Raw genomic sequence first — 88,781 nt, 5'->3', positions numbered from 1 at the left:
GGGCGGCGGGCTTGGCGGGATAATCTTATTGGTGATCATGACATTCCTCGGCGGCGGGGATTTGGGTGATGTTGTCGATAACATGTCCGGTGTGGGGACGCAATCTCCTGCTCCTTATCAGCAAACTGCTGAAGAAGAGGAGTTGGCCCAGTTCGTATCGGTTGTACTGGCCGATACAGAGGAAGTGTGGACGAAGATTTTTGCAGAGGAAGGCATGCAATATCAGGAGCCGACTCTTGTCCTTTATTCAGGAAGTGTGCAGTCGGCCTGTGGTATGGCAGGCTCGCAGGTAGGTCCGTTTTATTGTCCGGGTGACCAGAAATTATATATTGATTTGAGTTTCTATGATGAACTGCAGAGGAAATTCCAGGCTCCGGGAGACTTTGCGATGGCGTATGTAGTGGCCCATGAAGTTGGCCACCATGTCCAGACTTTATTAGGGCAGACACAAGAGCTGAACTCACTTCGAGGGCGTTTCAGCCAGACGGAATTTAACAAATATCAGGTCCGCTTTGAGCTGCAGGCTGATTATTTAGCAGGTGTTTGGGCGCATCATGCCGAGGGAATGGGCGTGGTCGAAGAAGGCGACCTTGAAGAAGCATTGAATGCCGCCAGCGCGGTCGGTGACGATACAATCCAGAAACGTTCACAAGGCTATGTCGTACCTGAAAGTTTTACACACGGGACATCCGAACAACGGAAAAGCTGGTTCTACAAAGGCTATAAAGCAGGCAATCTGAGAGAGGGAGACACGTTTAACACACGTGATTTCTAGGTACAGTTAAGTGTGGGCTGATTTAGTCCATGCCATCGAGTGAACATTAGTGGGTGGCACCAGCTTTTAGCTTTTTAAAAAGAAGGCTGTTTTCGCTTTTATTTTGCTTTTCGAATCTATGGGGCTCTTTACGAAGATGCTTTCGAATTCGATAGCGTAAATATTCGTAAAAACCCAGAAGCCGTTTTTTACTATGGATGTGAAAGCAACAAAGTTTACGAAAAGAGCCTAAAAGAAAGGAGCAGATTCCACGATGGGAACACAAGTCCAATCTTTTTTCCTGAGCGATGCAGGGGATATTCCGAATAACCCAGATTTGCCAGTAATTGTCTATCAAGGTGTTTTTGAAGACAATCTGAAGATGGAAGATCAGTTTCAGCAGCATAATTGGACCGGGACATGGTCCGGCGATGTGTATGATTATCACCATTACCATACCAATACCCATGAGGTGCTGGGGGTAAAATCAGGGAGTGCGACGATTCTGCTTGGCGGTGACGCTGGAGAACGGCTCGATGTAAAAGTGGGAGATGTCGTTGTTCTGCCAGCAGGAACGGGCCATAAGAAAATTGAAAGCAGCGAGGACTTTGAAGTTGTAGGTGCTTATCCGAATGGCAGCAAACCCGACTTGAAGGAAAAGGATCCAGGTGACCGCGCGCAAGCCGTGTCACAAATTAAAAATGTCCCCGTGCCGGAAACAGATCCGGTATACGGGGACTCTGGGCCGCTCCTGGAGAAATGGGTAAAATAAAGAACCTTAGCAGGCAACAGCTAGTATTAAAAAATACAAGCTGTTGCCTACTTTTATGAGTTTCTAAAATACCGTAAAGGGTATATAATAAAAGTGTAATCTGTTCATATCTGCTGGGCAAACTAAATAGCTATGAAAGTTTTAAAGTGAAAGAAGGGGTCACTTTGGCGAAGAAAAAGCTCGTTTATTTCGTTTCACTGAGTTCGAATGTTCCCTTTGTTCTAAAACAAGCGCTGAAAAATGCAGAGCAGGAAAATGAGGTATCGATTTTTTTCGATTTGGATGGTGCACGGGTTCTCGATAAACGGTATTTAAAAGTCATGGAGAGGACCCATAATATGGACCTCGAAAAAATGATGAAGCAGGCATTGGCTCAGGGTGTTCAATTCTTCGGATGCCAGATGAATGTGCTGATTGCCGATGGGCTGGAGCTAATCGAAGGTGCGCAGCTTTCTGGTGTCGCAACCTTTTTGGATACCGCTTATAAAGCGGATGCAGTGTTAAGTTACTGATGGAGGTGGCTGATGGATGGAAAAGAAAAAGGTAGTAGTGATGGCGCTTCACGATGAACTTGAATCTGCATACCCGCCCTTGAATGTGGCAGTAGGAGCAGCATCTTCGGGGGCCGATGTGATCCTCGCTTTTTCGCGCAGAGGAGTCAATATTTTGGATAAGCGGTATGTGTCGGTTCCATCAGATGACCTGGAATACCTGTCGAATGCTATCAATGATTTTGGGGTGGCCTCAGTCCATGATCTCCTTGGTATCGCAGTTGAAATGGGTGCGCAGCTTTATGTAGTGGATTTGGATGTGAAAGATGATTTTGAATTTATTTATCCAGCTGAACAGGTGCCGATCAAATGGCTGCTGAACGAGGCCGCCTCCGCTGATTTGTTTATGCATTTTTAAGGGAATGATTCAAATGGCTCTATCAAATTTGGTTAACAGAGCTATTCAATAAAAAAGACAGAGAAATTGCTTCTCTGTCTTTTTCATATGGATCAGCCTGTCTGGCGGGAAAGCTCATCTTTGTACGTGACTTTATTTTTGCCAAGCTCCTTCGATTGGAGCAGGAGCTGGTCCGCATAGATGTAGCCTTTTTCCATTGAAGTATATTGATTGACCTTGAAATAATACAATCCGAAAGAAGAGGTGATCGTAATTGGATGTATGACAGATTGATATTCGACCTCAACAGAACTTGTTTCGATCCCTTTGCGGATTTTTTCGACGAGCTTAATTGTATCGTCGAGTGAGCGATTACGGATAATGAGCGTAAACTCTTCTCCGCCGCTTCGAAACACGTAATCCTCCTCTGCCAGGTAACTCTTCAAGGTGTTGGCGACATGCTGGATGACCCGGTCACCTACTGCATGATTGTACGTATCGTTGATTCGTTTGAATTTATCGATGTCTGCTACTACGATGCCCAGCTTTTCCCCTGTCTGGTTCAGTTCCGACATTTTCAGATCCATGAAGGCCCGGTTTGGAATGCTGGTAAGGAAATCGGTATATGCCATTTGTTCGAACTTGTCCCGTTCAATCTTATTCTTGATCATTTGCGATTTCGATTGGAAGGAACGGCTGACCAGGTAGTTTAGTATGAACAAGGCGACGATCATTTCCCATTGCTGCTGTTCAAGCAACAACAGGAGCAGACCATTCGTGAAGGCGGTTTTCCCTTGGTCCAGCCAGTTGATGCTTTGCCTTAAAAACTGGACCATCTCCTGCAGGCTTCTGATCTCTCCGAGGATATAAAAAGCAGTTGACAGCAAGGCAATAGACGTCATGATTGTCACGACAGCAAGGATACAAATCAGAATCCAGAATCCGAATGGAATCTTCTCAAAAAACGGGTAACCAAGATGGAAAAGATAATAACCAAATGAGTATATCAGTACATGCGCGCCTATATTGTAGAAGGTATCAAAAAATTCATTTTCATCGGCTGTTTTGGTGATTTTCTTTAGAAAATAAACTGAAAAGCGATAGATGCCTTCAAAAATGAAAAGGCCAAGCGGACCGGCAAATATCCCGAATGATAGACTATAATTGATGCCATAATCGAATTTCGTTGTCCCGTTTTGCGCAATGATCCGTAAATGGTTGTACAGCATGGAAAACAACCAATAGAACGATAAAGCTATGAAAAAAGTGTTTTTATCCTGAATGAAAGAACCTAATCCAAAAGCCACGGCAATAGCAGTGAAAAATAGCGAAAAATCATATAACCTAGCTTTCAGCATAGGCAGAAAATCCCCTTTCCCAAACTCTACCATCTAATTTTAGCTTATATATAAATCTAGTTGCAAAACAATTTTTTGATTTGTAAAAATTTTTGTGTCATTTATTTTGTCTCTCGCGTATCATAAAGGGCTATAATGGAGTTAGGCACTTATCCAGTGTGGAAAAATCATGAGTAGATGGTAATTCATCCGTTTGTCGAATAGTATATATTATATATTCCGAATTTTTAATTAATAAGAAAGAGGGGTTGCAAATGGTATGGATTTATGGCGGAATTCTTGTTCTGATTTTGCTGGCAGTATTGGGCATGTCAGTTTATTTTCATCGGAAAAATAAGCTCAATCAGCTTCCTGCCAATAACCCTGCGGTCTTTTTGCAGAAGGGCCTGCGGCAGGAGGGCAAGAAGATAGTCGCGGTGCTGGGCGGAGATGTTGTTCATGGCAATATCAGCTATAATTTTGTCGACGACGCTGCCAGAAGGAAGAGCTGCAAGGATTATCAATTTATCAATGGCGGGATGAATGGTAGCACGTCATTTGATGTACTCCGGCGCCTGGATGAGGTGATTGCCTGCCATCCGGACTATGTCGTCATTTTGGTCGGAATGAATGATGCCACAGTAAAAATAGCTCCCGAGCTGGCAAAGAGGAAAATTAACCTCTCTGAACGGAACGAAAAACCCTCCCTCCTGGTCTATGAGCGCAACCTCGCGCAAATCGTCAGCAGGCTGAAAGCTGAAACATCAGCATATATTGCTTTGATGTCCCTCCCGGTAGCGGGGGAAAACCTTTTTTCCAAAGCCAACAAGGAAATCGATCAGTACAATGAAGCCATCAAAAAAATCGCGGAAATGAACAATATCTTCTATCTTCCGTTTAACGAGAAACTTAAAGCGTATTTGAAGGGGAAGGGCCGGACGCGGGGCAGGTCGTTGAAAAATGAGGCAAAGCTATATGAAAAAGCCATCGTCGAACACTTCGTTTATGGATACAGCCTCGACAGGATTGCACACAGAAATGGCTATCTGCTGCTCACCGACGGAATGCACCTGAACAGTACGGCAGGCATGATGGCGGCTCATCAAATCGAGCTTTTCCTGAAAAAGAATGAATTGAAGGCAATTCAATAAAAAGGATACTGAATTGACAGCAGTATCCTTTCATATTATCCATTAACCTCGCTCATGAAAGCCAGGGTATTCTCTTCCGAATCCCTGAAGAACACCATCCATGTCTCGGTGTCACCGATTTTGGCGACAACGTGTGGCTCACCTACAAAGTTTACTCCCTTTGCAAGCAATTCCTCATACTTTGCCCGGATATCTTCTATCTGAAAATAAATGACAGAACTTGCGTGTGCGAACTGCTCCTTCTCAGGAAGACTTAGCAACAGGCGGACACCGCCACAATCAAAAAATGCCATGGTATCCGTGTTGAAAAGCAGCGGCAGCGCTAAGTCATCCCTGTAAAAGGCAAGCGCCCTATCCAGGTTTTTAACCGGTATGCCAATCTGGCCAACCTTCTGTATGCTCATGTTTTCCCCCTATAAATAATATTTTTTCAGAAATGCTTTGATATCAGCATCGATTTTTTCTAGAAAAGCACCTGATGGAAAATGCCCCATATCATACTCTTTTAGTTCAAGATTGTCACCGAAGAGTCCTGCTGATTTTTGGGAAATCTTGTCTCCTGGAAAAAATATATCGTTTGTCCCAGTTATCAAGAGAGTGGGCGCCCGATAATTCTCCAGTTCCTCCATCGTTGTGATTTTCGGCATTTCCTGCTCGAGCAACGTATGTTTAAAGATGTTGCCGATTATGCTTTCATCGAGGCTGCCCATGGTTTTCGCCGACATCACATCAGCGATTTGCCTCATGCTTTTTGCCGAGCCATTCATTTTGTACAAAAGCATCGGGATGAGGATGTCCTTGATCATCTTGAGCTTCGAGCCAAGGATTATTCCTGCCGGAGCTACCAGTACTGCGCAATGTATTCTCTCCGGCTGGAAGGCAGCAAGCCTTAAAATAATGCCGCCACCATAAGAAGGGCCGATAAAAGCACAGCTCTCAATTCCGTAAAAATCCAACAAATCCTGAATCCACAGAGCAAAACTTTCATCAGATGCCGAGATCCTCGTTTCATCACTATAACCAGGGTGTCCGATCGTATCAGGGGCGTAAACCTTGTATTCTTTCACCAGCCCTTTGAACCAGGATAAGGTCACAGGATTGATGCAATTTCCTCCCTGGAAAATGAATAATGGTTTTCCGTCCTCTTTCCCCATTTTCAGCACATGTGTCCGTCCAAACCTTGTCTCGACATACTCCCGCTCAATTGGAGTTTCGAACAGGGTAAGGTACTCTTCATACTGGCAGAGGATTTTGTCTTTGCCATCGAGACTTCGATAAATGGTTTTCATAGATTGATCACCTCTTTTTCTAAATGTCTTAGTTCATTAATGATGTGCTGTTCAATCAGTTCTGTGTCATCAGGATGGAAGAGATGGGCTGATTTTTCTGCCCATATAAATTTCTTTTCTTGTGCCGTTTTTACCGTGTTGAAGTACTCCTGGGCTAGAGAGCCGTGGACGTGCACATCCTTTCTGCCGTGGATGAAGGTGATGGGAATCTTCACTGCCGGAACGTCCTTTTGCACGTCGATTTTCGGTATATTTTTAATGAAATCGTCTGTATAAATCAACTTGAAACCACTGTAAAAAGAGTGGAAAACATCTGCAAGTGTATAATCCTTCGAGGCCAGCATCCCAAGGGACACTTTGGCAAGACCAGGATGCTTGATACTTTCATCGTTATAGACCATCGTGCTGTACTTCATCTGCCATTTGCGCAGTACGCCCCATTGCTTATAGCCATCTGTAAAAGGAGGATCGCCTGCTGCTTCGAGCTCGTTCAATGCCTTATAATCTCCTCGCCGTTTTGCTTCGTTTTTCATCCATGCCATTCCTGCACGGTCATTTTCACTCCAGCTGATAATCTGGGATAATCCCACATAAGAATGGTATTTTTCAGGGTGCTCCTTTACAAGGTACATGCCAATCAATGTTCCGAATGAATGGGCTGTGAGAAAGATTTTTTCCTGTCCGAATGTCTCTCTTAAATAATCTGTCAGCTCAGCTGCATCATAAACCAGTTGTTCAAAGGTCATCGACTGTGCAGGTATATCTTTGTGATAGGATTTTCCTGTACCTCGCTGGTCCCAAAAAACAACGGAAAAATTCTTCACAAGCTCCTTTGTATTGGTCGCTACGGTGTAGTTTTTTCCTCTTGATGATACGCCGGGCAGGGGCATGGAAGGTCCGCCATGCAAAAATAGAAGTACGGGATTCTTTGGGGAGTGCGACTGGATGAGGATGCTCTGTTGGATTCCGCCAATTTTGATTTTTTCAATAGAGTCGATTCCATCTTCGGGAATAAGGAAATCGGGATTGCGAGAGAAAAAGCCCATATCATCACCTCGTTCGATATACTGAAACATATTAAGGTTAATAATTCCATTTATTACTATATTACTTTAGGACTAGAAAAATTTCCTGGAAAATATGAAACTTTTTTTCGCTGATTCAGTTCTAAAGAGTGAAAGGAGGTCAGGAAATGAAGGAAACACGGCTTGTGAGGAAGGCAATCAAGGGGAATGTGAAGGCTTTTGAAGAGCTTCTGATTTTACATAATGAGCAATTGTACCGGACTGCTTTTCTTTATGCAGGAAACAGGGAGGATGCCCTGGATATTGTCCAGGAAACTTCTTGTAAAGCGTTTCTTGCGATTGGGCAATTGAAGAATGAGCAGTATTTTTTGACCTGGCTTACGCGTATTTTGATTCATTGTGCGTATGACGTGTTGAAGCGAAGAAAACTGGAGAAACCAGTCGAACAACTTACGGAACTGCCGGCTGCCGGCAAGGATGGGACCGCCGAAAAACTGGATTTGATGGAAGCGGTTGCTCAATTGAAAGAACAACACCGGGCTGCGATTATCCTGTTTTATTATCAGGATCTGGCCATCAGTGAGATTGCGAGAATGATGGACATACCCGAAAATACGGTGAAAACCTATCTGCAGCGAGGCAGGAAGGAATTGAAGATAAAATTGGGAGGCGGGCAAGATGGACAAGAAAATGTTTCATGACTCAATGGAAGAGATTGAGGTGCCAAAGGAAGATGTAATCAAAGCCATCCAGGGAGGGATCAGGCAAGGAAACAATATGAAAAAGTCTCATCCCCCCCGCAAAAGAGCAGCCGCAGTGTCGGCCGCAGCGGCTGCAGTACTTTTTATATCATCAGGTTTCCTGTTCCCGTCGGTCCCGAACGTGCTGGCAGACATCCCGTTTTTAGCAAAGCTGTATGAGCAGGACCAGGTTGCAGTCAATCTGGCCTCCCAACAACTAATAGCGGAATTGAACGAAAAAGCGAGCTACGATGGTGTGGATGTGACCGTGACGGAGGCTTATTTTGACGGAGCGGTGATCGGCGTTACCTTTGATGTGAAGGGAGATGTCGAGGGGGCGGAGGATGAGGTTTATGCCTTTTACGAAATCTTCGATCGCGACCCTGAAATAGAGGAAACCATGGAATTGGTCAAATTGCTGCCGACTGAAGAAGGCTTTAAAGGGCATATCCAGCTTAGTTATCCAAAAGCACAATTGCCTGACGAAACCAGATTGCCGTTGAACTTTATCGGCATTGGTGAAATAAAGGATCACTGGAAGAATGAACAGGGAAAATGGAATTTTGACGTCCCAATCAAGCAGCTTCCATTCGAAACAGTGGCTTTAAATAAGACAATGGAACTTGATGGTCTAAAGGTGACATTTGAAAAGCTGATATCCGGGAACTCCTCGACGGCGCTTGAATACACAGTGAAGGGCGCCGGGGAAAATAGAGTGGATCTCGAGTTGTTTGATGATGAGGGCAACAGAATTATTGGCGGAACATCGGACGCGAGAATCGAGAAAAAGACTGTAGATGGATCGATCCTTGAGAAAAGAAGATTAACGATACCAAGGGGATTTGAAAACAGGTGCCTTGAGATTCGCATATCTTCGGGAGAAGAGCAGGAATTGGCAGAATTGAAATGGTAAAACAAAGGCGCTGGAGACAATCCAGCGCCCTTTTACTTTAGCCTGTATTTTAAAGTGGCGATCTGTCCGAGCCGCCCGGTGTCTGTCAGTTCGAAATCAACTGGTGGCGTGCCATCCGGGAACAGCGGGATTCCTTCGCCAATCAGTTTCGGTATCACATAAAGTTCAATTTCATCGATCCATTTCTTCTCAAGGAATTCTCGAAACTAGCCACGTTGAGGAAGTAACCTTGATTCCAATTTCAAAAGAGCCCATCCTAACCGGATGGGCCCAGACCATTATTTGATTTTCTGAAGTTCATCCAGGAACGCCGGGCGCCTTGGATACTTCTTTATCAATTCATCTGAAGACGAGCGCCTCCTTTGATTCCTGCGTCAGCAGCCGCTTTAAATCACTTTCTGGCTCCGCTTCCGGGGGACCTGGTGTATCACCTTCCCTGATAGCAAAGAAAACGGCAGCCTGGTGCTTAGCCAGAAAATAACCTTTTCTCTCCTCCTGTATAAAACTATATAATAGATTCACACACTGCTTTTACCAATATTAAGAAAATCTTAAGATTTATCGTCAGTGAATGTTAAGGTTCGCTGTCTAGAATAGGAAACATCAAGGCTTGCCTTATGGGAAAGGGGGTTTTTCACTTGGATCAGTACAATGTGCTAGTGGTCGATGATGAAAAAGAAATACGCGACGCGATTGAGATTTATTTGAAAAATGAAGGGATAACAGTGATCAAGGCGGCGGATGGGATCGAGGCGATCGAGAAGCTAAACGAACAGCCAGTCCACTTGATCCTTCTTGATGTGATGATGCCGCGCCAGGACGGGATTACGACTACTTTTCGGATTCGTGAGGATAAGAACATTCCTATCATCATTTTAAGCGCGAAAAGCGAGGATACGGATAAGATTCTCGGGCTTCAGGTCGGTGCCGACGATTATGTCACGAAGCCGTTCAATCCGCTTGAATTGATTGCTCGAGTGAAATCACAGCTTAGGAGATATGTCACGCTCGGTACATATGAAGGGAAAGTGAAGGTGATCGACCTGAATGGACTGACATTGGACCAGTCGTCAAAGGAAGTCACCGCGCATGGCGAGCCCGTCAAGCTGACTCCTATCGAATACAAAATCCTTGAGCTGCTGATGACGAACGCAGGCAGGGTGTTCTCGATCAACGATATTTATGAGCGAGTCTGGAAGGAACCAAGCTACAATGCCGAAAACACAGTGGCGGTCCATATCCGCAAGATCCGCGAAAAAATAGAAATCGATCCGAAGAATCCAAGATTTTTAAAGGTGGTGTGGGGCATTGGATATAAAATCGAAAAGTAAGCTGGTGTTAGTGGCGTGGGTGATGCTCATTACGATTGGGATTAGCGGAGTATTCGCCTTTTTTAATCACGCACCTCGTTATTTGGATGGGTATATTGATACACCCGGCTTCCATGACGAAGTTGAACGCTTTAAAGAATTCTTATATGTGTATGAATTGAACACCATGTCGAAAGAAGACATGAAAAAGGAGATAACGGTATCAAAAGAAGAAATTGATGAACATCGCAATCGATATGGAAGTCTCACTGACCAAGTGTCGAACATCAATGTACAGTATGAACAGCAGCTTCAGGATGCAAAAGATTCGGGGAATAAAGCAGTAGAGGAAGCGATCACAAAGGAACGAGATGCAAAGATTGCGGATATCACCGAAAACTTCAAGAGCGATGAACATGTCCGTGCAAAGATCATCAAGGAAAAAGAAGAAAAAATCGATGAGTTTTATGAGGATTTGGAAAACAACAGGGCGGAGTATAGAAGGATTTCACGGGCATTCAATTACTACCTGACAGAAACAGAGACGGGAGAAGTTTTTACAAACCTGAATATACCCAAGGGTGAAGACGCTGATGATTTCATCAATAAGCAGAAGATGCTGTTCACAGAAAGTTATCCAAGCAATGCTTATGGTTATTTGCAGGCGGGCTTAACGAACCGGTATTTTCCGTCCAATGAACCTGTGCAGGAGATTTTAAATGAGAGGAACAAGGTGTATGAAGGAAAGGTGGGGCTGCTCAAGAATGCCCCTGGCTCATCCATCATTTCCGACTATCAGCAATTTAAAAGGCAACAGGTGGTTTTCTTTGTTTATATACTCATAAGCATCCTCGCAATCGTGGCAAGCATAAGGATGGGCAGGAAAAAGGAAATCAAGTCGATGCTTGGCGTGGAAAGGTGGAGGCCATTCTACAGTAAAGTCCCATTTGATTTACGCGTCATATTGTTTGGCTTGACCGGAATTTTTACGTTGATGTCGCTATTCTGGATGAGCGATGAAGTACATTATTTTTCTGGCAACCCAGTCAGGTCAGGTCTGGATTTTCTAATGGCCTTGATTACAGCGGCTGTTTTCCTTGCTGGACTGTATGTTCAGGGCAGATTTTTCTGGGAATACAAGGACGACTTTAAGAGGCTGAAAAGCGATTGGAACGACTCTTTGTTTGTAAGGACATTCGGCTTCATCATGGATGCCTTTACGATTAAGAGCATCAGCATTATCCTTTTGATCATTTTGGGAATCGTCTTCATTTCCGGATTTATTTTCGGAAGGACTTATTTTGATTTCAGATGGTATTTGGGTCATTACCTCTTTGGCCTTGTGTTTGTCGGCTTGCCAATCTTGATTATTGTGCTCAGGAATGCGGGGTATTTTAATAAAATCGCCCTGAATGTGGAAGAGCTGGCAAAGGGGAATATGGTGAGCGATCTCCCTGTGCGGGGCAGGTCCGTTTTTGCAAAGCTGGCCGCTGATATCAACACACTCCGCAATGAGGTAAAGGTCTCGCACAAGGAGCAGGCGAAAAGCGAGCGCCTGAAAACCGAACTGATCACGAATGTGAGCCATGACCTGAGGACTCCGCTCACATCGATCATCACCTATACAGAGTTGCTGAAGACACCTGATCTTGCGCCGGAAGACCGGGATTCCTATATCGAGATCCTTGACCGGAAATCGAAGCGATTGAAGGTACTGATTGATGACCTGTTCGAGGCAACGAAAATGGCGAGCGGCAACATTGAGCTTCACAAGGATAGAGTCGACCTCAATCAGCTGCTTGAGCAGGCACTGGCGGAGCATAACGAGACACTGGTTCAGTCCTCCCTGCAGCTTCGCGTCTCAAAGCCAGATCATCCTGTCTATGCATTCGTCGACGGCCAGAAGCTTTGGAGAGTATTCGATAACCTGATCGGGAACATCCTCAAGTATTCGCTCGAGAATACGAGAGTGTATATTTCGGTGAAAGAAGAGCTCAACAGGGCTGTTCTCACGTTCAAGAATGTCACCAAGTACGAGCTGGGGGATGACCTGGATGAATTGTTCGAGCGCTTCAAACGAGGCGACCAGTCACGACACACCGAAGGCTCCGGCCTCGGACTGGCAATCGCCAAATCAATTGTCGACCTCCACGAAGGGTCACTCGACATCGAAGTCGACGGCGACCTGTTCAAGGTAACGGTTATTCTGCAAAAAGTGAATTGAAAGGGAAGCATGAATGAAGCTTCCATGCTATTGGGGCACATAGAACTTATCTATGTGCCTTTTTTGTCAGGCTTACAAGAAATCTCGATTGGCTTTATGTGTTCTCCAGAGTGCTCCGAATAAATCTTTATATATAAGTATCTGGAAATGAAAACTATGAAGACGTGAAATGGAATGTTGCCCCATAGTTGTGTCAGCTTGATTTTTAATAGGCCGATTTTTTTCAGAAAGAGATCCGTAAGAACACGATACAGCAGCATGCAAAGCCGGGGCTGTAATCCTGGTTTGGCGGAATTTTTCACAGCAAAGAAAGAGTGAACGATACTATACAACGGGGCGATCGCAAAATGTTCCCACCAGGAATGATACATGCCCCGGCCAAATCTAATCTTTCGTCCTGCTGCAGAAATATACAGCAGTGTTATTCCGATTACCTCGATTGATAGGTAATGGGCAAGAGACAAAGCCCAGTCTTTACGGGCTTGGATAGCTTTGTAAAACCAGTCACTGATGTGGAAATAAATATTCATAAAGAGTAAGGTATAGACCGGTTTCCACCAATGGGTATTATATATTTTCAGGCGCAGGAAAGTGTGCTCAATCAGATAGTAAATCAGTGTACTGCCGAGTTTCCAGTAGCCGTTTTTGTGAAAAATGGTTAAAAGAGTCGCTGTCACAGGCACATAAAACCCCTGTGATAAAACCGCACCCAATACCTGGTCGTGGGCTCGTTTTTTCATGATGGAGGGTTTATAGGAATAGCCTTTGAACAGGTTCAGGACAGGATACTCAAAGAAGTAAGCGAAGCCAATATTGGATAACAGCAGGATCCAGATAGTTTTTTCCTTGCTGCGTTTGGCAAATAGGAAGAGAAGCATTAAATGGATAATAGCCAATAGGAGAAAAGGAATTGAGTTCCTGTTGAATGCCTTATTTTTTCTCATCACACGCTCCATCCTTACAGTAGGTTAGTTACTGTTAATGTCCGCGTTTCCTCTAAAATTATTTATCTGTTTGCCGGACTTTTATCATGACTAGTGTAAAGACACATGCTAATATTAAGAAGCCATTCAATTATTATGTTAAAAATAACTAATTTAGGGAAACTATCTGTATCGCTTCAAGGAATCAGGAGGATTTTATGAAAAAAACACAGGAAATTTCGGAAAGGAAACTGCTTGGGATTGCCGGGCTCGGGTGGATGTTTGATGCAATGGATGTGGGAATTTTAGCCTTCATCATTGCTGCTCTTCAGGTGGACTGGAATTTGACCGCCAAGGAAATGGGCTGGATTGGCAGTGTCAACTCAATTGGTATGGCAGTCGGGGCGCTAGTCTTTGGTCTGCTGGCTGACCGGATTGGTCGGAAGAATGTCTTTATCATTACATTATTGCTATTCTCGATCGGCAGCGGGGTTTCTGCCATGGCAACCACTCTGTCTTTCTTTTTGCTGTTAAGATTCTTTATTGGCATGGGGCTTGGCGGGGAATTGCCTGTTGCCTCGACACTCGTTGCTGAGAGCGTGCCTGCAGAAAAGCGCGGGCGTGTCGTTGTCCTGCTTGAAAGCTTCTGGGCTGCCGGCTGGCTGGTAGCGGCGCTGATTTCGTACTTTGTCATCCCGAGCTTCGGCTGGCAGACCGCGTTAATCCTGAGTGCGCTGCCGGCGTTATATGCGCTTTATCTGCGCGTGAATCTGCCGGATTCTCCCAGGTACCTGGCTGTTGATAAAAAAGAACGGCTGACCATTATGGAGAGCATTGCCGAAGTATGGTCCAGGGAACATGCCAAAAAGACAATCATGCTCTGGGTTCTCTGGTTCAGTGTCGTATTTTCCTATTATGGAATGTTCCTCTGGCTGCCAAGTGTGATGGTCATGAAAGGATTCACATTAATCAAGAGCTTCCAATATGTACTGATTATGACGCTCGCTCAGCTGCCGGGCTATTTTACCGCGGCATGGCTGATTGAAAAAGCAGGCCGGAAATTTGTACTCATCGTTTATCTAATTGGAACAGCGCTGAGTGCCTATTTCTTTGGGACTGCCGATTCGCTTGGACTGCTGATCACAGCTGGTATCTTGCTGTCGTTTTTCAACCTTGGTGCCTGGGGTGCTCTCTATGCATACACTCCGGAACAATACCCAACGACCATTCGTGGATCTGGTGCCGGAATGGCTGCCTCGTTCGGAAGGATTGGAGGAATTATCGGTCCGCTGATGGTTCCGTACTTATCTGCACAAAATCTATCGATCACCGCGATTTTCACGATTTTCTGCATCGCGATTTTAATCGGTGCTGCAGCCGTGTTCTTCTGGGGTGTGGAAACAAAGCAGAAAGAACTGGCATAATCTGTACCTGTTAGGTCCGCCATACTGAATGGCGGGCTTATTTTTTTGGAAAAAACAGGTCCTTTTTACCATAGAAGGAAACAAAAAAACTGGAAATTTAGTAATATATTCACTTATTTCTGAAAATTAAGCATGTTAAGATTTTTGGTAGGTATTTCGGAAAGCGAAAGGAGAACAAGCATGAAAACGAAAATTCTATCAATCTTAACAACAGGCGCGCTGGCTCTATCCCTGGTCGCGCCAACGGTATCCGTACCGCAAGCAGACGCTGCGACAACAGCCAAATGGGATATTGAAAGATACGGAGACAGAGTCGACATTGACAGCCGTCTGGATCAGCTTTCAAAAGACGAAGATTTCCTGAAGAAAGCAGAGCAATCCATCAAGGAACAAGCGAAAGGCATTCAGCTGGATGAGACCGCTGGGTCAGAAAGTGGTGCTGCTGACAGCACTTTTACCTATGATGGAGGAACGAAAAAGTTTTTGGACAGAAACCTGAAATTTAAAGACTTTACACTACGAAGTGTAGGGGAAAATGTTGAAATTTGGGTAGCAAACAATCTTGCATTCCCTGAGGGCGATCCAAGGCCTGCCCATGTCGTGACACAGGAACAAGTGGACAAGCTGCGGGATGAGTTTGACAGCAATATTTATCCAAAGGCAACTGAGTTCTTTGGCACTCCTGACCATCATGATGGTTCGCATTCTCCGTTGATTGAATGGGGCTATTTCCCTGAGGGATACTATGAAACTAGCGATAAAGTTGTCATGCTGGTGGATAATGTTCAAGATGATAACTACTTCGATCCTAGCTATCCGTTCTTTGTAGCTGGATTCTTCTGGCAGACGCTAGAAAATTATATGGACCGCAACATTATTACAATCGATACAAACAGCTGGGAGACTCGCCTGGAAAGCACGTTCTTTGGGACAACAATCCATGAACTTCAGCACTTGATCCATGCCGATAATGACCCTTCAGAAGAAACATGGATCAATGAAGGAATGTCTACATTCTCTGAATATCTTGGAGGATACGGACATGATGACCGTTCCATCAATTTTTATCTTGACCACCCGGAAAATTCACTTGTGAACTGGGATGACCACCGTTCAGCAACAACTGGACCAGAAACAATTGCGGATTACGGACAGGTTTATCTATTCACCCTTTATATGAACGACAAATACGGCAAAGAATTTATCCGTGACCTTGCGACAAGTGATGTAGTCGGCATTGACGGTGTGAACAAAACGCTTGCGAAGCATGGTTATCAAGAGGATTTTACAAAGGTATACCAGAACTTCATTACAGCATTGGCGCTTGACAGCAACCAGCCGGGAGAAGGAGTGTACAATTTCGACAGCATCAACCTCCGCGACCTGGTGGTAGACAACGAGGGAACGAAGCGTGGCTATACAGTTGATTATGAAGGCGCACTTCAATTTGAAAAAGATGGCGTTCCTGCATGGGGCGGGGATTTCAAAGAGCTTAAATTCCAGGATAAAATCGATGGCATTTCCTTTGACGGTGTCGACTTCCTGCCAACATTGTGGAAGTCCGTTGCGGATCCAACTGATGCAACAAACAAGGTGCTTTGGGGCAATACAGGCGATGAAGCAGACAATACTTTGATTTTCGAAGCGGACCTTTCCGAGGTTGCAAATGCTACATTGAATTTCGATCATTACCTTGATATTGAAGAGCATTGGGATTTTGGTGTTGTGCAGGTGTCCAAAGACGGCGGACAAACATGGACAAGCCTTGAAAATGAAAATACTACAACTGATGTAGTCGAAGAGGGTTATCCGAAAATCAAGGAAAATGTACCAGGATTCACTGGAAACACAAAAGAATGGACAAATGAAAGCTTTGATTTAAGCGAATATGCAGGCCAAAAGGTCCTTGTATCTTTCCGTTATCTGACTGACTGGGGCTACAACGACTCTGGCTGGTTCATTGACAATGTATCAATTCCGGAAATCGGCTTTAGCCAAGATGGCTCATCTACAGATGCGTTCACGTCAATGAATGAGATTTTAGGCAAGTACGTGGAGTACACAGTTACTTTCATCAATGAGAAGCAGGCTGCCGGCAAGAAGCCTGTATACAAAGTAGTAACGGTCGATCCCTTCAATGTGACAGAAGAGAATGCGCTTCAGCTTAGACAGCTATTCAAGGATGGCAAGAACTACATGATCACGAGCTATGCTGCACCTGCAGATGATAAGAATCCGGTTGGCTTCAGCTATGAAGTTCAATTAAGAGAGAAAAAAGGAAAGAAATAACCTGAAAAGCTGCGGCCATGATTGATGGCCGCAGCTTTTGTCTGTTTTTAAATATTACGCCTTAACATGCTTGAAAACATTGACCATGAATAAAATGCCCCCAAGAACGACAACAAGTGATCCGATGATGGCAAAAATGGTAAAGAATCCATTCGCTGTCAGCATGGAAAGCGTAATCCCGCCCTGCATGACTGGCACTCCGATGTTATGGAGCCAGAAATGCGTGGTGGCAAGCTTGCTTTTTCCTGCAGCCGGGAAGAGATGATAAATCGCCCCAAAAAGGGCCATGGACACCCAGCCTAGCAGGTTCAGGTCGGCATGAACCGAGCTCAGGGTGAAATCATGCGCGATCCCCATAACAATTCCAAGAATAATAGCAATGACAAAATAGACCGCAGCAATTTTAAAAAAACGTATACTCAAATCTTTTTCCTCTTTTCATTTAGTCCTTTTAGATTATATAAGGTTTCTGAAAATTTATAACATATGTACTAGCGAAATAGATAAAATTTTTTCAAACCGGATTACAATAGTAAAATAATAATGAGTTTCAGGATGACACAAAAATATCACCTTTGGTTTTGTCATTTTTGCGAGAATTCATGATATAATAGTGCAAACGTTTGTACAACTTCTTAAAGGGAGATTGAAGCTATGAAAAGATTATTTGGGATTGATAGCTGGAAGATCATCGAAACCGAATTGCATAAAGAAGATTTCCGCCTTGCAGAAAGTATCATGAGCCTCGGGAATGGCCACATGGGCATGCGCGGAAACTTTGAAGAATCATATACAGGGGACTTCCACCGAGGCTCTTATATCGCTGGCGTATGGTTCCCGGACAAGACACGTGTAGGCTGGTGGAAAAACGGATACCCTCATTACTTCGGTAAGGTCATCAACTCCACGAATTTTATCGGCATTAAAATTTTAGTTGATGGCGAGGAGCTCGATCTTCACAAAGCGGAAGTGAAGGAATATTACCGTGAGCTTGATATGCAGCATGGTGTCCTGACGAGGAAATTCACGGTCAACCTGAACGGCAAGGAAACTGAAGTCGAAGCAGTGCGCTTCCTGTCTGTCGCAGACCGTGAACTGGCGGCAATCCGTTATTCTGTTACTGCTAAAAACTATAATGGAAACGTTACCTTTGTTCCATATCTTGATGGCGATGTGCGAAATGAAGATTCAAACTATGACGAAGACTTCTGGTATGAAATCAGCAGGGATGCAGCGGAATACACAGGCAGCCTTGTGATGAAGACGAAAGACAACCCATTCGGAACTCCGACTTTCCAGGTAGCGACGACAATGCAAACGGTTGTCACCGGCAATGTTGCGAAAGTTGAAGTGAACGAAAAAGAAGAATATATTGAAAATAGCATTGAAGTAAAAGCTGAGCAGGGCCAAACTGTAACCCTCTACAAATATGTTGCTGTCACAACAGACCGTGACTATGATGCAGGAGAACTTGTTTCAAAAGGCCGTGAAGTGCTTGAACGCTCGATTGAAAAAGGCTTTGAACAGCTGCTGGAAGAGCACCGCAATGGCTGGCTGAGCCGCTGGGAAATCGCTGACGTAGAAATCGCAGGAGATGACTCTGCACAGCAAGGTATCCGTTTCAACCTATTCCAGTTGTTCTCAACTTATTATGGCGAGGATTCTCGTCTGAACATCGGTCCTAAAGGCTTCACTGGCGAAAAATACGGCGGCGCGACTTACTGGGATACAGAAGCTTACGCAATCCCGCTTTACTTGTCAACGGCAGAATCAGAGGTTGCCCGCAATCTGCTGATTTACCGCCACAATCAGCTTGAGGGTGCTTACCACAACGCGAAGCAGCAAGGACTTAATGGTGCGTTGTATCCGATGGTTACTTTTACAGGCGTGGAGTGCCACAACGAGTGGGAAATCACGTTCGAAGAAATCCATCGTAACGGTGCGATGGCTTATGCAATCTATAACTATGTGAACTATACAGGAGATCAGGATTATCTCCATGAATATGGGATTGATGTGCTGGCAGGCATCTCCCGCTTCTGGGCAGACCGAGTCCATTTCAATAAGGCGAAGAACGTCTATATGATGCATGGCGTTACTGGTCCGAACGAGTATGAGAACAACGTCAACAACAACTGGTACACAAACCGGATTGCTGCCTGGACACTGCGCTACACGCTTGAAGTCATTGAGTACCTGAAGCAGAACGGCCATGAAGACCGTGTAGCAGGACTTGGATTCAATGATGAGGAGCTTGCGAAGTGGCAGGAGATCGTCGAGAAGATGTATTATCCTTATGATGAGGAGAGAGAGGTCTTTGTCCAGCACGATACTTTCCTTGATAAGGATCTGATGACAGTGGATCAGCTATCTGCTGAAGACCGGCCGATCAACCAGAACTGGTCATGGGATAAAATTCTGCGCAGCTGCTTCATCAAACAGGCGGACGTCCTTCAGGGACTTTACTTCTTCAACCATGAGTTCACAGAAGAAGAGAAGCGCCGCAACTTCGAGTTCTATGAGCCAATGACCGTCCATGAATCATCCCTGTCTCCAAGTATCCACGCAGTTCTTGCGGCAGAGCTTGGCATGGAAGAAAAGGCATACGAAATGTACAACCGCACGGCCCGCCTTGACCTGGATAACTACAACAACGATACAGAAGACGGCCTGCACATCACAAGCATGACAGGTGCCTGGCTGGCCATCGTCCAGGGCTTCGCAAGCATGCGTACGGCTGACGGCACATTATCATTCGCGCCGTTCATTCCGAATGCCTGGAACCAGTACAGCTTCAACATCATCTACCGCGACCACTACATCAAGGTAGAAGTAAACCAGGAAAACGTCGTCCTATCACAACAAGGACCAGAACTAGCCATGAAACTGTACAGCGAACAAGTTACCATTCCTGCAGACGGACAGCTATCTGTAAAATTGAAATAAACATGCTGGAGAGATCTTCGGGAACCCTGAAGGTCTCTCTCATTGGGCAAAACAGAGGGACGGTTCTAGTGTTTTCACCAAAACAGGGGGACGGTTCTTGTGTTTTGCCGATCGCAAAGAACGATTCAAGAAAGGAGTATGAACATGACAAGACCCCTAAAAGCGTTCATTTTTGACCTTGATGGTGTCATTACTGATACGGCGGAATACCATTTCCTAGCGTGGAAAGCGCTGGCTGAGGGTTTGGGCATCACTTTTACCCGTGAGGACAATGAGGAGCTGAAAGGCGTCTCCCGAATGGATTCTCTCGAGAAAATCCTTGAAATTGGCAACCGTTCAGGTGATTTTACAGCCGAGCAAAAAGAGGCATTGGCAGCGAAGAAAAATGATCATTATCTAGAGCTGATTCAGGACATCACTCCTGCAGACCTTTTACCGGCAATCAAAGAGCTGATTGCGGATATCAAGGCAAAAGGGCTTAAACTTGGTATGGCATCTGCGAGCAAGAATGCCTTCACCGTCATGGAGTCGCTTGGGATGAAATCCGAGTTTGATATTATTGTTGACGCGAAGACTGTTGAAAACGGCAAGCCGCATCCTGAGGTGTTCCTTCGTGCTGCAGAAATGCTGGGCGTTGAGCCGGAAGCATGCATCGGCGTCGAGGACGCTGCAGCTGGTGTCCAGGCGATCAAAGCAGCAGGCATGTTTGCGGTAGCTGTGGGGCCGAAAGAAAGCTTTGAAAACGCCGATCTCGTCTATGCGAGCACTGCGGAGCTTTCCCTGAAAAAGATTTTAGAAGAATATCATGCGTAAAAAAATCAACCCGGCCTTGGATTTGCGGCCGGGTTTTTTGTTATTTCAATGACTGCTTTACTGCTTGAAAAAAACTCTCCGGTTCATCGACATTGAGGACAACCCGGGTCACTTTCCGCTTAAAACCATAGAGGAATTTGACTTCCACTGGTTCATGGAGCAGAATCTCGAACATCGGTTTTTCCTGGATTAAATCCGGCACCCTGGCATCATACACTTCTTTTCCACTGATTTTCTCAGGGCCATCGTAATACCTAATCTCCTTTATCTTGCTCAATGGAAGGTACATTGACCTAGAGAAACCTGTCTGCAGAAGCAAATGGTCATTTGCCAGCAAGAAAGGCGTCAAACGGGTTGCCTGAAGCTCTGCCAGGATAAAGAGGATTCCGTAAAGGTTCAAGAATAGCAGGATGTACGAAACGATGGCATTCCAGCTGTGCAGGAAGTAATGCAGGCCGACCGACTCAAGCACAATCGCATGAATGATCATGATATAAACGGCATTGACACTTGTTTTTTGATGGTAGGTAAAAGGCTGTCCCTCATCAATCTGAAGTTTCTTTTTCCATGAGAAAAGAGAATAATGGAACATGGAAAATTCGGTCACAAGGACTTGTGCCGCATTATTCCCATGGAGGCTTCTTTCGACAGCTGTCCTGATGTTAAAAAGAAAAAAAGAATCCTTCTTGGCCAAGCTCTTATATTCTTTTACCAGTTTCGGCAGCCTCGTTACCACTGTATAAGCTATGTAAAGCTCAAATAGGAGAAAGGCTCCTTCGGAAACCATCAAGAGATAGGGCAGGAATGGGTACTGAGATAAATGCTGCTGCGGGACGATGAAGTAAGCGGCCGCAAAGCCTGCTAGTATGACGATGCCCATATACTTTAAGGAATGTCTTCTTCGGATGATCAGGAAGTACGTCATGAGTGGCAGGATTAGAAGCAGGTCCAGCAATGAACCAATGACCGCACCCTCGGGTACAGGCCCGAACATCAATGTCCGGTAAACGGTGTAATTCGATAAAAGGATCAATGAGGCTAATATTACATATAGCATCAGTCTTGGCTTTGTTATCGTTGTATTTGACATAAATATCCACCTCGCTTTTATTATAAATGAATTCATAGTGCGAAAGTAGTAATTTACAGGTGTTCGACAAAACTAGTGTCTGTGTTCCATACAAACTGCTGAGCCGCAAAAACCGGATTATCTGCCCTATAACAGGGAAATATGCTATTATGGTAAATTTTTTAAAGGACGGTGTAGAGTATGTATGATTGCCTTATTATCGGAGGAGGGATTGCCGGGCTTCAGGCAGCGATCCAGCTTGGTCGTTACAATCATAAAGTGCTGGTGCTGGATTCGGGGGATGGGCGTTCGGCGATTTGCCAGAGCTATCACAATATACTGGGCTATCCAGATGGTGTCAGTGGCCCTTATTTGCGGGAGGTTGGCCGCCAGCAGGCAGAGAAATACGGAGTGGAGTTCGTAATGGGCAAGGCAGTCAATGCGAAAAAGCTGGAGGGCGGGTTTGAAATCCAGTCGGAACACGGTGATTCCTATCAGGCGAAAAGGCTGCTGCTGGCCACAGGTGTCATGGACCGGATTCCGCCATTCCCAGAACTGATGCCGACACTGGGAATAACCGTATACGTGTGTCCGGACTGCGATGGCTATGAAGTGAAGGATAAGTCGACAATCGTGATGGGTTCGGGGAAGGCTGGTGCGAATATGGCACTGACCCTGGCCTATTTTACCGATAAAATCACCTATGTGAACCACGAAAACAAAGAAGTGGAGCAGGAAAAATTGGCAGCCATGAAGGAGAAGGGCATCACTTATGTGGAATGGCCGATTGAAAAGGTGCTTGCAGATGGACCTGACTTCAGAGGTGTGGTCCTCGCAAACGGTGAGGAATTGACATCTGAGCGCGGCTTTATTGCCTTTGGCGGCAATGAGGTAAAATCACAGCTGGCACAGCAGCTTGGCGTCGACCTGCATAAAAACAAGCATGTACTTGTCGATCCGCGTACTAAAATGACTAACGTTGAGAATGTCTGGGCCGCAGGCGACCTCGTTGCCCATTCAGAACAGACAACCATCGCGATGGGAGACGGAATGCAGGCCAGCATCTGGATTCATAAGACAATTTTAGCTGAGGGGAAGCGCTGATGGCTGGGTTTTAATCCCCGTTGAGGCGGAGATATTCCCTGTTGGCGAGAGTTTATTCCCCGTTGAGGCGGAGATATTCCCCGTTGGCGGAAGTTTATTCCTCGTTGGAGGGGTTTTATTCCCCGTTGAAAGCAATATATTCCTCGTTGGGACCGATATATTCCCCGTTGGACAAAATGAAAGCCGCCATTCACAAGACTGAATGGCGGCTTTATTCTATTCGAGATCGACTTTTTGCAATGGCAGCTCGGCTGGTCCTTCGACCACGTCTCCTTTATAGGAGAAGCGGGAGCCGTGGCATGGGCAGTCCCATGTGCGTTCGCCATTGTTCCAATGAAGTTCGCAGCCCATGTGGGTACAGGTGGTATCGACGACATGCAGCTGGCCATTTTCGTCACGATAAGCGCCGGCACGCTTTCCGTTCACGGTAACGGCACTGCCTTCATCGTTCCCAAGGCCTTCAGGATCTGTCGATGGACGATCGAACTTTCCTTTAATCAGTTCTTTGGCAACCGTAGCATTATCAGTAACAAATGTCGCAATATCTGGTTCTGCATGGAATCTTTGCGGTTCAAATACATCCTTATATGGGTTATCTTTTTTCAGAACAAGGTCAGACATCAGCAAGGCAGCATTGATCCCATTGCTCATGCCCCATTTACGGTAGCCTGTGGCAACGAAGATATTTTCCGTGCTGGAGGAATACTTGCCGACGAAAGGAATCTTATCCAGCGTAGTCGGGTCCTGTGCCGACCACCTGAATGGAATCTCCTTCACACCGAATGTTTGCGCAGCGAAGGCTTCAAGTGCCTCGTAATATCGATGGGTATTTTCCTCCTGGCCAGTGATATGGCTGTCGCCCCCGAAAAGCACAAGCTTCTCCCCGTTCCAATCCGTATAACGCAGCGAGCGTGACGGTGTTTCTGCATTGATGTACATGCCTCCCGGAAACTCCTTTTCAGTCCTGACGGCAAGCACATAGGAGCGGTTAACCTGCATACGTGAAAAATAGAACCCTTTTAAATCGTAAAATGGGAAGTGGGTGCTGATGATCATCTGTTTGCAGCGAACTTTGTGTCCATCACGAGTGGTGACGACCGGCTCAGATCCTTCCTCCATATCGACGGCAGTTGTATTTTCGTAAATTTGGCCGCCCATTTCTGTAATACGCTCGACTAAATGCTTTAAAAATTTGAGCGGGTGGAACTGTGCCTGGTTGCGCATGACAATCGCAGCTTTTGCTTCTACAGGGATTGGCACCTCAGAGACATACTCGCTGCCGACGACGCCAAGCTTTTCATATGCTTTGAACTCCTTCAGGAGATTTTCCATTTCTTTTTCTGAATTCGTGTAAATGTAGGCATCCTCTTCGGTCAAATCACAGTCAATCTGCTGCTCTTTCACCAGGTTCTTGACGAATTGCATTGCATCGTAATTGGCCTGGTAGTAAAGCCGAGCTTTCTCCTCGCCAAAGTGGCTGATGAGCTCATCGTAAATCACGCCGTGCTGTGCGGTTACCTTTGCGGTCGTATGCCCTGTTGTGCCGTTCAGGATGGTTCCTGCTTCAATGACGGCCACCTTGGCGCCTGCCTTGGCAAGCAGGTAGGCCGAGGTCAACCCGGTAATCCCGCCGCCCACGACGGCGACATCGACGTGCAAATCCTGCTCCAGTTTTGAAAAAGAAGGCAGTTCAGCAGTTTTACGCCAAAAAGGTTCTGGGAATCGAGGCAGCTTGGAAGTATAATCGTTCATCAATAATCCTCCTTAAAAATCTTCATACTAACTAATTTTTCCTTTTTCCTGAAAAACATGCTAATTTCCTTTACCCTGCCCATAACTTTAATAGACAAGTTTTTACCAAATGAAGCGGTTGAAATAGGCAGGAGGCTCGCTCATGATAAAATAGAGGCATGAAGAAGGAGGGCCAATATGGAAATCACAGTAGTAGGGACAGGCTATGTTGGCCTTGTCACGGGTGTTTGTTTTGCTGACATTGGGTACAATGTGACCTGTTTTGATATAGATGAAAATAAAATCAGCACGCTTTCTGAAGGGAAATGTCCGATTTATGAGCCTGGGCTTGAGGAAATGCTGCAGAAGAATTTGGCGGAAGGAAGATTGCGTTTTTCAGCCGATTCAAAAAGTGGCTGCAGCTTCGCTGACTATATTTTCATAGCAGTCGGGACACCGGAAAATGAAGATGGCTCGGCAAACCTCGAGTATTTAGAGGCTGCAGTTGCTGACATTGCCGCGAACCTGTCGAGGGATGCAGTGCTCGTCATTAAAAGCACGGTTCCGGTAGGCACAAATGAAATGATTCAAAAAAAGCTGCATGCTAGCATTCCGGAGGGCATCACGGTAAAAGTCGTTTCCAATCCTGAATTCCTTCGCGAGGGCTCAGGCATCCTTGATACGTTCCATGCTGACAGGATTGTCATTGGTGCAGATGACCGTGAGGCGGGCCGCGCGGTCGCCACGCTGTATGAACCATTCGGACGGCCGGTTTTACTGACGGACATCCGCAGTGCCGAACTGATCAAGTATGCTTCCAACGCGTTTCTGGCGACAAAAATCAGTTTTATCAATGAAGTCGCCAACCTGTGTGAGCACACTGGCGCGAATATTGAGGATGTTGCCAGGGGAATGGGCATGGACGAGCGGATCGGCAGCCAGTTTTTAAAGGCGGGAATCGGCTATGGCGGTTCCTGTTTCCCGAAGGATACGAAAGCACTTGAAAAACTGACGGAGTATTATCAGTATGATTTTAAAATCCTCCGCTCAGTCATCGAGGTGAATAGCAGGCAGAAACAGCAGCTCTTCCATAAGGCGAAGGAAATGTTCGGCAGCCTGAAAGGAAAAAGGGTGTCGGTACTGGGACTTGCGTTCAAGCCCCATACCGATGATATCCGCGAAGCTCCGGCGCTGGAGCTGATCGCCCAGCTGCTTGAGGAACAGGCAGATATATCTGTGTATGATCCGGCTGCACTGAATAATGTCAGAGCTGTCTACGGCAGCAGGCTCTACTATGCGGATCATCTGGATGCTGCGGTCAAAGGCGCGGATGTTGTGTTCATCATGACAGAGTGGCCGGAGATTACGCAGTATGACCTTAAAAATTTTAAACTTTTCATGCGGGAACCCGTTGTATTTGATGGGAGGAATTGTTACGAGTTAGACAAAGCTAAGCATGAAGGGATATGCTATGTTTCAGTTGGAAGGATGGCCGTAAGTGCAGGTTGGTATCTAAAGAAACTAGAACATTAAAGTGTAACAAGTCAATAGGGATTTTTATTTATTCATATAAAAGAGAGGATTTGGGAGGATCACCATCAGTAGGATGGTGGTCCTTTTGCTTAGAGAAATTTATTACACGTATCGCAAAAAATATTCTTTTCCAAAAATAAATTAATGTCATTTCAGCTGATTATTTAGAAGGATTTTTTAGTCAAACTATCTCTTATTACTATATCAAGAAACCTTAAATAATTTGAATATAAATAATTTTTTGAATATTGTTGACAACCTAAGTTAATCACGTTAAATTTAGTGTTAAATGGTAAGACGTAAAATCTTAATATCGGTAAAATACCGTTATATTATGGTTGTCCTAGAACCTGAAGATCTTAGGAGGGATGCGTTTTTTTGTAATCGTTTCCATTATTATTTACAACATTAGAGTAATTACTATGAATACGTTGTTAACTTAAAAGCTTGAAAAGTTAAGCTAATGAAAACAGAGTCCCGGAATTAGTCCTGGAATATTTGGTCGTAGGATGAATATATGACATTTTTTATTAGTCCGTATATTTTAAGTGATGAAAATCATCGTTAAGAAGGGTGGCTCCAATGAACGATTCTATTCAATTTTTAATCTCTGGACTAACAATAGGCAGCATCTATGCAATCGTGGCACTTGGTTTTGTCACTATTTACAGTGTCACAAAGGTTATCAATCTAGCGCAGGGTGAATTTGTGATGCTAGGTGGAATGACGATGTTTTCTCTTATTAAATTAGGAATTCCATACTTCATTGCGTTTTTATTGACTGTTGTAATCGTAATGGCGATTGGCTGGCTCGTGGAGTGGGCAGTCATCCGTAAAGCTAAGGGAGCAGACCCGCTTAGCTTGATCATTTTAACAATAGGTACCGCCATATTCATCCGCGGCATCGCCGGAATGGTATGGGGGAAAAACTCTGTTAAAGTTGAACCTTTTACAAACGATGTACCGATCAATATTCTTGGTGCTTCCATCACACCCCAAAGTGTATGGGTCATGGTTTTTATGCTGCTTGTTGTCCTTGTACTTTATTTCTTGATTGAAAAAACGATGCTGGGGAAGGCATTCCGTGCATGTTCTGTAAATCCGACGGCCGCCAGGCTTATGGCAATCAGTCCTAAAAAAATGTCCTCCTTATCCTTTGCCCTGAGTGCCGGTTTGGGTGCAATCGCGGGTCTAGTAATCGCCCCAATCATGTTCCCATCCTATGATATGGGGATCATGCTTGGAATCAAAGGGTTTTCGGCTAGTATATTAGGTGGATTGGGGAGCGCTCCAGGTGCAGTCATTGGCGGACTTTTATTAGGGGTCATTGAATCCTTAGGGGCTGGCTACATTAGTTCAGGAATTAAAGATGCAATTTCATTCGGGGTTGTACTTATGATTCTATTAATCAGGCCCTTTGGTTTACTTGGGGAAAAGAATGTTGGGAAAGGAGGACTGTAATCGTGCGTAAAGGTGTCCAGTCTTTTAGCTGGAAAGGGATTGCCGTTTTTTCTGCATTGGTCATATCATTTCCGTTCCTTTTTTCTTCTTCTTTTTATCTCACAAAGGCAACATTTGCAGGGATTTACACCATTGTAGCCGTCGGCCTGGGATTATTGATGGGTTTTGCCGGCCAGATCTCCCTGGGTCAGGCTGCCTTCTATGGAATAGGCGCTTATTCAACTGCCATTTTATCGACGACCTTCGGCCTGAACCCTTGGCTCACTCTTGTTATTTCACTGGCAGCTCCTGCCCTGCTGGCCTACTTGTTGGGCCATACGATGGCAAGGCTTCACGGTTATTATTTAGCCATGGCCACACTGGCATTTGGCATTGTGATCCATGTTCTTTTAACCGAGTGGAAATCGGTCACTAAAGGAGCTTCGGGATTCTTTGGCATCCCTAAAATTGAATTATTCGGCTTTACGTTCCGGCAGGGAATCTCCTATTACTATTTAGTCTGGGCTTTTGCCTTGATCGTTATCATCTTGTCTCTAAATATCATCCATTCACGAATCGGCCGCGCATTGAGGTCCATCCATGACAGCGAAGTAGCGTCAGGTGCCATGGGGGTTGATACCGGAAAGTACAAAATGCAGGTTTTTATCATTAGCTCAATGTTTGCAGGACTTGCAGGCTGGTTATTTGCCCATATGTCTTACAGCATATCTCCGGGATCCTTTGGATTGAATGGTTCCATCCTGTTTTTGACCATGGTTGTTTTAGGCGGGGGTACGAGTATTTGGGGTGCTGTCTGCGGAGCGCTTTTGATTTCAGCAATCAGTATAATTGTTCACACAGCTGGCTCCCATGTTTCATTCATTACCAGTGATTTTGAACAAGTTCTTTATGGATTCATCATGATGCTTATTGTAATTTTCCTTCCTCAAGGCCTGGTTCCTGCTATCGCTTCCAAACTGAAAAAACAAAAGCAGAAATCTGCCAGGGCAAATAAGGTTCCGGCGATAGGAACAGTGAAGGGGGATCAAAATGTCTAGCTTGCTGCAGGTAAAGAATGTGACGAAACGGTTTGGCGGGGTGGTGGCCAATCGGAATGTCTCATTTACAATTGAGGGAAAAAACATAACTGGATTGATTGGGCCGAACGGAGCAGGGAAGAGTACATTGTTTAACATGGTTTCAGCTGTTTTTCCTCCATCGGAAGGAGAAATCTGGTTTGAAAATAAAAGAATCGACGCGCTGCCTTCCTATAAGATTGCGCCAATGGGAATATCCCGGACGTTTCAAAACTTACAGGTGTTCAAGAAAATGACCGTGATCGAGAATGTAATGGTAGGTTTGCATACGAGAACTGCATCCAGTTTGGCCGCAGCGGCGTTTCGACTTCCACGTTCAAGAAAAGATGAAGAATTCATTTACGAAAATGCTATGGAAGTAATCAAATTCATTGGCTTAGAAGATCTGATCGAAGTCGATGCAGGCAATCTGCCCCTGGGAAAGCTGAGATTGCTTGAATTGGCTCGGGCACTCGCGACGAAACCAAAACTTTTGCTGCTTGACGAAATTGCTGCTGGCCTTAACCATCAGGAGACCCTGGAAATGAGTGAACTAATCTTGAAAATAAGAGATCGGGGTATCTCCATATTCGTTGTCGAGCATGATATGGATTTAGTGATGAGGATATGCGACAAAATCATTGTCCTTGATCAGGGTGAGAAAATTGCTGAAGGGACTCCGAAAGCGGTACAGAATAATCAGCGTGTGATTGAAGCCTATCTTGGAGCGGCTGATGAGAAGGAGCTGACCGTATGACTTCAAGTATTCTGGAAATTAAGAACGTATCCTTCAGCTACGGTCCCATCAAGGCATTGGACCATATCAGTTTTGAGGTGAAAAAAGGGGAAATCGTTGCTCTGCTGGGGGCAAATGGAGCCGGAAAAACGACAATGCTGAATAATATCTCAGGTCTTCTTAAGCCAGCGAGTGGTCAAATCTATTTTAAAAATGAAGAGATTACCAAACTGGAAGCCGAAAAAATAGTTGAGAAGCGGTTAATTCTTGTCCCGGAGCATCGGCAGGTATTCAGTACCTTAAGTGTGATTGATAACTTGTATTTAGGTGCCTTCCACCATTTTAAAAAGACGGGCAAAAAAGAAGTAGACCAGGATATCGAAAAGATTTTTGACTTATTTCCCATTTTAAAAGAGCGGAAGGAACAGCTTGGCGGCACACTTTCAGGTGGCCAGCAGCAAATGCTGGCGATTGCAAGGGCAATCATGGCCAAGCCGGAGTTATTATTGCTGGATGAACCTTCTCTGGGGTTAGCACCGTTAATTGTCAAAGAGGTTTTGGAATATGTAAAAAAGCTGCGAGATGACTTTGGAGTTACCGTATTACTGATCGAGCAAAATGTGAGCGCTTCCCTAAAAATTGCCGACCGTGGTTATGTGATGTCACACGGCAGCATCATTAAACAGGGAAGTTCTATTAACCTGCTGGATGATCCTGAAATTAAAGAAGCTTTCCTTGGCCATACCGTTTCTTAAACGCTTTTTCATAGATTATGAGAAAAATAATTATATCATGAGGGGGAATTAGTTTGAAAAAGTTACTGGCTGGAATGATGGTAGCAGCACTGGCTGCGGGGCTGATTGGATGCAGTTCGGATGTAGATGGAGAAGGGAAGAAAGAAGTTTACAAGATTGGCGCAATTTATTCAAAGACGGGGCCAGGCAGCCCGCTTGGAGAACCGGAGTGGAATGCAACAGAATTATTGGAAAAGCAAATTAATGATCAGGGCGGAATCAACGGTGTGCCGATCGACATTATTCTGGCAGATGATGAGTCTACGCCAGAAAAAGCAACAGAAGAAATGAACCGGATGATCAATGATGAAAAGGTTTTAGCTGTACTTGGATCGACGACAAGCGGAGCGAGCCTGGCCATGAAAGGGATAGCAATGGATAATGAAATCCCGTTGATTTCAGCAGGAGCAGCTGTAGGAATCGTTTCACCTGCCGAGGAATCAAAATGGGTATTCAAAACTCCCCATTCAGATGCCCATGCGGTTGAGCGAATCTATATGTACTTAAAAGATCAAGGTCTGAAAGATGTAGCGATTTTAGCAGATTCCAACGCATTTGGTGCCAGTGGGGTTGAACAGCTGGAAGCATTAAAGAGTGATTATGGCATAAAAATAGTCGCGAATGAATCCTATAACACAGACGATGCGGACATGAAAACACAATTAACGAAAATCAAGAGCTCAGGAGCTAAAGCAGTCATTGTCTGGGGAACGAATCCAGGACCTGCGATTGCGGCGAAAAATATGAAAGAACTTGGGATGGATATTCCGTATATCGGCAGTCACGGTATTGCGAATCAATCGTTTATCGAGTTAGCCGGCGATGCTGCTGAAGGCGTCGTGATCCCAACAGGAAAGCTTTTGTTCCCGACGCAGATCCCAAATGATGACCCTCAATATAAGGTAATCTCCAGCTTCTATGATAGCTATAAGGCAGAGTTTGGGGGAGAGCCGACAAACTTTGGGTCATATGGCTACGATAACATCATGCTGGTGGTCGAAGCTTTGAAATCTGGAGCAAAAGACCCTGAAGCAATACGTGATTATCTGGAAAACAAAGTCAAGGATTACGTGGGTGCAACCGGTATTTTCACATTCAGCGCTGAGGACCATAACGGTCTGAAGGCGGATAGTATGGTTTTGGCAGAAGTAAAAGGTGGAGAGTGGACATTTAAGAAGTAACTTAGCAAAGGGCTGGCCATGGCTCTAACGCTTCACTTAATGGAGGTGTACGTTTGAAAGATACCATAATGGAGAGAGTAAAGGCAGATCCATACGCCAATTTTTTAGGGATAAAAATAGAAAATATTGAGGAAGGAAAAGCAGTAGTTTCCATCTCAGTAAAGGAAAATATGCTGAATTTCCATGGTGCTGCAAATGGTGGACTGATTTTTTCCCTGGCTGATGTTGCATTTGCGATTGCAAGCAACTCATATGGCCAGACCTCGGTAGGTATTAATGTAAGTATAAATTATATGAAAGCCGCCATGCTTGGGGACTCTTTGACTGCAACAGCCGAAGAAGTATCAAAAAACCCTAAACTGGCACTCTACAGATTGACAGTATGCAATCAGCATAATGAGATCATCGCTGTGGCTGACGGCATGGTCTATCGCAAAAAAGAACAATTTGCTTGAAGCAGGTATTTGTGCAGGATTGCTGACGTCTCCAATAATAAGGTAAACTATTTTTAAGAACCTTCATTGGAGGAACCAGGATGGCCAAGGTGGTAAAAACGAATGCGATGCGCATTCTCGATAAGCAGAAGGTGCCATATGAGATTCTTACGTATGATTCCAAGGATGGCAAGATTGATGGAATAGCCGTCGCTGGGAAGATCGGCCGCGAACCGGCACAGGTCTATAAAACACTTGTCGCGGTGGGCGCAAGCAAGAACCTGTATGTATTCGTCATCCCTGTGGAGGCTGAGCTGGATCTGAAAAAGGCAGCAAGGGAAGCGGGCGAAAAAAACGTGGAGATGATGCCGGTCAAGGACATCCAGAAATTCACCGGCTATATCCGCGGCGGCTGCTCGCCGATCGGCATGAAGAAAGATTACCCGACTTTTTTGGACCGCAGCGCGGAAGGGCTTGAGACAGTTATTGTGAGCGCCGGGAAAATCGGTTTCCAGGTCGAGCTTGCACCAGAGCAGCTGATTCAGGCGACAGAAGGCAAATATGCAGATTTAACAAAATGAAAAAACACAGCCATCGAGGGCTGTGTTTTTTCTATTCAGGTCATCAGGGAAATTTTTTATAATAAACAACCCTGAATGTGGGCTGGGCATTCACCCAGAAACAATCACCTGCATATAGTATGGGGGAAGCGAAACTTGCCGTTTTGCATAGCGGCTGGAGGGAGTGGATTTTTATGGCAGGAAAAGTCCTGAACTATTTTGCCGGCGGCAACACTGCACGCGGGTTTTACAGCTTATATGATTCCAGCTTGGAGGGATTGTCCCGATTATTTATATTGAAGGGCGGACCAGGGACAGGAAAATCCTCGCTCATGAAAAAAATCGGCAATGAATGGCGCGAGAAAGGGTATGACATCCAGTTCCTGCACTGTTCATCTGATACGAAATCGATTGATGGGGTGCTGATCCCTTCCCTGAACGCAGGGATTGTTGACGGAACCGCTCCGCATATCATTGAACCGAAAGCACCTGGAGCGGTGGAAGAGTACGTGAACCTGGGGGAAGCATGGAATTCGGAAAAACTTCAGCAGCATAAGGAAACCATTCTCCAATTGAGCGGTAAAATCAGCGAAGCATTCAACACGGCTTACAGCCTTTTCGCTGAAGCGCTGAGGATCCATGACGAATGGGAAAAAATTTATATTGAGAACATGGATTTTAAAAAGGCGAATGAGCTGACAAACAACTTGATTGAAAGATTCTTCGGAGACAGCAGCTCGACTGCTGGAAGCGGCCGCGTTTATGATCGATTCCTTGGCGCAGCGACACCGGTCGGAGCGGTGGATTTTGTCCCGAACCTGACCGAGACAGTAGGCAAGAGATATTTCATTAAAGGGCGTCCTGGGTCGGGAAAATCGACGATGCTGAAAAAGATTGCCGCAGAAGCACAATCACGAGGCTATGACGTCGAGGTTTACCATTGCGGTTTTGACCCTCACAGCCTGGATATGGTCATCGTCCGTGAACTGGATTTTGCGATTTTTGACAGTACCGCGCCGCATGAATACTTTCCAGAACGGGAGACCGATGAAATCATTGATATGTATGTGGAACTGATCACTCCTGGTACGGATGAGAAATATGCTGCAGAAATTGCCGATGTCGGCAGCCGCTACAAGGCAAAAATGAATGAAGCGATTGCCTCGCTTGCGAGCGCAAAAGAGCTGCGCGATCAATTGGAGTCCATCTACATCCAGGCAATGGATTTCGCCAAAGTGGATGCGCTGGCGGGACAGATTCGTAAAGAAATCGAAAGTTTAGGCGTAAATTAGCACCGATGTGGGCGACTCGCATACATTAAATCGAAAACAACTAGAGAGGGGATATGAGTTTGTCTTACTATAACTTCTACCCAAATGGATCCTATCAGCAATTTGCCGATGAGTATGGATACGATGAAAATTACTATTATCCGCAAGTGGATCAAAGGATGTTCCCGGGGCCAGGCGGCGGACCGGGTGGATTTCCGGGGGGACCAGGTGGATTTCCAGGCGGCGGACCGGGTGGATTTCCGGGAGGAGCGCCGGGCGGGTTTCCAGGCGGAGCACCTGGCGGGTTTCCAGGCGGAGCACCTGGCGGATTCCCAGGCGGACCGGGCGGAGGCCAGGCGGGAGGACCACCATCTTCACCGCCGCCAGCATTCGTTCCGCAAGAAGCGCAGGCGAGCGCCTTTGCGGTTGACCCGGGCGGGATCAGGAGATGTTTGTACCGTTACACCTATGTGTGGCTGAACAATGGCAGCAGCTTCTGGTTCTATCCAATCTTCGTCGGCAGGACTTCCGTGGCAGGCTGGAGATGGCGCCGCCGCTGGGGATGGGTCTACTTCGGCATTGATTTGAGACAGATCCGGTCATTCCAGTGTTTCTAAGTGAGTTTGTAAAACATGAAAAGAGAGCCCCTGTTGCCAGGAGCTCTCTTTTCACGGTTAAAAAATCATATGAGCGACCAATACGATGATTGGCAGTGTGATTAGGGTACGTTGCAGGAAGATAATGAACAGTTCCCCAAAGCTTACAGGGATTTTTGATCCAAGCAGCAAGCCGCCAACCTCTGACATATAAATCAGCTGGGTAACGGATACAGCTGCGACGATGAAACGTGTCATCGGACTTGCGATGTCGGCACCGATGACGGAAGGAAGGAACATGTCCGCGAAGCCGACGATCAATGTCTCGGAAGCAGCCTTTGCTTCAGGAACCTGCATCAGTTCAAGAAGCGGAATAAATGGCATGCCAAGCCATTGGAACACTGGCGTATATTCTGCTACAACCAGCGCCACTGTACCAAGCGCCATAACAATTGGTGCAACGCCCATCCACATATCTAGGATGTTGCGGACACCGGCAAGGAAGAAGTCTTTAAAGCTCTTATTGCCGCTTGCTTTTTCTACAGCTTGAGCCATGCCCCAGGAGAATGGTGTGTGGCCTTTTGGAATATCTTCTTCAGAATAGTCATTGCTCTTTTCAACAAAGTACGTATCGTCTTTCCTTGATAGAGGCGGAATTCTTGGCATGATGATGGCTGCGATAATGCCCGCGCCTGTTACAGTCAGATAGAACGGCACAAACATACGAGCAAGATCTACCTGTGAAATGACGACAAGGCTGAAGGTGATCGATACAACAGAGAAGGTTGTCCCGATGACAGCCGCTTCTCTCTTTGTATAATACCCTTCTTCATACTGCTTACTTGTCAGCAGGACACCGATCGTACCGTCCCCAAGCCATGATGTCAGTGTGTCAATGGAAGACCGGCCAGGCAATGTAAAAATCGGGCGCATGATCTTTGCCATCAGCGTGCCGAATAATTCTAGTAAGCCGAAGTTCAACAATAGCGGCAGGAACAAGCCTGCGAACAGGAAGACGGAAAACAGGATTGGCAGGAGGTCATTGAGCAGAAGACCGCCTGTATTTTCAGACCAAACTGCCTCAGGACCTATTTGGAACAATGTCATCACGGCGAAAATGGCAGCCAGGATCCTGGCGACCAGCCAGATGACCGGAACATCGAAAAGTGCCTTAAGGAAAGAATTCCGGTTCAGTACTTCAGGTCTGACAGTTTTAATCAATAGAGTGCCGATCAAAGTCAGCACGATGATCACCGTCATGATTGCCGGCAGTGCACCCCCCAGCAGGTCCTGCAGCCATCCGGACAGGACAGCGATCGGGATCGTGATTTCTCCTTTATAGGAGATTGGTAGCATAAAGAAAAATATACCGATTAATGATGGAACAATAAATGCTAAAAGATCCCCAGTGGATCTCGTTTTACGCAATGGTTTCTCCAAAACAACTTCACCCTTAAATACATATTTATAAACCAAAAATAATTTTAATGCATAAACCCTGTTTTGCCAACACTTTTTCCGCGCCAATTCCTTCCTGACTTATATTCTCCTAAAGCAAGCAAGCTAAACTGCAATCAGCCATCTTATTTTATAAAATTCAATTTTTTAAGAAGGAATCCTTCAAAAATATTTGAATTCTAATAGGACTATTACCCTATTTTACGAATCGAGCAGGCAAATGAAGGAAGGTCTTTCAATTATATGGAAAAATAACGAGTAATCTACCTATTTCATGATTCAATTACATCGATATTGGCGAAAAATCGATTTTATTGGCGAAGTTCACAACTTTATTGGCGAAAAGAAAAACTTATTGGCGAAGTTCACAATTTTATTGGCGAACTGGAAATTCCAATCGATTTTTTCCAGTCCAGAACGCAAACGATAACCGGAGAATGAGCAGAGGGAGTGCCCTATAATGGCACTCCCTCGAATAATTATTTGATATATACTCTTGTTTCATAAGGCTTCAGGGTCAAGGCTGTTACTGGTCCGTGTTCTTCAACCTGGTAGTTGTTGAGCAGGAGCTTGCCTGATTCAAGCGGGAATACGCCGAATTCAAAGGCTGCTGGCTCTGCGGAAATGTTGGAAATCACAATCGCCTGCTGATTGTCCAGTGTACGTGTATAAGCATAGATTTGCTCGTGATCTTCGAGAATCAAATCGTATGTGCCGTAAGTGAATACTTCATGCTTCTTCTTCACTTCAATCATCTTTTTATAAAAATGAAGGATGGAGCCAGGGTCTTTCAGCTGTGCTTCGACATTGACCTCTGTGTAGTTCGGGTTCATGCCAAGCCATGGTTTGGCTGTTGTGAAGCCTGCGTTTGGTGCATCAGACCATTGCATTGGCGTCCTTGAGTTGTCGCGGCTTGTCGCCCAGATGAAATCCATGATTTCCTGGTGCGGCACTCCTGCTTCCCGGCGGATTTTATACAGATTCTTGATTGCGACATCATCATAATCATCGATTGAAGGGAACTGGACATTCGTCATGCCGATTTCCTGGCCCTGGTAGATGAAAGGCGTACCCTGCATCAGGAAGTACATCGAAGCAAGCGCAGTGGCACTCTCACGCCAAAACTCCTTATCATCGCCCCATGTCGAAACGATTCTCGCCTTGTCGTGGTTCTCGATGAACAGTGCATTCCAGCCGTGGCCTTCGAGGCCTTTTTGCCAGCGGGTGAACGTCTTTTTCAGCTTGGCAAGGTCAAGGGCTTTCTTTTCAGAATCCCACAAATCAAGGTGTTCAAACTGGAAGACCATGTTGAACTTTCCTTGCTCTTCACCAACCCAGAGATCTGCTTCTTCGATGCTGACGCCATTTGCCTCGCCGACTGTCATGATGTCGTATTTAGAGAATGTCTCCTCTTTTAATTCCTCAAGGAAGGTTTGGATCCCGTCAACATTCATATGCTTGTCAAAAGAAGAAACATACTGTACTCCTTCAGGATTCTGCATGTCCTTCAGGCCTTCTTCTTTTTTGATATGGCTGATTGCGTCCACACGGAAACCGTCGATGCCTTTATCTAGCCACCAGTTGATCATATCGTACAGTGCGGAGCGAACCTCTTTGTTTTCCCAGTTCAAATCAGGCTGCTTGCGGGAGAAGATGTGCAGGAAGTACTGATCCGTTTTTTCATCATATTCCCACGCGGAACCGCCAAAAATACTTTCCCAGTTGTTTGGCTCTGCGCCATCCTTGCCGTCGCGCCATATATACCAGTCACGCTTCGGGCTGTCCTTGGACTCGCGGGATTCGATGAACCATTGGTGCTCATCGCTCGTATGGTTGATGACGAGGTCAATGATCAGCTTCATGCCGCGCTTGTGCGTTTCCGCCAGGAGCTTGTCGAAGTCCTCCATCGTCCCGAATTCGTCCATGATGTCCTGGTAATCGCTGATATCATAGCCATTATCGTCATTAGGGGATTTGTACATCGGGCAGATCCAGATGACATCGATCCCCAAATCCTTTAAGTAATCCAGTTTTGAAATCATTCCTTGTAAATCGCCGATGCCATCGCCGTTTGAATCCATGAAGCTTCTCGGATAAACCTGATAGGCAACCGCTTCTTTCCACCATGTGTGTTTCAATTTTAAACCCTCATTTCTTGTTGTGGCTGCTTTACGTATCATCTTTGCCAAGGAACGCGGCTAAGTTTACGTAAAGAGCCTTTATGATAGCCCTGATGTGTCCCGTTTATTTACACTAGTCATTTTGCTCGTTCGCAGACTTACTTATGAATCGGACTGCACGATTTCCGTTCGATCATCCTTGCTGGAATCGTGATCCTTTTTGGCAGTGTGTCTGGATTTTTAATCATCTCTATTAAACAGTTAGCCGCTTCGAATCCTAACTGGAAGATGTCGATATTCACGGAAGTCAGCTGCGGCCTCATATGCTCCGCAAGTGGTACATCATTGAAGCTCACAATTGAAATCTCCTCGGGCACCTTGATATTCAGTTCCTCTGAGTAGCTCATGAGCTCAATAGCGGTAAAATCATCTGCCACTACCAGGGCAGTGGGCGGCTCATGGGAGGAAAGGAACTTGGTGATGCCTTCTTTTCCTTCAGATTTTAAGCATTGCTCGTGGATGATATATTTATCATCATATGGAATGCCAGCTTCCTTGAAGGCTTGTTTGAAACCCTCCAGCCGGTCAATGGTAAAGACATGTTCCAGGTTGACACCAATGAAAGCAATTCTTCGGTGGCCTAACTTGATTAAATAATCTGTTACCTGCTTGGTGATATATATATTGTCATTATCAACATAGGTGATCCGTTCGGCATCCCTGTAAGGCCGGCCTATGACGGTAAAAGGGAACTTCTCTTCAAGCAGGTATTTCATGATCCTGTCATCCGTCTTTGAGTAAAGGAGGATGATGCCGTCGACTCTCCGTCCCTGGACCATCGACACCACCTGCTGAAAAATCTCTTCATCTGTAATGCCAGTCGTCAAATAAACTCCGAATTGGTCCTCGTGGGCCTTCATGCTGATTCCCCTGATGACCTCGGGGAAGAACGGGTTCTGCAATGCCTGTGTAGCTGAATTGGGCATGACGATCCCGATTGTTTCCGTACTCCTGACCACCAGGCTCCTTGCCTGGAAGTTCGGATGGTACCCCAATTTATCCATTACTTTCCGTACACGCTTCTTTGTTTCTTCACTTATATGGGGATGATCTGCAATCACCCGTGAAACAGTTGAAGGTGACACACCGGCTGCCTTGGCAACATCTTTGATTGTGACTGCCATTGGTCGTCTCTCCTATAGTATCGATTATTTTACCGATATAGTATCGATTATTTTACCGAACCTTCTGAAACTCCCTTGATGATTTGCTTTTGAAGGAAGAAGTAAATAATGATGACTGGAATGATCGCGATCGTCAATCCGGCCAATGCTAAATGCCATTGCTTTGTATATTCCCCAAAGAAGAAGAACATCTTTAATGGTATTGTCTCCATTCCTTGCTGATTGATGACCAGGGAAGGAAGAAGGTAGTCGTTCCAGATCCATATGATATTCAGGATGGCGACTGTGACCGAAACCGGTTTTAACATCGGGAAAATGATGTGCCAGAAAATCTGGAATCGGTTCGCTCCATCGATTGTTGCGGCTTCATCAAGTGATTTTGGAATCCCGCTCAATGTTCCGTGGTAAAGGAAGATCGATAAGCTTGCGCCAAATCCTAGGTACATGAAAATCAATCCGCCCCTGTTGAGCATCTCCAGTTTACCAAAGATGGACACTAGCGGAATCATGACCGATTGGAACGGAATCAGCATCGCTGCTACGAACAGCATGAAGATGATGCCGCTCGTTTTTCCGCCACGTCGTGACAGGGCATAGGCAGCCATCGAGGAAAACACGATGATCACAGCCACAGCAAGCACTGTAATCAGCAATGAATTGAAGAATGTCTTAAGGAAATCGAGGCGTTCGAATGCGACAACATAGTTATCGAACGTGAACACATCCGGAAGCTTCAAAGTATCCTCAAACATCTCTCTTTTCGTCTTGAATGAGTTCACGATCATCAGATAAAAAGGGGAAAGCCAGATCAGGGCCAAAATGACGCCGAGAATTTCTAAAATAAGTTTGCCGCGTTTTTTTCTCTTCATTACATTTCGACCTCCCGCTTTTTATTGATATATACCTGTGTCAATGAAATCGCCGCGACAATCAGGAAGAAAATGACGGCTTTCGCCTGTGCAAATGCCATCGCATTTTCCACGAACGCGGTTTTGAAGATTTCCATCGCCACCATCTGTGTGGAATTATACGGTCCGCCGCCAGTGAGCGACAGGTTTTGGTCGTAAAGCTTAAATGAGTTCGAAAGGGTCAGGAACAAGCTGACTGTGAATGCAGGCATGACCAGCGGGAAGGTGACGTGATAAAAACGCTGGAAGCTGTTCGCTCCGTCAATTTCAGCGGCTTCAAGCAATTCCTGAGGCACTCCCTCCAGGAATGAAATATAGATAACCATGATGTATCCGGCCATTTGCCAGCTCATCAGGATCGCCATTGCCCAGAAGCCTGTTGCTGGAGTGGAAAGCCAGCCTTGCAAGGCTTCAACACCGATCAATTCACCAATGCTAGCGAACACTTTTATAAAAATGAACTGCCAGATGAATCCCAGGATCAGGCCGCCAATCAGGTTCGGCATGAAGAAAATCGTTCTCAGCAAGTGGCTTGTTTTCATTTTTTGCGTCACAAGCAAGGCTAACGAAAGACCAAAGAAGTTGATCAGGAAAACTGATACAACGGTGAACTTCGTTGTGAACCATAAAGCATCCCTGAATTCTTTTTCAGCAAATAATGCTTTGTAATGTTCAAGGCCTACAAATGATGGTGTTCTGATCCCGTTCCAATCCGTAAATGAGTAGTAAACTCCGAACGCTAGCGGCAGGATTACCACTACAGCAAGCGCGAGAAGGGCTGGCGCCAGGAATAGCCAATACCATAGGTTCCGGTTTCGCATCTGTAAATCCTCCAATCTTTGTGTGTCACAGAAGCACGGTTTTTGGGAAAAGCTGTTTTCGTATTTTTAACTTTTGATCCAGAAAGCAACAAGATTTCCGAAAAGAGCCTTTGGAAAAAAGATAGGAAACAAAACAGCCGGGGCCGTTCTGTTTCCCTCTCTTCGGAAAATCTATTACTTACGAGTGTCTTGCCAAGCTTTAGAAGATTCCTTTACAAGGTCATCCCAGCTCATCTCGCCGCTCACATATTTCTGGATGTTCACGCCAAGCTTTTCTTGGCCCCAGCCCGTAGGGTATCCCATGAATGTCCAAGCAAGTGTTTTACCAGCTGAAGAATATTCATAGATTTCTTTCGCTAGTGGATCAGAGATCTTGCCAGCGTCATATCCTTCATAAGCAGGAATGAATTTGAAATCTTCGATTACAGCTGTTTTACCTTCTTCAGAAGTATATAACCAGTCAAGGAATTCCTTAGCTGCTGCTACTTCTTTGTCATCTTTGTTACTGTTTACAGCCCAGTACATTGGAACGCCGACTGGGATTGAATCTTCTTTGTAGCCTTCAACTGGAATAGGAAGGATGCCTACGCCGCTGTTTGCAAGCTCTTCGTCGATGCCTGCGATTGAACCTGATACCCAGTTACCTTGCTGGATGATGGCTGCTTTGCCAGTAGAGAATAGTTCTTCTACCTGCTTTGCATAGTCAAGGCTTACAGTAGGCTGATCAGAGTATTTGTTTTGCAGGTCAAGAATTTTCTTGAATGCATCACCATGCTTGAATGTTACTTCTTTCGCTTCGAAAGCGTTGATTACGTTCTGGTCGAATTCAGGTGCAAGGAACACGTTTGAAAGGTGAAGTCCTGTTACCCAAGTTTCTTTAGCAGGAAGAGCAAATACAGATGTAAGACCAAGGTCTTTCTTCTTGCTGTCAAGTGTCTTCACAGCTTCTTCCAACGCGCTGTAGCTTGTGATGCTCTTAGGGTCGATGCCCGCTTTTTCAAAGATTTCTTTGTTATAGATGAAGCCATAGCCTTCCTGGTTGTATGGAAGTCCAAGTACTTTGTCGTCTTTTGTTACGCCTTCAAGTGTTCCGCTGAGGGCCGCTTTTGCTGCAGCTGTGTCAGAAAGGTCTGCTAGCTTATCTTCCCAGTCTGCCACGTCCTGAGGGCCGCCAACGTTGTAGATTGTAGGTTCATTGCCTGAAGCGAATTTTGATTTAAGTGCTGCACCGTAATCTTCGCCGCCGCCGACAGTTGTGATGTTGATGTCGACATCTTTATTTGCTTCCTCATACGCTTTTGCAAGGTCTTCGAATTGGTCCTTGAACTCTACTTTGAATTGGAAAATATCGACGGTTACTTTATCGCCGCTTTTTCCGCCTTCGCCAGATGTCTTGTCATCATTTGATGAACATCCTGCCAGAACTCCGCCAATCAAGAGCCCAAGAGAAAGAACTGCTGGAAATAGCTTTTTTGCTTTCATTGCTGAGATACCCCCAAAAATTTTGTTTTTTTTTGGCATGCAATCACGTGCGTTTCCGAAAGCGTTTGCATATATTTGCATAGATTCTGAGAGGATTTTAAACATATACAACACCTTTAAAACGCTTACATAAAAACGATGATAACAAGGAGAATTCCGTATTTATCAGGTATATCGATGATGTCTTCCTAATGCCATCAGTCTATGCAAACGATTGCAGCTTTGGCTACATAATAGCATATGATTTTCAGAATGACAATATGAAAGTTTGAGAGAAAATTTAATGGCAAAAAACTATTTTTATAGGATGTTCGCGTTTTGGAACTAGTATATACACGTATTATTTGAAGTGAAATGTTTGAAGGTCTATGATGGATGATAATACTGAAAAATAATGCAGAAGGTGAAAATAGATGATTAAGTGTATAGCTACAGATATGGATGGAACATTATTGACCGCAACCCAGGAAATCACAGCAGAAAACCGGGAAGCAATTTTAAAAGCAAGGGAGCAGGGCGTGGAAGTGGTTGTCGCCACTGGACGCTCCTACCAGGAAGCCAGGTTCGTGCTTAAGGAGGCAGGACTCAACCTTCCGATGATTTGTGTGAATGGAGCCGAGGTCCGCTCCGAAGACGGTGAAATACTTTCGTCCAACCCGCTGAGCAAAGAGGAGGCACGACGGGCAGCAAGGAAGATGGCAGAAAACGGGGTATATTTTGAAGTGTATACAAGCAAAGGGACATTCACAGAGGATGAGGACAAGGCTATCTCCATCATTGTTGATATCTTTTCTACGGCCAATCCGGAGGTCCCGATCGATAAGATTGCTGAAGCGGCAGAGGAAAGGATCCATAAGGGGCTGGTCAGGACGGTCGAAGATTATGAGCGGTTGTTCGAAGACGACCAGCATGAAATCTACAAGTTGCTTGGTTTTTCACTCGATGATACCAAGCTCGAAGCGGCGAAATCGGGGCTGAAGGAAATCGAGGGCCTGGCGATCAGTTCATCTGGTAAGGAGAACATTGAAGTCACCAGCGAGAATGCGCAAAAAGGGATCGCACTCGAAAGGTTCGTGACATCAAGAGGTATCAGCCTGGAGGAAACGATGGCGCTCGGCGACAATTTCAATGATGTATCGATGCTGAAAAAAGTAGGCAAACCAGTCGCAATGGGCAATGCAGCAGAAGAAATCAAACAAATCTGCGGAGAAGTGACGCTTACGAATGAAGAAAGCGGCGTCGGCAAAGCGATTATGAAGATATTGAAAAACTGATTTTTCATGATAGGCTTCGGATTCAATGCTACCTGTTCCTAGCTTCAAGAAGCCATTTTTTAAAAAGAAAGGACGGGGGTCATGCGAAGAATTTTGTATCTGATGTTAGTGGTGGTTTTGACAGCTTGTACAGGTGGCGAGGAGCCCAAGGTAGTGGAAAAAGGACAGGAGCAGCCATTGGAGCAGGAGGCTTCTGTCCAGGTTGACCAGCTTGAGGTGCTGGCAGAGAATCTGCAGGTTCCGTGGTCGATCAATAAGCTCGGTGAAACGTACTACTTGAGTGAGCGTCCCGGTTCGATTGTGAAGGTTGAGGACGGTAAGGTGACTCGCCAGAAGGTTTCGTTAAAGAAGGGACTGTCTCAGGCGGCTGAGGCAGGATTGCTCGGATTCGTGCTAGCGCCTGATTTTGAACAATCCAATAAGGCATTTGCCTATTACACTTACGAAAACGGCTCAGGCCAGTTCAACCGGATTGTTGAACTGACACTGAATGATGAGGAGTGGACAGAAGGGAAACTTTTGCTCGACAAGATTCCAAGCGGGCGCTTCCATCATGGCGGCAGGCTGAAAATCGGGCCGGATGGCAAGCTTTACGCGACCACCGGCGATGCGGCAACCAATCCGGAAATCGCACAGGATTTGGATTCCCTCGGCGGCAAAATCCTGCGCCTGAACCTGGATGGCTCAGTCCCGGAGGATAATCCATTCGAAGGCTCCTACGTATACAGCTATGGCCACCGTAATCCGCAGGGAATTGCCTGGGCGAAGGATGGGACGCTTTACGCGAGTGAACACGGGCCATCAGCAAACGATGAAATCAATGTAATTGAAAAAGGAAGTAATTACGGCTGGCCTGAGATACAGGGCGATGAATCGCAGCAGGGGATGGAAACACCGCTTTTCCATTCCGGCAGCGATACATGGGCGCCATCAGGAATGGCCGTGCTTGACGGGAAATTGTATGTGGCGACATTAAGAGGAAATGCCCTGCGTGAGTTTGATGTTGCGGGGAAAACAACAAGGGCAGTCGTCACCGATCTAGGCCGCATCCGCGATGTGATGGTAGAAGGTGATTATGTGTACTTCATCAGCAACAATACCGATGGCCGCGGTACCCCGGCAGAAGGCGATGACAAGCTTTATCGCGTAAAGCTGGAGGAATTGCGCTGAAAATGAGAGAAGGAGCACCAGAAAGGGCGCTCCTTCTCTTTTTTAGTTGGGGGAAATACCTTTTTTCAAGTTTTCAGGACCAATTAACGTGTCCGTTTTTTGATCTTTAACGGTTATTGGCGAAAAAGCGATTTTATTGGCGAAGTTCACAAGTTTATTGGCGAAAATTTGAATTTATTGGCGAAATTGAACACTTTATTGGCGAACTGGAAATTCCGGGCGTTTTTTTCCAGTTTCATGAGCCATTACTTCTCAGTTATTGTTAGGAATTGTTATTTTTTCACATTGGGGCCAGCCAATCCATGCAGGATGAACTCAACTGTTCGTTTTGTTTCTGCTTCGTCATCCCAGTCGGCTTCCGGCAGGATCATGTACCTTGCGATCAAATAGCCGAAAATGGATGAAAACATCATACGGAAGACACTATAAGCCGGTATTTCGATGATTTGCCCTTTTGCTTGATAATGGACAACGATTTCCTCGAAACGGTCATATACTTTGCGTCCGATATGTTCCTTGAAAAGATCCTTCAATTCAGGATGGAACGGAATTTCCTGCACCAAGATTTTTACCGTTGAAAGGTTTTTAATCAGAAAATCCCTTCGATTCTCAAGCATGGCGGTCAGGAAGTCTTCCACATGCTCATAATCCTGGTCCAGGACCTTCTTCAAATCTTTTATGATAAAAGGTGCCACAAACCTTGTCATCACTGGAGCGACGATGGCGAGCAGCAAATCCTTTTTCGTTTTATAATGCCTGAAGATGGTTCCTTCAGCGACTCCGGCCTTTTTGGCGATTTCGCTCGTTGACGTGGCGGAATATCCTTTTTCGGCGAAGGACTCGATCGCAGAAACAATGATTTTCTTCTGTTTCTCTGTCAATTCTTCTCCATCCATTAATTCATCCATTTTTAAATTGTGATCAGTCATGGTTAACTCCTTTCGCCCTGTTAGACAGAGCGGTGCTTCCGCAAAGCTAAAATATTCAGGAAGATAAATAGAGCCGAGAATCCGGCCAGCATCATCATATTACCATAAATGGCATCCCATCCTTGCCCTCTCACCATTATATCCCGTAAAGCATCTGCGGCATAATAGAGCGGTGTGATTGGCCCAAGCCAGCTCAGCCAGTCAGAAATCGTATCCAGATTAATCAATCCGGAGAAGAAAAATTGTGGCACGATGATCACTGGAATGAACTGGATCATTTGGAATTCATTATTCGCAAAGGCGGATAACAGAGTGCCGAGCGTCAATGCAGTCATCGACAGCAATAAGGTGATCAGCAGTACATAGATGAAAGAACCTTCCATCAGCATTCCCAATACGTAAATCGAATACCAGGCGATCAAGGTGGCCTGAAGCATCGTAAATATACCAAAACCCAGCACATAGCCCACGACAATTTCCCATTTCCGCAGCGGGCTGGATAGCAATTTTTCAAGCGTGCCACTCGTTCTCTCACGCAAAAATGAAATGCCCGAAATGATAAAAACAAAGAAGAAGGCGAAAAAGCCCAACAAAACCGGGCCGAAAAAATCGAACTGGCCCATATCCTCCGAACCATGGATGTAATCGATCGTCAGTTCCATTTGCCCCTGAGAAGGCGACAATTGCTTTTTAGCCTGCTGAATCCACTTCATAAGGGCACCGTTCACGGACGGGTCGCTTCCTTCTAGAACGATTTGCTTCGGAATAGGCCCATCAAAAACAAGATAACCATCTATCTCCTGCTCTAGCGCACCCGCTTCTGCAGCCTTTTCAGAATCATATTCCGTCAGTTTCGTATCATCTGAATCGAGTTTTTCCATTACAGCGGCCGGAGCATTGACCAACCCAACCTTGGGAATATAGGATTCTCCGTTAAAAACAAGATGCAGCAATGTCATGATGAGGAGAGGGGCAACAAGCATCATTGCCAGCGTCCTCTTGTCCCGGAGGAATTGGCGGATAATCCTGATGACTAACGCTCTAATTCGCATACTGAACACCTCCATAAGCTAAAAAAGCTTCCTCGACGGTGGACGAACCTGTCTGGGTTTTCAATTCTTCTGGAGTCCCGACTGCGATCAGCCTTCCTTCACGGATCAGTCCAAGTCTGTCGCATTTTTCGGCTTCATCCATGACATGGGTTGTGACGATCAGCGTTTTGCCTTTCGCTTTCAAATCGTAGAATCCCGACCAGATGCTTTGTCGCAGTACAGGGTCGATTCCAACCGTCGGCTCATCCAGGATCAGCAGCTCTGGCTCATGCAGCAAAGCCGCAGCCAGGGATAAACGGCGCTTCATGCCGCCAGAATAATTGGATACCAGTTTAGTAAGATGATCTGATAAGTCCACTAATTCCATGACTTCTGCGATTCGTTTTTTCCTCTGCGCGGTTTTCATGCCGAACAAGGAGGCGAAGAACTCAAGGTTTTCTTTTGCTGATAATTCTGTGTAAAGGGCATCAGATTGAGCCATATAGCCAATCCTTTCAATCAGCTGGAGTGAAGGCATTTTTTCGCCGAAAAGATAGTTTTCCCCTTCACTTGGCACTTCCAGTCCGACAAGTTGGCGGACGAGAGTCGTTTTGCCTGCTCCAGAAGGACCGAGCAATCCGAAGATTTCCCCGCTGTTAATTTCAAGATTGATATCTTTTAAAACTTCATTCTTGCCATACCTTTTGCTGACATTTTGAATAGAAACGATCATTGTAACTTCACCGTCCTTTTAAAAGTGAGTAATCACTCACTTTTAGTTTAACGCACCTGAATAGATTTGTATAGTGAGTAATCACTCACAAATTTTAACGAAAAACGACAAATAATAAAAAGCCCTCAAGAAAAGAGGGCCTACATTATTTTAATTTCCAAAGAGTTTACCTGGCTGACCAAAAGTTCTTCGTACTCCTTTTCGGCGGTGAAGAGTATTTCTTGTTCGCCTGCTTTTGGATTTTCCTTTTTCACTTTTTCAATTAAATCGTTCTGAACCTTTTGGGTTAAAACAATCCGTGTATATTGCTGCTGCTGGATCCTCCAGAACCTTTCTTCGCCGAATTCGGCAATCAGCTTTTGGGCTGCTTCTGAGCTATTGTATTGCCCGCGGACTTGTTCGATGGCATTGTTCACTTCCTGATCAGTTGCCTTGTGTCCTTTTTCAGTACCTAGCATAGCCATGGCTCTTAGCCTGATGATTTGTGTTAACAGTTGATTTTTATCACTATTCAGCTTCTCCTGGTTATCCCAAAAGACAAGTGCTTCATCGAGTTGTTCACCAGTATATTTTTCTTTGTCAGCTTCACGGTTTATTGCGATATGAAGAGTATTGATGAATTGATAAAATTCCAGGTCTTCATCTGTAATCCATTCATCGTTGATAGAAGCAACCCCTTCAGCTTTTTTTACATTAAGGTCAACGACTTCTTCTTGCTTTAATCCGTCCTTTTCAAGGGTGAAGGCAGCTTCCCATTCTCCGGGCATTGAAAAGTTGGCGTCTCCAGAATAAATTCCATCCGACATCTCTTCTAATTCAACATTAATTGTTCCATGGTCCATGCTGGCCATCGCGAATTCAGACGCGATATTGAGATCCTTTACGGGCTTCCCGTTTTCCGTCACCTTTATTTCAAAGTTGGATTCCTTTCCGTTTGCAAAAACTGGTTCCCTGGAGACTTCCAGTTTCCAATCTGGCTCTTGACTGCAGCCTGCTAACTGTGTTGCTAGCAGGACAATTAGTGATATGAATAATTTCTTCATATTCCCACGCCTCCTAATTCTTGATTTTTTAAAAAGTCATCGACTGTGTATTTCGTCATTTTTCCATTATCTAAAAATGCCACATGTGTACAGATTTGTTTGATTTCATCTAAATGATGGGAAGAGAGCAGGATGGTTTTACCCGATAATGAGTGGAGGATTTCTAAAATTTCCTTGCGCCCCATCGGATCAATGCCGCTTGTAGGTTCATCAAGAATTAGAATGGAACACTCCTGATAAAGCGTGATGGCAAGCCCCAGTCTCTGGAGCATTCCTTTTGAATAGCCCTTAATGAATCTGTTCCGGTCTTCCCAAAGTCCGACGGATGTTAAAACCTGCTCTATTTTTTGAGTGTCAGCTTTTCCTGTGCCAGCCTGGGCAAAGAAAACGATATTTTCATAACCTGTCAAAGCAGGGTATAACATGAATTTCTCGGGTAAGTAAGCAATCTCATTTTTCCAGCGCTTACCCCTTTTACGAGCCTTGCCATTCACTAGTATTTCACCCTTATTGATGGGAATCAGGCCCAGCAGACTATTAATAAAAGTAGACTTGCCAGCTCCGTTTCTGCCTACAAGGGCACAGACTTCGTTTTTTTCGATTGACAGACTGATATTGTTCAAGATTTCTTTATTGCCATATGATTGTGTCAGGCCAGAAACGCTGATCATTCAAACCCCTCCTTGCGATGCAACAATCCAGAACTGATAAATGCGATAGCCACCCAGAACATAAGGCTGGCTCCGAGAAAGGCTCCAGGCTGCAGCCACATGAACGACTTTAATAGACGCGACATGTGACCGAATGAGTAAATTCCTACCCCGGTCTCAAGGTACAACCTTACTGCCTGTATGGGATTTAAGAAGTAGGCTATTGAAAAAAGCTTGACATTATCATGGTTGACACCCTGGATCATGGAAAGCAGGGCAAAGTCATGCAAGAAAAAGAAGTAGAACCAGATGATGACAGCCATTCCGGCAATCTGCATTCTTGACCTGCTTATGCTGCCAACCAGGGCACCGATCTGAGTGAAGACCAGCATGAGTGCAACCATGGATAGGACAAAGACCAAATACGTTCCTATATCGGCTTTAAAATATAGTTTTAAAGGCACTAGGAATAAGAAGAACCAGATCATGACCGGAACTATCAGCACTAAATGCATCCCAAGGCTTTTTTTAGCAAGGAATGTCCAGTAACTTTCCTGCCTTGTCAAAAGCATGACTAGTGTCTTTTGCTCTTTTTCCTGGAATATGGAGAAGGCGCCCATGAACAGGTACAGAATCGGGATAAAATAGATCAGCGTATCGAACAGGTTGATGAGCAAAATGTATAAACCCTGATCATAGGAAAGAGAAGTTGATCTTACAAGTAGAAGAGCAGATACCAGTATGATAGTACCGATTGCAAGCCAAAGTCCTTTGCCTCTTATATTTTCCTTCCATTCCTTCCAAACGAAATACATAGCAGTTTTCTCCTTTTTACGATGATGGCCGAGATGATGACGGCGAAGATCACTAGCCCGGACAAGTAGAAGTTTGGTTTTTCGCTGTCAGTCAGCGGATGCTGATCCTCAAACATGGTTTTTTCGTTATCCATCAGCTGGTTCATTTTTTCGTAGACTTTAATCGCAGGACTTTTTAAGAAAAGATAGACAAGTTCCTGATCCTCAATCAGTTCATAGAGTGAGGATTTATAGATTGCGGGGCTGTCTCCTACACCATTCTGGTCAAGGTCGAGTAAAGGGAAGGAGGTGCCCCAATTGTTGCCTGTTCCTTCCTGGCTCCAATCATTCCGGCCTGATCCGCCCAGCGTGACAGCTGGAATGGTATTTTCTTCTATTTTATTTTCAGTAAAGACCTGTTCGTTGGAGCTTGCCCATAGCTCGATTCCGATCTGATTTTGAAAAATCTGATTTGATTTAATCAGGTTGTCAGTAGATTGATCTATATATAACCCTCTTTGATTCATGTAGAAAGTATTGTTCTCAATGTCATTTTGGTTTGCTGATAACAACATCAATCCAAAGGAGCGATGACCATAATTAAAGATAAATTGGTTGTTTTTCAGCTTAAGCTGGTTGGAGTGCATGATAGCTGCTCCACCTGTATTAAAGGTGAATATGTTGTTTTTGAATTCGTTGCGGTCTGAGTACATAAAATGCAGACCGTAACGGGTTTTTGTTATTTCATTGCCTATTACCTTGTTATCATTGGCATAATCGAAAAACATTCCGTCTCTTGTTCCTACAACATAATTGTTTATTAATAGATTTCCGTTTGAATAATATACATGCAGGCCGTTGCCCTGGGCCGCTATTTCTTCTTTGCCTAGCCCTTTTACCCGGACATTTTCAATCGTGTTGTTATGAGCTTTACTTAAATAAATTCCGTGGAAGGATTCATCGATCCCGATATTCCGGAGGACGTTCCCATCTGTATAGATCTTGATTGCTGCGTATTCTTCAGCGCTGTTCCGATCCATACCTCCTTTACTGACTTTAAGATCCGAGATTGTGACACCAGGGGCACGAACAGAAATGACATTGCCTTTGCCATCCCCTTCAATAAGTGTTTCGTTAGTGCCCATAAGCGTTAAAGGTTTATCAATGACGATGTTGCCTGCATAGATTTTATCTTCAAGCTTAATCACTGAACCGTCTTTGGCTGAGTTAATGACAGCCTGCAGGTTTTCTGCTGCCGTCCCCTTTTCCGTAAAAATAAAAGCGGAAAAGAGCAAGAGCAGCCAAAGGATTTTTTTCATGATCAACGATCCTTCCAAATCGGAATGATAAGCAGGATGAAAGCTGCTATGATTAAATAAGAGCCAAATCCAAGGTAGCTGTTTGTAATAAAGTTTGCCAGGGTGTTTTCCCCGATAATTGGCGGCACAAACGGATCTACTTTAATAGGTGCGGTCGGGCTTAAGTCGGTTCCAAAGTCATGAAGCCAGCGTCTCAAGTCCCATACTCCAAGCGCTCCGCCGACTGAAAAAATCCCAATCAGTATATATAGAACACTTCTTCTTCTGAGGATGGCAGTGAAAAGCGCAAGTACGGCCAAACCGCCAATCAAATACTTAAGGTAGCTGAGTTCCGGGAAGTTTTCTTCGCTGAAGCCTTTCATGCCTATATAATGGTTCAGGCCATTAACAATATCTATTTCGCCTTCGAGTTTGTCAGGGTAGACAATGATATTCAGACCTTCGGGATACTGAGGTGCAAAGAACTCCATGCCCCACCAGGGGAAAAATAAAGAAGCGGCAATCAGTGCCGCAGCTGCAGCAACCAATCCAGATGATAGAACTGAAAGTCGTTTCAAACTAATCACGCCTTTCTAAATGCCGTATGTCAGTTTTGAAAAGGAGGAGGGTATCAGCATTTGATGATACCCTTTATTCCTATTGCAGATTATGGTTTGACAAGGAAGTAACCAGTCATTTCCTGGTGCAGGGCTGAGCAGAAGTTCGTGCAGTAGATCGGGAAAGTTCCTGCTTTATCTGCTGTGAACTCCACTGTATTCGTTTGTCCTGGCTGCACTTCAATATTTAAGTCGTAGCCATTGATTGCGAAGCCATGGGTGATATCCTGGTCGAAGTCAATGTTTGTAAGATGGATGAAGACTTTATCGCCTTTTTTGACTTCAATTTCGTCAGGTCTTTTCGCTTTAGCATCAAAAATAAATTTTGAACGCATGGCAATTCCGTAGATATGGACTTCATTGCCCTTTCGTTCGATACGTGTATCTTCCTGGTTATAAACAGCGTAAGGATTCTTTTCATCCTTAGGGTAAACAGAAATTGTTTTGATTTTGTCTGCCTTGATCATTTGAGCATAGTGTGGTTCCGGATTTACTGGTGCTGACTGGATGACTTCCATCTTGTCTCCGCGCAGGTCGATCAGCTGCATGGATTCAGGATGGGAAGGTCCTACAGACAGATAGCTGTCTTTCGCAATTTTGTTCAAAGCAACAAGATATTTTCCATCAGGTGCGACGGTATCACCCTCAGCTGCAACTGAGTGTCCTGGAGAGTACTGGACAGGTACCCGGTCTAATGTTTCTCCTGTTTTAGGATCCCATTTCAGGACTTCTGATGAGATGAACATCGTTGTGTATGCCATACCCTTATCATCAAATTGAGTATGCAGAGGTCCTAACGCGTTTTCTGGGTTAACTTCTCTTTCCATGATCGATTCATATTTAATAATAGGAATCCCGTTTCGCTCGCCAGCAAATTCTTTGTTTTCAATTGCCTTGAATGCTTTTTCGAAAGAGAATACAGTCATTGCCGGAGCCAATTTACCCGATGCAATAAAGTGTTTTCCATCTGGAGTTACGTCCACACCATGAGGCGACTTGGCCACTGGCACCAGGTACATGCCGCCTTTGTGCTTTTCAGGGAAGATCATTTTCTGGCCGGTGACTTCATCATACTCTCCGTCTTTGACCATCTGCTCAAGCTCTTTCCAGTTGAACAGGACGATAAAGTCACGGTCTGCCTGGGAGGCATTAATTTCAAGGTTTGTCGTTGCTTCTTCAGTGTTATATGTGGTCATGACCGCCCAATCAGCAGAAACTTTTTTCCCTGCATCAGACAAATCGTACGACCATGGCGGAAGAGCGACCTGGTAGGCGATATTCAATTTCTCATTTTTCTCATCGAAAGTGACAGCGGACATGACACCGCGGTATTTTTCGCTGTATTCATCAAGCGGTGCATACTCACTTCCAATAGGCACTGCAAATCGGGTAGGAAGGAACATGTATTCAGTGTTTTCCGTGACGAACGCTGCACAGTGAGGACCGCTCGTGTTTGGCACATTAATGATATCCCTCACGGTGAACGTTTCAAGGTTCATGACTGCAGCTCGGCTGTTGCCGACATCGGTCGCAAACATGTATTTACCATCATAATCACCATTCGTTTCAGAAAAGGCCGGATGGTGAAGATCGCCCCAAGTAAAGCCGCCCATCATTTCTTTTGAGTGTTTATCAAATCCATATCCAGTAGCAGAATCCGGGCTGAACACCGGTACTGTCCTGATATGCCTCATCGAAGGAACACCATAAATGAACATCTGTCCTGAATGGCCGCCTGAAGCGAATAAGTAGTACTCATCTTTTTCACCAAATGGCACATAAACTTTTTCGGCATTCGTCTTGTTTTTGGTGCTTTCCGCGATGGCTTCTCCTTGATTTCCAGGAGAAAAATCAGCGAAGAAAACCGTTGCGGCCAGAAGCCCGGTTGCTAGCCCCGAGGCAATTGGAATCCATTTCTTCATTAAACTTGCACCGCCTTTTTATTTTTTTGAAGCTTCTTCTAGGATTTTTACTAGTTCAGTAATTTCTTGTTCTGACAGTGGATTTCCACCAATAACACCGGACATTACCGCCGAAGTAGGTTCTTTTAAGAACTGATCAATTGGTTTTCCGTGCTTCCCTTCCACATTTTCAAAGGCTTTGGATAAATCAGGACCTGTTGCGCCGCCTGTGAGATTCAACGCTGATACGGAGTGGCAGCTAAGGCAGCCCTTCGATGTTAAGATGTTCCCATCTGCAGATACTGTTTCAGCAGCGGGTTGTTCCTTCTTTTCTTCCTGCATGTTGTCCTTCTCCGGCTTAGAATCATCCGGACTTTCGGAAGCGCTTTCGCCAGGAACTGCATCCTTGCTCTGACCCACAACCTCGAATGCGGCATAACCGAGTCCCAAGCCAATTAGTGCGCTTATGATAAAACTGATTAAAGCTTTTTGCATGGACTTCATTACCCCCCTTTATTCATTTTCACTAACATCGTACCTTGTGATAAGCAGTGAAAAGTGTGATGCAGTTCACTTTACAAGAGAGTAAATGTGAAAGGTCTATGAACAGGGTGTGTCTAAATTTTGAATGACTTTAAGTTGATAGATTCATTTGCTTAAGGAGAGAGGGCATGAAAAATAAAGGGTGAGGGTATTAAAAAAAGAATATAAAAAGGGGTTTTAGTGGGACTTGGTGAATTAACTTCTTAAAGGCTTGTTTTTGCAAGCAACAAATTTTTTGAAATAAGCCATTAAAAGATTTACTGAGCAAAAAGCGGGAGTGATAGTTTGATTAAGATGAAAAAAAGGTTAATTCTGATTTTGGCTCCAATATTATTGGCAGGCTGTCTGTTTTTCTATGATGCGAAACTAGATGTTTATACAAATACAGGGGATGGTGTCCTGGTCTTTAAGGACAATGAGTTTCACCGTGGTTATGAGACGTACCAAAAGTATTATACGAATGGTGAAAAGAACTTTGAGATCGGCCGCATGATTGGCAAAACGGATAACAGCAAGTTCCTTGGCTTCAAAGAGTCAGTCTGGCAGATCAAAGGGGTGCCGGACGATGAAGTCGTGTTTGTGAAAGGCTTGATGATTGAAGGCGTATATGAAAGGAAATAAAAAATCCACCATGAAAGGTGGATTGATCACGAAAATTTATAGGTCCAGAAGCGTTCGTTATTGATCCAGGCCAATGTTTGTGGATCTTTTTCCTTCAGTTTATCCGCCATTTCCTCGAGCATGAGCTCTGTCTGGGAGCGGTGTGCCTTGATTGCATCGAGCTTAATATCCGCTACGGCGCTGATGTCATGAACGATATCCGGCTGTCCCAATTCCTCAACACAGTTGCGGGAAAATGCTACCAGTTGCAGCTTTGGCCTGTCTGCTGCTGCGATTTTTTCCACTGCCCGCACGACAGCTGCGCCTGTTGCCTCATGATCCGGGTGGACAGAGTAGCCAGGGTAGAAGCTGATGACGAGCGAAGGATTCAATTCGGTGATTAGTGAGGACATCAGGTTCGTCAGTTTGTCCTCGTCTTCAAACTCAACGGTCTTGTCGCGGAACCCGAGCATCCGCAGATCATTGATGCCCAGCGCACGCGCGGCATCTTTTAATTCTTTTTTGCGTATGGCCGGAAGTGTTTCCCGGTTCGCAAATGGAGGATTCCCCATATTTCGCCCCATTTCCCCGAGCGTCAAGCAAGCGTATGTGACGGGTGTACCCATGTTGACATGAGATGCAATCGTACCGGAAACACCGAATGCCTCATCGTCGGGATGAGGGAAGATGACAAGTACATGCCTTTCTTTTTCCATCGTAAAATCTCTCCTTTCAGGCGATTTGTCCTTATTCGAATGGTGTTTCGCTAATTTCAAGGGCGACGGCAAGCTTCCCGTTAAAATCGTGGCCAGCCAGCAGCAGCCTTCCTTTATCATCTATTTCAAAATGGGTGATGCCTTCCGCATAAACCCAGCCAAATGGAATTTTCAATCCTGCACGGTAAGGTCCTTCACCGGTGATTTTCGCCCGCTCATATGACAGCTTTGCGTTGCGGATATAGGCGCCTGATGAGAAGAACGACTCGTTATTATGGGATGCATAAGCACCATTCGTTGTTTCCAAATGGACATAAACTTCCTTGTCCTTGAAACGGTCCAGCGCTTCCTGGACTTCTGACAATATAACCGGATCCATATTCTTTCCTCCTTCCGCAATAAGTGCGGCTCGTTCGCGTATGAAGTTTCAGTTTATAATAGCCGAATGGACGGCCTTATATGTGAAAATCGATTATTACCATATTACTAAATAATTGTTCTGAATGCGAAATGTATGCTTTAAAAGTGATTCCTCCTCTCCAACAAAAATTGTTTAATCAGGAAGTTAAATGGAAATAGTGGAAGAAAAGGAGGGAGCTCATGGAACATGTAAAAGCATTGCTGATTAAAGGCATCATGACATTTGCCATTCTGCTTCCGCTTGTGGGAAGTTATGCGGGTGTCGGAGATCTGCTAATTATCACACTGATCCTTGGCGCGGTCTCTTACTTTGCCGGCGATTTGTTTATACTTCCGAAAACGAGCAATCTAACGGCTTCATTATCCGACTTTGTCCTTTCTTTCCTGGTGATTTGGGGAATGGGACTGATGTTGTTTGAACAGACGAATGGTTTGATTGGCGCTTCTCTTTTTGCCGCCGCTTTGCTTGCGTCTGGTGAGTGGTTCTTCCATAGTTATATGGCGGACAAGGTACTTCATATTAATCGTAAAATCTAAAAAGGATGGCTGCTCGCCATCCTTTTTCTATTGCCATTTTTTACTCGCCGCGATTGCCGTTTGCGAACTTGTTGTAAGCGAGGTGCATTGTCGGTCCTACGTATTCATTCAGTCTGAAGCCATGCTTGATCGCTTCAGTGATAAAGCCTTTTGCTACATCCAAAGCTTCGTTGACTGATTTGCCTTTTGCCAGCTGTGCTGTAATTGCGGATGCAAATGTGCAGCCAGCGCCGTGAGTGAAGCTTGTTTCCACTTTTTCTGATTCGAAAAGGGTAAAGTCTTTTCCATCATATAGCAGGTCTACTGCTTTTTCATGGTTCAGCTTGTTTCCGCCCTTGATCATGACGTGTTTCGCACCCATGTCATGGATTTTACCAGCTGCTTCTTTCATGTCATCAATCGTGCGGATTGGACCTGTCTGTGCCAGCTGCCATGCTTCGAACAGGTTTGGCGTCACAACGGTCGCTCTAGGAAGGAGCAATTCCCTCATGGCATCCGTGTTTTCCGGCATCAGCACTTCGTCTTCGCCTTTGCACACCATAACAGGGTCGATTACCACCCTGTCCAATTTATGCTCATCGATTTTGCGGGCAGCAAGCTCGATGATTTCTACTGTTCCGAGCATACCTGTCTTCATCGCATCGATGCCGACGGAAAGGATCGTTTCGAGCTGTTTTTCGACAAGATCGACTGGCTGTGGGAAAACTTCATGGTGCCAGTGGTTTTTAGGATCCATCGTTACGATCGTCGTTAGAGCAGTCATCCCATATACACCAAGCTCCTGGAATGTCTTAAGGTCAGCCTGGATCCCTGCGCCGCCGCTTGTATCTGAACCTGCAAGTGTTAACACCTTTTTCAAACTCATCAAACTTACCTCCAATTAAAATGATGCCAGCCTTATCGGGATAAAGCTGGTCACCTTCATCTTTTCTTATGATTATACCAATTCTATAGGATTAGACAAAATATTCGATTTCATTCCACTCTCCATATGGAAGTATTTTACTTATGACGATTTTGTGGCATTAACCCTTTGACGTGATGAAAGTTACTGAGAGTTAAAATGAATTCCTTTAGCATGGGTTATATGAAATTTGGCCCAGCTATGTCGAATGATTTTTTACGGTACCGGAAAATCTTGAATTCTAAACTTGTTAAAAAATTTGACAATATTCATCTATATTATTGTAACAATTAAAACGGTTACAACCATTCAATTTCCAGTACATTTAAAGCGTGGGGGGTATTATCCCTTTTGACATAGTGAAATGGTTTTTAATATAGAAGCTTGCCAGTTTGCAAGATGGCTGGACAGAAGTTTATTGGAGCACCGGACCCGAAAGATGAACGACCACATAAGGGGTGAAGAACATGATGAAGAAGGGCTGTCCCGAAGAGTATCCGATCAGCCTGAGGCTGAATGGATACGAAATCGCTGTTTTCCAGCTGACGAATCAGGACCTGGAAGATTGGGTGTATGGCTATCTTTTTTCCGAGGGATTGATTGATGGTCCGGAGGATGTTGTCAGCGTCGATTTTAGCGAAAAGAAAGGCACATTGAATGTTACGCTTTGCAATTCATTCGATCCTGAACAGATGTTTTCGAAGAAGAAGCATTATACTGCCGGCTGCGGCCGGGGAGTGACCTTCTTTTCGATGACAGATGTGAAGAAGTTCAATAAAGTGAATTCCGATGAAACCTATTCGCTGACATATTTGTTGAAAAAACGCGCGGAATTTGCGCAAAATTCACCGTTATACCTCGAAACAGGAGGCATGCATGGCGCCTGCATCATCCTCGAGGATGGCAGCATCGAGGTACGGGAGGACATCGGCAGGCACAATGCCGTCGATAAAATCATCGGTCATGCAATTCGAAAGCGTTTGCAGCCTGACCGGCTAGTCTTGCTGACAACCGGAAGGGTTTCATATGAAATGCTCTCAAAAGCAGCAAAATTTGGTTTTGCCGTCATTGGCTCGCGCACAGCAGCTACAAAGCAGGCGATCCAGCTGGCTCGATTCCTGAATATTGAGGTCGTTGGCTATCTGCGCGGGAAAATGGCGACTGTCTATACATCGGCAGGGAGGATCAATGATGATCTGAACCTTCCGGCTGCTGCAGAGGAACTACTTGAAAGGGGGGAAGCCCAGCAAGTACTGAATTAATACTACCTATGGGATTAGGGATGTTCATTGCAAATATGGGAAGGAGAGAGAAGAATGGTTGAAATCAACCTGAATCGCCGGCAGTTCTTGAAGCTGTCAGGGGCCACTGCGGCTACTCTGGCTATTGTCGAGCTGGGCTTCAATGAAAAAGAAGTCCATGCAAAGACAAAAGAACTCAAGATTGCCAAAGCTACTGTTACACCAACCATTTGTGCATTTTGCGGAGTAGGATGCGGCATTTTGGTTCACACAAAGAACGATACCGTGGTTTATACGGAAGGGGATCCGGACAGCCCGGTTAACGAAGGAACACTTTGCAGTAAAGGAACAACCATCCGTCAAGTCTACACTTCAGAAAAACGTCTGACAAAGCCGTTATATCGAGCACCTGGAAGCAAGAAGTGGGAAGAGAAAAGCTGGGACTGGATGTATGAAACAATTGCAAAACGCACGAAGGAAACACGCGACAGAACATTCGTCGAAAAAGAAAACGGGATGTTTGTCAATAAGACCGAAGCCATTGCGAGCTTAGGCGGGGCAGCTCTGGATAATGAAGAGACCTATCTGCTTGCGAAAATGATGAGAGGGCTTGGCGTCGTTTATCTCGAACACCAGGCACGAATATGACACAGTTCTACGGTTGCCGGTCTGGCACCTACAGTAGGGCGTGGAGCAATGACAAACCATTGGAGTGACCTGCAAAATACCGATTGTGCATTGATCATGGGCGGGAATCCTGCCGAGAACCACCCGATCTCATTCAGATGGTTGACAAAAGCGAAAGAAAAAGGCGGCAAAATCGTCTCTGTTGACCCTCGTTTCACGCGGACATCGTCAAAGGCAGACGTTTACGCTTCCCTTCGTTCAGGAACCGATATTGCGTTCATGGGCGGAATGATCAACTACGCTTTAGAGAAAAACATGATCCACAAAGAGTATGTTGCTGAATATACAAATGCATCTTACCTTGTGAAGGAAGATTACGAGTTCAATGATGGATTATTCAGCGGGTATGATAAGGCAGCCCGCAAGTATGATAAAACGAAATGGGCCTTTGAAACAGATGAAGAAGGCAATCCGGTTAAAGATAAAACACTTTCTCATCCGCGTTCTGTCTTCCAGCTGTTGAAAAAGCACTACTCTCGTTACGATGTCGATTCAGTAATAGCAGTAACGGGAACACCGAAGGAAGACTACCTGAAGGTCTGTGAAGAATTCTGTTCGACAGGCAAGCCAGGAAAGTCGGGAACAATCATGTATGCAATGGGTACGACCCAGCATACGGTCGGTACCCAAAACGTTCGTGCCTTCGGCATCATCCAGCTTTTGCTTGGAAATATGGGTCTGCCTGGCGGCGGAATCAACGCGATGCGCGGTGAATCCAATGTACAGGGATCTACTGACTTTGGCCTTCTGTACCATCTGCTGACAGGATATGTCGGAACTCCGACTGCCATCCCGGAGCATGCGACGCTTGATGGCTACAACAAGAAGGAAACACCAGCCGGAGGGTACTGGAGCAACAAACCTAAATTCCTTGTCAGTCTATTGAAGGCCTGGTATGGCCCGAATGCGACAAAGGATAATGAATTTGGTTATCACTTCCTGCCAAAAGGAAACAAGAACTACTCTCACATCAATTTGTTCAATGCTATGTACAAGGGCGAATTGGAAGGTGCGTTCCTGTTTGGAACAAACCCTGTCGTCGGCGGACCGAATGCAGGCAAGGAGAAGGAAGCCCTGTCCAACCTGAAGTGGATGGTGGCGGTTGACTTATGGGAAACCGAAACATCTGCTTTCTGGCAAGAAGAAGCAGGCAGTGATCCATCCAAGATTGATACAGAGGTTTTCCTGCTGCCAGCGGCAAGCTCCTACGAAAAAGAGGGAAGTGTCTCCAATTCTTCACGCTGGATGCAATACCGCTGGAAAGCGATCGATCCAAAAGGTGAATCCCTTGCAGATTTGGAAATCATCCATATGATGGTCAAGCATCTTAAAGCCCTTTATAAAAATGAAAGCTCACCTGCAGCCAAGCAATTCAATGCTGTGGACTGGAACTACGGTGGCGGGGACCATCCGGATATCGATCTTGTTGCCAGGGAAATCAATGGCTATGACCTGACGACAGGCCAGCTGTTGAAAACATTTGGCGACCTGAAGGATGACGGTACAACAAGCTCAGGCAACTGGATCTATTGCGGATTCTACCCAGAAGAAGGCATGAACCGTTCGAAAAATCGTGACAACAAGGATACTGGCGGCGGAAACTTCCTGAACTGGGCATATGCATGGCCGGCAAACCGCCGAATCCTGTACAATCGCGCGTCTGCTGACCCAAGTGGCAAGCCTTGGAGCAAGGATAAAGCGGTCATCTGGTGGGATGGAATCCAGCAGAAATGGGTCGGAAATGACATTCCTGACTTCAAGCCGACTGTGGCACCGGCAGATCCAGGCGGCACAGCACCATTCATCATGATTAATGGCGGCCTTGGGGGGCTTTTCGCTCCTACACTGAATGACGGACCGTTCCCTGAACATTATGAACCGTTTGAAAGCCCTGTGAAAAATGCTTTCTCAAGCCAGGAAATCAATCCGGCAATCGCGATCATCGAGGGAGAGTTCAACCTGAAGGGTGACAGCAAGAAGTACCCGATCGTCGGTACGACCTACAGGGTATCTGAGCATTGGCAGTCCGGTTCAATGACAAGGAACCAGGAATGGCTGTCCGAACTGGCAGGCCATATGTATATTGAAATGAGTGAAGAACTGGCGAAGGAAAAAGGCATCAAGAACAAAGATCAAATCATTGTCAGCTCTGCCCGTGGCGAAATCAAAGCCTATGCAATGGTGACAAAGCGATTCAAGCCACATATGATGAAGGGCAAAATGGTCCATCAGGTCGGCATGCCTTGGCACTTTGGCTATAAAGGATATGCAACAGGGGATACAGCAAACCGCTTAACACCTCATATCGGGGACGCAAATACGACAATCCCTGAATATAAGGCATTCCTCTGTGATATAAGGAGGGCTGACTAATGGCGGAGTATATTAAATACGTCGATGTGACCAAGTGTGACGGATGCCGCGCATGTATGGTTGCCTGCAAGAACTGGAACGACCTTCCGGCTGAGCCGGAAGAGTTCCAGGGCAGTGTCCAGTCACATGCGAAGGTTACTGCGAACACATGGAACGTGCTGTCATTCATTGAACACGAGGACTCTAAAGGCAATCTGGACTACCTTTTCCGCCACTCCTCCTGCTTCCATTGCTCGGAGGCGGCTTGCGTAAAGGTATGCCCTGAAAATGCCATGCACTACACAGACTTTGGAACCGTCAATGTCGACAGCGATAAATGTGTCGGCTGCGGCTACTGCGTGCAGAACTGTCCATTTGATGTCGTCCAGCTGGCAACCTATAAAGACAAGAACGGCAAAGAGTACAAGAAGGCACAGAAGTGCACGATGTGTGTCGACCGCCTGGAAGAAGGCATGCAGCCTGCATGTGTCACAACTTGCCACACGGATGCAATGGAGTTCGGCACGAAAGAAGAAATGCTCAAGAAAGCTGAAAAGCGCTTGAGTGAAATCAAGGATAAGTACCCGAACGCGATGATATACAATCCAGAAGGAGTCGGCGGTACGCATACCATTTACGTCCTGGCTGAAAAGCCTTCCGTCTATGGCCTTCCTGAAAAGCCGAAGGTTCCAACATCAGCGGTTGTCTGGAAGGATTATGCGCAGCCAATCGGCAAGATGATGCTTGGCGCAACAAGCATGGCACTTGTCGGGGCATTCGTCTCAAACAAGTTATTCAATAAAGAAGGCAAAGGCCATGAAGAAGAGGGAGGTGGCAGCCATGAGTAAAACGCAGTATTCAGGTGTGAAGGTAAAGCGATTCTCAAAAGGCTTCGTCATCGCGCATGCTGTGAACGCCATTTCATTCTTTGCCCTGTATATCACGGCTTTGCCAATGTATACAGAGTGGTTTGACTGGCTTTACCCGGTGCTTGGGGGGCCAGAAGGTGCCCGCCTGCTGCACAGGATCTTCGCGATTGCGTTCATCATGCCTACGTTCATCTGGCTGATTATGGATCCTAAGGGATTTTTCCGCTGGGGAAAAGAGCTTGTCACCTGGAAAAAGAGAGATTTGCAGTTTTTCACCGAGTTCGTCAAGGAACTATTTGGCTTCAAGTTCAAGCATGTAAAGCAAACATTCTTTAATGCTGGTGAAAAAATCAACTCCATCATCCAGATTCTAACGGCAATCCTGATCATCGGTTCCGGATTCCCGATGTGGTTCCCAGACCTGTTCCCGAAAGCAGTCGTCCAGTGGGCGTATGTAGCGCATAACGTCGGCTTCGGCCTGGCTATTGCTGTAGTGGTCGGCCATATCTACCTGAGTGTCATCCACAAAAACTCAAGACCAGGTTACACTGGCGTCATCACAGGTGAGGTACCGGCAGAGTGGGCAAAGGACCACTATACAGAATGGTATGAAGAAGAGGTCAAGAAAGGCAACTTCCCTGACCTGGATAAAGACAAGAAAAAGAAAAAAGGCGCGTAACACTTTTTTGAACCTTAATAGAGGGAATGGCTGCTCCGTATGGGCTCCATTCCCTTCAAAATTTAAAGATGAAAGAGGGGCTTCAGCAATGAAAAAGTCCGTTGTCTCAAAAGAGTACCAGAAATTGCAGAAAGAAATCATCAGCTTGCAGGAACAATGGAAGTCTTCCATTAACGCTGATCGCATCCAGCCAAACCTGGACAAGGCAGCGATGGAGGCTGGGGTGCCTGTGACGGCATTAGCGGCTATTGACTTTGATATTCCCCTATTCTTACAGTGGATAGAGGATATTAGCGAGCTTTTATCGAAGTATCAACCAGACATCGAACAGTCAATGGAATCTCTTAAGAAATCATTGAATGAAGAGACCGCTAAAAGGTGGATCGATGAAGCATTTGCTTTTAACTATGTTTATTTTGCGAGTTTTGCAGAAGAGAATAGCCTTGATCAATGGATTCCGTCATTTGTTGCCGAAACGGTCCTGCGGCCATATCTGCAGGTAACGGCTGAGAAAGTCCAGGATGAGATCCACCATGGCGTGCATGGTTCTGGCTGTCCCGTTTGCGGGGAACCTGTCCGTCTTGCCCAGCTTGAAGGGGAAGGTAAAAAAGTCCTGCATTGCCCTCGCTGCTCGGCGCATTGGCATGATCGCCGCGTTACTTGTTCACATTGCGGAAACAACGACCACGAAACAGTGAAAGTCCTGACAATCGAAGGAGAATCTGCTGTTCAAATCCAGGTCTGTGAAGAATGCAAAGGTTATACTAAAATAATAGATACAAGACAATATATTGTGAAGCCGACACCAGCCATGCTTGACCTTAACACCATCCACCTCGATTTTGTTGCCCAGGATCAAGGCTACAAGGCTGCGGGAGAAACAAAACAGACAAATTAGTCATATTCTTTTCTTTTTCAACTTAGCAAAAATTTCAGCAGAAATAGCCAAAAAAGAAGGTGCTGTGGGATGAAAGCCGGAGCGATCATTTTATCAGGCGGCAAATCTAGCAGGATGGGAACGAATAAAGCTCTCCTGAAAATTCAAGAAAAAACGAATATTGAGAGAATAAGGGATGAGTTAAAGTACGTATTTGATGATATAATTCTAGTAACGAATGATCCTGAAACCTATCAGTTTTTAAATATAAAAACGGTTACAGACCATTTTCCAGGTTCTGGGCCGCTGGCAGGAATCCATGCGGGACTTGAGGCATCAGACTACGAGGAGAACTTCATCGTAGCCTGCGATATGCCATTCGTGTCCGCTGAGCTGGCTTCAGGACTTGTCAAGGCTCTCAAGCACCATGATGCCGTCGTACCTGTTAGTGGGGGCAGGCAGCATCCTCTGTTCGCAGCATACCAAAAACGAGTTTCACGCGAGGCAGCGGCCTGTATTGAAGAAGGGACATTAAGGATCCGGCAATTGCTGGAGAAACTGAATGTCCGCTATCTCGATGAAACGGATTTACAGGTGTACGGCGAGGGCAGGATGGAGCGAGTCTTCTTCAATATGAATCATCCGGATGAATATGAGAAGGCAAAGCAATGGGCAGAGTCCGGAGAATAGTTTTCAGGTGCTAGAAAGGAAGTTAGGCAGCATGCAATTTTTCAAAGTGAAAACGGTTGAGGAGACCTTTGCGTTAATTGATGAAAAAATCGGCAAGATCAAAGAAACCGAAATCCGTCCGCTTGATGAGGCGCTTCATTACATCCTGGCTGAGGATATCACCGCGGAAGAGAACGTACCCGGTTTTGACCGTTCTACCGTTGATGGGTATGCCGTCATCGCGAAGGACACCTACGGTTCATCCGAGTCGATGCCAGGCTTCTTGAATGTAGCCGGCGAGGTCCATATGGGCGAAGAAGCGGTCAAGGCAGTCGGCAGGGGAGAGGCGATTTACGTCCCGACAGGCGGAATGCTTCCACCAGGCAGCGACAGCGTGCTGATGATCGAACACTGTGAAGAGATCGGCGGTCTGCTGAATACGTATAAGCAAATCGCGCCGGGCGAGAATGTCATCCGTAAAGGGGAAGACATCAAAGCAGGTGAAGTGCTGTTATCCCAAGGGTCCAAATTGCGGCCGCAGGAGCTTGGGGCACTGGCGGCGCTGGGTATTTTCGAGGTGAAAGTCTACCGTAAGCTGAAGGCTGCTTATCTTTCTTCAGGGGACGAAATCGTTCCTTTTCAAACGAAAACACTGGAAACCGGGCAAATCCGTGATATCAACTATTTGACCGTAAAGGGCCTCGCCAATGAATGGGATATCGAGGTGATCTATGGCGGCATCACCAGGGATGACTATCAGGAATTCTCCGCGAAAGCCCGTGAGTTATATGAACAGGCGGACTGCCTGATTTTATCAGGAGGAAGCTCTGTCGGAACAAAGGATTATACGACCGAAGTCATCCAGTCTCTCGGAGATCCAGGGGTATTTGTCCATGGCATCTCGATCAAGCCTGGAAAACCGACGATCCTGGCTGTCGCTGAAGGGAAACCGGTCATCGGGCTCCCGGGTCACCCTGCATCTGCGATGATCATCTTCAAGCTGTTCGGCGAACGGGTCTTCAGAAGGCTGAAGGGAGAAAGAATTCAGCATAAGCCTGAAAGGATTTCAGCGCGAATTGTAAAGAATATCGCCTCCTCTCCGGGAAGATCTGATTATATCAGGGTAAGGCTTGAGGAAAAGGATGGAGAATGGTGGGCTGAGCCGATCATCGGCAAATCAGGCCTGATTACGACATTGGTAAAAAGCGATGGAATCGTCGAGATTGTTTCCGAAAAAGAGGGGATTTCTCAAGGCGAATACGTTCCAGTGATTTTGACGAGATAGGGGGAGCCGCAACATGGATCAAATACGTTATAACCGAAAAATTTATCTTGAAGACAAGCCGCGCGCCAAGGCGAGGAATGAAGTGCTCGCTGCGTTTGACCTGCCTCAGGAAAAAGAGTGGATCCCGGCTGCTGCTGCCCTTGGCCGCATTACTGCTGAACCTGTTTTCGCCAATGTGTCGATGCCTTTTTACCATGCATCCGCGATGGATGGAGTTGCTGTGAATGCCGAGGATACGTACGAAGCGCATGAACAGCGGCCTCTTCATTTGAAAAAAGGCGCAGATTTCGCCTATGTTGATACAGGGAACGCCATTCCGCCGCAATACAATGCCGTGATCATGGTTGAGAATATCCAGGTCATTGATGATGAGACAATCGAAATCATTGAACCTGCAACACCGTGGCAGCATATCCGCCCGATCGGCGAGGACATCGTCCAGGAGGAAATGCTCTTCACACAGGGTCACCAATTGCGCCCTGCCGACCTTGGAGCCCTTCTTGCGGCCCAGGTTACCGAGGTGTGCGTTGTCAAGAAGCCGCTCGTGACAATCATCCCGACAGGAAATGAACTCGTCAGTGCGGATGCGGCACTGTCTTCTGGCCGGATCATCGAATTCAATGGTACTGTTTTCAGCGCCTATGTAGAAGATTGGGGCGGCCAGCCGTATTTGCACCCAATCGTGAAGGATGAGCCGGAGAAAATCAGGGAAGCGCTGCTGGATGCTGTCGAGACGTCTGATATTGTCGTCATCAACGCAGGTTCATCAGCTGGATCAAAGGATTATACCGTACACATTCTTGAGGAGCTGGGCACAGTTTTTACCCACGGAGTCGCAACACGTCCAGGTAAACCGGTGATTCTCGGGAAAATTAAAGATAAAGTAGTCGTCGGAGTACCGGGCTACCCAGTATCTGCATACATGGCGCTTGAATGGTTCGTTAGACCGCTGGTTTGCAAATACTTAGGTATTGCTGAGCCGGCAAGGCCGAAGCTCGAAGTGAAGCTTGGCCGCAGGATCGTCTCCACAATGGGGGCGGAGGACTTTGTCAGAATGAATATCGGCTATGTGGATGGACAATTTGTCGCCAACCCGCTGACACGCGCAGCGGGCGTTACGATGTCGCTTGTGCGGGCGGACGGCTTGCTTGTCGTGCCTCCGGAAGAGCTTGGATATGAACAGGGAGATACCGTCGAGGTCGAGCTTTACAGGCCTGTCGAAGAAATCAAGAACGCGATCGTCTTCAGCGGCAGCCATGATTTGACGATCGACCTGCTTTCCTCCCAGCTTAAAAAGCAGCGCACCGACATGAAAATTGTTTCTTCCCATGTTGGCAGCATGGCCGGTTTGATGGCAATCAGAAAAGGGGAAGCCCATATAGCGGGCATTCATTTGCTTGACCCGGAGACAAAGGAATATAATGTTTCCTACGTAAGGAAACTCCTTGCCGGGCAAGACGCAGTCCTTTATCCATTTTTAAAAAGAACCCAGGGCTGGCTGCTGCCGAAAGGCAATCCGCTTGGGATCGAGAATGTCACTGACATTGCCGCAAAAGGCGCTGACTATGCCAACAGGCAAAAAGGTGCCGGCACCAGGATTTTGTTCGACCTGTTGTTAAAAGAAGCGGGTTTGTCTGCAGATGAAGTAAACGGCTATGACCGGGAAATGTTCTCCCACTTGAGCGTTGGTGCTGAAGTGAAAGGGAACGCAAACGCCGCAGGACTAGGGATCTTCCCGGCTGCGCGCGCAATGGGGCTGGACTTCATCCCTGTCGCTGACGAAAGCTATGATTTGTTGATGACAAAAGCATTCTTTGAAAGCGAAAAGGGTATATGGTTAAGGTCCGTGATCCAATCAGAAGCCTTCAAGGCCGAGGTCGCAAAAATTGGCGGCTATGCTGTCGTGGAGAATCCGGAACCTGTCTATTTTTAGAGGCAGTCATTACCGGATCAATTTACCTGAGGTGATAAGTGATGAATTATGAAATAGCGAAAGAACCAATCAATGTTCAATCCGTCATTGATAAAGTGGTCCAGCGTGATGCAGGCGCAATCACTACATTCATTGGCACGGTCCGCGAACTGACAAAGGGCAAGAAAACCCTTTATCTTATATATGAAGCTTATGAGCCGATGGCCGTCAAAAAGCTTGAGCAGATCGGGACGGAAATCCAGGAGCGCTGGAATGGCGCGCAGGTGGCGATCACGCATCGTGTCGGCAAGCTTGATATCACGGATATCGCTGTTGTCATTGCCGTGTCCACGCCTCACCGCAATGATGCCTATGAAGCGAACCGTTATGCAATTGAGCGCATCAAGGAAATCGTGCCGATTTGGAAAAAAGAGCATTGGGAAGACGGCCAGGAATGGATTGGCAACCAACTAGAAACTGTCTCATATCCGACAGGAAAACCGGAGGAGAAGGATCTCAATGAATAAAATCTTATTCTTTGCCCATTTGCGGGACGAAGCAGGCCATGAATCAGTAGAAATCGATGCAGCCGGTAAAACCGTTGCTGAACTGAAGGAACTGGTTGCTGAAACATACGGAGTGCAAAAGCTGGATACATCCATGACAGCCATCAATGAAGAGTTCTCTTCTAATGATGAAGTCATCAGAGAAGGAGACACAATCGCCTTCATTCCGCCAGTTTCCGGCGGTTGATCATTGTCATAGAATAATTGGCGCCTCGTACCGCCGGCCAGATGGCCATGGCGGACTTGGCGCTTGCTGTTTTTACAAGGAGGAGAAAACCTATGTCAGAAAGATATTCACGCCAGACGCTGTTTCCTCCGATTGGCAAGGGCGGTCAGGAGAAAATCTGCAGCAAGCATGTCCTGATGATCGGGGCTGGAGCGCTGGGCTCCGGCAATGCTGAACTGCTTGTCAGGGCCGGGGTAGGGCGGCTGACGATTGTCGACCGTGATTACGTCGAAGCAAGCAATTTGCAGCGTCAGCAGCTTTATACAGAAGCAGATGTTGCCGAGAAGCTTCCCAAGGCGGCCGCTGCGGAAAAAAGACTTCGTGCCATCAACTCGGATGTTGATATCCATGCTTATATCGCAGACGCTACACCTGAAAAACTTGCAGAGCTCGTTGAGGGAGTCGATTTGATCATCGACGCGACCGATAACTTCGAAACAAGGATGGCGATCAACGACATTTCGCAAAAGCACAGGATCCCGTGGATTTATGGAGCCTGTGTCGGCAGCTTCGGGATGAGCTTTTCGATCATTCCTGGAAAGACACCATGCCTGAACTGCCTGTTGAAGACGGTTCCGCTTCAGGGGATGACCTGCGATACGGGAGGAATCATCGGTCCTGCTGTCCAGATGGTCATTGCCCATCAGGGAGCCGAAGCGCTGAAAATCCTTGTTGAAGACTGGGACGCGGTCAGGACTTCCTTCGTCAGCTTTGATTTGTGGAGGAACCAGTATACCAGCATGAAAATGTCAAAGGCAAAGGATCCTGGATGCCTGAGCTGCGGTGAGCAGCCGGAATATCCATATCTGGATTCCGAGAACATGACCAAGACTACGGTCCTATGCGGCCGTGACACCGTGCAGATCAGGCCGCCGAAGCAACAGCAGCTTAACCTGCAGGATACTGCTGAAAAGATGCGGGACTTAGGCTACCAGGTGAAAGGAAATCCCTATCTCGTTTCCGTGGAAATGGACGATAACCGAATGGTCATTTTCCAGGATGGACGCGCACTCATTCATGGGACCAAGGACCTTGCCCATGCGCGCAGCATTTACCAGAGGTTTTTTGGCTAATATTAAACGCGCAAACCCCCTGCCAACTCGGCAGGGGGTTTCTATATAAACGACCGGGATGGTCGGTTACGCTAGTAAGTTGTGGCTCGGTTATTTTTCATCCGTCGCAACCAGGACGAGACGGCCTTTGTCCAATTCCATCTCATACTGCTCAGCTTCCTGCTTGGAAAGACCGAGAGATTCGAACTTGCTGCGAAGCTCGTCTCCGCGGGATTTGAACATATTGCCGATGGAATCAAAGAAGCCCTGCTCCTTGAAGCCCATTCCGCCTGTTTCAGTAGCCTCTGTCAAATTCTCGCTGCGATTTTCATCGTGAGCGAAAATATAAATGTTTTCCTTGCCAAATCCAGAAGCCTCAAGTGACTTGATTGTATCTGTTGCTTGCACACCGTTTTCTACTACTTCTACTTTCATCATAGTATCTTCCTCCTTGAAATTTTTTTGCCTATACTAGTTTGGGAAGCCTTTTTAGCTTTCCGCGTCTACACTATTTATATAACCCGTATGGAGACTGTTAAACCTGGTGGGAAATGTTCACATATCGAGCGGAAGGGGTAAGGGGTAGAGGAGAAAGGAGTTGGTCCCTGAATGGTTCTTTTCAATAATGGCTGGGCGCCGCTGCTGGCGGAGGAGTTCGAAAAGCCCTACTATCTGGAGTTAAGAAAGTTTTTAATAGAAGAATACAAGAATGAGACAGTTTATCCTGAAAAAGAGGATATTTATAATGCTTTGCGCTATACCGACTATGACAATGTAAAAGTCGTCATTCTCGGACAGGATCCTTATCACGGACCCGGGCAGGCACATGGTTTGAGCTTTTCGGTGAAACCAGGCGTAACCATACCTCCATCGCTGCGGAATATCTTCAAGGAACTGAATGCCGACCTTGGCTGTCCAATTCCTGATCATGGATACTTGAAAAAATGGGCTGACCAGGGCGTGCTGCTCTTGAACACCGTCATGACCGTAAGAAAAGGCGAGGCAAACTCGCACAAAGGGAAAGGGTGGGAAATCTTCACCGACCAAGTCATCAACCTATTGAACGAGCGGGAAAAGCCCGTCATCTTCATTCTTTGGGGCAAGCCGGCCCAAAACAAGCTGAAGCTGATAGATGTGAACAAGCATAAAATCATCACGTCGGTCCATCCAAGTCCGCTATCAGCCAGAAGAGGTTTTTTTGGCAGCAAGCCATTCTCCAAAGTGAACGAAATGCTGAGAGAACAGGGAGACAACGAGATTGATTGGCAAATAGGGAAGTTGAAAGTATAACTATTTAGTTTGAGGAGTAATAAGGTTGATGATTTCCGTTCCAGTCGCTTCGCTTTCCTCTGGAAGAATATGAAAAAAGGCCAACTACTTTCATAAGCAATTCTTCCTCGGGCTGGCGCTGAGCCTCCTCGCCGCCTTTGGCGTCTGCGGGGTCTCACCTGTCCGGCTAATCCCGCAGGACATTGAATTTGCTCCCTCAAACCTGCCCACGCAAGATGGAAATGCGTTGGCATTTTCGGAGGAGTCTTCGCGCCTCCCAATCCAATCAACAGGACTTTCAAACTTTAATTATCGTGATAATCAATGTCTAAACGAAATAGACTTACTTAGCGTATGATTGTGAATATGCTAAGTAAGGAAAGAATGCTTTTGAGGAAACCAATTAGAGTTGATAGACATCAACATTTCACCAAAACCAACTTTTCTACAAGAAAAAAACTCTGCCAGCCAGATTTTTTTTTAGTTGGATTTAATTAAATCGACATGTTCCACGTGGAACTTACAGCATTTTTCCCTAAAGTCGAAAAGTTAAGGGGAATGTTGTAGAATGGAACGGGACAACATGGAATTATTCTTTGATTTACATAAGAAAAGCACCGATGGAGGTGAGTGGATGAATATTTCATTGCAAAAATTGTTAGCAAAGATGGAAGATGAAATCAGGAGAGCCAGGACAGCGGAAACAGAGACTGCTCAGCGGGAAAGGATCCATTCGATTAAAACTTTGTGTGAGCTTGTGCTGGATGAACCCACCCGGACTACGGAGGCAAAAGTAAGTTACAATGCTGCAGATCCACAGGCAACACCGCAATTTGTTCCTGCACAGTCAGGCTTCACGCAGCAGCATATGCCGGTTGCCCAGCCGACGATGCCGCAGCCGAAAAAGCTCGAAATGGAAGATAACGCAAATGGAGATTCACTATTTGATTTTTAATAATGTTTAAAAGAGGTGAAAGGGATGAAATTATTTATTTTAATCGGGGCAATCAATGCTTTCCTTTCTGTTGCGCTTGGAGCATTCGGAGCGCATGGATTGGAAGGGAAAGTCGAGCCAAAGTATTTAGAAACATGGAAGACAGGGGTAACGTACCAGATGTTCCATGCCACCGGGTTATTGATCATTGGCATCCTCGCCGGCAAGCTGCCAGCAAGCGCACTGTTAAATTGGTCTGGCTGGCTGATGCTGATCGGAATTATCCTATTTTCCGGCAGCCTTTACATTTTGAGTGTGACTAAAATCAGTATTCTGGGTGCCATCACTCCGCTTGGCGGGCTAGCCTTCCTTGCAGCTTGGGTACTGTTGATGATTGCTGCGGTAAAGTATTTATAGAGACAAAAAAGGAGCATGCCGGATTGGCATGCTCCTTTTGTAACTTAGACACCGATATTTATGTTTTGTTCTTTTCTGCTGTAAAAATAGTTCATCCCAAGGATAACTGCAACAATAACGATTCCTGCTAGATCTGTATAGGTTTCTGGAATGATCATCATCAAGGCGCCAGCCCCCAGAATCAATCTGAAAAACGGATTGATTTGAGTTTTAAAATACCCTTCGATGGCAGCGCTTAAGGCGATGATTCCAATGATCGCAGAAGCAGTAATCAAGACGATTTCAGTCCAAGGCGCCATAGGGAAATCCTTGGCGTTCACTGCTGCATTGGTTGTATCGATCATCAGCATCGCCGGATTGTAGACGAATAAATAAGGAATCAGGAAACCTGCTGCAGCAAGCTTGAGTGCAGTGAAACCTGTGCGCATCGGATCGCCTCCTGAAATGCCTGCACCTGCAAAGGCAGCCAGTGCTACTGGAGGAGTGATGTTTGCAAAGATGCCAAAGTAAAATACAAACATATGCGCAATTAAAATAGGAATATCAAACTCAGCAAGTGCAGGTGCAGCCATTGTGGCAGTGATAATGTATGCGGGGATGGAAGGGAGACCCATTCCAAGCACCATGGATGCAATCATGGTAAAGAACAAGGTCAAGAACAGCGATCCAGCCCCTAAGCTGGCAATTGAAGAAGTCATCACATTGCCGAAGCTTGTTAAACTGACAACCCCGATAATAATACCTACGACTGCACAGGCGACCATAACGGATAAAGATTGTCTTGCTCCATTATCCAAGGCCGCTAAAATATCCTTCACTGACATTCGTGTGTTTTTTCGGATTGCAGCGACGACCACTGTAGAGACAATCGTATAAAATGCCGCGTGGCCAATAGGAATGTTCTGATATAACAAAAAGATCAGGAACACGATCGGGAGCAGCAAGTGTCCGCGTTCTTTCATGATTTCCTTCACACGAGGCAGGTCTGATTTAGGAATGCCTTTTAAATTTTCCCTTCCGGCACGGAAATGGACCTGCATGATGACAGCCAGGAAGTAGAGAACGGCAGGGATTAACGCTGCCATAGCGATGGTTCCGTAAGAGACCCCAGTAGTCTCGGCCATGATGAAAGCACTCGCACCCATGATAGGAGGGAGAATCTGCCCGCCGATGGATGCACTCGCTTCAACTGCACCTGAAAAGTTCTTGGAATAGCCAATTTTTTTCATTAAAGGGATGGTAAACGCACCGGTGCCCACGACGTTTGCGACGGCAGCTCCGTTAATGCTTCCCATGAAGCCGCTGGAGATGACCGCCACTTTTGCGGGCCCTCCTTGCTTGTGCCCGGCCAGTGCCAGGGCAATATCATTAAAAAACTGCCCCATGCCCGATTTTGCCAAAAAAGCCCCAAACAAAATGAACAGGAAAATAAAGTTGACAGATGCACCAATCGCTGTGGAATAAAGCCCCTCAGTTTTTAAATATAATTGCCCGAAAATATCACCCAGATCATAGGGGCGGGTCATCATTTTGATCGGCATGAAGTCCATATGGCTTATGAAAGGATAGGTTAAAAACACCAGGGCAAGTACAGGTAAGATCCATCCTGTCACCCTGCGGGCAGCCTCGAGGACAAGGATGACCGTCACGATGGCCATGGCGATATCTGCTGTATTCGGGATTCCGCCTCGAGAGGTAACGATCGCCGTGTATTCTGTAATTAGATATCCTGCTGTGGCAAGCGCAAGAATAAATAGAATCCAGTCATACCAGACTATTTTGCTGCGGTCCTGCTTGGAGGTGACTGGATAGAGCAAAAATATAATTGCCAATCCAACTGCAACATGCAGTGCCCTTTGTTGAAGGGCGGGCATGGGGTTGAAGGTAATATATAAATGGAATAGAGAATAGAGGATGGCAATTGCAGAAACGACAACGATCATTTTCTTACTGGCGAATTTACGGACCTTAGACTCGGAATCGAATTTTTCAAGAATTTCAGCCTGCTTATCCTCATTAAAAATTTCTGTGTCTGACACTAGATTTCGTTTTATTCCGTCATCGTTCATTTGTAATCACCTCTAATAATCTGCCATAAAGGAATTTCCTTATTTTTAATCACAAACGCAGCATGATCCGGTGCGATTTCGTATAAGGGAATGATATTGTTTCCAGTATAAAGGGTAGTTTGCACGTTTTTAGAAACAATGAAATTAATTTCATCCATTCGCTGATCCAGCTCCATATGCACGAAACCATCGGTGGAAGGGAGGACCTTACCTGACGAAGGCGTGCCGGCACCAAATGTTTTGAAACGTGTCTCTACTAAATAAAGCTGATCATTTTTTAACGCATATGTTTCATACCAGGGTTCCTTTTCAACTGAATGAATCCACCCAATTTCAAATTGGTCGCCTTTCAGGAAAAAACGGCTGTCATTATATGAAACTTCAATAACAGGAATCTTGATCAATAGAGCAATAAGGAGCACTGTGAAAATAGTGCCCCCCATAACCTTGAACCATTTATTTTTCATCGTAGAATTTCTGTGCTCCCGGGTGGACCGGCGCTACCATACCTTCCTTGGCAGCATCAAGTGACACTTCAGTTGCTGCCTGGTGGGCATTGCCGAGCTTATCCAGACTGTCAAAGAAGGTCTTGGTCAACTTGTAGACATCATCTTCACTTAAGTCACTTCTGACAACGAGAGCATTCATGATTGCCGCAGTCGGAACGGCCTCCTTATTTCCATACGTATCAGCTGGTATATCCATAGCCACGAAATATGGCTGGTCTTTTGCAATTTCCTTGATCTTGTCCGGGTTTACAGATACTAATTTGATTTCCAATGTTTTGGATAGTTCCAGAACAGATGCATTTGGAAGGCCGCTGGTTAAGAAGGCTGCATCAATTGATCCCGATTTCAAGCCGTCAGCCGCTTCAGCATAGCCAAGGTAGTCAACCTTGATGTCATCATAAGTAATGCCGTGCCCTTTAAGCAGGTTCCTGGCATTTACTTCAACACCTGAGTTTTGGTCACCGACCGCAACCCGTTTTCCAACAAGGTCTTCAATCGTTTCAATACCGGATTTCTCAGTCGTAACGATTTGTACATAGTTAGGGTAAAGAGTTGCCATTTGCTGGACTTCTTTAACCGGCTCTTTGAAATTTCCCGTTCCTTCAACAGCTTCCGTTAACACATCGCTCATGACAAATGCCATATCGACTTTGCCTTCTTTAATCAAGTTGATATTCTCTACAGAGGCTCCAGTTGATTGTGATTTAGAATTCACACCGTAAATTTCAGAGTATTCGTTTGCCAAGGCGGTACCAATAATGTTATACGGACCTGAAGATCCGCCTGTTGCAATGGTCACAATCTTTGTTTCCAGGCCGTCCTTGCTGTCTCCGTTGCCTGCAGTTTTTTCATCGCTGCCACAGCCGGCTAGAAGTATGCCTGTCATTAAAGCGCTTACAGCAAAAGCTCCAAACTTCTTTACGTTCATCCACTATCTCCCCTTTAACCGTTTAATGTTCAAAACTAGTTTAGCAAAATGGTAGTTTGAATACAAATAATCTTAAGTATATTCAGAAAACCCCTGAACAAACAAAAAAACGGCCGAAGCCGCTTTTAATGGTTTAAATCATGGTTATCTAGGCGGATAAGTCGTCATTCCGGTTCCGCCGCCGAATGGATAGTCGTATTCGATTTCTTCATCGAATGTAATGTAATCAAGGTAAATCATTGGCAACAGGAATCTCATGCCTGTTTGAGGGTCACTGATGATAATGTGGTCTCTGCCAGCTGCCTCGATGATGCCTTTGAAAATTTTAGCATTCCATTCGCGGTTATTCTCGAAGGTCATATAAATCGTGGCCAGCTTTCCTTTGTTCAGGCGCAGGATATTCTCGATATACGACTGCTCAGCCGGAAGCATGCCTGCTACTTGAGGACCTGCTGCACTTGGCATTACGCCTCCAGCTTGGGCTGGGAAGGTTGTCGCCTGCGGGAAGCCTCCCATTTGCCCCATTTGTCCCATTTGTCCCATCTGTCCCATCTGTCCCATTTGCGCCTGTGTTGCAGCTTGATCTTCTGTACCAGTGTAAGGCTGGTACATTTGCGGGTAGGTTCGGTAGTTATAATAGGGATTATTATTGTATTGAGTCATTGTGTAGCCTCCTTAAAAGTTTTTTTTCCTTGCCTTCAGATCACCTTTTAAAAGATTAGAGAGTGCAAATAATTCGAGAAATGTCCAGCTCCAGCGCCTAGCCCCTCGAGTCGCTTCGGTCCGCCCAATGAAGTCAAAGAACGACTTCACTGGTCGGCCCTCCAGCGCTTGTCGGGGCTGACCAATGCGCTTGCGCTTTTCTAAGTAAACGGTGAAATGACCTTTTACAGGATGGGGTACAAGTAAATTGAATCCTCACTATTTCATTCATATGAGGGAAGCTTGATTTTATGACAGAAAAGAGAAAGGGGTTTTTCGAAGTAGTGGATAAGAAGTTTTACCAGAATGGAAGAATATAAAAAAGCCCCAGGCAATTTGCCTGAGGCTCGTGTTCGAATTACACTTCAAGGAATTTGGCAACGCGGTCTTCTTCAAGGAGATTCCCAACGAAGAATGCACCGAACTCGCCGTAGCGTGCGCTCACTTCGTCAAAACGCATTTCATAAACAAGCTTCTTGAATTGAAGAACATCGTCGGAGAAGAGGGTTACGCCCCACTCGTAATCATCGAAGCCCACAGAGCCTGTGATGATTTGCTTGACCTTGCCAGCATACTGACGGCCGATCATGCCGTGGCTGCGCATCATGTTGCGGCGGTCTTCCATAGGAAGCATGTACCAGTTGTCTTCGCCCTGGCGGCGCTTGTCCATTGGATAGAAGCAGACGTGCTTCGCCTTTGGAAGTTCAGGGTATAGGCGCGCAAGGATTTGCGGGTTCTGGTATGGATCTTCGCCAGCTGGCAGGTAGTTGCTCAGCTCGACTACTGAAACATAAGAATGAGCAGGAACCGTGAATTCGGCCAGCTTGGACTTGTTGAATTCCGTTTCGATTTCATTCAGTTCTTCCATTGTCGGGCGCAGGATCATCATCATGAAATCTGCTTTTTGCCCAACGACTGTATAGAGGGCATGGCTGCCGTTCTTATCGTTCTGTACTGCGTTCCATTTTTCTACAAGGCCAAGGAATTCATTGATTGCTTCCTGGCGCTCTTCGATCGGAAGCATCTTCCACGTTGTCCAATCGACCGTGCGGAAATCATGCAGGCAATACCAGCCATCCAAAGTCTGTGCTGCTTCACTCATTTATATCACTCCTAAAAATCATGAATATACCATTATCATATCATAGTTTCTCCATCCGTCATGTTTATAAAACCTTGATTGTTTATACTTCAGGGAAAAAGGATATTTTGTTAAAGATTGCAAATAGTAAAAGAGGCAGGCATCAATGCTTGAAAATTTACAATTAAAAGACTTCAGAGGTGTAAACGGTAACATTCTTGAATTTTATGGTTGGTAAAGTATCCTAGAAGTATAGATAAAAGGAGGAGTCAGCATGAGTGATTTATTTGAAGGCTTAAAAGTCAAGTTAAGCGGACAAAATTTACGGATCGTGTTTCCCGAAGGCCTCGACGAGCGGATTTTAGCGGCGGCTGGAAGACTGGCTGCAGACGGTGTCCTGACACCGATTTTAGTGGGGAATATCGAACAGATCCAGGCAAAGGCGAACGACATGGACGTATCGCTTGATTCGGTAGAGATCTATGACCCGGTAAACTTCGCAATGATGGACGAGCTGGTTGCGGCTTTTGTTGAAAGACGCAAAGGCAAAGCGACGGAAGAGCAGGCTCGCAAAATCCTGCTGGATGAAAACTACTTCGGCACGATGCTTGTGTATGCAAACAAGGCAGACGGTCTTGTCAGCGGCGCGGCGCACTCTACAGCCGATACAGTTAGACCGGCATTGCAGATCATCAAGACGAAGGAAGGCGTGCGCAAGACGTCTGGTGTCTTCATCATGGTTCGTGAAGACGAGAAGTATGTATTCGCTGATTGCGCGATCAACATTGCGCCTGACAGCCAGGACCTAGCTGAAATTGCAATTGAAAGCGCAAAGACAGCCAGAATGTTCGACGTTGAACCGCGTGTGGCGATGCTGAGCTTTTCAACTAAGGGTTCTGCTGTATCTCCTGAGACGGAAAGAGTTTCAAAAGCGGTGGAGGAAGCCAAGCTTCGTGACCCATTATTGATTGTGGATGGCGAGTTCCAGTTCGACGCAGCTTTTGTTCCATCTGTTGCCGCTAAAAAAGCTCCAGACTCCCCGCTGCAGGGTGATGCGAATGTTTTCGTATTCCCAAGCCTTGAAGCGGGGAATATCGGCTATAAAATCGCCCAGCGTTTAGGCGGATTTGAAGCGGTCGGACCGATTTTGCAGGGCCTAAACCGTCCGGTAAACGACCTATCCCGCGGCTGCAGCGAGGAAGACGTGTATAAGCTTGCACTGATTACGGCTGCCCAGGCGCTAACAAAATAAGATAAGATCTTAAAATGAGGCCGGTCGGAATTTTCGATCGGCTTTCTTGTTGGTTGTGAATTCATACTTGTGCATTATGCTATAATATCAACGAAATGATACAGATGAAATGAGGAAATCACGATGGATGAGGCGCTAAAGCTTTTGCGTCAGGACAAATGGAGATTGATCGACCAGTCAGCGCTTGGTGCGCACTTTCATGCTTTGCAGTCGTTCGGAACGGATGATACTTTATGCGAATCGGTCGGCTCAGGCCAGTCGCCGGCAACTGCGAGGGCATGGGTGCACCATGACACGGTCGTCCTTGGCATCCAGGATACAAGGCTGCCGCATCTCGAGGATGGGCTTCAGCTTCTTGAGGAGCGGGGCTATCAATATATTGTCCGCAATTCAGGCGGGCTGGCGGTCGTGCTGGATGAAGGAGTCCTGAATCTGTCGCTTATTTTGCCTGAGAAGGAAAAAGGGATCGATATCAACCGCGGGTATGATGCGATGTGGCTCCTGATCAAAGAAATGTTCGCTGAATTCAATAAAAACATCGAAGCAAGGGAAATCTCTGCTTCCTATTGTCCTGGAAGCTATGATTTAAGCATCGACGGGAAAAAGTTCGCTGGCATCTCCCAGCGCCGCCTGAAAAAGGGGGTCGCCGTGCAAATCTATCTTTGCGTCACAGGAAGCGGCGGTCAGCGCGCGCAGTTGATTCGTGAATTTTACGAGAGGGCTAAAAAAGGGGAAACGACGAAATTCAGTTATCCTGATGTCCAGCCAGAGGTCATGGCCTCTCTTTCCGAGCTATTCGGGGTCGAGTTATCGATCCAGGATGTGATGCTGCGCTTCCTGAAGTTCCTGAATGCAAACAGCAGCGAACTGACCTCGGGGTATCTGAACGGCAATGAAATTGAGATGTTCGAACACTACTATAATCGGGTCATAGAGCGGAATGAGAAGTTTCTTGATTTTTGACCGCTGCCCATAAAAAAAGCCGGAAACCAATGCGTTTCCGGCCTTTCTTAAAGAGGGGCTGCTGCTGAATCTCCTTCTCCATCCAAACATCTATCTATTTAGCAATTAGAAAATCTATTCTGCTACTTTTTCGAGATTGCCGTTGCGGTCCATCTTAAACTTTGTCGCCGGGCGTTCTTCTTCTTCGAAGAGGGCCAGCTTGCGGGCGCGGTTCATGATTTTCATGAGTGTTTCGTAATCTTCCTGCATTGTTGTCGTGTTTTTCTCTAGCTTATTGATTTTCTCCTGAAGCTCTTCATTCTGTTTTCGTAAACTATTGATCTCACGCTTCAATCTTTCATTCTCACTCTTGTAAATATCGACCTGGAGCGAGGATCCACTGAAGCTTTGCAAATAGGCAATCACATGGCCCATTGTCATGCCTGTCGACGGAACGGTATGCCTTACCGGTGTTGCTTGCGGCTTAGGCGCCTGTACCGGCAGTTCAGCCAGTTCTGCAGCCGTCTCTGCCGAGTAATCCTCTGACTCTTTCGATTCATTCATTAAGTTTTGAACCTCGGCCAGCATGGCAGCATCAATTTCCTTGTCATCCTGCTCAAGCATCGACAAATCGAAGGTTGCCTGTGTTTGTACTGGCTCAGCCTCCAGTGAAGCTGTCAAACTTTCATCCAGTGATGGCATCGGTGGCTGGTATAGCAGTTTCTTTTTGCCGCCCTGATCTTTCCCGAGAATCCGCTGTCTCTGCTTGCGCTGTTTTTTCGCTAGCTGCAAAGCTTTTTCATAGTTATGCCTCACCACAGCGTTCCATCTGAATCCGCAGGCGGCGGAAGTTCGGTCGAGCTTGTCGCCCACCTCTTCAAATGCATTCAATTGTGTACTGCCTTCCCGTACATGGCGAAGGACGGTTTCCGCTAGCAATAAATCATCTTCTTCTGTCCAGGCATCCTGGCGTACTTTCATGTTCTTCAACTCCCTTAATCTTGGTTAACTATTTGAAACTCCTATTTCAATCATGTCCTGAAATTGGAAACCTTATACATCGCAAATTGCAAGGATAGTAGATTTTTCGCGTGAATACGTGTTTTTCATAAAGATAGATAAGCAAAACGACCTGACCGGCAGCTTGCATTCATTTAAAATAAGAGGTAAAATACGCTTTAGTCTAAAACTGAACTAGTTGATATAGAAAGGGTTGTCCCAAATGGCAAACGAATTCCGTGTTTGCGACGATTGTCAGGCCGTAAACCTTAAAACATTGATTCCAAAGCTGAAGCAGCTGGATCCTGATGCGACTGTCGACATCGGCTGCCAGTCATATTGCGGACCAGGCAGAAAGAAGACATTTGCATTCGTCAATAACCGGCCCGTCGCTGCTCTGACTGAAGAAGAACTAATGGAAAAAGTCCAGAAGAAACTGAAGTAGACTTCAGGTTTTTATAAAAAAATCATACCGATCACCTTTAAACCATCGTTTAGAGGTGATTTTTTTTCCGCGTTAAACTTGCAAACTAGTTTATAGACGCGTGAAGGTTGGAATGAAAGGGAATAGAGAAATCATCGGCATGGACTTTGCAATTTTTGTAAAAATTTGCAGAAAATCGAGATGATTTGACGAACGAAACAGGCTATAATAAAAACAAGCTAACTGAGGAAGAAGGAGAACGATGGGATATTCGGAAGAAAAGTTACTTGAAGAAAAAGTTTTCAAAGATCCAGTACACCGGTATGTCCATGTCCGTGACCGGGTCATCTGGGATTTGATCGGGACGAAGGAGTTCCAGCGCCTGAGAAGGATCAAGCAGCTCGGCACCACGTACCTGACCTTCCACGGAGCTGAACACAGCCGTTTCAACCATTCGCTGGGTGTCTATGAAATTACGCGCCGGATTGTTGACAACGCGTTTGCATCCCGCCCCGAATGGAATGAAGGGGAACGCCTGCTGTCTTTATGCGCAGCCCTGCTTCATGACCTTGGCCACGGGCCGTTCTCGCACTCGTTCGAGAAGGTATTCGACCTGGACCATGAGGATTTTACGAGAGAGATCATTCTTGGGGACACCGAGGTGAATCAGGTTTTATCCAGAGTGGCGCCGGATTTCCCGAAAAAGGTCGCAGAGGTCATTGAAAAAACGTATGAAAACAAGCTTGTCATCAGCCTGATTTCGAGCCAGATCGACGCTGACAGGATGGACTACCTCCAAAGGGATGCCTACTTCACAGGAGTCAGCTACGGACATTTTGATATGGAACGGATTTTGCGTGTGATGCGCCCGCGCGAGGATCAAGTCGTGATCAAGCAAAGCGGAATGCATGCTGTCGAGGACTACATAATGAGCCGCTACCAGATGTACTGGCAGGTTTATTTCCACCCGGTCACAAGGAGTGCCGAGGTCATCCTGACGAAAATCCTGCACCGTGCCAAACATCTTCATGAGCAAAATTACACCTTCAAACATAAACCGCATCATTTTTACTCAATATTTGAGGATCGCATGACACTGCAAGACTATTTAAAATTGGACGAAGCCGTGTTCCTCTACTATTTCCAGATCTGGGAAGAGGAGGAGGACCAGATCCTGAGCGATTTGTGCACCCGCTTCAATAACCGCAATCTATTCAAATATGTTGAGTTCGATCCTGCCAAGGAATACAAGAAGCTGGCCAAGCTTTCCGTTTTATTTGAACAGGCTGGGCTCGAGCCTGAATATTACCTGGTTGTCGATTCATCATCAGACCTTCCTTATGATTTTTACCGTCCCGGCGAGGAGGAAGAACGCCTTCCAATTCATTTGCTGAAGAAAAACGGGGAAATCCGCGAGCTGTCGCGCGAGTCTGAGATTGTCGATGCCATTTCGGGCAAAAGGCGGACAGACCATAAACTTTACTATCCTGCCGACTTCCTGGAAAAAGAAAAAGCACGTCCGGAAATCGAGCAGATTGCACAGATTCTTGAGCTGAACTTAGACAATGGGACCATTTGATACAGGAGTTGACGCGTTTTGTTAAAAGACCACGCTAAAATCATACATGCCATTTCGGTTTCTGGAGAGGTCATCGGCAGGAAAAAGCTTCAGAAAATGATCTATATCGCCAAAAAGATGGAATTCCCGTTCCAGGAGCGATTCCAGTTCCATTTTTACGGACCATACTCCGAAGAACTGACATTGCGGGTAGAAGAGCTTTGCAACATGGGCTTTTTGGACGAAGTGAAAGAAAAGAAAGGTGGCTACTACCAATACCGCTACACCCTGACCGAAGCAGGCCAGGAATTCCTCGGTGAAACCAGCATCGAGATGCCATGCCTCGGAGACTGCCTGACAGACATCAACGAACAGAATGCAAGATTCCTTGAACTTGTTTCAACTGTTTTGTATTTTGATAACTTGCCAGAAGCCGAGGTCCGGGAAAAAATCCAGACCGTGAAGAAAAGCCAGAAATACACCGACGAAGAAATCGACGAAGCCTACGCCTATATCGCCAGCCTGAAAACTAAGTCCAGGCAATTTGCGTAGCGTGAAATGGAATATGAGCCGAGTACAGAACCTTTCTGGGGTTTTGTGCTCGGTTTTTTGTTGTGTAAATTGGATTACTTATTTGGCCATAACTAGTTTAAAAAGAGGGTTAGCCTAACTGTACAAACATTGATAATATGCGGATAAATGGCTTGGGAAGAGAATGATCGCCACATAAAAGATGATAATGTGCGGATAAATGGCTCGGCAAGAGAATGATGGTCACATAAAGGATGATAATGTGCGGATAAATGGTTTGGGAAGAGGATGATCGCCACATAAAAGATGATAATGTGCGGATAAATGGCTTGGCAAGGGAATGATTGTCACATAAAAGCGGTTAATGTGCGGATAAATGGTTTGGGAAGAGGATGATCGCCACATAAAAGATGATAAAGTGCGGATAAATGGCTTGGGAAGGGGATGATCGCCACATAAAAGCGGAAAATGTGCGGATAAATGGTTTGGCAAGAGAATGATCGTCACATAAAAGAGAAAGCCCAGATTTCTCTGAGCTTCATGTTCATCCTATTCATCACTCAACCGCTTGCCTGCTACAGCGTAGTGGTTTTTCGTCATTTCTTCGATGAACACAACGATTTTTTCTTTTGGCGCGCCAGTGGTTTCGCTGACTGCGTCAGTTACTTTTTCAACCAGGGCTTTCTTTTGGTCTTCAGAGCGGCCTTCCAGCATTTTTACCGTTACGTATGGCATGTGTTTTGCCTCCTTGAATGTCTAATATGTACAACTAAATTGAGTTTTTCATAATTCGCTAAAATTCGCAAGTCTGGTGGCAGATTCCCTTTTTCACATTCATGTGAGAATAAGTTATACTTTAAGGAAAAGAAAAATAAAGGGGAATGGAATGTGAGCTTACCCTATTCATTAGAACAAATCCCGTACGTGGCGGCAGCACTGATGATTGCGTTTGCAGTCCATGAGTTCGCGCATGCCTGGATGGCGTATAAGTTTGGCGACCCGACGGCACAGCGGCAGGGGCGGTTGACGCTGAATCCGATCAAGCATCTTGATCCGCTTGGTACCATTTTGATTTTCATTGCAGGTTTCGGCTGGGCAAGACCGGTTCCTGTCAATCGCTTCATGTTCAAAAATCCGAAACTTGCCGGAGTACTTGTGTCTGTTGCCGGGCCTGTCAGCAATCTGATCCTCGTCTTCCTGGCATTCGCGATCTGGTACATATTCGTCGCAATTGGACTTGCCCCTGGGGTTCCAGATTTTTTCCTGGAATTCCTCAATATCTTCATTGGGCTGAACGCCATGCTGTTCGTTTTCAACCTGCTGCCATTTCCGCCGCTTGACGGCTACCGTATCATCGAGGACCTGGCGCCGGCAAACATCAGGGCAAAAATGACCCAGTATGAGGCTTATGGTTCGATCATCTTCTTGATACTGGTGATCACACCGCTTGACCAATATACAATCGGCCCGATTTTCAGACATCTGATCCCGGCTGTGACCGATGGAATATACAATTTATTTTTCTAAAGGAGGCAATTTTCCATGGAAGAGAAAAAGGGCAATAATATAGGATTTAATATTATAAAAAATGACCCTATGGATGGGCATAAGGGCTTTGGCAAAGGAGTTCTGACACTCGACAATGTATCACCGGTGATCATTGACGTCGACGCAGGAGGGGCTTCTGTTGATGTCGGTGCCATGCATGCACGCAGCGTGGTCGAAAAAGGGATCAAGTTCCTGCCTGACCGCAATGAAGTACCGGATGCAAAACCTTACTGGGTGGTCTGGGTGACGATCGACCGGAAGGAAGAGGGGCCGTATTATGCAGGGGTGACAGCATGCGAAATGACCGTGAACCGTGAAATCCGCCGAGGCTATAAGTCGCTTCCAGAGCATGTCAATCGCCTTGATAAGTCCATCAAGCGCCACATCATTGTCGACCATATGGATGAAAAATCAAAGGGAATCCTGGCAGATTACCTGAAAAACCATGATGCAGGAATGTGGGAAAGATCTGAAGACAAGCTGAAAAAAGACCTTTCTGCGGAGTGATTTGCGTCTGGATAATAATCCCTATAATTTGTCTAAATTGTGACATTTTTTTCGGGTGACAATATCTGGCTTGCTCACTTTGAATAAAAAAAGTAAACTGATAACAGCGTAAAACACATTTTATGCTAGGACGAGAAAAAACCCCGGAGGCTTGCTTCCGGGGTTTTTCTTTTTACTATCGTGAGATAATTGTCGTTGACAAGCTATGCTACTAGGCAGGTCTTATCTGCCGAAAAGTCGTTTATACCAAGGTTTCTTCTCTTTTTTCTTTTCCGCTTTTTCCTCTTTATGTTCCTCATGGTCCAGGTGGTCGGTACAATACTCAGCAGGTTCCGTTCCTGCAACGAATAAAGTTTCCCGTGTAACAGGGCAGCCTTCGGAAGCTAGTTTGCCGTTTGAAGGGTCGACCAAAACGGAAACAGTGCCTTTTGCCGCTTTGAACTTTTTCGCCGGCTCGTCATCGAGGGCTTTTTCCATGAATTCAAGCCAGATGTTCTTCGCATAAGATTTTTCAACCGTCAGCTCAATTGGCTTGCCTTTGTCATACCCAGTCCATACGGCGGATACGAGCTGAGGCGTATAGCCGACCATCCAGCTGTCCGTTTCGGTTGTCCCTGACTTGGCAGCATAAGGTCGGGTCATCTTCTTGATCAGCGTGCTTCCCGTCACTGACGAGTATCCGTTCAGCTTATTATCGAAAATTCCGGTCAGCATATGGGTCATGACAGACGCAAGTTCCGGCTTCAAGACTTCTTTTTCTTCACCTTTGTATTCGTAAATGACCTCGCCTTTATGATTTTCCACTTTTTTGATCAGGACAGGATCGACTTCTTTGCCGCCATTGGCCAAAATACTGTAGGCATTGGCCATCTCGATGACCCTGACGCCAGACGTTCCAAGTGCCAGAGAGGGGACGTTCGACAAATCCGACTTGATCCCAAAGCGTTTTGCCGTCTCAATCAGAGTATCCTCACCAAGGAACAGGTGCGTTTTCACGGCATACACATTATCGGATAGAGCCAGGGCCTGTGCCATCGTAATATCGTCTTCCGCATATTTATTGTTGAAATTATGCGGTGTATACTCAGAGCGGCCATCATCGAACATGAACGTCGTCAGCTGGCTCTTCATCGTCGTCGATGGAGTGAAGCCATTTTCGAGCGCAGCATAATACAGGATCGGCTTCATGGTCGAACCTGGCTGGCGGACCGCCTGGACAGCACGGTTGAACGGGCTTTCCTCATAATTCCTTCCGCCAACGAGTGCCTGGACATGACCATTCTTCGGGTTCATCGCCACAAATCCGGCCTGGATGTCCGAGTCCTCGGAAACCATTTTATCGATGGAAGCCTCGGCGATTTCCTGCTGCTCGAGATTCAAAGTCGTGTAGACCCTCAAACCTCCCAGTGAAATCGTCCTGTCATCAAAGTTCAGAGAATTCTTAAGGGCATTGCGGACAGCATCCTGGAAGTAGGGAGCTGTGCCAAGCCTGTCATGCTGGTGCTTTCCGACCAGCTCCAGCTTCTCGCTTTGCGCTTTTTTGGCGGAAACGTCAGTAATGTACCCGTTGACCTTCATCGTATAGAGGACGGTTTGCTGGCGCTGCTTTGCTTTTTCAAAAGAAGCGAACGGAGAGTATATATTCGGCCCCTTCGGAATTCCGGCAAGCATGGAAGCTTCCGCCAGGGATAAATCCTTCGCGTCCTTGCCAAAATAATAACGGCTGGCCGCCTGGACTCCGTAGGCGCCATTGCCATAATAAATTGTATTGAGATAGCCCTCGAGAATCTCGTCCTTCGTATAATTCATTTCAAGACGCAGTGTATACATCGCTTCAGTCGCTTTGCGCTTCCACGTCTTATCGTGTTCGAGATAAAGATTACGAGCATATTGCTGGGTAATCGTGCTCGCGCCCTGGACCTTGGCCATCGCCTTCAGGTCAGCAAGCGCAGCACCGGCAATCCGCTTATAATCGAACCCATTGTGTGCGAAGAAGCTTTTATCTTCTATAGAAATAGTTGCGTTAATCAAATGGGGAGAAACATCCTTAAGGGCCACCCAGTACCGCTTCTGGCCGGAATGGCTCTCGCCGATCACCGTGCCATCATCCGAAAGGTAAAGCGTCGATTGCGGCACAGCCAGCGGCGGCGGTCCCTGAAGCTTCGCGTACCCAATCAGGGAAAAGTAGAGGACAGTTGCCAGCGCCAGGCCCGCAAGCCCAAAAAAGAGCAATGCCCGCAAATATTTGATTGTCTTGCGAAAACGCTGGTCAGTCATCAGCTCCATGCTGCTTTCCCCCTCAAAAATATAGATAGTATCAGTATGAAAAAAAACAGCGAATTCTAAACATAGATTCAGATAGAAAGAGATTATTTTTGTAAAACATTAAAAAACCTGTTGATTGTAGTGGAAGGCGAAGCGCCTGGAACGAAAATAAACATCTATCTTAGTAATTCAAGATGGAAATAGCTATTGAAATGAAATTTTTCTTGCATTTTTGCTAGATTCAACTATACTTTTTCTGATGTTTGTATTTGTGATGTTGGGGAAGTATAAAATAAAGGAATGCGGAGGCGACTGGTCAGCTCCGACAAGCACTGGAGGGCCGGCAGGTGAAGTCGTTCTTTGACTTCATCGGACTGACCGAAGTGACTCGAGCTGCTTAAAGCTAACGCTTTGCGCAAGTGATCTAAGAAGCTTCTCGAGGAGGAAACCTAGCTAGGAGCCGCAGCTGGACATATATAAGTTTTGGACAGGGATGCCTTGCTAATCATCACCTAAAAATTCGCCGCATCATAACGGAAATTTTTTTGCCGAAAGGAAGGAAGAAAAAATGGGTCTTTGGTTTACAGAAAAGCAGACAGAAAACTTTGGTATCACAATGAAAGTGAACAAGACGTTACATACAGAACAGACTGAGTTCCAGAAGCTTGATATGGTGGAAACAGAAGAGTGGGGCAATATGCTTCTTCTTGATGACATGGTCATGACTTCTGTGAAGGATGAGTTCGTTTACCACGAGATGGTTGCGCACATCCCATTATTCACTCACCCAAATCCTGAGCAGGTTTTGGTTGTGGGCGGCGGTGACGGCGGTGTAATCCGTGAAGTCCTTAAGCACCCAAGCGTGAAAAAGGCGACATTGGTTGATATCGATGGAAAAGTTATCGAGTACTCCAAGAAATACCTTCCGGAAATCGCAGGCAAACTGGACGACCCTCGCGTGGATGTTCAGGTTGG

General features: G+C 45.9%; 86 protein-coding genes and 2 pseudogenes (1 of these 88 only partly in view). 51 read left to right on the top strand and 37 right to left on the bottom strand.

Annotated features, from left to right (window positions below; all coding sequences use genetic code 11):
- The 4 genes from ypfJ to EJA10_RS12010 form a co-directional block, all read left to right on the top strand.
- The coding region (gene ypfJ / locus EJA10_RS12025; RefSeq protein ID WP_125480245.1) for a KPN_02809 family neutral zinc metallopeptidase at window positions 1-775 on the top strand (775 nt) is incomplete at its 5' end.
- Window positions 776-1,028: 253 nt separating this feature from the next.
- On the top strand, window positions 1,029-1,526 hold the full coding sequence (locus EJA10_RS12020; RefSeq protein WP_125480244.1) for a cupin domain-containing protein: 498 nt from the start codon (window positions 1,029-1,031) through the stop codon (window positions 1,524-1,526).
- Between the two features lie 164 nt (window positions 1,527-1,690).
- Window positions 1,691-2,038: a DsrE/DsrF/DrsH-like family protein gene (locus EJA10_RS12015; RefSeq protein ID WP_125480243.1), complete on the top strand. Its 348-nt coding sequence runs from the start codon at window positions 1,691-1,693 to the stop codon at window positions 2,036-2,038.
- 16 nt (window positions 2,039-2,054) lie between these two features.
- Complete coding sequence (locus EJA10_RS12010) at window positions 2,055-2,435, top strand: peroxiredoxin family protein (protein WP_125480242.1); 381 nt, start codon at window positions 2,055-2,057, stop codon at window positions 2,433-2,435.
- 92 nt (window positions 2,436-2,527) lie between these two features.
- Here the strand turns inward: EJA10_RS12010 and EJA10_RS12005 are convergent, their stop codons facing one another.
- The gene (locus EJA10_RS12005; protein ID WP_125480241.1) at window positions 2,528-3,772 is read right to left on the bottom strand and encodes a GGDEF domain-containing protein; all 1,245 of its coding nucleotides are present in this window, start codon (window positions 3,770-3,772) and stop codon (window positions 2,528-2,530) included.
- Window positions 3,773-4,026: 254 nt separating this feature from the next.
- Between EJA10_RS12005 and EJA10_RS12000 the strand changes: the two genes are divergently transcribed.
- Complete coding sequence (locus EJA10_RS12000; RefSeq protein ID WP_125480240.1) at window positions 4,027-4,902, top strand: SGNH/GDSL hydrolase family protein; 876 nt, start codon at window positions 4,027-4,029, stop codon at window positions 4,900-4,902.
- Window positions 4,903-4,937: 35 nt separating this feature from the next.
- Here the strand turns inward: EJA10_RS12000 and EJA10_RS11995 are convergent, their stop codons facing one another.
- The 3 genes from EJA10_RS11995 to EJA10_RS11985 are packed head-to-tail and all read right to left on the bottom strand — an operon-like array spanning window position 4,938 to window position 7,237.
- Window positions 4,938-5,306 carry a VOC family protein gene (locus tag EJA10_RS11995; RefSeq protein WP_125480239.1) on the bottom strand — a complete coding sequence of 123 codons (369 nt, stop codon included), beginning with the start codon at window positions 5,304-5,306 and terminating at the stop codon, window positions 4,938-4,940.
- Window positions 5,307-5,315: 9 nt separating this feature from the next.
- Window positions 5,316-6,191: an alpha/beta fold hydrolase gene (locus tag EJA10_RS11990; protein ID WP_125480238.1), complete on the bottom strand. Its 876-nt coding sequence runs from the start codon at window positions 6,189-6,191 to the stop codon at window positions 5,316-5,318.
- Window positions 6,188-7,237, bottom strand: coding sequence for an alpha/beta fold hydrolase (locus tag EJA10_RS11985; protein WP_125480237.1), 1,050 nt, complete (start codon window positions 7,235-7,237; stop codon window positions 6,188-6,190). Before EJA10_RS11985 ends, EJA10_RS11990 begins: the two co-directional genes overlap by 4 nt.
- A 146-nt stretch (window positions 7,238-7,383) precedes the next feature.
- On the opposite strand from EJA10_RS11985, the gene EJA10_RS11980 reads away from it, so the two are divergent.
- Window positions 7,384-7,917, top strand: a complete 534-nt coding sequence (locus EJA10_RS11980) for a sigma-70 family RNA polymerase sigma factor (protein ID WP_125480236.1) — start codon at window positions 7,384-7,386, stop codon at window positions 7,915-7,917.
- Entirely contained in the window at window positions 7,895-8,869 is a 975-nt protein-coding gene (locus EJA10_RS11975; RefSeq protein WP_125480235.1) for a DUF4179 domain-containing protein, read from the top strand. The genes EJA10_RS11980 and EJA10_RS11975 overlap by 23 nt, the downstream gene beginning before the upstream one ends.
- Window positions 8,870-8,901: 32 nt before the next feature.
- Here EJA10_RS11975 and EJA10_RS11970 read toward each other — a convergent pair.
- Window positions 8,902-9,060: pseudogene (locus tag EJA10_RS11970) on the bottom strand (dihydrofolate reductase family protein); the annotation flags it as partial.
- Between the two features lie 447 nt (window positions 9,061-9,507).
- Between EJA10_RS11970 and EJA10_RS11965 the strand changes: the two are divergent.
- A complete protein-coding gene (locus EJA10_RS11965; protein ID WP_125480233.1) occupies window positions 9,508-10,200 on the top strand; it encodes a response regulator transcription factor in 693 nt (230 codons plus the stop codon).
- Window positions 10,178-12,403 carry a sensor histidine kinase gene (locus EJA10_RS11960; protein ID WP_125480232.1) on the top strand — a complete coding sequence of 742 codons (2,226 nt, stop codon included), beginning with the start codon at window positions 10,178-10,180 and terminating at the stop codon, window positions 12,401-12,403. The genes EJA10_RS11965 and EJA10_RS11960 overlap by 23 nt, the downstream gene beginning before the upstream one ends.
- 50 nt (window positions 12,404-12,453) lie before the next feature.
- On the opposite strand, the gene EJA10_RS11955 is transcribed toward EJA10_RS11960, so the two are convergent.
- Window positions 12,454-13,347 carry a hypothetical protein gene (locus EJA10_RS11955; protein WP_125480231.1) on the bottom strand — a complete coding sequence of 298 codons (894 nt, stop codon included), beginning with the start codon at window positions 13,345-13,347 and terminating at the stop codon, window positions 12,454-12,456.
- A gap of 197 nt (window positions 13,348-13,544) precedes the next feature.
- On the opposite strand from EJA10_RS11955, the gene EJA10_RS11950 reads away from it, so the two are divergent.
- Together EJA10_RS11950 and EJA10_RS11945 are read left to right on the top strand one after the other, a co-directional pair.
- The gene (locus EJA10_RS11950) at window positions 13,545-14,750 is read left to right on the top strand and encodes an MFS transporter (RefSeq protein ID WP_125480230.1); all 1,206 of its coding nucleotides are present in this window, start codon (window positions 13,545-13,547) and stop codon (window positions 14,748-14,750) included.
- Window positions 14,751-14,930: 180 nt separating this feature from the next.
- On the top strand, window positions 14,931-17,039 hold the full coding sequence (locus EJA10_RS11945; RefSeq protein WP_125480229.1) for a choice-of-anchor J domain-containing protein: 2,109 nt from the start codon (window positions 14,931-14,933) through the stop codon (window positions 17,037-17,039).
- A 54-nt stretch (window positions 17,040-17,093) separates the two neighbouring features.
- On the opposite strand, the gene EJA10_RS11940 is transcribed toward EJA10_RS11945, so the two are convergent.
- Window positions 17,094-17,462 (bottom strand): heme-copper oxidase family protein, encoded by a 369-nt coding sequence (locus tag EJA10_RS11940; RefSeq protein WP_125480228.1) that lies wholly within the window; start codon window positions 17,460-17,462, stop codon window positions 17,094-17,096.
- 231 nt (window positions 17,463-17,693) lie between these two features.
- Here EJA10_RS11940 and EJA10_RS11935 point away from each other — a divergent pair, with 231 nt between their 5' ends.
- Together EJA10_RS11935 and pgmB are read left to right on the top strand one after the other, a co-directional pair.
- Window positions 17,694-19,985, top strand: coding sequence for a glycoside hydrolase family 65 protein (locus tag EJA10_RS11935; RefSeq protein WP_125480227.1), 2,292 nt, complete (start codon window positions 17,694-17,696; stop codon window positions 19,983-19,985).
- Window positions 19,986-20,129: 144 nt separating this feature from the next.
- A complete protein-coding gene (gene pgmB, locus EJA10_RS11930; protein ID WP_125480226.1) occupies window positions 20,130-20,798 on the top strand; it encodes a beta-phosphoglucomutase in 669 nt (222 codons plus the stop codon).
- A 40-nt stretch (window positions 20,799-20,838) separates the two neighbouring features.
- On the opposite strand, the gene EJA10_RS11925 is transcribed toward pgmB, so the two are convergent.
- Window positions 20,839-21,888: a hypothetical protein gene (locus EJA10_RS11925; RefSeq protein WP_125480225.1), complete on the bottom strand. Its 1,050-nt coding sequence runs from the start codon at window positions 21,886-21,888 to the stop codon at window positions 20,839-20,841.
- A 180-nt stretch (window positions 21,889-22,068) separates the two neighbouring features.
- On the opposite strand from EJA10_RS11925, the gene EJA10_RS11920 reads away from it, so the two are divergent.
- Window positions 22,069-22,971: an NAD(P)/FAD-dependent oxidoreductase gene (locus EJA10_RS11920; RefSeq protein ID WP_125480224.1), complete on the top strand. Its 903-nt coding sequence runs from the start codon at window positions 22,069-22,071 to the stop codon at window positions 22,969-22,971.
- A gap of 216 nt (window positions 22,972-23,187) precedes the next feature.
- Here the strand turns inward: EJA10_RS11920 and EJA10_RS11915 are convergent, their stop codons facing one another.
- A complete protein-coding gene (locus tag EJA10_RS11915; protein WP_125480223.1) occupies window positions 23,188-24,723 on the bottom strand; it encodes an FAD-dependent oxidoreductase in 1,536 nt (511 codons plus the stop codon).
- Window positions 24,724-24,900: 177 nt separating this feature from the next.
- On the opposite strand from EJA10_RS11915, the gene EJA10_RS11910 reads away from it, so the two are divergent.
- From EJA10_RS11910 to EJA10_RS11865, 10 genes are all read left to right on the top strand, one after another.
- A complete protein-coding gene (locus tag EJA10_RS11910) occupies window positions 24,901-26,235 on the top strand; it encodes a UDP-glucose dehydrogenase family protein (protein ID WP_125480222.1) in 1,335 nt (444 codons plus the stop codon).
- 582 nt (window positions 26,236-26,817) lie between these two features.
- A complete protein-coding gene (locus EJA10_RS11905) occupies window positions 26,818-27,696 on the top strand; it encodes a branched-chain amino acid ABC transporter permease (RefSeq protein ID WP_125480221.1) in 879 nt (292 codons plus the stop codon).
- Window positions 27,697-27,698: 2 nt separating this feature from the next.
- Window positions 27,699-28,733 (top strand): branched-chain amino acid ABC transporter permease, encoded by a 1,035-nt coding sequence (locus EJA10_RS11900; protein WP_246017764.1) that lies wholly within the window; start codon window positions 27,699-27,701, stop codon window positions 28,731-28,733.
- A complete protein-coding gene (locus tag EJA10_RS11895) occupies window positions 28,726-29,508 on the top strand; it encodes an ABC transporter ATP-binding protein (protein ID WP_125480219.1) in 783 nt (260 codons plus the stop codon). The genes EJA10_RS11900 and EJA10_RS11895 overlap by 8 nt, the downstream gene beginning before the upstream one ends.
- Window positions 29,505-30,242, top strand: a complete 738-nt coding sequence (locus EJA10_RS11890) for an ABC transporter ATP-binding protein (protein WP_125480218.1) — start codon at window positions 29,505-29,507, stop codon at window positions 30,240-30,242. The genes EJA10_RS11895 and EJA10_RS11890 overlap by 4 nt, the downstream gene beginning before the upstream one ends.
- Before the next feature lie 53 nt (window positions 30,243-30,295).
- Window positions 30,296-31,462 (top strand): ABC transporter substrate-binding protein, encoded by a 1,167-nt coding sequence (locus tag EJA10_RS11885; RefSeq protein ID WP_246017763.1) that lies wholly within the window; start codon window positions 30,296-30,298, stop codon window positions 31,460-31,462.
- A 53-nt stretch (window positions 31,463-31,515) separates the two neighbouring features.
- Window positions 31,516-31,917, top strand: coding sequence for a hydroxyphenylacetyl-CoA thioesterase PaaI (paaI, locus tag EJA10_RS11880; protein ID WP_246017762.1), 402 nt, complete (start codon window positions 31,516-31,518; stop codon window positions 31,915-31,917).
- Between the two features lie 80 nt (window positions 31,918-31,997).
- Entirely contained in the window at window positions 31,998-32,477 is a 480-nt protein-coding gene (gene ybaK, locus EJA10_RS11875) for a Cys-tRNA(Pro) deacylase (protein WP_125480217.1), read from the top strand.
- A 173-nt stretch (window positions 32,478-32,650) separates the two neighbouring features.
- Window positions 32,651-33,748: a PRK06851 family protein gene (locus EJA10_RS11870; RefSeq protein ID WP_125480216.1), complete on the top strand. Its 1,098-nt coding sequence runs from the start codon at window positions 32,651-32,653 to the stop codon at window positions 33,746-33,748.
- A 53-nt stretch (window positions 33,749-33,801) separates the two neighbouring features.
- Window positions 33,802-34,344, top strand: a complete 543-nt coding sequence (locus EJA10_RS11865; RefSeq protein ID WP_425462087.1) for a hypothetical protein — start codon at window positions 33,802-33,804, stop codon at window positions 34,342-34,344.
- Window positions 34,345-34,401: 57 nt separating this feature from the next.
- Here EJA10_RS11865 and EJA10_RS11860 read toward each other — a convergent pair whose 3' ends face one another.
- From EJA10_RS11860 to EJA10_RS11835, 6 genes are all read right to left on the bottom strand, one after another.
- The gene (locus EJA10_RS11860; RefSeq protein WP_125480215.1) at window positions 34,402-35,763 is read right to left on the bottom strand and encodes a YjiH family protein; all 1,362 of its coding nucleotides are present in this window, start codon (window positions 35,761-35,763) and stop codon (window positions 34,402-34,404) included.
- A 497-nt stretch (window positions 35,764-36,260) separates the two neighbouring features.
- Window positions 36,261-37,919 carry a glycoside hydrolase family 13 protein gene (locus tag EJA10_RS11855; RefSeq protein WP_125480214.1) on the bottom strand — a complete coding sequence of 553 codons (1,659 nt, stop codon included), beginning with the start codon at window positions 37,917-37,919 and terminating at the stop codon, window positions 36,261-36,263.
- Window positions 37,920-38,059: 140 nt separating this feature from the next.
- Window positions 38,060-39,085 (bottom strand): LacI family DNA-binding transcriptional regulator, encoded by a 1,026-nt coding sequence (locus EJA10_RS11850; protein ID WP_125480213.1) that lies wholly within the window; start codon window positions 39,083-39,085, stop codon window positions 38,060-38,062.
- A gap of 47 nt (window positions 39,086-39,132) precedes the next feature.
- Window positions 39,133-39,954, bottom strand: a complete 822-nt coding sequence (locus EJA10_RS11845) for a carbohydrate ABC transporter permease (RefSeq protein WP_125480212.1) — start codon at window positions 39,952-39,954, stop codon at window positions 39,133-39,135.
- Window positions 39,954-40,814, bottom strand: coding sequence for a carbohydrate ABC transporter permease (locus EJA10_RS11840; protein WP_125480211.1), 861 nt, complete (start codon window positions 40,812-40,814; stop codon window positions 39,954-39,956). Before EJA10_RS11840 ends, EJA10_RS11845 begins: the two co-directional genes overlap by 1 nt.
- A 174-nt stretch (window positions 40,815-40,988) precedes the next feature.
- Complete coding sequence (locus tag EJA10_RS11835) at window positions 40,989-42,296, bottom strand: ABC transporter substrate-binding protein (protein WP_125480210.1); 1,308 nt, start codon at window positions 42,294-42,296, stop codon at window positions 40,989-40,991.
- A 413-nt stretch (window positions 42,297-42,709) separates the two neighbouring features.
- On the opposite strand from EJA10_RS11835, the gene EJA10_RS11830 reads away from it, so the two are divergent.
- Window positions 42,710-43,570 (top strand): Cof-type HAD-IIB family hydrolase, encoded by an 861-nt coding sequence (locus tag EJA10_RS11830; protein ID WP_125480209.1) that lies wholly within the window; start codon window positions 42,710-42,712, stop codon window positions 43,568-43,570.
- A gap of 81 nt (window positions 43,571-43,651) precedes the next feature.
- Complete coding sequence (locus EJA10_RS11825; protein WP_125480208.1) at window positions 43,652-44,740, top strand: PQQ-dependent sugar dehydrogenase; 1,089 nt, start codon at window positions 43,652-43,654, stop codon at window positions 44,738-44,740.
- A 272-nt stretch (window positions 44,741-45,012) separates the two neighbouring features.
- Here the strand turns inward: EJA10_RS11825 and EJA10_RS11820 are convergent, their stop codons facing one another.
- The 10 genes from EJA10_RS11820 to EJA10_RS11775 form a co-directional block, all read right to left on the bottom strand.
- The gene (locus tag EJA10_RS11820; RefSeq protein WP_125480207.1) at window positions 45,013-45,669 is read right to left on the bottom strand and encodes a TetR/AcrR family transcriptional regulator; all 657 of its coding nucleotides are present in this window, start codon (window positions 45,667-45,669) and stop codon (window positions 45,013-45,015) included.
- A 20-nt stretch (window positions 45,670-45,689) separates the two neighbouring features.
- On the bottom strand, window positions 45,690-46,721 hold the full coding sequence (locus EJA10_RS11815; RefSeq protein WP_125480206.1) for an ABC transporter permease: 1,032 nt from the start codon (window positions 46,719-46,721) through the stop codon (window positions 45,690-45,692).
- Entirely contained in the window at window positions 46,711-47,433 is a 723-nt protein-coding gene (locus EJA10_RS11810) for an ABC transporter ATP-binding protein (RefSeq protein WP_125480205.1), read from the bottom strand. The genes EJA10_RS11815 and EJA10_RS11810 overlap by 11 nt, the downstream gene beginning before the upstream one ends.
- Window positions 47,434-47,573: 140 nt before the next feature.
- Window positions 47,574-48,476: a FixH family protein gene (locus EJA10_RS11805; protein WP_125480204.1), complete on the bottom strand. Its 903-nt coding sequence runs from the start codon at window positions 48,474-48,476 to the stop codon at window positions 47,574-47,576.
- The gene (locus EJA10_RS11800) at window positions 48,473-49,147 is read right to left on the bottom strand and encodes an ABC transporter ATP-binding protein (protein WP_125480203.1); all 675 of its coding nucleotides are present in this window, start codon (window positions 49,145-49,147) and stop codon (window positions 48,473-48,475) included. The genes EJA10_RS11805 and EJA10_RS11800 overlap by 4 nt, the downstream gene beginning before the upstream one ends.
- Complete coding sequence (locus EJA10_RS11795; protein WP_125480202.1) at window positions 49,144-49,941, bottom strand: ABC transporter permease; 798 nt, start codon at window positions 49,939-49,941, stop codon at window positions 49,144-49,146. Before EJA10_RS11795 ends, EJA10_RS11800 begins: the two co-directional genes overlap by 4 nt.
- Window positions 49,905-51,239, bottom strand: coding sequence for a nitrous oxide reductase family maturation protein NosD (gene nosD, locus EJA10_RS11790; protein WP_125480201.1), 1,335 nt, complete (start codon window positions 51,237-51,239; stop codon window positions 49,905-49,907). Before nosD ends, EJA10_RS11795 begins: the two co-directional genes overlap by 37 nt.
- Window positions 51,240-51,241: 2 nt before the next feature.
- Entirely contained in the window at window positions 51,242-51,802 is a 561-nt protein-coding gene (locus tag EJA10_RS11785; RefSeq protein ID WP_125480261.1) for a hypothetical protein, read from the bottom strand.
- Between the two features lie 83 nt (window positions 51,803-51,885).
- Window positions 51,886-53,757: a Sec-dependent nitrous-oxide reductase gene (gene nosZ / locus EJA10_RS11780; protein ID WP_125480200.1), complete on the bottom strand. Its 1,872-nt coding sequence runs from the start codon at window positions 53,755-53,757 to the stop codon at window positions 51,886-51,888.
- A gap of 18 nt (window positions 53,758-53,775) precedes the next feature.
- Complete coding sequence (locus EJA10_RS11775; protein ID WP_125480199.1) at window positions 53,776-54,231, bottom strand: cytochrome C; 456 nt, start codon at window positions 54,229-54,231, stop codon at window positions 53,776-53,778.
- Between the two features lie 333 nt (window positions 54,232-54,564).
- Here EJA10_RS11775 and EJA10_RS11770 point away from each other — a divergent pair, with 333 nt between their 5' ends.
- Window positions 54,565-54,900 (top strand): hypothetical protein, encoded by a 336-nt coding sequence (locus EJA10_RS11770; protein WP_125480198.1) that lies wholly within the window; start codon window positions 54,565-54,567, stop codon window positions 54,898-54,900.
- Between the two features lie 26 nt (window positions 54,901-54,926).
- Here EJA10_RS11770 and bshB2 read toward each other — a convergent pair whose 3' ends face one another.
- Window positions 54,927-55,595 (bottom strand): bacillithiol biosynthesis deacetylase BshB2, encoded by a 669-nt coding sequence (gene bshB2 / locus EJA10_RS11765; RefSeq protein ID WP_125480197.1) that lies wholly within the window; start codon window positions 55,593-55,595, stop codon window positions 54,927-54,929.
- A 31-nt stretch (window positions 55,596-55,626) separates the two neighbouring features.
- On the bottom strand, window positions 55,627-55,974 hold the full coding sequence (locus EJA10_RS11760; protein ID WP_125480196.1) for a YojF family protein: 348 nt from the start codon (window positions 55,972-55,974) through the stop codon (window positions 55,627-55,629).
- A 221-nt stretch (window positions 55,975-56,195) separates the two neighbouring features.
- On the opposite strand from EJA10_RS11760, the gene EJA10_RS11755 reads away from it, so the two are divergent.
- Entirely contained in the window at window positions 56,196-56,552 is a 357-nt protein-coding gene (locus tag EJA10_RS11755; protein WP_125480195.1) for a DUF2512 family protein, read from the top strand.
- Window positions 56,553-56,592: 40 nt separating this feature from the next.
- Here the strand turns inward: EJA10_RS11755 and pdxK are convergent, their stop codons facing one another.
- The gene (gene pdxK, locus EJA10_RS11750) at window positions 56,593-57,417 is read right to left on the bottom strand and encodes a pyridoxine/pyridoxal/pyridoxamine kinase (protein ID WP_125480194.1); all 825 of its coding nucleotides are present in this window, start codon (window positions 57,415-57,417) and stop codon (window positions 56,593-56,595) included.
- Between the two features lie 506 nt (window positions 57,418-57,923).
- Between pdxK and fdhD the strand changes: the two genes are divergently transcribed.
- The 12 genes and pseudogenes from fdhD to EJA10_RS11695 all read left to right on the top strand — a co-directional run bounded on the left by fdhD (window position 57,924) and on the right by EJA10_RS11695 (window position 69,892).
- Complete coding sequence (fdhD, locus tag EJA10_RS11745; protein WP_125480193.1) at window positions 57,924-58,718, top strand: formate dehydrogenase accessory sulfurtransferase FdhD; 795 nt, start codon at window positions 57,924-57,926, stop codon at window positions 58,716-58,718.
- 54 nt (window positions 58,719-58,772) lie between these two features.
- Window positions 58,773-59,345: a twin-arginine translocation signal domain-containing protein gene (locus EJA10_RS24115; RefSeq protein ID WP_211340556.1), complete on the top strand. Its 573-nt coding sequence runs from the start codon at window positions 58,773-58,775 to the stop codon at window positions 59,343-59,345.
- A gap of 12 nt (window positions 59,346-59,357) precedes the next feature.
- Window positions 59,358-61,757 (top strand): annotated as a pseudogene (gene fdnG / locus EJA10_RS11740) (formate dehydrogenase-N subunit alpha); the annotation flags it as partial.
- Entirely contained in the window at window positions 61,757-62,584 is an 828-nt protein-coding gene (locus EJA10_RS11735) for a 4Fe-4S dicluster domain-containing protein (RefSeq protein WP_125480192.1), read from the top strand. The pseudogene fdnG and the gene EJA10_RS11735, both read left to right, overlap by 1 nt.
- A complete protein-coding gene (locus tag EJA10_RS11730) occupies window positions 62,577-63,284 on the top strand; it encodes a formate dehydrogenase subunit gamma (protein WP_125480191.1) in 708 nt (235 codons plus the stop codon). The genes EJA10_RS11735 and EJA10_RS11730 overlap by 8 nt, the downstream gene beginning before the upstream one ends.
- An 88-nt stretch (window positions 63,285-63,372) precedes the next feature.
- Window positions 63,373-64,182: a formate dehydrogenase accessory protein FdhE gene (locus EJA10_RS11725; protein WP_125480190.1), complete on the top strand. Its 810-nt coding sequence runs from the start codon at window positions 63,373-63,375 to the stop codon at window positions 64,180-64,182.
- Window positions 64,183-64,251: 69 nt separating this feature from the next.
- Window positions 64,252-64,851, top strand: a complete 600-nt coding sequence (gene mobA, locus EJA10_RS11720; RefSeq protein ID WP_125480189.1) for a molybdenum cofactor guanylyltransferase — start codon at window positions 64,252-64,254, stop codon at window positions 64,849-64,851.
- Between the two features lie 31 nt (window positions 64,852-64,882).
- The gene (locus EJA10_RS11715) at window positions 64,883-66,115 is read left to right on the top strand and encodes a molybdopterin molybdotransferase MoeA (RefSeq protein ID WP_125480188.1); all 1,233 of its coding nucleotides are present in this window, start codon (window positions 64,883-64,885) and stop codon (window positions 66,113-66,115) included.
- A 13-nt stretch (window positions 66,116-66,128) separates the two neighbouring features.
- Window positions 66,129-68,048, top strand: coding sequence for a molybdopterin biosynthesis protein (locus tag EJA10_RS11710; RefSeq protein WP_125480187.1), 1,920 nt, complete (start codon window positions 66,129-66,131; stop codon window positions 68,046-68,048).
- Between the two features lie 41 nt (window positions 68,049-68,089).
- On the top strand, window positions 68,090-68,554 hold the full coding sequence (locus tag EJA10_RS11705) for a molybdenum cofactor biosynthesis protein MoaE (RefSeq protein ID WP_125480186.1): 465 nt from the start codon (window positions 68,090-68,092) through the stop codon (window positions 68,552-68,554).
- Window positions 68,547-68,780, top strand: coding sequence for a molybdopterin converting factor subunit 1 (gene moaD, locus EJA10_RS11700; protein ID WP_125480185.1), 234 nt, complete (start codon window positions 68,547-68,549; stop codon window positions 68,778-68,780). The genes EJA10_RS11705 and moaD overlap by 8 nt, the downstream gene beginning before the upstream one ends.
- 92 nt (window positions 68,781-68,872) lie before the next feature.
- Window positions 68,873-69,892: a thiazole biosynthesis adenylyltransferase ThiF gene (locus EJA10_RS11695; protein ID WP_125480184.1), complete on the top strand. Its 1,020-nt coding sequence runs from the start codon at window positions 68,873-68,875 to the stop codon at window positions 69,890-69,892.
- A gap of 90 nt (window positions 69,893-69,982) precedes the next feature.
- Here the strand turns inward: EJA10_RS11695 and EJA10_RS11690 are convergent, their stop codons facing one another.
- Complete coding sequence (locus EJA10_RS11690) at window positions 69,983-70,309, bottom strand: YflT domain-containing protein (protein WP_125480183.1); 327 nt, start codon at window positions 70,307-70,309, stop codon at window positions 69,983-69,985.
- 171 nt (window positions 70,310-70,480) lie between these two features.
- On the opposite strand from EJA10_RS11690, the gene EJA10_RS11685 reads away from it, so the two are divergent.
- From EJA10_RS11685 to EJA10_RS11675, 3 genes are all read left to right on the top strand, one after another.
- Window positions 70,481-71,161, top strand: coding sequence for a uracil-DNA glycosylase (locus EJA10_RS11685; RefSeq protein ID WP_125480182.1), 681 nt, complete (start codon window positions 70,481-70,483; stop codon window positions 71,159-71,161).
- A 547-nt stretch (window positions 71,162-71,708) separates the two neighbouring features.
- Window positions 71,709-72,095: a YwdI family protein gene (locus EJA10_RS11680; RefSeq protein WP_246017761.1), complete on the top strand. Its 387-nt coding sequence runs from the start codon at window positions 71,709-71,711 to the stop codon at window positions 72,093-72,095.
- A 24-nt stretch (window positions 72,096-72,119) separates the two neighbouring features.
- On the top strand, window positions 72,120-72,491 hold the full coding sequence (locus tag EJA10_RS11675; RefSeq protein WP_125480181.1) for a DUF423 domain-containing protein: 372 nt from the start codon (window positions 72,120-72,122) through the stop codon (window positions 72,489-72,491).
- A 44-nt stretch (window positions 72,492-72,535) separates the two neighbouring features.
- On the opposite strand, the gene EJA10_RS11670 is transcribed toward EJA10_RS11675, so the two are convergent.
- The 5 genes from EJA10_RS11670 to hemQ form a co-directional block, all read right to left on the bottom strand.
- Window positions 72,536-74,560: a TRAP transporter permease gene (locus EJA10_RS11670; RefSeq protein ID WP_125480180.1), complete on the bottom strand. Its 2,025-nt coding sequence runs from the start codon at window positions 74,558-74,560 to the stop codon at window positions 72,536-72,538.
- A complete protein-coding gene (locus EJA10_RS11665; RefSeq protein WP_125480179.1) occupies window positions 74,557-75,027 on the bottom strand; it encodes a DUF1850 domain-containing protein in 471 nt (156 codons plus the stop codon). The genes EJA10_RS11670 and EJA10_RS11665 overlap by 4 nt, the downstream gene beginning before the upstream one ends.
- The gene (locus tag EJA10_RS11660; RefSeq protein ID WP_125480178.1) at window positions 75,017-75,997 is read right to left on the bottom strand and encodes a TAXI family TRAP transporter solute-binding subunit; all 981 of its coding nucleotides are present in this window, start codon (window positions 75,995-75,997) and stop codon (window positions 75,017-75,019) included. The genes EJA10_RS11665 and EJA10_RS11660 overlap by 11 nt, the downstream gene beginning before the upstream one ends.
- A 144-nt stretch (window positions 75,998-76,141) precedes the next feature.
- Window positions 76,142-76,660, bottom strand: a complete 519-nt coding sequence (gene gerQ, locus EJA10_RS11655) for a spore coat protein GerQ (RefSeq protein ID WP_246017760.1) — start codon at window positions 76,658-76,660, stop codon at window positions 76,142-76,144.
- Window positions 76,661-77,057: 397 nt separating this feature from the next.
- On the bottom strand, window positions 77,058-77,801 hold the full coding sequence (hemQ, locus tag EJA10_RS11650; RefSeq protein ID WP_125480177.1) for a hydrogen peroxide-dependent heme synthase: 744 nt from the start codon (window positions 77,799-77,801) through the stop codon (window positions 77,058-77,060).
- 253 nt (window positions 77,802-78,054) lie between these two features.
- Between hemQ and pta the strand changes: the two genes are divergently transcribed.
- Window positions 78,055-79,032 carry a phosphate acetyltransferase gene (gene pta, locus EJA10_RS11645; RefSeq protein ID WP_125480176.1) on the top strand — a complete coding sequence of 326 codons (978 nt, stop codon included), beginning with the start codon at window positions 78,055-78,057 and terminating at the stop codon, window positions 79,030-79,032.
- Window positions 79,033-79,155: 123 nt separating this feature from the next.
- Window positions 79,156-79,995, top strand: a complete 840-nt coding sequence (gene lipL, locus EJA10_RS11640) for an octanoyl-[GcvH]:protein N-octanoyltransferase (RefSeq protein WP_125480175.1) — start codon at window positions 79,156-79,158, stop codon at window positions 79,993-79,995.
- Between the two features lie 114 nt (window positions 79,996-80,109).
- Here lipL and EJA10_RS11635 read toward each other — a convergent pair whose 3' ends face one another.
- Complete coding sequence (locus tag EJA10_RS11635; RefSeq protein ID WP_125480174.1) at window positions 80,110-80,955, bottom strand: RsfA family transcriptional regulator; 846 nt, start codon at window positions 80,953-80,955, stop codon at window positions 80,110-80,112.
- A 241-nt stretch (window positions 80,956-81,196) separates the two neighbouring features.
- Between EJA10_RS11635 and EJA10_RS11630 the strand changes: the two genes are divergently transcribed.
- From EJA10_RS11630 to EJA10_RS11620, 3 genes are all read left to right on the top strand, one after another.
- Window positions 81,197-81,418: a YuzB family protein gene (locus tag EJA10_RS11630; RefSeq protein ID WP_125480173.1), complete on the top strand. Its 222-nt coding sequence runs from the start codon at window positions 81,197-81,199 to the stop codon at window positions 81,416-81,418.
- A 241-nt stretch (window positions 81,419-81,659) separates the two neighbouring features.
- On the top strand, window positions 81,660-82,976 hold the full coding sequence (locus tag EJA10_RS11625) for an HD domain-containing protein (protein ID WP_125480172.1): 1,317 nt from the start codon (window positions 81,660-81,662) through the stop codon (window positions 82,974-82,976).
- Window positions 82,977-82,994: 18 nt separating this feature from the next.
- Window positions 82,995-83,507: a YwgA family protein gene (locus tag EJA10_RS11620; protein WP_125480171.1), complete on the top strand. Its 513-nt coding sequence runs from the start codon at window positions 82,995-82,997 to the stop codon at window positions 83,505-83,507.
- A gap of 528 nt (window positions 83,508-84,035) precedes the next feature.
- Here the strand turns inward: EJA10_RS11620 and EJA10_RS11615 are convergent.
- Window positions 84,036-84,221 carry a 2-hydroxymuconate tautomerase gene (locus tag EJA10_RS11615; RefSeq protein ID WP_125480170.1) on the bottom strand — a complete coding sequence of 62 codons (186 nt, stop codon included), beginning with the start codon at window positions 84,219-84,221 and terminating at the stop codon, window positions 84,036-84,038.
- Between the two features lie 204 nt (window positions 84,222-84,425).
- Here EJA10_RS11615 and EJA10_RS11610 point away from each other — a divergent pair, with 204 nt between their 5' ends.
- Together EJA10_RS11610 and EJA10_RS11605 are read left to right on the top strand one after the other, a co-directional pair.
- A complete protein-coding gene (locus EJA10_RS11610) occupies window positions 84,426-85,013 on the top strand; it encodes a site-2 protease family protein (protein WP_125480257.1) in 588 nt (195 codons plus the stop codon).
- A gap of 15 nt (window positions 85,014-85,028) precedes the next feature.
- Window positions 85,029-85,541 carry a YwhD family protein gene (locus tag EJA10_RS11605; RefSeq protein WP_125480169.1) on the top strand — a complete coding sequence of 171 codons (513 nt, stop codon included), beginning with the start codon at window positions 85,029-85,031 and terminating at the stop codon, window positions 85,539-85,541.
- Window positions 85,542-85,763: 222 nt separating this feature from the next.
- Here EJA10_RS11605 and EJA10_RS11600 read toward each other — a convergent pair whose 3' ends face one another.
- Window positions 85,764-87,827: a transglycosylase domain-containing protein gene (locus EJA10_RS11600; protein WP_125480168.1), complete on the bottom strand. Its 2,064-nt coding sequence runs from the start codon at window positions 87,825-87,827 to the stop codon at window positions 85,764-85,766.
- A gap of 547 nt (window positions 87,828-88,374) precedes the next feature.
- On the opposite strand from EJA10_RS11600, the gene speE reads away from it, so the two are divergent.
- A protein-coding gene (gene speE / locus EJA10_RS11595) for a spermidine synthase (RefSeq protein ID WP_125480167.1) crosses the window boundary here: on the top strand, window positions 88,375-88,781 show its 5' end (the start). It continues 421 nt past the right edge of the window; only the first 407 of its 828 coding nucleotides appear in the window; its start codon is at window positions 88,375-88,377; its stop codon lies off the right edge, out of view.

It is taken from the genome of Mesobacillus subterraneus (genome assembly GCF_003937825.1).
Lineage (GTDB): Bacteria > Bacillota > Bacilli > Bacillales > Cytobacillaceae > Mesobacillus > Mesobacillus subterraneus.
The sequence above is the reverse complement of the archived record's forward strand: the minus strand, read 5'-3'. Positions and strand labels throughout refer to the sequence as shown.

What these genes read in the sequence shown, in the direction of transcription:
- nosZ (WP_125480200.1), bottom strand. Translation starts at nt 53,757, where the DNA reads ATGAAGAAATGGATTCCAATTGCCTCGGGGCTAGCAACCGGGCTTCTG.
- EJA10_RS11820 (WP_125480207.1), bottom strand. Translation starts at nt 45,669, where the DNA reads ATGACTGATCACAATTTAAAAATGGATGAATTAATGGATGGAGAAGAA.
- EJA10_RS24115 (WP_211340556.1), top strand. Translation starts at nt 58,773, where the DNA reads ATGGTTGAAATCAACCTGAATCGCCGGCAGTTCTTGAAGCTGTCAGGG.
- EJA10_RS11805 (WP_125480204.1), bottom strand. Translation starts at nt 48,476, where the DNA reads ATGAAGAAATTATTCATATCACTAATTGTCCTGCTAGCAACACAGTTA.
- EJA10_RS11695 (WP_125480184.1), top strand. Translation starts at nt 68,873, where the DNA reads ATGTCAGAAAGATATTCACGCCAGACGCTGTTTCCTCCGATTGGCAAG.
- gerQ (WP_246017760.1), bottom strand. Translation starts at nt 76,660, where the DNA reads ATGACTCAATACAATAATAATCCCTATTATAACTACCGAACCTACCCG.
- EJA10_RS11630 (WP_125480173.1), top strand. Translation starts at nt 81,197, where the DNA reads ATGGCAAACGAATTCCGTGTTTGCGACGATTGTCAGGCCGTAAACCTT.
- EJA10_RS11995 (WP_125480239.1), bottom strand. Translation starts at nt 5,306, where the DNA reads ATGAGCATACAGAAGGTTGGCCAGATTGGCATACCGGTTAAAAACCTG.
- mobA (WP_125480189.1), top strand. Translation starts at nt 64,252, where the DNA reads ATGAAAGCCGGAGCGATCATTTTATCAGGCGGCAAATCTAGCAGGATG.
- EJA10_RS11665 (WP_125480179.1), bottom strand. Translation starts at nt 75,027, where the DNA reads ATGAAAAATAAATGGTTCAAGGTTATGGGGGGCACTATTTTCACAGTG.
- EJA10_RS11950 (WP_125480230.1), top strand. Translation starts at nt 13,545, where the DNA reads ATGAAAAAAACACAGGAAATTTCGGAAAGGAAACTGCTTGGGATTGCC.
- EJA10_RS11615 (WP_125480170.1), bottom strand. Translation starts at nt 84,221, where the DNA reads ATGCCATACGTAACGGTAAAAATGCTGGAAGGCCGCTCTGAAGACCAA.
- EJA10_RS11670 (WP_125480180.1), bottom strand. Translation starts at nt 74,560, where the DNA reads ATGAACGATGACGGAATAAAACGAAATCTAGTGTCAGACACAGAAATT.
- EJA10_RS11690 (WP_125480183.1), bottom strand. Translation starts at nt 70,309, where the DNA reads ATGATGAAAGTAGAAGTAGTAGAAAACGGTGTGCAAGCAACAGATACA.
- EJA10_RS11800 (WP_125480203.1), bottom strand. Translation starts at nt 49,147, where the DNA reads ATGATCAGCGTTTCTGGCCTGACACAATCATATGGCAATAAAGAAATC.
- nosD (WP_125480201.1), bottom strand. Translation starts at nt 51,239, where the DNA reads ATGAAAAAAATCCTTTGGCTGCTCTTGCTCTTTTCCGCTTTTATTTTT.
- lipL (WP_125480175.1), top strand. Translation starts at nt 79,156, where the DNA reads ATGGATGAGGCGCTAAAGCTTTTGCGTCAGGACAAATGGAGATTGATC.
- pgmB (WP_125480226.1), top strand. Translation starts at nt 20,130, where the DNA reads ATGACAAGACCCCTAAAAGCGTTCATTTTTGACCTTGATGGTGTCATT.
- EJA10_RS11675 (WP_125480181.1), top strand. Translation starts at nt 72,120, where the DNA reads ATGAAATTATTTATTTTAATCGGGGCAATCAATGCTTTCCTTTCTGTT.
- EJA10_RS11845 (WP_125480212.1), bottom strand. Translation starts at nt 39,954, where the DNA reads ATGAAGAGAAAAAAACGCGGCAAACTTATTTTAGAAATTCTCGGCGTC.
- EJA10_RS11945 (WP_125480229.1), top strand. Translation starts at nt 14,931, where the DNA reads ATGAAAACGAAAATTCTATCAATCTTAACAACAGGCGCGCTGGCTCTA.
- EJA10_RS11955 (WP_125480231.1), bottom strand. Translation starts at nt 13,347, where the DNA reads ATGAGAAAAAATAAGGCATTCAACAGGAACTCAATTCCTTTTCTCCTA.
- EJA10_RS11600 (WP_125480168.1), bottom strand. Translation starts at nt 87,827, where the DNA reads ATGGAGCTGATGACTGACCAGCGTTTTCGCAAGACAATCAAATATTTG.
- EJA10_RS11850 (WP_125480213.1), bottom strand. Translation starts at nt 39,085, where the DNA reads ATGGCAGTCACAATCAAAGATGTTGCCAAGGCAGCCGGTGTGTCACCT.
- EJA10_RS11610 (WP_125480257.1), top strand. Translation starts at nt 84,426, where the DNA reads ATGATTGCGTTTGCAGTCCATGAGTTCGCGCATGCCTGGATGGCGTAT.
- EJA10_RS11920 (WP_125480224.1), top strand. Translation starts at nt 22,069, where the DNA reads ATGTATGATTGCCTTATTATCGGAGGAGGGATTGCCGGGCTTCAGGCA.
- EJA10_RS11635 (WP_125480174.1), bottom strand. Translation starts at nt 80,955, where the DNA reads ATGAAAGTACGCCAGGATGCCTGGACAGAAGAAGATGATTTATTGCTA.
- EJA10_RS11710 (WP_125480187.1), top strand. Translation starts at nt 66,129, where the DNA reads ATGGATCAAATACGTTATAACCGAAAAATTTATCTTGAAGACAAGCCG.
- EJA10_RS11975 (WP_125480235.1), top strand. Translation starts at nt 7,895, where the DNA reads ATGGACAAGAAAATGTTTCATGACTCAATGGAAGAGATTGAGGTGCCA.
- bshB2 (WP_125480197.1), bottom strand. Translation starts at nt 55,595, where the DNA reads ATGGAAAAAGAAAGGCATGTACTTGTCATCTTCCCTCATCCCGACGAT.
- EJA10_RS11795 (WP_125480202.1), bottom strand. Translation starts at nt 49,941, where the DNA reads ATGTATTTCGTTTGGAAGGAATGGAAGGAAAATATAAGAGGCAAAGGA.
- EJA10_RS11870 (WP_125480216.1), top strand. Translation starts at nt 32,651, where the DNA reads ATGGCAGGAAAAGTCCTGAACTATTTTGCCGGCGGCAACACTGCACGC.
- pdxK (WP_125480194.1), bottom strand. Translation starts at nt 57,417, where the DNA reads ATGAGTTTGAAAAAGGTGTTAACACTTGCAGGTTCAGATACAAGCGGC.
- EJA10_RS11830 (WP_125480209.1), top strand. Translation starts at nt 42,710, where the DNA reads ATGATTAAGTGTATAGCTACAGATATGGATGGAACATTATTGACCGCA.
- EJA10_RS11705 (WP_125480186.1), top strand. Translation starts at nt 68,090, where the DNA reads ATGAATTATGAAATAGCGAAAGAACCAATCAATGTTCAATCCGTCATT.
- fdhD (WP_125480193.1), top strand. Translation starts at nt 57,924, where the DNA reads ATGATGAAGAAGGGCTGTCCCGAAGAGTATCCGATCAGCCTGAGGCTG.
- moaD (WP_125480185.1), top strand. Translation starts at nt 68,547, where the DNA reads ATGAATAAAATCTTATTCTTTGCCCATTTGCGGGACGAAGCAGGCCAT.
- EJA10_RS11730 (WP_125480191.1), top strand. Translation starts at nt 62,577, where the DNA reads ATGAGTAAAACGCAGTATTCAGGTGTGAAGGTAAAGCGATTCTCAAAA.
- EJA10_RS11715 (WP_125480188.1), top strand. Translation starts at nt 64,883, where the DNA reads ATGCAATTTTTCAAAGTGAAAACGGTTGAGGAGACCTTTGCGTTAATT.
- EJA10_RS11810 (WP_125480205.1), bottom strand. Translation starts at nt 47,433, where the DNA reads ATGATCGTTTCTATTCAAAATGTCAGCAAAAGGTATGGCAAGAATGAA.
- EJA10_RS11990 (WP_125480238.1), bottom strand. Translation starts at nt 6,191, where the DNA reads ATGAAAACCATTTATCGAAGTCTCGATGGCAAAGACAAAATCCTCTGC.
- EJA10_RS11760 (WP_125480196.1), bottom strand. Translation starts at nt 55,974, where the DNA reads ATGGATCCGGTTATATTGTCAGAAGTCCAGGAAGCGCTGGACCGTTTC.
- EJA10_RS11835 (WP_125480210.1), bottom strand. Translation starts at nt 42,296, where the DNA reads ATGAAAGCAAAAAAGCTATTTCCAGCAGTTCTTTCTCTTGGGCTCTTG.
- EJA10_RS11815 (WP_125480206.1), bottom strand. Translation starts at nt 46,721, where the DNA reads ATGCGAATTAGAGCGTTAGTCATCAGGATTATCCGCCAATTCCTCCGG.
- EJA10_RS11825 (WP_125480208.1), top strand. Translation starts at nt 43,652, where the DNA reads ATGCGAAGAATTTTGTATCTGATGTTAGTGGTGGTTTTGACAGCTTGT.
- EJA10_RS11915 (WP_125480223.1), bottom strand. Translation starts at nt 24,723, where the DNA reads ATGAACGATTATACTTCCAAGCTGCCTCGATTCCCAGAACCTTTTTGG.
- EJA10_RS11985 (WP_125480237.1), bottom strand. Translation starts at nt 7,237, where the DNA reads ATGGGCTTTTTCTCTCGCAATCCCGATTTCCTTATTCCCGAAGATGGA.
- EJA10_RS11735 (WP_125480192.1), top strand. Translation starts at nt 61,757, where the DNA reads ATGGCGGAGTATATTAAATACGTCGATGTGACCAAGTGTGACGGATGC.
- EJA10_RS11685 (WP_125480182.1), top strand. Translation starts at nt 70,481, where the DNA reads ATGGTTCTTTTCAATAATGGCTGGGCGCCGCTGCTGGCGGAGGAGTTC.
- EJA10_RS11935 (WP_125480227.1), top strand. Translation starts at nt 17,694, where the DNA reads ATGAAAAGATTATTTGGGATTGATAGCTGGAAGATCATCGAAACCGAA.
- EJA10_RS11925 (WP_125480225.1), bottom strand. Translation starts at nt 21,888, where the DNA reads ATGTCAAATACAACGATAACAAAGCCAAGACTGATGCTATATGTAATA.
- EJA10_RS11680 (WP_246017761.1), top strand. Translation starts at nt 71,709, where the DNA reads ATGGAACGGGACAACATGGAATTATTCTTTGATTTACATAAGAAAAGC.
- EJA10_RS11865 (WP_425462087.1), top strand. Translation starts at nt 33,802, where the DNA reads ATGAGTTTGTCTTACTATAACTTCTACCCAAATGGATCCTATCAGCAA.
- EJA10_RS11605 (WP_125480169.1), top strand. Translation starts at nt 85,029, where the DNA reads ATGGAAGAGAAAAAGGGCAATAATATAGGATTTAATATTATAAAAAAT.
- EJA10_RS11840 (WP_125480211.1), bottom strand. Translation starts at nt 40,814, where the DNA reads ATGCGAAACCGGAACCTATGGTATTGGCTATTCCTGGCGCCAGCCCTT.
- EJA10_RS11725 (WP_125480190.1), top strand. Translation starts at nt 63,373, where the DNA reads ATGAAAAAGTCCGTTGTCTCAAAAGAGTACCAGAAATTGCAGAAAGAA.
- EJA10_RS11660 (WP_125480178.1), bottom strand. Translation starts at nt 75,997, where the DNA reads ATGAACGTAAAGAAGTTTGGAGCTTTTGCTGTAAGCGCTTTAATGACA.
- EJA10_RS11895 (WP_125480219.1), top strand. Translation starts at nt 28,726, where the DNA reads ATGTCTAGCTTGCTGCAGGTAAAGAATGTGACGAAACGGTTTGGCGGG.
- EJA10_RS11980 (WP_125480236.1), top strand. Translation starts at nt 7,384, where the DNA reads ATGAAGGAAACACGGCTTGTGAGGAAGGCAATCAAGGGGAATGTGAAG.
- EJA10_RS11890 (WP_125480218.1), top strand. Translation starts at nt 29,505, where the DNA reads ATGACTTCAAGTATTCTGGAAATTAAGAACGTATCCTTCAGCTACGGT.
- EJA10_RS12010 (WP_125480242.1), top strand. Translation starts at nt 2,055, where the DNA reads ATGGAAAAGAAAAAGGTAGTAGTGATGGCGCTTCACGATGAACTTGAA.
- EJA10_RS12000 (WP_125480240.1), top strand. Translation starts at nt 4,027, where the DNA reads ATGGTATGGATTTATGGCGGAATTCTTGTTCTGATTTTGCTGGCAGTA.
- EJA10_RS12020 (WP_125480244.1), top strand. Translation starts at nt 1,029, where the DNA reads ATGGGAACACAAGTCCAATCTTTTTTCCTGAGCGATGCAGGGGATATT.
- EJA10_RS11755 (WP_125480195.1), top strand. Translation starts at nt 56,196, where the DNA reads ATGGAACATGTAAAAGCATTGCTGATTAAAGGCATCATGACATTTGCC.
- EJA10_RS11910 (WP_125480222.1), top strand. Translation starts at nt 24,901, where the DNA reads ATGGAAATCACAGTAGTAGGGACAGGCTATGTTGGCCTTGTCACGGGT.
- pta (WP_125480176.1), top strand. Translation starts at nt 78,055, where the DNA reads ATGAGTGATTTATTTGAAGGCTTAAAAGTCAAGTTAAGCGGACAAAAT.
- ybaK (WP_125480217.1), top strand. Translation starts at nt 31,998, where the DNA reads ATGGCCAAGGTGGTAAAAACGAATGCGATGCGCATTCTCGATAAGCAG.
- hemQ (WP_125480177.1), bottom strand. Translation starts at nt 77,801, where the DNA reads ATGAGTGAAGCAGCACAGACTTTGGATGGCTGGTATTGCCTGCATGAT.
- EJA10_RS11905 (WP_125480221.1), top strand. Translation starts at nt 26,818, where the DNA reads ATGAACGATTCTATTCAATTTTTAATCTCTGGACTAACAATAGGCAGC.
- EJA10_RS12005 (WP_125480241.1), bottom strand. Translation starts at nt 3,772, where the DNA reads ATGCTGAAAGCTAGGTTATATGATTTTTCGCTATTTTTCACTGCTATT.
- EJA10_RS11775 (WP_125480199.1), bottom strand. Translation starts at nt 54,231, where the DNA reads ATGCAAAAAGCTTTAATCAGTTTTATCATAAGCGCACTAATTGGCTTG.
- EJA10_RS11625 (WP_125480172.1), top strand. Translation starts at nt 81,660, where the DNA reads ATGGGATATTCGGAAGAAAAGTTACTTGAAGAAAAAGTTTTCAAAGAT.